Genomic DNA, 115,343 nt, shown 5'->3' with positions numbered 1-115,343 from the left:
AAGGTCAGCACGGGGCTGATGCCAGGATCGGCAGCGTCCAGAACGCGGTCGTACTCGCTGTCGGCGCAGGCCGGGTTGTCGCGCAGCCGCGCGATACGCCAGCTCACCTCGGTCCAGGTGCGCTGCAGATCGGCACGGGCAGCGCCGAAGACCTTCTTCGCGTCGCGATAGATCTCGATCTGGTCGTTCGTGTTCGGCTTGCCGATCACGTGGCTGCACGCCGACAGGCCGGCCTCGCGCAGCACCGCGAATACGGCATCGCGCTCTTCGGCACGCACCTGGATCACCGCGCCCAGTTCTTCGGAGAACAGCGCCCGCAGCGTCTGGTCGTTGCGGCGTTCGGCAACCTGCTGCGCCCAGTTCTTGGCGTCGCCGTAGTCCTGCTCCTGGTTCGGGTCCAGCGTCAGCATGTCCACATTGAGCGACACGCCCGTACGGCCGGCGAAGGCCATTTCCGCGACGGTTGCCATGAACCCGCCGTCGGAGCGGTCGTGATAGGCCAGCAGCTTGCCTTCGCGGTTCAGACGCTGGATCACGTTGAAGAAGTTCTTCAGGTCTTCCGGGTTGTCCACGTCCGGCGCGCTGTCGCCAACCTGCTGGGTCACCTGCGCCAGGATGCTGCCGCCCATGCGATTCTTCGCACGACCCAGGTCGATGGCGATCAGCGTGGTATCGCCCAGGTCGGTACGCAGCTGCGGCGTCAGCGTCCGGTTGGTGTCATCCACTGCGGCAAACGCCGAGATGATCAGCGAAACCGGCGCCACCACTTCCTTGTCGCCATCGGCATCGGACCACTTCGTGCGCATCGACAGCGAATCCTTGCCCACCGGGATGCTGATGCCAAGCGCCGGGCACAATTCCATGCCCACGGCATGCACCGTGTCGTACAGCTTCGCGTCCTCGCCGGCTACGCCGCACGCGGCCATCCAGTTGGCCGACAGCTTGACCTTGTTCAGATCCTTGACCGGGGCGGCCGCCAGGTTCGTCAGCGCCTCGCCGATGGCCATGCGGCCCGAGGCCGGGGCGTCGATCACGGCCAGCGGCGTGCGCTCGCCCATCGTCATGGCTTCGCCAGCGCGGCCCTTGTAGTCGAGCGTGGTCACCGCCACGTCCGCCACCGGCACCTGCCACGGCCCCACCATCTGGTCACGTGCGTTCATGCCACCGACGGTACGGTCGCCAATGGTGATCAGGAACGACTTGCTGGCCACGGTCGGGTGGCGCAGCACGTCGCTTACGGCCTGTTCCAGTGCGATGCCGGTCACGTCCACCGGCGGCAGTTCGCGCGCCACGCGCTGCACGTCGCGGTGCATGCGCGGCGGCTTGCCCAGCAGCACGTCCATCGGCATATCGACCGTGAAGTGCTCCTTGAGCGCGGCGTCTACATCGGCGTCCACCAGCTGCAGCTGCTTTTCCTCGGTGGCGATACCCACCACGGCGAACGGCGACCGTTCGCGTTCGCACATGGCCTGGAAGCGCGGCAGGTCGTTCGGCGCGATGGCCAGCACATAGCGTTCCTGCGACTCGTTGCACCAGATTTCGGCGGGCGACAGGCCAGACTCTTCAAGGTGCACCTGGCGCAATTCGAAGCGTGCGCCGCGACCGGCACCGTCGACCAGTTCCGGGAAGGCGTTCGAAATGCCGCCTGCGCCGACGTCGTGGATCGACAGGATCGGGTTGTCTTCGCCCAGTTGCCAGCAGGCGTTGATCACTTCCTGGGCACGGCGCTCCATTTCAGGGTTGCCACGCTGCACCGAATCGAAGTCGAGGTCGGCCGTGTTGGTGCCCGTCGCCATCGAGCTGGCGGCACCGCCGCCCATGCCGATGCGCATGCCCGGGCCGCCCAGCTGGATCAGCAGCGTGCCGGCCGGCAGCGGGTCCTTGTGTGTATGGCCGGCATCGATATTGCCGATGCCGCCTGCAATCATGATCGGCTTGTGGTAGCCGCGCACCGTGCCGCCCACATTTTGCTCGTAGACACGGAAGTAGCCGCCCAGGTTGGCACGGCCGAATTCATTGTTGAACGCGGCGCCGCCCAGCGGGCCGTCGATCATGATCTGCAGCGGCGATGCGATGCGGTCCGGCTTGCCGGTCACGCCGGGCTTGTCGTCCGGATTGCGATGTGCCACCGGCTGTGCGGCGTCGCGGGCATTTTCCCAACTCTCGACGGCATCAGGCAGCATCAGGTTCGACACCGTGAAGCCGGTCAGGCCGGCCTTGGGCTTGGCACCACGGCCCGTGGCGCCTTCGTCGCGGATTTCACCGCCGGCGCCGGTCGAAGCGCCCGCGAACGGCGAGATCGCGGTCGGGTGGTTGTGCGTTTCCACCTTCATCAGCGTGTGGGTCAGCGCCTCGTGGCGGCCATACTTCTGGTCCGCGCCGCGCGGGAACCAGCGTTCGGCCACGTCGCCTTCCATCACGGCCGAGTTGTCCGAATAGGCGACGATCGAGCCCTGCGGATTCAGCTGATGCGTGTTGCGGATCATCGCGAACAGCGACTTGTCCTGCGTCACGCCGTCGATGGTCCAGGTGGCGTTGAAGATCTTGTGGCGGCAGTGTTCGCTGTTGGCCTGGGCGAACATCATCAGCTCGACGTCAGTCGGGTTGCGGCCGAGCTTGCCGTAGTTTTCCAGCAGATAGTCGATTTCGTCGTCCGAAAGCGCCAGGCCCATGGCCGTGTTGGCGTCAACCAGGGCGCTGCGCCCCGCTGAAATGTCGATGAACTGCAGCGGCTTGGCGGGCAGTTCCTGGAACAGGCCGGCCGCTTCCTCGCGCGAGGCGATCACGGTTTCGGTCATCCGGTCGAAGAGGTGCGCAGCCACGGCGGCACGGGTGCCGGCGTCCAGCGTCTTGCGGCCGCGCAGCAGGCCCTTCTTGCAGACCACGGTGATCTCGATGCCGCGCTCGATGCGGTGCACGTGCGTCAGGCCGCAGTTATGGGCGATATCGGTGGCCTTGCTGGCCCACGGCGAAATGGTCCCGAAACGCGGAATCACCACAAAACGGTCGCCCTCGGGCTGGGCCGTGAACGGCGCGCCATAGGTCAGCATCGCGCCGATGCGCGTCTGGTCCTCGGCGGACAGCGGCGTGTCCGAATCGACAAAATGCACGAACTGGCCATGCACGGACTCAATATCGGCGTCGACTTGTTGCAGGGCGGCAAGCAGGCGTTGCTGACGGAAAGCGGAAAGCGCCAAAGCGCCGGGGAAGCACGAGAAATGCGCCATGATCGGTACGGTCAGGAGGCGTAGGAAGGTGAGGCTAAACGGCGGCTGGCACTGCTGAATGGAATGCCGGCATGCGGGAAACCGCTATTGTACCTTGTTGGCGGCCGCTTTTTGCATTGCGCAATGCGGCGCGAACGGACAGCCTGGGGAAAGTCTGGCCCCAGACCGCAATTCGGCCTGTCTCGTGGCGCATCCGGCGCCTCGAACGCCGTTGGCCAGCCACCTGGGCCCGACTCGGCGCGAGAACACGAAAGTGGCCGATTTCATGCGAAAGCCGCCCAAAATCGCCCGAAAGTGCCGTCAGAGAGAGGTGGCGGAACGCGCGGCCTGCTCGTAGAGACCGGTCAGCACGCGCAGCAGCCGCGCCAGTTCGCCGATCTCGACGTTTTCATCACTGCCCTCCGTGAAATTGCTGGTCAGGCATTGCTCGCGGATTTCCCGATACCGGGAGCAGGCCTCGGTACCGGCCTGCGTGGTGGCGTAGGTCGCCTCCTTGCCCACCCGCTCGCCCGCCACCAGCCCCAGCCCCACTAGCTTTTTTAGCGAATACGTCACCAGGTGCGTGTCCTCGACGTTGAGGACGAAGCAGATGTCGGCCAGCCGCTTGGCCCGGCCGCGATGGTTCACATGGTGCAGCACCAGCACATCGAGGAAGGTCAGATCGCGCACGCCGGCCGCGCCCATGCAGCGGACCACCCAGCGGCTATAGGCGTTGTAGGCCGTATTCAGGCCAAACTCGAACTCGGACAGCTCCGGGCTGCGTACCGACACCAGGTGCGACGACGACACAATGTTGACGCCTGCGGCCCGGGCCAGCGGCGCGGTCCGCGCCGCGGCGTCCAGGGTCGCGCCCTCGGCGGCATCGGCGTGGCGTTCCGGGGCGGGCTTGCGGGCCATGAATGGGTCTCCCAGTAAGGTCGGCGGGTGCAGCGGGTGATGGCCAAGGTGGCCACGGTGGCGATAGGTGAAAGCCCGAAGCGGGTTCGGGCAATTTCAGCTTGACAGTTTATCGGCGAATTCTCAGCATGAATACCTTAATTCACAGAGGCAATGCGTGGATGCGGTCTGGTTCCGCAACGCCTTTCATCGTCACGCCGCCGCATGCTGCCTCATCCTGTTCCGCTCGAATCGCTTGAATCGATCCACACCAGCCTGCGCGCCGGCCAGACGTCCCGCGCGGACCTGATCGCCGACGCGGCCGCCCGGGCCGCGAGCCCCGCCGGCAAGGCCGTCTACCTTCACACCACCTTCGATGCCGCCCGCCAGGTGGCGCACGCCGCCGACGCGGCCGCGCGCGCCGGCAAGCCGCTGCATCCGCTGGCCGGCCTGCCGGTATCGGTCAAGGATCTGTACGACGTGGCCGGCGAGGTCACGCGCGCCGCGTCGGCCGCCCGTGAGGATGCGGCACCCGCCACGGCCGATGCCGCCGTGGTAGCCCGCCTGCGCGGGGTTGGGGCGGCCCTGGTTGGCCGCACCAACATGACCGAATTCGCGTTCTCGGGCGTCGGCATCAATCCCCATTTCGGCACGCCGGTCAATCCGTGCGACGACACGACCGCACGCATTCCGGGCGGTTCTTCGTCGGGCGCAGCGGTTTCCGTCGCGCTGGGCACGGCCGTGGCGGCACTGGGCAGCGACACAGGCGGATCGATCCGGATTCCGGCAGCCCTGTGCGGCATCACCGGCTACAAGCCCACCGCGCGCCGTGTGCCACTGACCGGCGCGTTTCCGCTCTCCTCCACGCTCGACACGGCCTGCGCCATGGCGCGCACGCTGTCCGACTGCATTGCAGTGGACAGCGTCATCGCCGACGCCCCGGTCATTCCGGTCGTCAACGCGCCCACGGCCTTGCGGCTGGCCATTCCGCGCCAGCTGGTGCTCGACGACATGGACGACGCCGTGGCGCGTGCCTTCGACCGCGCCATGGGCCGGCTGTCGGCGGCGGGGGTACACGTGGAACACGTGGACATGCCCGAGCTGGCCGAACTGGCCGGCCTCAACGCGGCCGGGGGTTTCTCGGCGCCCGAGGCCTTTTCCTATCACCGCGCCCTGCTGGCCACCCATCGCGACCGCTACGACCCGCGCGTGCTGAGCCGTATCGAGCGCGGCGCCGCGATGAGCGCGGCCGACTACATCGCGCTGCACCGCGCCCGGCTGGACTGGATTGCCCGCATGGAAGCGCGCCTGGCTCCGTTCGATGCCGTGGTCTGCCCGACCGTGCCGATGGTGGCCCCGCAGATTGCCCCGCTGGTGGCCGACGATGCCCTGTTCTTCCGCACCAACGCCCTGCTTCTGCGCAATACGTCGGCTTTCAATTTCCTGGACGGCTGCTCGGTGTCGCTGCCGTGCCAGGCGCCGGACGAACTGCCCGTGGGCCTGATGCTGTCGCACGGCCCGATGCGCGACGCCCACCTGCTAGGCACGGCCCTTGCATTGGAATCGATCGTTCGACCGTCACAGCACGCAGGCTGAGCCAGGCCCGCGCCGTGACCGCAGTACCGCGCTTATGTCTCAGACATTGAGACCCAGCGCGGCGGCAGTTCCAGGTAGTTCCAAACCCGCGCGGCCGGGCAGGCGCCCGAGCGCAACACCAGGAGAGATCGAGATGCGAGTCAAGGCAATGGCAGTCGCGGCGGCGGCACTGCTGCTGGCCGCCACGGCGGCACGGGCGGATACCAAGTGGGACCTGCCAACCGGATACCCGGCCACCAACCTGCACACCGAAAACCTGCAGCAGATGGCCAACGACGTGGAAAAGGCCACGGGCGGCAAGCTCAAGATCGTCATCCATCCGAACGGCTCGCTGCTCAAGGCCAACGAGATCAAGCGCGGGGTGCAGACTGGCCAGGTGCAGATGGGCGAGATCCTGATGTCGCTGCTGGCCAACGAAAATCCCGTGTTCGGCGTCGATGCGGTGCCATTCCTGGCCACCAGCTACGCCGATTCGTACCGGCTCTGGCAAGCCTCGAAGCCGGTCACCGACAAGGTGCTCGACCGCCAGGGCATGAAGCTGCTCTACGCGGTGGCCTGGCCGCCGCAGGGCATCTACGCGAACAAGCCGATCAACAGCGTCGCCGACATGAAGGGCCTGAAATGGCGCGCCTACAACCCGGCCACGTCCAAGATCGCCGAACTCGTCAGCGCCCAGCCGGTGACGATCCAGGCGGCCGACCTGGCCCAGGCGCTGGCCACGGGCACGGTCAACTCGTTCATGTCGTCGGGCGCCACCGGCGTGGACACCAAGGTCTGGGAATCGGTCAAGTACTTCTACACCGTCGATGCCTGGCTCCCCAAGAACATGCTGGTGGTCAGCAAGAAAGCGTTCAACGCGCTGGACAAGCCCACCCAGGACGCCCTGCTCAAGGCCGTGGCCGACGCCGAGAAGCGCGGCTGGCAGGTCTCGGAACAGAAGACCAAGGAATACCTGGGCACGCTGTCGAAGAACGGCATGACCGTGGCCCCGCCGTCGCCCCAGCTCAAGACCGACATGCAGAAGGTTGGCGAAGTCATGGTGGGCGAATGGGCCAAAAGCGCCGGCGACGACGGCAAGGCCATCCTCGACGCCTATCGCAAATAAGGCAGCCGGCCCCGGCTTGAACGCCCGCCACGCGTTTTGTTCCACCGGCACGGCGCGCATGCCCCAGGGCATCGCGCCGGGCTTGTTCCATGCTGTCCGCAGTATTACCGGTAGCCTGTTATCTCATGGAAGCCCCCCACATCAAGAAGCGATGGCTCGACCATCTGCTTGACGCGTTTGCCGTCCTCGGCGCGCTCTGCATCCTGGCGGTCTGCATCATGATGATCGCGATGTCGATCTCACGCGAGACCCTGTTCGTGCTCAAGGGCGGCGACGACATCGTCGCCTGGCTGTGCGCGGCCTCCGCCTTTCTGATCCTTGGCCAGACCTTCCAGCACGGCGGCATCGTGCGCGTGGAGATGCTGCTCGATGCGGTCGGCCCCCGCCGCCGCTGGCCGCTGGAGGTGGTATCGCTCACGATCTGCCTGGTGTTTGCCGGCTATGCCGCCTGGGCGCTTGGCACGTTCGCCTGGCAAAGCTGGGACATCAACGATGTCTCGCAAGGCCAGATCGTGATCCCGCTCTGGATTCCGCAGAGCTTTGCCGTGCTCGGCGCCATCGGCTTCCTGCTGGCCGTGGCCGACGAATGGCAGCGCGTGGTGCGCCGGCAGAAGCCGCGCTACCAGCTGGCCCAGGAAGCCAAGCTGGCCGCCGGCGATTTCGGGGAGACCGTCTGATGAGCACCGTACTCGTTGCACTGGTCCTGTTGCTGGTCATGATCGTCTTCCTGGCCATCGGCGCCTGGATCCCCGTCGCCATCGCCGTCACGTCATGGGTGGGTCTGGTGATCTTCTCCGACCACGACGCGCTGGTGAACCTGGCCAACGCGTGGTGGTCGTCCAGCGCCTCGTATACGCTGGCGTCGCTGCCACTGTTCGTGTGGATGGGCGAAATCCTGTTCCGCACCAAGCTGTCCGAGCAGATGTTCAACGGCCTGTCGCCGTGGCTGAACTGGCTGCCCGGGCGTCTCATGCACGTCAACATCCTGGGTTGCGGCATCTTCGGCTCGGTCTCGGGCTCGTCGGCCGCCACCTGCGCCACGATCGCCAAGTCCGCCCTGCCCGAACTGACCCGGCGCGGCTACGACGAACGCGTCACGCTGGGGTCGCTGTCGTGCGCGGGCACGCTGGGCATCCTGATACCCCCGTCGATCACGATGGTCGTGTATGCGGTATCGGCCGATGTGTCGATCATCCGCGTGTTCCTGGCCGGCTTCCTGCCCGGGCTGCTGCTGATGCTGCTGTTCTCGGGCTATATCGTGGTCTGGGCGCTGATGAATCCGAACCGGACCCCGCCGGCCGAGACCTTCGGCTGGGGCGCGCGCCTGGCCTCCATCCGGCAGCTGATGCCCTGCATCATTCTGATCGCCTTCATCACCTGGATCATGATGGCCGGCTACTCCACCGCCACCGAGGCGGCCGCGTACGGCGTGGTGGCATCGCTGGGCCTGGCCTGGGCGGGCGGATCGCTGACGCGCAAGGCGTTCTGGGAAAGCCTGATGTCGGCCACCCGCCTGACCGCGATGATCATGTTCGTACTGGGCGCCACGTCGTTCCTGTCGGTCACCATGAGCTTCACGGGCATTCCGCGGGCACTGGCCGAATGGGTGGCCGCGCTGCACCTGTCGCCGTGGGCGCTGATCGCGGTGCTGACCGTGATCTACATTCTGCTGGGCACGGCGCTGGACGGCATCTCGATGATCGCGCTGACCACGGCCACGGTGCTGCCCATGGTGCAGGCGGCCGGGTTCGATCTGGTATGGTTTGGCATCTTCATCGTGCTGCTGGTGGAAATCGCCGAGGTGACGCCGCCCGTGGGCTTCAACCTCTTCGTGCTCCAGAGCATGACCGGCAAGGACAGCAACTATATAGCGCGCGTGTCGCTGCCGTTCTTCATGATGATGGTCGTTGCCATCGGCATCATCACGGTGTGGCCGACCGTGGTCACCTGGCTGCCCGACGTGGTGATGGCGAAGGAGCTCAAGTAAGCTCCGGAAACCCGCAGCCATCCACAGGAAACCCACCCGGATGCGTGAGCCTGAGATGAATACCGACGTCACCGCTTCCTCCCTGTCCGCCACCCAGCCGGGCACGCCGGCCGAGACCGCAGCCGCGCCCACCTGGATTCCGCTCGACGCGGCCGGGGACGATCCGACCCCGCTCTACGACGTGGCGGCGATCCGCCGGGTCGAACAGGCAGGGCTGGACGCCACGGCGCCCTTCACGCTGATGTCGCGCGCCGGCGCCGCCGCGGCAGACTGGATCCACCACCATGTGCCCAGTGGCCGCATCCTGTTCCTGGCCGGCCGTGGCAATAACGGCGGCGATGCGCTGGCGGCCGCCACGCGCCTGCATCAGGCCGGGCGCCTGGTCGAAGCGTGGTTGATCGCCGAAGCAGACCAGTTGCCGGCCGATGCCGCGCGTGCCTGGTTCGACGCCCGCGCCACCGGCGTGCCGCTGCTGGCCACGCATCCGGACCCCGATGCGGCCTTGCCGCCCTGGCCGACGGGCTGCGTCGCGGTCGTCGACGGCTTGCTTGGCATCGGTCTGAACCGCGCCGCCGATGGCGAGATGGCACGCTGGATTGCGCATCTGAATGCGTCGCACCTGCCGGTGTATGCGCTCGATATCCCGAGCGGGCTCTTTGCCGATACGGGCGCAGGGCAGCCGGCCGTCCGGGCGCGCCGCACGCTGACGTTCCTGGCCGCCAAGCCGGGCCTGCTGACACTGGATGGCCGCGACTGCGCAGGCGCCATCGACATCGCCCCGCTGGGCCTGGACTATCCGCCGGCCGAACGGCCGGTGGCCATCGTCAACCAGCCCGGCGCGTTCCTGCATGCGCTGCCGCGCCGCGACCACGCCGCGAACAAGGGCCGCTTCGGCAGCCTGGCCGTGATCGGCGGCAACCATGGCATGACCGGCGCACCGCTGCTGGGCGCGCGCGCCGCGCTGCATCTCGGCGCGGGCCGCGTGCACGTGGGCTTCCTGGCCCAGCCAGCACCCGCCATCGATCCGGTTCACCCGGAACTGATGCTGCATCAGGTGACCGAACTGTCGCTCGATGCGATGTCGGCTTTCGTGGTCGGGCCCGGCATGGGCAGTGGCACGGCAGCGCGCAAGCAACTGGTCAAGCTGATCGACTTCTGTGCCAATGCGGAGCCGCCGCTGCCGCTGGTGCTCGACGCCGATGCCCTGAACCTGCTGGCGGCTGACGAAGCCCTGAACCAGTCGCTGATCGACAGCGGGCTGGACTACGTGATGACGCCCCACCCGCTCGAAGCCGCGCGCCTGCTGGGCAGCCATGTGGCCGACGTGCAGCGCGACCGCCTGGCTGCGGCGCACGCACTGGCCACCCGCTGGCAAGCCACGGTCGTACTAAAGGGGTCTGGCACGGTCATCGCGACGGCCGAGAGCGCGCCCGCCACCATCAATCCCACCGGCAATGCCGGGTTGTCCACGGCCGGCACTGGCGATGTGCTGGCCGGCATGATCGGCGCGTTGCTGGCGCAAGGCGTGCCGATGCTGGCGGCCGCGCGTGCCGGGGTATGGATTCACGGACGCGCCGCCGATCGGCTGGTGAACGCCGGCACGGGTCCCGCCGGTCTGACCGCGAGCGAGCTCTACCTGCCCGCACGGGCCATCTTCAACGCGTTGCTGCAAGGCGGCGCGGCATGACCCAGGTTGGCACACTGGCCGGCGGCGAAAATGGCGATGGCGCGCGGCGGCGCCTGCTGACCGGCATCGCCCTCCTTGTTATCGGGCAATGGATACTGAGCCTGCTCGACGCCACGGGCAAGACGCTGACCCAGCAGGGCCTGCCTGTGGTGGCCGTGGCGTGGGTCCGGTATCTGGGCCACGTCGTGGCGATCTTCCTGCTGATCGGGCCGGCGCGCTGGCAACGGCAGTCGCGTCCTGCCGCGCCGCGTCTGCAGTGGCTGCGCGGCGCGCTGATGCTGGCCTCGACGCTGGTGTTCTTCAGCGTGCTGAAGCTGATGCCGCTGGCCACCGCCACCGCGCTGAACTTCTGTGCGCCGCTGATCGTCGTGGCGCTGTCGCCGTGGTTGCTGGGCGAGCGCCCCGGCGTGCATGCGCGATGGACGCGCTGGATCGGCGTCGGCATCGGCTTCGCCGGCATGCTGGTGGTGGTCCGCCCCGGCGGCGAACTCGACGCCGTGGGCGTGGGGCTGGGCCTGCTGTCGGCGCTGCTGTTTGCGCTGCTGCAAATGCTGACGCGCCGCATCGCCGCGCATGACGCGCCCATGACAACGCTGATCCAGAGCGGCGTGACGGGTGCCGCTCTGACCACGCTGCTGGTGCCGTTCTTCTGGTTCGCGTCCGTGCCGACGCTGACGCAAGCGGCGCTCCTGCTGTCGGCTGGCCTCACCGGGTCGCTTGGACACTACTTTGTGATCCGCGCATTCCAGTATGCCGACGCCTCGTTCCTGAGCCCGTTCCTGTATTTGCAGATCTTTTCCGCCACCGTGGTCGGATACTTCGCATTCGGCCACCTGCCGGACTGGACCACCGCCCTGGGCATCGCCGTGATCTGCGCCGGGGGCCTGTGCGTGGCAGGCGGCGAACCCGTGCTGCGCCGGGTGGCCACGCGGCTGCGCCGCTAGTCGCCACCGCGCCCCGTCGCCCCCGCCGACGGCGGCGAACGCGCGCTGGCGCACATACCCCCCGTTACGGCCCACCACCACTGCGCAGCCCCGCGCACAAAGCCGGCCCCACGTCGGACAACGCCCGATACGGCGGGAGCGACTCGACTGTTAAGGTTTTGCAGATGCCGCAAGTGGCGTTACGTTTTGCTGCTACTTTCGGCTTTTGACATCACATCGGAGCGATATACTTGCGCTCAGGCCCGTTACACCGGGCCAATGCCCGAGAATTCCAGAACACCCCATGCCGACTGAACTCCACGCCTGGACTGCCCTGCGCCACCACTACGATGCCATCCGCCACACGCCGATGCAGCAGTGGTTCGCCGAGGCCGAAGCCGCCCGCCGCGTCGAGGACTTCTCGCTGGAAGCCGCCGGCCTGTACCTCGACTTCTCGAAGAACCGCATCACGTTCGAGACCTTCGCCCTGCTCATGAAGCTGGCCGAGGAAGCGGGCGTGGCCCAGCGCCGCGACGCCATGTTCGCCGGCGAGCATATCAATACGACGGAAGACCGCGCCGCGCTGCACGTGGCATTGCGCGCCTTGCCCGACGCACCGTTCAAGGTGGACGGGTCATCCGTCATGCCGGGCATCAACGACGTGCTGGGCCGCATGCGCGATTTCGCCGCCCGCGTGCGCACCGGCGGCTGGACCGGGTTCAACGGCCAGACCATCACCGACATCGTCAACATCGGCATCGGCGGTTCGGACCTCGGCCCGCGCATGGTGTGCCGCGCCCTGGCCCACCTGGCGGACCCGCAAGGGCCCCGCATGCATTTCGTGTCCAATGTCGACGGGACCGAACTGGCCGAGACGCTGGTACGGCTGGACCCCGCACGCACACTCGTCATCGTGTGCTCGAAGACGTTCACGACGCTGGAAACCATGGCCAACGCGTGCAGCATGCGCGACTGGTTCCTGCGCCACGGCGTGGCGGAGAACCAGTTGGCACGCCATTTCGTTGCCGTGTCCACCAACCGCGAAGCCGTGGTCAAGTTTGGCATCGACCCGGCCAACATGTTCGAATTCTGGGACTGGATCGGCGGCCGTTTCTCGCTCTGGTCGTCGGTTGGCCTGTCGATTGCGCTGGCCGTGGGCTTCGACGCGTTCGAAGACCTGCTGCTCGGTGGCCGGGCCATGGACGATCATTTCCGCACGGCGCCGCTGGCCCGCAACATGCCCGTGGTCATGGGCATGCTGGGCATCTGGTATCGCAATTTCTTTGGAATGCCGACCAGCTGCATGGCGCCGTATTCGACCTCGCTCGAGCTGTTTCCTGCCTTCCTGCAGCAACTGGAGATGGAAAGCAACGGCAAGTCCGTGCAACTGAACGGCGACCCGGTCCACGCGGAAACATCGCCGGTCGTCTGGGGTACGGCGGGTACCAACGGCCAGCATGCCTACTTTCAGATGATCCACCAGGGCTCGCAGATCGTGCCCGTGGACTTTGTGGCGCCGCTGGTGCCGCCGCGCGACTTGCCCGGCCATCACGCCAAGCTGCTGGCCAACTGCTTTGCCCAGGCCGAGGCGCTGATGCGCGGCCGTGGCGCCGATGAACTGCGCGCCGCCGGTGTCACCGACGAGGCGCGCATCCCGCATATGGTCTTCGAGGGCAACCGCCCCAGCAATACGCTGCTGATGGAAGACCTGACGCCCCACGTGCTGGGCGCACTGATCGCCCTCTACGAGCACCGCACCTTCGTGCAAGGCGTGGTGTGGAACATCAATTCGTTCGACCAGTGGGGCGTGGAACTGGGCAAGATCCTGGCGCGGCCCATTGAACAGGAGCTGACGGGGCAAGGCACGGCCACGCATGATGCGTCGACCGCCGCGCTTATCGCCCGCGCACGTGCCGTGCTCGGGCGCGGCTGAGGCGGGCGGCGGGATCGCTGCCTTCGCAGCCCTTTCTTCCCAGCCTGGCCGGTAGCCGCCTAGATTTCCGTACCCATCAGCTCGTCGCTGGCCACCCGGCCGGCATCGATCGTCAGGACGCGGCCACAACGCGCGGCCACCGAGCGGTCGTGCGTCACCAGTACCAGCGTGGATCCGGCATCGCGGTTGAGTTCGAACATCAGCGCGATCACGGCTTCGCCGGTGGCGGTGTCCAGGCTGCCGGTGGGCTCGTCGGCAAACAGGATGTCCGGCCGTGCCACGAAGGCCCGGGCCAGCGCCACGCGCTGCTGCTCGCCACCCGACAGCGTGCGCGGATAGTGCGTCAGGCGCTTGCCCAGTCCCACACGCTCGAGCATTTCCGTGGCACGCTCGCGTACGCGCGCGGTTTCTCCGCGCAGCTCCAGCGGCAGCATCACGTTTTCCAGCGCCGTAAGGTGCCCGACAAGCTGGAACGACTGGAACACAAAGCCGACATGGCGCCCGCGCAGCGCGGCGCGCTGGTCTTCGTCGAGCTGGAAGATATCCTGCCCGTGCAGGCGAACCGATCCGTTGCTGGGCAGGTCAAGCCCGGCCAGCAGGCCGAGCAGCGTGGATTTGCCCGACCCCGAAGCGCCGACGATGGCCAGCGTTTCGCCGGCCGTGACGGAAAACGAGACGTCGTGCAGAATCGTCAGCGAACCCGTCGTGTCGGCTACGGTCTTTCCGAGTGACTCGACAGCAAGAATGGAAGAGGACATGCGCGAGAGGATGGCAAACGTTGGTCGCCGGCGGATGCTGGCAGCTTGTAGTGCGACAGCGGTCGCCCTGTTCGGTTCACTGCTGACGCCACCCGCCATGGCGCAGGGCGCGGCCACTGCATCGGCCGGGCCCGCGCTGCTGGTGCTGGGAGACAGCCTGTCGGCCGAATATGGCATTGCACGCGGCACGGGCTGGGCAAGCCTGCTGCAGGAACGCCTGCGCCGCGAGCGGTTCGATTATAGCGTCGTGAATGCCAGCATCAGCGGCGAGACCACGGTCGGCGGCAAGACCCGGCTTCCGGACCTGCTCAAGCGGCACAAGCCCGCCATCGTGATCGTGGAACTGGGTGCCAACGACGCGCTGCGCGGCCTGTCGCTGTCATCGACCGAAGCCAACCTGCGCAGCATCATCGGCGATGCACAGAAGGCCGGCGCACAGGTGGTGCTGGTGGGCATGCGTATCCCGCCGAACTACGGGGCCGACTACACCGAACGGTTCTTCGGACTTTTCCCGAAGCTCGCCGGGGAGTACCGGACCCAGCTGGTACCGTTCCTGCTCGAAAAGGTGGTGACACGCCCGGAGTGGTTTCAGGAGGACCGGATTCATCCGACATCGGCCGCCCAGCCCGCGTTGCTGGACATGGTCTGGCCAGCGCTGAAGCCGCTGCTGAAGGCGCCTGCCAAACGCCGCTGATCCTGCGCCGGGCGTCCCCGGCAGAAAAGAAAAAGCCCCTGCGGTGTGTGACCTGCAGGGGCTTTTTGCCATCCGGCGTCGCGACGCCGTATCAGTGCGCGGCGGCTTCGCTGGCCGGGGTCAGGTCCTCCGACTTCACCGGATGCAGGATCTTGACCTTCGCCTTGGCCTTCAGGGCGTCATAGTAGGCGGCCAGTTCGGTCTGGCCAGCGAGCTGGCTCAGCTGCTGCGCATCGGCCTGGCGCTGCGCAGCATTGGCTTCGGTCGGCGTGCTGACCTTGCTGATGCGATAGATCGCATAGCCGTCCGCACCCAGATCCACACCGACCACCGACGGCAGCTTGGTGGCGTCGGCACGCATGATGGCATCGACGGCCTTCGGCGACAGGTTGTCGGCCTTGGCGCGCGACACCGTAACCGTCGGGCCGAACCCGCTGGCGCTGTCGGCTTTCTTCAGCGCCTCGAGCTTGGCCTCGCCGTCCTTGCGGGCCAGTTCGGCGGCCTGCTGCGCAACATATGCCTGGCGCACCTGGGCTTCCACTTCCTCGAACTTGCGCGCGGTCGCCGGGCGGTAGTCGACGATACGCGCCGCCACCAGCGTCGTCGGGCCCACCTGGATGGCCTCGGTATTGCGCTTGTTCTTGATCGTGTCGTCGCTGAACAGGGCCTTCAGAACCTTGTCGTTGTTGAGCGGATTGTCCTTGCCCAGGGCCGGATTCGGCTGACGCGTGACATTGTCGGCGGTCTGGATCGTCAGCTTGAACTTGTCGGCAGCCGGCTTCAGGCTGTCGGACTGCTCATAGACCGTGTTGCCGAAGGCGTCCGCCTGCTCGGTGTACTTCTTGCTGGCCAGCTGCTTCTTCAGCTCGGCCTCGAGCTCCGGACGCACTTCGTCCAGCGGCTGGGTGGCAGCAGGCTTGATGCCGGTCAGCTTGATGATGTGGTAGCCGTAGTCGGTCTCCACGAGATCGCTGATCTGCCCGTCCTTGAGCGCGTACATGGCGTCCTCGAACGGCTTGACCAGTGCGCCGCGCCCCATGAACCCGAGGTCGCCACCCTTCTCTGCCGAGCCCGGGTCCTGCGAGTTCTTCTTCGCCACGTCCGCGAACGTTTCCGGGTGCTTGCGCACGTCATCCAGCAGCTTCTGGGCCTTGTCCTTGGCAGCCTTGCGATCGGCGTCCTTGGCGTCTTTCGGAACCGTGATCAGGATATGGCTGGCGCGACGCTGCTCTTCCGTGCGGAAACGCTGGGCATTGCTGTCGTAGTAGGACTTCAGCTCTTCCGGCGTGACGGCCTGGCTGGCTGCCATGGCGTCGCCGGACAGCACCACGTACTCCACCTTGGCCTGCTCGGGCGTGGTGTAGGCCGACAGATGCGACTCGTAATAGGCCTTCAGCGCGGCAGCATCGGGCGTGACTTTCGAAGTGAAATCAGCGGGCTTGATCAGCAGGGCCTGCACGTCGCGTTGCTGGTCGCGGATGGCGATCAGTCGATCGAGCAGCGACTTCGGCACGAAAGCGGTGGTGCCCACCGCGCCGCCCAGTTGCTGCGTCGCCATTTCGAAGCGCATGCGGGCGTCGAGCTGTTCGGGCGTCATGCCCTGCTGGGCCAGCAGCTGGATATAGGCTTTCTCGTCGAGCTTGCCGTCCGGACTGCGCAGCTGCGCGATCGCGGGAATGGATTCGATGGCCTGGCGCAGTTGCTCGTTCGACACCGTCAGATTCTTCTTGGCCGTGGCGTCGGCCACCACGCGCTGCAAAATCAATTGGTCCAGCACCGACTGGCGTGCCGCGGCGCTTTCGAACATGCGCGGGTCGTAGTTGCTGCCAAGCATCTGGCGCATGCGCTCGGTCTGGTCACGCACCACGTTGTCGACTTCCTGCACGGTGATGGTACGGCCATCGACCTTGGCGGCGTCATGCGAGCTGTCCATGAAGCGCGAGTAGCTCTCGACACCGAAGAACACGAACGACGGGAAGACAAGCACCAGCAGCAGCAAAAGCATCAGGCGCCGGTTGTTGCGTACGAAATCAAGCATGCTTTTCGGGTGAAAGGGTTGGGGCCTTTGGGCCGACAGTCAAACTTCGCGATTCTATCAGGAGCGGGACGCCAGACCTGCGGAATATGTGGCGCGGAGTGCGTTTGGGTCAGGATGTCTGCACGTTCGCGCCAACGAACTGGAACGCCCGCTGCGCGGATCACGCGAATCAGAATATGCAAAAACAAAAAGCCCGCAGATGCGGGCTTTTATGTTGGCGGAGTGGACGGGACTCGAACCCGCGACCCCCGGCGTGACAGGCCGGTATTCTAACCGACTGAACTACCACTCCTTGCGTCGGTGCTCCTGCAAGACCTGTGCGCTGCGATCCAGTGTGGTGGGTGCTGAGGGGTTCGAACCCCCGACCTACGCCTTGTAAGGGCGCCGCTCTACCAGCTGAGCTAAGCACCCACATGGACCACGCAAGCCAGTTGCCTGCAAGGTAATTCTCGCTACGCACAATTCGGCGGTTGCTGCTTCGTTGCCGCTGTTTGCGTTGCGAGGCCGCGATTGTAATACGAGACTTTTCAATTTGCCAAGCGTTGATTGCAGGATTCTCTTGCATCACGCCGGCCACGCAAACAAAAAGCCGCGGGCGTAAACCCGCGGCTTTTGGCGTTTCAACGATGCCGTCGATCAGTGATGAATGCGCTCGACCTTGGCCTCGCCCTTGTCCGCCACTTCCGAAGGCTTGGCATCTTCCTCGGGCAGCGCCTCGGGCTTGCGCTCGAGTGCCAGCTCCAGCACCTTGTCGATCCAGCGCACGGGCACGATCTCGATGGCGTTCTTGACGTTGTCGGGGATGTCCGCCAGGTCCTTCACGTTTTCCTCGGGGATCAGCGCCAGCTTGATACCGCCACGGTGGGCAGCCAGCAGCTTTTCCTTGAGGCCACCGATCGGCAGCACTTCGCCGCGCAGCGTGATCTCGCCGGTCATCGCCACATCGGCACGCACGGGAATCCCCGTCAGCACCGACACCAGCACGGTGGTCATCGCGATACCTGCCGATGGACCATCCTTGGGCGTGGCGCCTTCGGGCACGTGGATGTGGATGTCGCGCTTCTCGAACATCTCATCGGCAATACCCAGGCGACGTGCCCGCGAACGCACCACCGACCGCGCGGCCTCGACCGACTCCTTCATCACGTCGCCCAGCGAGCCGGTACGCGAGATGTTGCCCTTGCCCGGCATGATCGCGGCTTCGATGGTCAGCAGATCGCCGCCCACTTCCGTCCACGCCAGACCGGTCACCTGGCCTACCTGGTTTTCCTTGTTGGCCAGGCCGAAGTCGTACTTGCGCACACCGAGGAATTTGTCGAGGTTCTCGGAATCCACCTTGACCGCGTTCGACTCCTTCTTCAGCAGCAGCAGCTTGACCACCTTGCGGGCAATCTTCGACACCTCGCGTTCGAGCGAACGGACGCCCGCTTCACGCGTGTAGTAGCGAATGATGTCGCGGATGGCCGCTTCGGTGACGTCGATCTCGCCCTGCTTCAGACCGTTGTTGCGGATCTGTTTCGGCAGCAGGTAGCGCGTGGCGATGTTCACCTTCTCGTCCTCGGTGTAACCCGAGAGACGGATCACTTCCATCCGGTCCAGCAGCGGCGGCGGAATGTTCAGCGAGTTCGACGTCGCCACAAACATCACGTCCGACAGGTCGAAGTCCACTTCGATGTAGTGGTCCTGGAACGTGTGGTTCTGTTCCGGGTCCAGCACTTCCAGCAGGGCCGACGACGGGTCGCCACGGAAGTCCATGCCCATCTTGTCGATCTCGTCGAGCAGGAAGAGCGGATTGCGCACGCCAACCTTCGACAGGCTCTGCAGGATCTTGCCCGGCATCGACCCGATGTAGGTACGGCGGTGACCGCGAATCTCGGCCTCGTCACGCACGCCACCCAGCGCCATGCGCACGAACTTTCGGTTCGTGGCGCGCGCCACCGACTGGCCCAGCGACGTCTTGCCCACGCCGGGAGGCCCGACCAGGCACAGGATCGGCGCCTTGACCTTGTCCACACGCTGTTGCACGGCAAGATACTCAAGGATGCGTTCCTTGACCTTCTCGAGACCGTAGTGGTCTTCGTCCAGCACGCGCTCGGCGTTGGCCAGGTCGTTATTGACCTTGCTCTTCTTGCGCCACGGCAGGTTGACCAGCGTGTCGATGTAGTTGCGCACGACGGTCGCCTCGGCCGACATCGGCGACATCAGCTTGAGCTTCTTGAACTCGGCGTCGGCCTTCTTCTTGGCCTCCTTGGGCATGCGTGCGGCCTTGATGCGCTTGTCCAGCTCTTCAAGGTCTGCACCTTCCTCGCCCTCGCCCAGTTCCTTCTGGATGGCCTTGACCTGCTCGTTCAGGTAGTACTCGCGCTGAGACTTTTCCATCTGGCGCTTGACGCGGCCACGGATGCGCTTTTCCACCTGCAGGATGTCGATCTCGCCCTCGAGCTGCGACAGCAGGCTCTCCAGGCGTTCCGTCACCTTCACCATTTCCAGGATCTTCTGCTTCTGCTCGAGCTTGATCGGCAGATGCGCGGCAATGGTGTCGGCCAGGCGGCCGGCCTCGTCGATGCCCGACAGCGACGTCAGGATCTCCGGCGGGATCTTCTTGTTGAGCTTTACGTACTGGTCGAACTGCGACACGATCGCGCGGCGCAGGGCCTCGGTCTCGGCCGATTCAGCCGGTGCGGGCGGCACAGGCACCGCTTCGCACATGAAGTGCGAATCGTCCTCGCTCACCTCGGTGATATTTGCACGTTGCGTACCCTCGACCAGCACCTTTACGGTACCGTCGGGCAGCTTCAGCATTTGCAGGATATTGGCGATGCAGCCAACCTCGTAGAGGTCTTCGGCTGTCGGTTCGTCTTTGGCGGCCGTCTTCTGTGCCACGAGCATGATGCTCTTGCCCGACTCCATCGCAGTCTCGAGCGCCTTGATGGACTTCGGGCGTCCCACGAACAGTGGGATCACCATGTGCGGAAACACCACCACGTCGCGCAGCGGCAACAGTGGCAGGCGAATCGGCTCAGCCGGGAGGAGTTGTGTTCCGGACATCATTTTCCCCAGTCAGTCATTTAAGGCGTAAATAGGGTCTCGGGATTCGATTGCAAGATACCCATCATCAATTCCCGGCACTTAAAAAACGTGCCGCAAACTGCACCCGGGACCCACTCTGAAACAGCATACCCGCGTTTGCTCCCGTTAGTTTGTGGAATTGAAGAAAAAAAGCCGTTCGCTTTCCAGCGAACGGCAGCTTGAAAGTGTCGCCAGTATGGTTGGGACCACGCGGGTCCGGCACGTTCGGCGTCAGTTGGACCTCGCTCAGTTCGAGCCTGCCACCTTGGGCTGCTGCTCTTCGTACATCAGCAGCGGCGGTGCGTCGCCAGTAATCGTGCTTTCGTCGATCACCACCTTCTGCACACCCTTGTAATTGGGCAGGTCGTACATGACGTCCATCAGCGATTGTTCGAGAATCGAACGCAGGCCACGGGCACCCGTCTTGCGACGGATGGCCTTGCGCGCAATCGCGGTCAGCGCAGCCGGGCGAATCTCCAGCTCGACGCCTTCCATGGCCAGCAGCTTCTGATACTGCTTGACCAGCGCATTCTTCGGCTCGACCAGGATCTGCATCAGCGCGGCTTCATCCAGCTTGGCCAGCGTTGCCACCACGGGCAGACGCCCGATGAGTTCCGGGATCAGACCGAACTTGATCAGATCCTCGGGCTCTGTCTGCGGAAGCACCTCGCTGACTTCGCGCTCTTCCTTGCTCTGCACCTGCGCGTCAAAACCGATGCCGGTCTTGTCCGAACGCTGCATGATGACCTTTTCCAGGCCGTCGAATGCACCGCCGCAGATGAACAGGATGTTCGTCGTGTCCACCTGCAGGAAGTCCTGGTTCGGATGCTTGCGGCCGCCCTGCGGCGGCACCGAAGCCATGGTGCCTTCGATCAGCTTCAGCAGCGCCTGCTGCACGCCCTCGCCCGACACGTCGCGCGTGATCGACGGGTTGTCGGACTTGCGCGAGATCTTGTCGATTTCGTCGATGTAGACGATGCCGCGCTGGGCCTTCTCGACCTCGTAATTGCAGTTCTGCAGCAGCTTCTGGATGATGTTCTCGACGTCTTCGCCCACGTAACCGGCTTCGGTCAGCGTGGTGGCGTCGGCGATCACGAACGGCACGTTCAGCAGGCGCGCCAGCGTCTGGGCAAGCAGCGTCTTGCCCGAGCCGGTGGGCCCGATCAGCAGGATGTTGCTCTTCGACAGCTCGACGTCGTCCTTCTTGCCGAGGTGCTTCAGACGCTTGTAGTGGTTGTAGACCGCCACGGCCAGAATCTTCTTGGCCTGTTCCTGACCAATCACGTACTGGTCAAGGCTTTCGCGGATTTCGTGGGGCGTGGGCAGATCCGAGCGCGTGACAGCGGCGGCGTCCTTGTCGGTCGCGGCGGCCTCGTCACGGATAATCTCGTTGCACAGGTCGATGCATTCGTCGCAAATGAACACCGACGGGCCCGCGATCAGCTTCTTTACCTCGTGCTGGCTCTTGCCGCAGAACGAGCAGTAGAGAAGTTTCTCGCTGGATGAACCTTTTTTGTCCGCCATAGGAATCAGTCACATTAGCAGTGTGGATCTCGCCAGAAACGTCCCGGCGGGAAACGCATTAAACGCATCATACGCCAAAACAATTGGCACAGTCGGCGGCATCCCCTGCGTGTGGGGCAAAACGCAAAAACGAGGCGCACAGCCTCGTTCCGGTGTAGCCTTCGTCATTTGGCGCACGACGCAGGCCAATACGGCAGATGCCCGGCGTGCCGGTCATCGCCCGGATGCTTCCGACAGGATGCCTCCAGGCCCATGTGCCGGCACACCGGCCAGATTTCAGCTGCGGCGGGTGATCACCTTGTCGATCAGACCATAGTCCACCGCCTGGTCGCCGCTCATGAAGTTGTCGCGATCGGTATCGCGGGCAATCTTCTCGACCGGCTGCCCGGTGACTTCCGACAGGATGCTGTTCAGCCGCTCGCGCAGGTACAGGATCTCGCGCGCCTGGATCTCGATGTCCGAGGCCTGGCCACGTGCACCACCCAGCGGCTGGTGGATCATGATGCGTGAGTTCGGCAGCGCGCTGCGCTTGCCCTTGGCACCTGCAGCGAGCAGGAACGCGCCCATGCTCGCCGCCATGCCCATGCACAGGGTCTGCACGTCGGGCTTGATGAACTGCATCGTGTCGTAGATCGCCAGGCCAGCCGAAACCGAACCCCCGGGCGAATTGATGTACAGCGACACGTCCTTGTCCGGGTTTTCGCTTTCCAGGAACAGCAGCTGGGCCACCACCAGGTTGGCGGTCTGGTCATTGACCTCGCCAACCATGAAGACGACACGTTCCTTGAGCAGGCGCGAGTAGATATCGTACGCGCGCTCGCCCCGGCCGGACTGCTCGACAACCATCGGCACCAGTCCCAGACCCTGGGTCTCCAGGGCAGAAGCCTGCGTGGTGGCGAGACGATCAAGCAAATCATTGCGGGTCATGCAGGTTCTCCAGATATTCAGGAATGGTGTCAACCGGCCAGCGCGCGAGGCCGGTTGACACGGACCGTCGCCGCGTCAACCCGCGGCATCCGGCCTTGCCCGACCTCAGGCTTGTGCGGGCGCGGCGGTGAGTTCCTCGAACGACACCGACTTGTCCGTAACCTTGGCCTTGTCGCACACGAAATTTACCACGTTGTTTTCGAGCACGTAGGCTTCCATCTCGGCCAGGCGCTGCTGGTCACCGTAGTACCAGCGCATGACTTCCTTCGGGTCTTCGTAGCTCTTCGCGAAGTCCTCGATCTCGGCCTTGACCTGTTCCGGCTTCGCTTCCAGGCCGTTGGCCTTGACGATCTCGGCCAGGATCAGGCCCAGCTTCACGCGGCGCTCGGCCTGCTGGGCGAACATCTCGGCCGGAATCGGCATGTCCTTGGCGTTCGGCATGCCACGCTGCTCGAGGTCACGACGCGCCATTTCCACCAGGCGTTCCTGATCCTGTTCGATCAGGGCCTTGGGCACGTCCAGCTCGCTCACCTTCAGCAGGGCTTCCATGACTTCGTCCTTCAGCATGGAATGCGTGCGGCGCTTGACTTCGCGCTCCAGGTTTTCACGGATGTCGGCGCGCATCTTTTCGACGCTGCCGTCGGCGATGCCGAGCGACTTGGCGAACGCATCGTCTACTTCCGGCATATGCGCCCACTCGACCTTCTTCAGCGTGATCGTGAATTCGGCGGTCTTGCCGGCCACTTCCTTGCCGTGGTAGTCCTCGGGGAAGGTCAGCGGGAACGTTTTGCTCTCGCCTTCCTTCAGACCCAGCGTGGCCTGTTCGAACTCGGGCAGCATGCGGCCCTCGCCCAGCACGTACACGAAGTCCTCGGCCTTGCCGCCGGCAAATTCCACGCCGTCGATCTTGCCGACGAAGTCGATCGTCACGCGATCGCCGTTCTTGGCATCCACTTCGCCGCCGCCATCGCCATGGGCGCCGGCTTCACCGCGGTGGTGGTAGTGCACGCGCTGCTTGCGCAGGATGTCGACGGTCTTGTCGATCTCGGCGTCGCCGATCACGGTCTTCGTGCGGGTCACTTCGGCCGATGCCAGATCGCCGATCTTGACTTCCGGATACACCTCGAAGGTGGCTTCGAAAGCCAGTTCGTCGTCGGCAACGCCTTCGGTCTTGATGTCGAACTTCGGCTGACCGGCCACCTTGACGTCCTGGGCCTGGGTGATGTCGAAGAACTTGCGGGCGGCCTTGTCGAAGCGCACTTCGAATTCCACCTGCTGGCCGTACTGCTTCTCGACCATCTTCATCGGCACCTTGCCCGGACGGAAACCGGACATTTTCACGGTCTTCGACAGACGTACCAGGCGTTCCTGCGTTTCCTTCTGCACTTCGGCCTTGGGAATAGCCAGGGTCACCTTGCGGTCCAGCTTGCCGAGGTTTTCAATGACGTTCGACATGGTCGTTAATCCAATTCAGAAATAGTTGTTGTCAGCGCATCCGCCTGCGCACCTTGCCGCCTGGCCGCGGCCAGTGCTCGCGAGCGGAGGTCTCCGCGCAAACGGAAAACGCGGATTATCGCACGGTTTTCATTCGCTTCCGGCAGTTTTTACCCTAGTCAGTCTGGATCCGGCTCCGGATCCTGCCCTGAGGGGTCTGACGCGTGCCCATGACGCAGGGCCCGCAGCAGCAGACGGGCCGGATCGACGGCATCGGCGAGATCCGCCTCCAGTGGCAGCGGTTCACCCTCAACCTGGCAGGCGATCAGTTCGGCGCCCAGTGCGGCCCATGTGAGGCCGCGCGACGCGTATGCAAGCGCCGCGTAGAGCCCGGGCAGACGAGGCAGGTCGCGCAAGTGCGCGCCGCGAAGTGCACCGGCGTGCGCCAGCGCCTGCGCCTCGTCGGCCAGGCGGCCGATCAGCGGCAAGCGGTTGTGCGTGACGGTGCGCACGCCGACATAACCCGTCAGCGTCCCTGGGTCGATCCGGGCCAGCGCGGCCGCCCGGTCGGGCAGCAGCGACGCCACGCGCCCCAGGTTGGCGGCATGCACCGCGGCGCTTTCGGTGAGTGGACCCGTATCGGGTTCATAGCTGGACCCCACCCGGGCCCCGCCCTGCTCGCCACGCGGCAACAGATAGCCGCTGCCGGTCACCACACAGTCTGGCCACCCGCCCAGCGCCTCGACCTGGGCCGGGGTCAGGTCGGTCAGTTGCCCGCGTACGCGGCGCAGCGCCAGGAAGCGGGCCGGCACCAGCCGTTCGGCCTCGTGCGCATTGGCCAACACCAGTACAGGCGCGCTGGCCAGTACCGTGCCCGAAGCATCGCGAGCGAGCCACTTTCCATCGACATGCGCGATGCCCGCCACCCGACACCCGAAGCGGGCATCGAGCCGATTGCCGGCGGCGGCCAGCTGGGCGTGGCAGATATCGGGCGGCGCCACCCACCCGCCCTGCGGAAACCAGAGCCCGCCACGGCTCACCGTGGCGCCGTGGGACGCCGCAGCCTCGCCGGGCGCCATCCATCGCACGAACGATTCGGGAAAGCCCAGTGCATCGAGCGCGGCATGTTGCGCCGCATTTTCGGTGTCGTCCTCGCCGGTCTGCAGCACGCCGCAGCCGTGCCACCCCACCGGATGACCGGCGTCGGCCAGCGACTGCCACGCGCGCAGGGCATGCAGGTTGCCGGCGCGCGACAGCCGCGACAGCAGGCTGTCGTCGGCCGAAACGTGCGCGTGCATGGCCGCCGCGCGATGCCCGGAGGTCTGGCGCGCCGGTCCGTCGTGGGCATCGAGCAGCGTGACGCGCCAGCCACGCGCGGCCAGCCGCTCGGTGACCGCGCATCCGGCCAGTCCCGCGCCGATGACGATGGCATGCCGCGCAGCCCAGCAAGCGGCGTCCGGCGGGGCGTGGCGGCGGTTCTTCCAGACGGGCGCAAAGCGTGCGACCGTCATGTCACGTTTGCCGCCAAACCCCGGCGCCTTGCTGACTTCGAATCCGGTCGCCTGCAGGCCCCGGCGCACGAATCCGGCCGCCGTGTAGGTGGCCAGCGTCGCCCCCATCCGTGCCAGCCGCGCCAGCCCGCGGAACACGGTGTCCGACCACATATCGGCGTTGCGGGATGGCGAAAAACCGTCGAGATAGAATGCGTCGGCGCCAGCCACGAGCTTCGGCAGCATCGCCTGCACGTCGCCGAACGCCAGCGTCAACGTCACCGCCCCGCCCTCGAACGTCAGGCGATGCAGGCCCGGCAGCGCGTCGGGCCACTGCTGCTGGAGTTGCGTGGCCAGCGGCAGCAGGTCGCCCAATCCGGCATGCAGCTGCGCCAGGCCTTCCCGCGTGAACGGATGCTTTTCGATGGAAACAAAGTGCAGGCGCGCGCAGGGCTGCGGCGCGTTGCGCCATGCCTGCCACGTGGCCAGGAAGTTCAGCCCCTGCCCGAACCCGGTCTCGACGATGACGAATTGCTCGCGCCCCGCCCAGTTGCCCGGCAATCCGTTGCCGCCCAGGAAGACGTGCCGGGCCTGTGCCAGGCCGCCCGCGGTGCTGTGATAGACATCGTCGTAACGCGGCGAATACGGGATGCCGTCATCGGACAGGATGGGCTCGGCGGCCTCGAGGGTACGCGGCATGGAGGGACGGAAAAAAGAGGAAAAACGATAGGAAAACGGCCGGAAATGGCGGCGGATGGTAGCATAGCGCCCTTCGCGCCAAGCGCCCGCCTGTCCCTGTCTGACTGGAGTTTGCGCGCCGTCATCCCGCCTTGCCATGCTCAGTTACCGTCACGCCTTTCACGCCGGCAATCACGCCGATGTCCTCAAGCACGCCGTTGTCGTCCAGTTGCTGGACTATCTGACGCAGAAGGACAAACCGTTCTGGTACGTCGACACGCATGCCGGGGCGGGCCTGTATGCGCTGGATCATGCCTACGCACAGAAAAAGTCGGAATTCGAAACCGGTGTGGGACCGCTCTGGCGCGCCGCGGCCGGCGGCCAGGCCTTGCCCGAACTGCTCGAAGCTTATCTTGAGCAGGTTCGCGAACTGAACCAGGATGGCAATCTCAAGCACTACCCGGGGTCACCCTGGTTGGCTTGGCAGATGTTGCGCGATGCCGACCGTTTGCGGCTGTTCGAGCTCCATAGCACCGAGATCCAGGTGCTCCGCGACAACTTCCGCGGCGCCGGCCGCAAGGTCATGCTCTACGACGGCGACGGCTTCAACGGCATCAAGGCCATCCTGCCACCGCCACCGCGCCGCGCGCTGGTGCTGATCGATCCGTCGTACGAAGACAAGCAGGACTATGCGCGCACGGTCGACACACTCAAGGCCGGCCTGGAACGATTCGCCAATGGCGTTTATGCGATCTGGTATCCCGAAGTGCAGCGCCGCGAGTCTGTCCAGTTGCCAGCGCAACTGAAGCGACTACCGCTCAAGAGCTGGCTGCATGTGACGCTGACCGTCAAGCATCCGGTGGAAGGCGGCCTGGGGCTGCATGGCAGCGGCATGTTCGTCGTCAATCCGCCCTGGACGTTGAAGGCCGCATTGCAGGAAGCGATGCCAAAACTCGTGGAATTGCTAGGGCAGGACGCCGGCGCCGGCTTCACCCTGGAATCGCTGGACAGCTAACGGTGGGGCGCGGGCCCTTCTGTGCCGCAGCAGACGGACGAACACGATCGGGCGCACGATGATGACGGATTCCTGCAGACGGATTCCCGCAGATGCCCGGACCACGGAGATTTGCCGTGACACGCCTGACACCGACCCACTATCGGTGGCTTTTCTCGATCTGCGCACTGGCGGTGCTGGTGCTCTCGCTGTTGCCGCCGGATACGGCGCAACCGACCACGGGCTGGGACAAGACCAATCACCTGCTGGCGTTCGGCACACTGGCCGCACTGGGCCTCCGCGCCTGGCCGGGGAGGATCTGGCAACTGGTCCTGGCCCTGACGGCTTACGGCGCGGCGATCGAAGTCCTTCAATCATTGACGCCCTATCGCACGTCGTCCTGGGCTGACCTGCTGGCCGACGTGCTGGGCATCGCGCTCGGGATGGCCCTCAGTTTTCGCGCGATCCGCGCCGGACGGTCGACATCCGGCGGCGTCCAACCCTGAACCCGCGCGGGATAAAGCGCTGAATGGCGCACTTTTAACGTACAAGTTTGCGCCCCAGGCCCCGTGATGGTGAGGGAAAACACTTCCCCCTACTGGGCGGTGTGTGGGCAGAGTTCGGGGAAGTAGACTCGGCAAACGAACCATCCCGCAGCGAGCCTATGCCGTCGACGAATAACGAGCGCCCGGCCACGCGCCGCGTGACGGTCTACGCCTTGGCGGCTCTCGCCATCCAGATCCTCGTACTGGGGATATGGATCTTCCGGTTCTACGTCCTGGAAGACCACTCGTCTCCGATGGTCGGTATCGACTTCGCGATTTTCTGGTCAGCGGCAAGGGTGGCCATGGCGCATGGGGCCGCCTACGTCTTTTCGCCACAGTGGATGCAGCCAATGGAACTGGCGCTGGGGCTCGACGACTATTCCCCCTGGCCCTATCCGCCGACATTTCTGCTGGCAGTCTTGCCGTTCGGGCGGTTGCCGTTTGGTATTGCCCTGTCCATTTACTCCACACTCGGATTGCTGGCCTACGGGGCCGTGCTCGCGCGCCTGTGCCGCGGGATCGACCGCGCATATCTGCCGCTGCTGCTGGCATTCCCCGGCGTCGCCATTGCTATCGGGCTGGGGCAGAACTCGCTGTTCACGGTTGCGGCCGCCGGCGCTGCACTGGCCATGATCGAGGTTGAAACCGCTCTTGCGGGGGCGTGCATCGCCATACTTGCCATCAAACCGCAGTTTGGCGTCCTGTTTCCTTTGGCCCTGATCTGCGGCAGGCAATGGAAGACGTTCGGCGTCTCCGCACTTTGCACCCTCGCAATCGTCGGGGCTAGCTTTGTGGCGTTCGGCGTGGATGCCTGGCTGGCATTTGCGGAATTCCTGCCGCAATTTAGCACGCTGGCGGTCGAGCAAGGTGGCGTCATGATGTGGCCGGGTATGCCAACCGCCTTCGCGCTTGGCCGCAGTGCCGGCTTGTCCGTCAACGCGTCTTATCTGTTGCACGGCGTTGTCGCGGCACCTGCAGTTCTTGCGATGGCTTACCTGTGGATGCGGCGGGCCAGATTCGAACTTCGCGCGGCCTCGCTCATTATCGCCACGTTGCTGGTACAGCCCTACATCATGTTTTATGACCTGGTGTGGCTGATCTTGCCGCTCGTCCTTCTCGTTCGTGACCACCGGGCTGTGGCGCCGGGACGCATGGAATGGATTGTCATCGGCGCAGCCTGGCTGGCGCCGGCACAAGCAGTCCTCTCGGCGTACCTTCACCAATACCTGAACATTCTCCCGGCCGTGATGATTGCCCTGGTCATCATCGTGGTGCGGCGGCATGCGGCGACGGCACCGGAATTCAGGAACACCTCGGGTGAGCCATCGCGGCGCACTTGTTGAGGTGCTTACTGCCTTTTGGGGCGGCTGCGGCCGGCTGCTGATCTACGCTGCTGCGTTTCCGGCGCATTTAGTTTTCAGAACATCGATCGGCGTTGTCTAAAACCGAGCACTTGCCGAGGAGGCCGCTGGCCGTTCGTGGTCGCTGCGGAGGGTCTTGAGGACGCCCGACCCGATCATCAGCGCTTCGTCGAAATGTGTCGCAAGCCCGAAGCTGAGCAGAAACATACAAACGTAGAACGTGGCTTCGAATCGTCGGGACAAGACCAGGAATGGCTCGGCGAGGAGCCGGCGACAGTAGGGGCGCGTCATTACCAGGCAGACGACAATGCCGATGATCGCGCCGCCCAATACGTCGGTCGGATGGTGCAGGCCCACGTACACCCGCGACAGGCAGATAAAGACCAGCGTGTAGAGCAGTGCCGCAATGCCGAGCGACTTCGAAGCTACCCAGATGCCTGTGGCAATGGCGAACCAAAGCATGGCGTGGTCGCTTGGAAAAGCGCTCCACGTACGGATCCGGTCCTCGGACGACATAGGGAAGTGCAGGCCGAGCTCCGGATTGGCGAACGGCCGGAGGCGGAACGGCACCCAGTGGGCGAGGAGACGGCCGATCAACAACGCGCACAGCCCGGCCGTTACGGTCGCGATGATGATCTCCCGGTTCCTGTCGCGCCGGGCGGGGTCCGACTCATGGAACCACAGCCACCAGAGGATAGCGATGAGCGGCACGCCGCGCAGCAGGTAGAACTGCGTGGTCGCCATGGCCAGCCGATCGAACAGTTCCGAGCGGAACGCAAAGTGGTTTAGCGCGTGCAACAGGCTGGCGTCAAATGGATTCATGGCGGCTTTCGACTGCGCTTGGGATGGTCAGCTCTATGGGGCCGAAGTATAGGGTCGCCGCAGCCCCTCGGATGCGTGGCCCGCCGGGCGCATGTGGGTATCCCCACACTGGTTAATCAGCGGTTAATCTTTGAGGGATTTGGGAATGGAAGCATGGCATGCCATAGCCGAATCCACGGGGAGTTCGCGGGGAGTTCGCGGGGAAATTTCGGGGAGCGCGGGGTGATTCTATAGTGCCGGGAGTGGTGTGCATCGCCCTGCGTCAAACCGACGGAACACCCACCAACCCTTACCGGGCTTGGCTTCGCGGCGTTTAGCGCCACCGATTGGCGCAGAGTGTAAAAGTTGCGATTACGCAACAAAAAGGTAGGTTGGTGCGAGGGAGGGGACTCGAACCCCTACACCATTGCTGGCGTCAGGACCTAAACCTGGTGCGTCTACCAATTTCGCCACCCTCGCAGTCCTGGAACCGGGCATTCACAAAGCAAAAAAGGCGGCTGGACTGCCCGCCTTTTCCTGCTTGTGGCTTGCTGTGGCGCGTTGCGCGCCGGGATCCGGTTCGTGCCGCCGGCGTAACTTCAGCCTGCGGCGCAATAAGGATGCGGATTGTATCGCAAGGCGTCGGGGGAATCCAGTCCCCCGGCCGCCCGGCCGATACTGCCGCTCCACTTTCCAACTTTACTGACGGGCGCGGATGAAGGCGATCACCAGGACCGTGGCGCAGGCCTCCAGGGCGGCCACAAAGTACAGGCCCGAAGCCAGCTGGCCGGTCGTGGTCTTGAACCAGCCGATCATGTACGGTGCCACAAAGCCGGCCAGGTTGCCGATCGAGTTGATCAGCGCGATGCCGCCGGCGGCGGCGGTGCCGGCCAGGAAGGCCGAGGGCAGCGACCAGAACACCGGGAATGCGGCCAGGATGCCGACCGACGCCACGGTCAGCGCGATCAGGGCCAGCACGGCGCTGTGCAGCCAGAAACCCGTCAGCGTGAGGCCCACGGCGGCCAGCAGCGTAGCCAGCGCGCAGTGCATGCGGCGCTCGCCGGTGCGGTCCGAGTGGATGCCGTTGAGCACCATGGCAATGGTGCCTGCCACGAACGGGATGGCCGACACCAGGCCGATCCGCAGGTTGCCCTGCACGCCCAGTTCCTTGATGATCGACGGCGACCAGAACGCGATGGTGGCGTTGCCGCTCACCACGCAGAAATAGATCGCCGCGCAGATCCAGACGCGCGAGTTCGCAAAGGCGCCTTTCAGCGACGAATGCTTGGCGGGGTCGCGTGCCTCCTGTTCGATGTCGCGCGTCACGATTGCCTGCTCCTGCTGCGACAGCCACCTGGCGTTGACGGGCTTTTCCGGCAGGTACATCAGCACGGCGATACCGGCCAGCACCGACGGAATGCCTTCGATCACGAACAGCCATTGCCAGTTGGCCAGGCCGTCCACGCCGTCCATCGCGCTCATGATGAAGCCGGCCAGCGGGCCGCCGACCACGCCTGCGATCGCAAACGACGTCATGAAAAGGCCGTTGATGCGGGCGCGCCGCGCGGCCGGGAACCAGTAGGTCAGGTACAGCACGACGCCCGGGAAGAAGCCAGCCTCGAAGATGCCCAGCATGAACCGCAGCGTGTAGAACTGCATCGGCGTCTTCACGAAGATCATCGCCATCGACGCCAGGCCCCACAGGATCGTAATGCGCGCCAGCGTCTTGCGTGCGCCGATCTTTTCCAGCAGCAGGTTGCTCGGCACCTCGAACAGGAAGTAGCCGATAAAGAAAATCCCCGCGCCCAGCCCGTACACGGCTTCGCTGAACTGCAGGTCCTGGAGCATCTGCAGCTTGGCGAACCCCACGTTGACGCGGTCGATCCAGGCCAGGATGAACAGGAATACGAGGAACGGGATCAGGCGCACGGTGATCTTGCGGTACGCCTCGTTGCGTTGCTGCGCCAGTTGCGCGGGCGGCAGGTTCTCCAGGGCGCCGGGGGCGCCGCTCATCACGGAAGACATCGGTGACTACTCCTTGGGTGTGGTTGGCGGGGCGCCGCTACGTTGGCGGCGCCCTCTCGCATTGCGCTGTGCTGGCGCTTGCTGCGGCGGCCGTGGGAATCCGGCCGGTGCTACGTGTAATGCGTCAGGACAGGATCGGCTCGATGGCCGCGGCCACCTGCAGCACGCGGGCATCGTTGCCATGCAGGCCGCAGACGCCCAGCCCAATCCCCTCGCCTATCGGCAGCGACGCCGCGCAGCCATCGAGGAAATTGATCACGCTCGGGTTGCGCAGTACCAGGCCGTTGATCGCGAAAAAGTCCTCGTCGCGCTGCAGCGCATCCAGGCGCGGCGGTCGCACGGCCACGCTCGGCATCAGCCAGGCATCGGCATCGCGCAGCAGTTCGGCGGCGCGCTGTTGCATGGCGCGGCGTTCTGCCAGCAGGACGATGTAGTCGGTGGCAGTCAGTTTCTCGCCGCGGCGGATGCGCTGGGCCACACGCTGGTCGTACTGGTCGCCCTTCGTGTGCAGCAGTTCGCGATGCCAGGTCCACGCTTCGGCCGCGGTCAGGCCGCCGGCCGCGTTGATCTGGGGCAGGCGGCGCAGTTCGGGGAAAGCGAATTCCACGATCTGCGCGCCTTGCGCCGACAGCTTCGCCAGCGCGGCCTCGAACGCCTGGGCCACCTCGGCATCCAGGCCGTCGGCCACGAAGTCGCGGGTGACGTAGAAGCGCAGGCCGCTCAGATCGGCGGCGCGCGTGTCCAGCGTTTGGCCGCTGAGCACCGCATCCATCGCCACGCAGCAGGCCACCGAGCGGGCCAGCGGGCCGGCCGAGTCGAGCGACGTGGACAGCGGCACGGCCCCGTCCAGCGGCACGCGGCGCGCGGTGGGCTTGAAGCCGGTTAGGCCGCAGAAGGCCGACGGAATGCGGATCGAACCGCCGGTATCGGTACCCAGCGCGGCCACGGCCATCTGCTCTGCCACGCTGACGGCGCCGCCCGACGTCGAGCCGCCGCTGATGCGATCGGCGTCGAACGGCGTGCGCGGCGTGCCGTAGTGCGGGTTCAGGCCAAGGCCCGAGAACGCGAACTCGCTCATGTTGGTGCGGCCGATCAGCACGGCGCCAGCGGCGCGCAGCCGTGCCACGACCGGGGCGTCGGCCTGGGCCGGCGCGCTGCCGTCCAGCGCCTTCGAGCCGGCACGCGTCACCTGGCCGCGCACATCGAACAGATCCTTGATGGAGACCGGCAGCCCGGCCAGCGGCGATGCCACATAGCCGGCCGCGCGGGCCTGATCAGCCGCATGGGCCTGTGCCAGCGCGCCCTTGGCGTCGACGCTCATGAACGCCGCGCCGCCGGCTTGCCTATGACGGTCGATCCTGGCCAGCGCATCTTCGGTCAGGGCCACGCTGGTGGTCCGGCCGGCTGCCAGCGCGGCCGCCAGTTCTGCAATGGTCGGTGCAGTCATGGCGATGCTCACTCGGCAACGGCCAGCGTCTGCACGCGATAGGCGTGGCGCAGGCTGCGGTTGCGCACGGGGTCGTGCAGTTCCACTTCGAACGACTCACCGTGGCCCATCTCGCCGATCACAGCCTGGGTGCCGCAGAACATCGCGGTGCCGGGCGGCAACTGCGATTCGCCGGTCAGGCGTTCGATCAGGTCGCGCGGGTCCAGCAGGCGGGTTACCTTGCCTTCCTGGTACAGCGCGCGTTGGCCGTCACGCACGCGCCAGCAGCGCATTTCCAGGGCGTCCCAGTGATCGGCCACCTCGTCGAAGCGCCACACGTCGCGGCCCATCGGCTTGGCGCACATCTGCTTGGAAACCGTCACGTCATACGCCTCGACCTTGCGGTCGGTGTGGTCCGATCCGATGCCGATATAGAGCGCATCGGCGCCCTGCAGCAGCACGAATTCGGTCTCGCCCGACGAGTCGTCGCGCGGCACTTCCAGCACGTCGTCGGTGGTCAGCAGCTGGGCAGCCAGCGGATAGAACGTAGGCACGGTGGCCGGCGGCTTCACGCCGATGGCCTTCAGTTCGTCGATATGGTGCTGGACGGCTTCCATGTCGCGGCCAGTCCAGCCGGCGATGATCAGTCGTTCGATGTCGAGGGCGAGCGCGCCCCCGCCGGCTACCTGGAGATGCAGTGTCGGCATTGCGTACTACCTTGTTACGAGGGAAAAGTTCGGGTCAGAGTGTCCGGATGATGTTCTTCCGGAATTCGTCAATGTGTTCGCGGATGGCCTCGCGCACGGCCGGCACGTCGCGCCGCTCCAGGGCGTCGACGATCTCCAGATGCTCCTGGTAGACGTTCTCCAGGTGCTGCGGATCGGACAGCGAAAGGAACCAGAAGCGGGCCTGCTTCTCGTGCAGGCCGCGCAGCAGATCGGCCAGCACGCGGTTGCGCGAGGCGGCCGACATGGCCGTGTGGAACTTCAGATCCAGGGCCGCCAGCGCCGGGATGTCGCGCCGGGCGACCAGTTCGGGCGAGCGGTCGACGATGTCGCGCATCGCCTTGAAATCGCTGTCGTGCCCGCGCTCGCAGGCCAGCGTGGCGCACAGCACCTCATTGGTGGCGCGCACTTCGATCATGTCCAGCACTTCATTGAGCGACAGCGGCGTCACCAGCACGCCCTTGCGCGGCAGGATCGACACCAGCCCTTCCACTTCGAGCCGATGCAGCGCCTGGTGGACGGGCGTACGGCCCAGGCCCAGCAGCGCCGCCACCTGGGCCTCGTTCAGCGGTTCGCCCGGACGGAACTCGCACGCAATGATGCGGCGCTTGATTTCGGTATAGGCCTGCTCGCGCATTGCCGCGCCGCTCTGGGCGGCGGTGGGCGCTGCGGGCGCGGGGTCGGCGGCGCCAACCAGTCGAATCGGATTCACCACGGCGGAGTCACGGTCTGTTCGTTTGAAGTTGCTGTGATACTAGTGTGATATTTCACTGGACACAACCGGGAATTTCCTAGGGGTAAACACCATGTGTCCCCCGACAGCGCGCCATGTGACGGCCGTTGCGCCTATCATGAGCGGTCCGCTATAAATCGATAATCGATACATCAATATCTTGGTGCAATATGCAGCCATCGTGGTGCAGCGGATCACGACGATGGTGCCGAATCCGGATCTCCCCCATGGCCATCAACGACGGCGACCGTCCCGACCCGCTCTTCAACCAGTCCCTGGAAAAAGGGCTCGAAGTCCTGCGCGCGTTCAGCGCCGTGCATCGCACGCTGACCCTGGTGGAAATCGCCACCCTCACCGGCATGACCAGGAGTTCGGCCCAGCGCACCGTCCATACGCTGGAACGGCTCGGCTATGTCGACAAGCACCCGCAGACGCGGCGCTTCCGGCTGACGCCCAGGGTGATGGAGATCGGCTACAACTACCTGGCGGCCGACGCGCTGATCCCGATTGCCAGCCCCTATCTGTCGCAACTGGCCAATGCCAGTGGCGAGACGGCCAACCTGACCGAGCCCGTGGGGCTCGACATGGTCTACGTCGCGCAACTCATGACCGCCAAGCACATGCCGGTGCTGACACCGGTGGGCATGCGGATTCCGATGTACTGCACGAGTTCCGGCCGGGCCTACCTGAGCCAGTTGCCCGACGACCAGGTGCGCGCGATGCTCAAAGCCTCCACGCGGCAGGCGCGGACGCCGGCCACGCTGACCGATGTGGAGGCGATCTTCGAGCAGGTGGTGGCATGCCGCAGCCTGGGCTATGCGTGCAATGAGGAGGAACTGTTCCTCGGTGACATGGGCGTGGGGGCGCCCATCGTGAACAGCCGTGGCGAGGCCGTTGGCGCGGTGCATGTATCCCCGCCGGCCAGCCGCTGGACCATGGCCGACGCGCAGAAGAAGCTCGGGCCGCTGGTGATCGAATGCGCGTGGGCGATCTCGCGGTCGATCGCCCACTGACCTCCGGCGTTCCGCTGCCGGCAGGCTTACCGCGCGTGCTCCAGCATCGCCTGCAGCAGCACGTTGGCGCCGGCTTCGATATGCTCGGGGAGCGCGTCTTCCAGCTCGTTATGGCTGATGCCGTCCTTGCACGGCACGAAGATCATGCCGGTGGGCGCGCGTTGGGCCACGTAGACGGCATCGTGCCCGGCCCCGCTCACCACATCCATATGCGGCAGCCCCAGTGACGCGGCCGCGCGCCGCACGCTGTCCACGCACGCGGGCGCGAAGATGCAGGGCTCGAACTTGACCACCTGGCGCACGGCCACCGTGACGGCGGCGGCGTCCGCGATGCCGGCAAACGCGGCGCGCATCGCCGCGTCCATGCGGTCGAGCCCGGCCTGCGACAGGTTGCGGAAGTCCACCGAGAAATCGACGCGCCCGGGAATCACATTGCGCGAATTCGGCTTGACCTCGACAAAACCCACGGTGCCGCGCCCATGCGGCGCCTCGTCGCGCGCAATGCGGTTGACGGCCTCGATCATGCGCGCCGATGCCAGCAGCGCGTCGTGGCGCAGCGCCAGCGGCGTGGGGCCCGCATGGGCGTCCTGGCCCGTCACGGTCACGTCGTACCACTGCTGGCCCAGCGCGCCGCTGACCACGCCAATCGGCAGGCCGGCGGCTTCCAGCACGGGCCCCTGCTCGATATGCGCCTCGAAATAGGCCGCGTACATGCCGCCCGGCACCTGGCCGGCAGGCTGCGCCCCCAGGTAGCCGATGGTTTCGAGCGCCTCGCCCACGCTCACCCCGTCACGGTCCTGCTGCGCGCGCGCGAATGCCCCGTCGAATACCCCGGCGAACACCCCGGACCCCATCATCACCGGGGTGAAGCGCGTGCCTTCCTCGTTGGTCCAGAACGCCACTTCCAGCGGGGCGCGTGTGGCAATGCCCAGGTCATTGAGCGTGCGCATGACCTCCAGGCCGGCCAGCACGCCGAAGTTGCCGTCGAACTTGCCGCCCGATGGCTGGGTGTCGATGTGGCTGCCGGTGGCCACCGCCGGCGCGTCGGGATCGGTGCCGGCGCGGCGCGCGAAGACGTTGCCGATCTCGTCCACGCGCACGTCAAGCCCGGCCTCGCGGCACCACTGCACCACCAGGTCCCGACCCTTGCGGTCTTCGTCGGTCAGGGCGATGCGGCACACGCCGCCCAGGGGCGTGGCGCCGATCGCGCCCAGGTCCATCAGCGATTGCCACAGGCGGGCGCCATTGATGCGGGGAGTGAATTGCGAATCCATGTCTGTGTTGTCTGCAGTGAGTGAACATCGAGCGTCGAACCAGCAAGAAGCAGACCACCGATGCCGGTGATCCATCGATGGTGCATGGGCACTGGCACATCAATTGCTAGTTCGAGACCGAACACAAGCGTTCAACCCATCCCCCAATCAGGAGCCCTGCCTGTGACCCTCTCCACGTATCCCCGCGCCAAAGGTTTCTCCGCTGTCGTCCGTTCGGCCTCGGCTGCCGTCGCCCTGTCGCTGCTGGCTCTGCCCGGCGCAGCCATGGCCGACAAGGTACTGCGCATCGGCATGACCGCCGCCGATATCCCGCGCACGCTGGGCCAGCCCGACCAGGGTTTCGAAGGCAACCGCTTCACCGGCATTCCGATGTACGACGCGCTGACCGCCTGGGACCTGTCCCGGAGCAACGGCCCAAGCCTGCTGGTGCCGGGCCTGGCCACGGAGTGGAAGGTCGACGACAAGGACAAGACCAGGTGGACATTCAAGCTGCGTCCCGGGGTGAAGTTCCACGACGGCTCGCCGTTCAACGCCGACGCCGTGGTCTGGAACGTCAACAAGGTGCTCGACAAGACCGCCAAACAGTTCGATCCGAGCCAGGTCGGGGTCACGGCATCGCGCATGCCCACGCTGCGCAGCGCGAAGAAGATCGACGACCTGACCGTGGAACTGGTGACGTCCGAGCCCGATTCGTTCGTGCCCTATAACGTGTCGAACCTGTTCATGGCGTCGCCCGCGCAGTGGGAGAAGAAGCTGGCCGCCGTGCCGGCGTCGGTGACCGACCCGGCCGAGCGCAGCAAGCAGGCATGGGTGGCGTTTGCCGCCGATGCATCGGGCACGGGCCCCTTCAGGATGACGCGCTTCGTGCCGCGCGAGCGCCTGGAACTGGCAAGGAACGCCAGCTACTGGGACCCGAAGCGCACGCCGAAGCTCGACAAGGTGGTGATGGTGCCGATGCCCGAGGCCAATGCGCGCACGGCCGCCCTGCTGTCCGGCCAGGTGGACTGGATCGAGGCCCCCGCGCCTGACGCCATCGCGCAGATCAAGAGCCGTGGCTTCGAGGTCTACGCCAACGCCCAGCCGCACATGTGGCCGTGGCAACTGTCGTTCGCGCCCAATTCGCCGTGGCTGGACAAGCGCGTGCGCCAGGCCGCCAACCTGTGCGTGAACCGCGCCGGCCTGAAAACGCTGCTGGGCGGCTACATGGCCGAGGCCAAGGGCATTGTCGAGGCCGGCAACCCATGGTGGGGCAATCCGAAGTTCGACATCAAGTACGACCCGGCCGCGGCGCGCAAGCTGATGAGCGAGGCGGGTTACTCGGCCGCCAAGCCGGTCAAGGTCAAGGTGCAGGTGTCGGCATCGGGCTCGGGCCAGATGCAGCCGCTGCCGATGAACGAATACGTGCAGCAGAACCTCAAGGAGTGCTTCTTCGACGTGGACTTCGACGTGGTCGAGTGGAACACGCTGTTCACCAACTGGCGCATCGGCGCCAAGGACCCGAGCGCGCACGGCACCAACGCCATCAACGTCAGCTTTGCGGCGATGGACCCGTTCTTCGCCATGGTCCGCTTCGTCAGCACGAAAACCCAGCCGCCGGTTTCGAACAACTGGGGCTACTTCGGCAATGCCGAGTTCGACAAGCTGATCGAAACCGCGCGTACGTCGTTCGGCGAGAAGGACCGTGACGCCGCGCTGGCCAAGCTGCATGCCCGCATCGTCGAGGAAGCGCCGTTCGTGCTGATCGCCCACGACGTGGGCCCGCGCGCGATCTCGAAGAAGGTCAAGGGCGTGGTGCAGCCGCAAAGCTGGTTCATCGACATTGCGACGATGTCGATGGATTGAGCCGGCAAGCAAATGCTGCCGGTTGCTCCCCTCTCCCATGTCAATGGGAGAGGGTGCCATATAGAAACGCCCTCGCCACCCCCACAAGCCGGCCACAGACCATGACTTACCTGCTCCGCCGCATCGTGTATGCGCTGCCGATCCTGCTTGGGGTCGCCCTGCTCTGCTTCTCGCTGGTTCATATCGCGCCCGGCGATCCGCTCGTGTCGGTGCTGCCGCCCGATGCGTCCGAAGACCTGCGCCGCCAGCTGACCGCGCTGTACGGCTTCGACAAGCCGTTCCTGGAGCAATTCCTCCACTGGCTCGCGCGCGCGCTGCATGGCGACCTGGGGACGTCGATCGCGACGAACCGGCCCGTGATGGCCGAAGTGTCGAACGCGGTCATCAACTCGATCCGGCTGGCCGCCGTGGCCACGCTGATCGGCTTCACGTTCGGCAGCCTGTTCGGCTTCGTGGCCGGCTACCTGCGCGATTCGGTGCCCGACCGCGTGGCGTCGTTCCTGTCGGTGCTGGGCGTCAGCATCCCCCACTACTGGCTGGGGATGGTGCTGGTCATCGCGTTCTCGGTGCTGCTGGGCTGGCTGCCGGCCACCGGCGCCGGCCCCGATGGCTCGGGCTCCTGGCGGTGGGACTGGGAACACATCCAGTACATGCTGCTGCCGGCCGTGACGATGTCGGTGATCCCTATGGGCATCGTCGCCCGCACGATCCGGGCGCTGGTGGCCGAAATCCTGTCCAACGAGTTCATCGTCGGGCTGCGCGCGCGCGGGCTGTCGGAGTTCGCCGTGTTCCGGCACGTGGTCAAGAACGTGGCGCCCACCGCGCTGTCGGTCATGGGCCTGCAGCTCGGCTATCTGCTGGGCGGCTCGATCCTGATCGAGACGGTCTTCTCGTGGCCCGGCACCGGGTTCCTGCTGAACTCGGCGATCTTCCAGCGCGATTTTCCGCTGCTGCAGGGCACGATCCTGGTCCTGGCCGTGTTCTTCGTGCTGCTGAACCTGCTGGTCGACGCGCTGCAGACGCTGTTCGACCCGCGCATCCAACGGAACTGAGGAGCCTGCCATGGAAATGACACTGAACAAGGCCGTGGCGCCGCTGCCGGTGGAACGCTCCCCCGGCTACTGGACCACCGTGGGCCGGCGCCTGCTGCGCAACAGGCTGGCGATGCTGGCCGCGCTGATCCTGCTGGCGCTGATCGCCATGGCCGTGTTTGCCCCGGCGCTGATGCCGGCCGACCCGTACGCATCGTCGATTCTCAAGCGGCTCAAGCCGATAGGCTTCGCGGGCTATCCGCTCGGCACCGACGAGCTGGGCCGCGACATGCTGTCGCGCCTGATGCTCGGCGCGCGGCTGTCGCTGTTCATGGGCATCACACCCGTGCTGCTGGCGTTCGTGATCGGCAGCGCCATCGGCATCGTGGCCGGCTATGCCGGCGGCTGGACCAACACGGTCATCATGCGGCTCACCGACATCCTGTACGCGTTCCCGTCGGTGCTGCTGGCCATCGCGCTGTCCGGCACGCTGGGCGCCGGCGTGGGCAACGCGCTGCTGTCGCTGACCATCGTGTTCGTGCCGCAGATCGTGCGCGTGGCCGAAAGCGTGACCACCCAGGTGCGCAACCGCGAGTTTGTCGATGCGGCGCGCGCCTCGGGCGCCTCGTCGCTGACCATCGTCCGGGCGCACGTGCTCAACAACGTGCTGGGGCCGATCTTCGTCTACGCCACCAGCCTGATCTCGGTGTCGATGATCCTGGCGTCCGGGCTGTCGTTCCTGGGCCTGGGCGTGAAGCCGCCCGAGCCCGAATGGGGCCTGATGCTCAACACGCTGCGCACGGCCATCTACACGCAGCCGTGGGTGGCGGCGCTGCCCGGTGCGATGATCTTCCTGACCTCGATCTCGTTCAACCTGCTGGCCGACGGCATCCGCTCGGCCATGGAAATCAAGGAGTGAGCATGGCCGAGATGCTGGCAACCCCCCATCCCGTCGTACCGGGCGCCGCCGCCGATGTCGGCGGCCCGGCCCAGCCACTGGTGATCGCACGCGACCTGGTCAAGCATTTCCCGCTGAAATCGGCGGTGCCGTTCCGCGCCGGGGGCGTGGTGCGGGCCGTCGATGGCGTCAGCTTCGACGTGCGCAAGGGCGAAACGCTGGGGGTGGTGGGCGAATCCGGATGCGGCAAGTCCACCACGGCGCGGCTGCTGATGCAGCTGACGCCGCACGACAGCGGCGAACTGATCTTCGACGCCCAGGGCGTGGGCTCGCCGCAGTTGCCGATGAAGGCCTTCCGCAGCCAAGTGCAGATGGTGTTCCAGGACAGCTATTCGTCGCTGAACCCGCGTCTGACCATCGAGGAATCGGTCGCCTTCACGCCGCGCGTGCACGGCGTGCCGTCCCGCGAAGCCACCGAGCGGGCGCGCTATCTGCTGGAACGCGTGGGCCTGGACCCGAAGCGATTTGCCGGCCGCTATCCGCACGAACTGTCGGGCGGCCAGCGGCAGCGCGTGAATATCGCGCGTGCGCTGGCCCTGCGGCCGCGCCTGGTGATCCTGGACGAAGCGGTGTCCGCGCTGGACAAATCCGTCGAAGCCCAGGTGCTGAACCTGCTGCTGGACCTCAAGGCCGAATTCGACCTGACCTACGTCTTTATCAGCCACGACCTCAACGTGATCCGCTACCTGTGCGACCGCGTGATGGTCATGTACCTGGGCAAGGTCGTGGAGATCGGCGACACCGAATCGGTCTATGCCAACCCCGCGCACCCGTACACGCGCGCGTTGCTGGCGTCGATGCCGTCGATGGACCCCGACCACCGGACACAGGCCGCGCCGCTGGCCGGCGACCCGCCCAACCCGATCAACCCGCCGTCCGGCTGCAGCTTCCATCCGCGCTGTGCCCGTGCCGAGCCCGTTTGCGAACGCCGCGCGCCGGTGCTGTCCGATGCGCTGGCCGGCCATCCGGTGTCGTGCCTGATGGCGATGCCCGACGGCGGCCATTCGCTGCCGCTGCGCCGCATGACGCCCGGCCTGCACGCCGCCACGCCCTGAATCGCGGGAGATTTCGATGTCCACAGACTCCACCAGTTCCTCTTCCAGCGCCGCCGCCTCCGCCGCCTCCGCCAGCCCCGCCCCGCCGGCCGTCTCGGTGCGAGACCTGCGGGTGACGTTCTCGGGCGGCGGCAAGACCATCCGTGCCGTGAATGGCGTGTCGCTCGACGTCGCGCCGGGCGAAGCGGTTGCCCTGATCGGCGAATCCGGTTCGGGCAAGAGCGTGACGCTGCGCGCCCTGATGCGCCTGCATCCGCCCCGCCGCACGACGATGCAGGGCGATATCCGCGTCGCCGGGCAGGATGTCCTCAAGCTCGACAAGCGCGCGCTGGCCCGGCTGCGCGGCGGCATCGTCGCCATGGTGTTCCAGGAGCCGCTGCTGGCGCTCGACCCGGTCTACACCGTGGGCCAGCAGATCGTCGAATGCATCCGCACCCATCGCAAGGTATCGCGGGCCGAAGCCCAGGCGCTGGCGCTCAAGGCGCTGGAATCGGTGCGCATTCCGAGCCCGGAGCGCCGCCTGGCCGCGTATCCGCACGAGATGTCGGGCGGCATGCGGCAGCGCGCGATGATTGCGCTGGCGCTGTCCGCGCAGCCGAAGATCCTGTTGGCCGACGAACCGACCACGGCGCTCGATGCGACGGTGCAGATCCAGGTGCTGATCCTGCTGCGCGAACTACAGCGCGAACTGGGCCTGTCGATCGTCTTCGTCACCCACGACATCGGCGCGGCCGTGGAGATTGCGGACCGCGTGGCGGTGATGTACGGCGGCCGTATCGTCGAGGAAGGCCCGATCCGCACGCTGATGCGCGAGGCGCGCCATCCCTACACCATTGCGCTGCTGCAAAGCCGCCAGCATGGCATGGACCGCGGCCAGCGCCTGCAGACGATCGGCGGCGCACCGCCCGACCTGGCCAACCTGCCGCCGGGCTGCACATTCGCGCCCCGCTGCGCGCAGGCGCGGCCCGAGTGCCTGGCAGCCGTGCCGCCGGCGGTATCACTGGGCGGCGGCCACCGCGTGAGCTGCGTGCTGGTATCCGAACCCGCATCCAGCGCCTCCAGCGAATACGCGGCATGACCCCTTAGCGGCATGACCCCTTAGCGGCATGACCCCTTACCTTCTCGACCAAGGAAACCGAACACCATGAGCCTGGCCACCCATCCCGCCCGCGCCTTCCTGCCCTACCCCGATGCCGCCGTGCCGAACGCGGGCACCGGCCCGCTGCGTGGCCTGACCTTCGCGGTCAAGGACCTGTTCGACGTGGCCGGCTATCCCACGGGCGGCGGCAATCCGCATGTGCTGGCGCGCTCGGGCATCAAGACCGCCACGGCGCCCACCGTGCAGAAGCTGCTCGACGCCGGTGCCAGGTTCATCGGCAAGGTACACACCGACGAGCTGGCCTTCTCGATGAACGGCCAGAACTACCACTACGGCGGCCCGTACAACGGCGCGGCGCCCGACCGCATCACCGGCGGGTCGTCGTCGGGATCGGCGTCGGCCGTGTCACACCAGCTCTGCGACTTCGCGCTGGGCACCGACACGGGCGGATCGGTGCGCGCGCCGGCCAGCCATTGCGGGCTGTTCGGCATCCGGCCCTCGCATGGCCGCATTTCGCTGCAGGACTGCATGCCCCTTTGCGAATCGCTCGATACCTGCGGCTTCTTTGCCCGCGATATCGCCACGTTCGCCCGGGTGGCGGATGTCCTGTGCGGCGCCGATGGCGATCCGCTGCCGGCCCGGCCCCGGCTGCTGCTGGCGTCCGACCTGTTCGAACTGCCCACCCCCGCCGCGCGTGCCGCGCTGGCGCCGACCGTGGCGCGCATCGAAGCCATCCTCGGCAACGCCACGCCGGTGGACGTGGCGGACCGTCCGTTGTCAGACCTGTACTGGGCGTTCCGCTACGTGCAAGGCTGGGAAGCCTGGCAGGCCGACGGTGCGCTGATCGAAAATTACGGGTTGCAGCTCGGGCCCGATATCGCCGGCCGCTTTGCGTTCAGCAAGGGCGTGACGCAGGCCCAGTTTGAACAGTCGAGCGCCGTGCGCCGCGAGTTCACCGCGCACCTGGGCCGGCTGCTGGGCCATGACGGCATCCTGGTGCTGCCGACCATGCCCGACATCGCCCCGCTGCGCGCCACGCCGATGGAGGCACTGGAGGACTACCGCACGGCGGCCGCTCACACGCTGTGCCTGACGCCGCTGTCGGGTTTTCCGCAACTGAGCCTGCCGCTGTCGGGCCGGGACGGGGCGCCGCTGGGCATCTCGCTGCTGGGGCCCAAGGGCAGCGACCGCAGCCTGATCGCCGTGGCGCAGACGCTGATGACGGCACTGGTCTGACGGGCCGGCATAGGCTACGCTCCACTGGACCCCGCCGCCCCGTGCCGGCGGGGACAGACACGCAATAGGAAAACTCCATGACCCGACTCCGCATCACCGCCGCCGGCCACACATTCATCGCCGAGACGAACCCGGACGCCCCCGACACCGTGGCCGCCTTCATGAAGCTGCTGCCCTACCGGCAGAAGCTGATCCACGTGCGCTGGAGCGGCGAAGGCTGCTGGATTCCGCTGGGCGAATTCAAGCTCGGCGTGGGCTTCGAAAACCACACCAGCCATCCGTCGGTGGGCGATATCCTGTTCTATCCGGGCGGCTACAGCGAGACCGAGATCATCCTGGCCTATGGCAGCTGCTGCTTTGCGAGCAAGATGGGCCAGCTGGCCGGCAACCACTTCCTGACCATCGTCGAAGGCAAGGAAAACCTGCGCGCGCTGGGCACCAAGGTGCTCTGGGAAGGCGCGCAGGACGTGGTGTTCGAGCTGGCAGAGTAGCTGGCCGGGGACCTCGCCATGTACATGATCTACTGGACCGAGGCCACTGCCCAGGGCATGGCCCCGCACGCCCAATCGTTCCCGGGCGACGCGCTGCGGGATGCGCTGCAGTTCGCCGAGGCGCTGCGCCGGCGGCAGTTCGCCGGCGAGCCGGTGAGCTTTGTCACGCTCTGTTCGGAAAACCCGAATTCGGTGGGCAAGCCCGGCGCGGCAGACCCGGCGCCGGACTACGAATGGAAGAAGCGCCGGCCGTAAGGCCAGCGCCCTCGCTCCCGATCAGCCCGCCATCACGCCGCGCTCGTCCTCGGGCGGCTTGATGCGGAACCACGTGGCATAGAGCGCCGGCAGGAACAGCAGCGTCAGCACGGTGGCCACCACCAGCCCGCCCATGATGGCCACGGCCATCGGCCCCCAGAACGTGGATCGGGACAGCGGGATCATGGCCAGCACCGCCGCCGCGGCCGTCAGGATGATCGGCCGGAAACGGCGCACCGCCGATTCCACGATGGCGTTCCACGGCGGCAGCCCGGACTGGATGTCCTGCTCGATCTGGTCCACCAGGATCACCGAGTTGCGGATGATCATGCCCAGCAGCGCCGTGATGCCCAACTGCGCGACAAACCCCATGGGCGAATGCAGCAGCAGCAGCGTGGCGGCGGCGCCGATCAGGCCCAGCGGCCCGGTCAGGAACACCATCACCGCGCGCGAGAAGCTGTGCAACTGCAGCATCAGCAGCGTGAAGATCAGGAAGATGCACAGCGGCAGCTGGGCCGCGATCGAGGCGCCGGCCTTGCCGCTTTCCTCCTGGGCACCGGCGATCGTGATCCGGTAGCCGGCCGGCAGCGCGGCCCGGATCGGGTCCAGCTTGGGATTGATCTGCGCGGTGACGGTGGGGCCCTGGATGCCATCGACGATATCGGACTGCACGGTGATGCCGAAATCGCGGTTCTCGCGCCAGATCACGCCAGGCTCGGACTTCAGCGTGACGCGCGCAACCTGCGTCAGCGGCACGGCACGCCCGGTGCTGGTGGGCACCAGCACATTATTCAGGTCCGACATCGTGTCGCGCTCGCTGCGCGGCGTGCGCATGATGATGTCGATCAGCTTGTCGGCGTCGCGATACTGGCCCACCGGCACGCCCGTCAGCACGGCCTGGGTGGCCCGCGCGATGGCGTTGGTCGTCACGCCCAGCGCCCGCGCCTTGTCCTGGTCCAGCTCCAGCCGCAGCATCTTGACGTTCTCGTTCCAGTTGTCATTGACGCCCACCGTGTTGGGGTTGGCCGTCATGATCGCCCGCACCTGGTCGGCCACCTTGCGCACCCCGCCGGCGTCGGGCCCGATCACACGGAACTGCACCGGATACTGGACCGGCGGCCCGTTCGGCAGCAGCTTCACGCGGCCGCGCAACTGCGGAAACTCCGTGACCAGCACGCGCTCGATACGCTTGCGCAGCGCATCGCGCGCTTCCACCGTCACCGGCATCACGATGGCCTGGGCCACGTTCGACTGCGGAAAGATCTGGTCCAGCGGCAGGTAGAAACGCGGTGCGCCGGTGCCGACGAACGACGTCACGCTTTGCACGCCCTTGTCGCGGCGCATGGCGGCTTCGAAGCGTTTGGTCATGGCCTCGGTCTCCGCAATGGCGGTACCCTCCGGCATCCACAGCTCCACCATCAGCTCCGGGCGGCTCGAATCGGGGAAGAACTGCTTTTCGACGTACTTGAACGCCAGCAGACCCAGCGCGAACGCCACCAGCGTGATCGCAATCACCGTCTTGCGCCACGTGACGCACCAGTTCACCAGTTGTCGGAAGCGCGCGTAGAACGGCGTGTCGAACACCTCGTGATGGCCGCCGTCCTGGGTGCGCGTCTTCAGGATCAGGTAGCCCAGATACGGCGTGAAATAGACAGCCGCCAGCCACGACAGCACCAGCGCCAGCGACGTCACCGCAAAGATCGCGAACGTGTATTCGCCCACCGTGGAGCGCGCCAGCCCCACCGGCAGAAAGCCCGCCGCCGTGATCAGCGTGCCGGTCAGCATCGGCATGGCCGTCGAGGTATAGGCAAAGGTGGCCGCCTCCATCTTCGAGAAGCCTTCCTCGAGCTTGCGGACCATCATCTCCACGGCAATGATGGCGTCATCGACCAGCAGCCCGAGCGCGATGATCAGCGCCCCCAGCGATATCTTGTGCAGGCCGATGCCGAAGATGTTCATGAACAGGAACGTCACCGCCAGCACCAGCGGGATTGTCAGCGCCACCACCAGGCCGGGCCGCACGTCCAGGCGCAGCGGCCGGGTATGCAGGCCCAGCGCCACGAAGCTCACGCCCAGCACGATCACCACGGCCTCGATCAGCACGTGCACGAATTCGCCCACGCTGCGCTTGACGGCCTGCGGCTGGTCCTGCACCTGATCCATCTCGATGCCCACCGGCAACTGCCCGCGCAGGCCATCGGTCACGCGGCGCAGTTCCTGGCCCAGCGCGATGATGTCGCCGCCCTTTTCCATCGAGATGCCCAGCCCGATCACGTCCTTGCCGTTGAAGCGCATCTTGCTGACGGGCGGGTCCACATAGGCACGGTACACGTGCGCGATGTCGCCCAGGCGGATATTGGCGATGCCGTTGGGCCCGCGCAGCACCAGGTTCTGCAGGTCTTCCACGTCGCCCAGCTGGCCCGTGACGCGCACCTGCAGGTTGTCGGTGGGCGTCACCAGCACGCCGCTGCCGGTGGGATTGTTCTGCTCCGAGATCTGGTTGGCGATGGCGTTGATGTCCAGCCCCAGCTGGGCAAATCGCGCCTGGTTGAACTCGATGAAGATCTTCTCGTCCTGCAGCCCCAGCAGCGTGACCTTGGCGACGGCCGGAATGCGCAGCAGTTCCTGCCGCACCAGGTCGGCGTATTCGCGCAGTTCCTTGTAGCTGAAGCCGTCGGCGGACAGCGCGTAGATCGAGCCGTAAACGTCGCCAAACTCGTCGTTGAAGAACGGCCCGCGCACGCCCTGCGGCAGGGTCTGCTGGATATCGCCGATCTTCTTGCGCACCGTGTACCAGATCTGCGCGGTGTCCTTGGCCGGCGAATTGTCGGCCAGCTGGAAGATCACCGTGGTCTCGCCCGGCTTGGAGAAACTACGAATCTTGTCGGCATACGGCACTTCCTGCAGTTGCCGTTCGATCTTGTCGGTGACCTGCACGGCAATCTGCTCGGCCGTGGCGCCAGGCCAGAAGGCCTGCACCACCATCACGCGGAACGTGAACGGCGGATCTTCGTCCTGGCCAAGCTGGAAGAACGCCAGCAGGCCGCCCAGCAGCAGCACGACCAGCAGGTAACGCGTGAGCGGCTGGTGTTCGAGCGCCCAGCGCGACAGGTTGAAACGGGAATGTTCCATGCGCCGCCCTCAGCCCAGGCGGCGGTCAAGGGCGCTCAGCTGCGCGCCGGGGTTCGAGGCCGGCTGGGCCGGCGCCACGCTCTGCATCGGCTTGACCTTCTGCCCGGGCTTGAGCAGATGGACGCCGGCCGTGACGATGGTCTGGCCCGGCGTCAGACCCTGCCGCACCTCGATCAGGTTGCCCTGCGCCTCGCCCAGCGTCACCGGCACCGGCTTGACCGTACCGCTGCCGCCCTGCCCGGGCTGGTAGATCCACACCTGGTTGGCGCCCTTGTCCTGCAGCAAAGCGGTCAGCGGCACGCGGATCGTGGCCGCATCGCCGGTCCGGATGAACGACACCACGGCCGTCATGCCGATGCGCAGGTCGGCCGGCGGGTTGGGAATGCTGACGCGGGTGGGATAGGTACGCGTGACCGGATCGGCGGCCGCCGAAATCTCGCGCACCCGGCCCGGCAACGTGCGGTGGGGGTCCGACCACGTATGGATCGACACATCGGTGATGCCACGCAGCATGTCGACCTGATCCTCGGGCAGGCCGATGGCCACTTCCTTTTCGGCGGTCTGCGCCACACGGATTACCGGCTGGCCCGGCGTGACCACCTGGCCCACCTCGGTGTCGATGGCGGTCACCACGCCGTCGGCGTCGGCCGTCAGCACCGCGTAGCCGGTCTGGTTCGACTGGTTGCGCAGGCTGGCCTGCGCCTGTTCCAGCCGCGATGCGGCCGAATCGAAGGTCGCCTGGCGGCGGTTCAGCTCGGCCGCGCTGATAAAGTTCCTGGCCGCCAGTTCCTTGTAGCGTTTCAGGTCGGCAGCGGCCAGGTCGCGGTCGGTTTTGGCCGCATCGTACTGGGCCCGCGCGCCGGACTCGGCCAATGCCAGGTCGGTCGGATCGAGCCGGGCCAGCGGCTGCCCCTTGCGTACGCTGGCCCCGACATCGACCAGACGGGCCGCGATCTTGCCGCCCACCCGGAATCCCAGCCGCGACTCGATACGCGGGCGCACTTCGCCCGAAAACTCGTATTCGGTCTTGCCGGCCGCCGGGCTCAGTTGCATCAGGCGTACAGGCCGCACGTCCTCCACAGGCTCGGCCTGCTTGCCGCATCCGCCCAGTGCCAGCAGCCCCACCATGGCCAGCAGCCCCGCGGCCGCACGGACCCGTCCCGGCCGCACCGGGGGACGTACGGCCAGGCGCGACTTGGGAACGAGATCAACTTCAGCGGCCGCAACTTCCGGCCTGGCAACGGGCACTGGCATGGACAAGCGTCTTTGAGTCGGTGGAAAAGGATGAAGCTGGGGTGCAGCAAAAACCGGCTGAAACTCGGGCTGAATCCGGCAGCGGTACTGCGCGGCCTTGTGGCCGGATGGTGTCTCGCTGGCGCCTCGGGTCGGGCGCGTTGCCGCCGTTCCGGTCGACTCCCGGAACTTCGGAAATCGGCCATGGGGCGTTAATAACTTTGCGGTCAGTAATATAGCGAGCGGCCATGAGTGCGTCAAACGCCGGATGACGAACGGCTGTATTCCGCGACAAAACGCCACGTTCCCGGCGCCGCACGCAATAAGGGCCTTTTTCATCACACAATCGCGGAGGCCGCTCCAGGTGGCCAATGTTACAATTCGCCGCTTTGGCGCCGCCCCCGCCGCCCCACCAGAAAGAGATTGGCGTGACGCCCGATCAGTATTGCCAGGACAAGGCCGCGAAAAGCGGCTCCAGCTTCCATTACAGCAGCCTGCTCCTGCCCCCCGAACGCCGCCGCGCGCTGACGGCCCTGCAAGCCTGGCGCCTGGAGCTCGATGCCATCGTTCACGAGAACCATGATGCCGGCGTGGCCCTGCAGCGGCTGGACTGGTGGCGCGCCGAACTGCGCCGCCTGTACGAAGGCAGCCCGAATCATCCCGTCAGCCACGCGCTGCTGCCCTACCTGGCCAGCCTGCCCCAGGCAGAGATGACCCAGGTGCTCGACGGCACCGAGATGGACCTCGCCCAGTCGCGCTATTTCGACGAGGGCGCGCTCGGCCGGTACTGCAGGCTGGTGGGCGGTACGCTCGGCAAGCTGTCGGCACGGCTGCTGGGCTTTACCGATGAACGTACGCTGGAGTCGGCCGAAAAGCTCGGGCTGTCGCAGATGCGCATCCGCATCGTGCGCGAGGTGGGCCACGACGCCCGTCAGGGCCGCGTCTACATTCCCGTGGATACCCTGCAGCGATTCGAGGTGCCGGTGGCCGACATCATGCAGTCGCGCCATTCCCCGCAGTTTGTGTCCCTGATGCGCGAACAGGCCGCGCTGGCCCGCACGCTGTACCAGGAAGCGCTGGCGCTGCTGCCCCGCGCCGACCGCCGGGCCCAGCGCGCGGCGCTGGCGCTGGCGGCCATCCACCATGCCTTGCTTGACGAGATCGAAGCCAGCGATTTCCAGGTGCTGACCCAGCGCATTGCGCTGACGCCCATGCGCAAGCTGTGGCTGGCGTGGAAGACCTGGCTCAGGAATGGCTGAGCGCGGGCGCCTTGCCGCGTTGACTCCTTCCGCTGCCTTCGCCGTCCCTTGCCGTCAGTCCCTGGCGGCCAGTTGTTTCAGAGTATCGATGCCATGACCCCTGCCACGCCCTCTCTTGGCCAGCTGATTCTTGATCGCGCCGACGCCCTGGCCCGGCATTCCGATATGGAAGGCGGCCTGACCTGCGCCTATCTGACGCCCGCCCATACCCAGGCGCAGGCGCTGCTGGCGCGCTGGATGGAAGATGCCGGCATGGCCGTGCGCATTGACGCCATCGGCAACGTGATCGGCCGCTATGCCGCCGACCCGGCCGAGCCGAACCCCACGGTGCTGATGACCGGGTCGCACTTCGACACGGTACGCAACGGCGGACGCTACGACGGGCGGCTGGGCATCCTGCTGCCCATCGCCGTGGTGGGCGCGCTGCGCGACGCGGGCATCCGCCTGCCCTACCACTTCGAGGTCGTGGCTTTTGCCGAAGAAGAAGGCCTGCGCTTCAAGACCAGCTTCCTGGCCAGCAGCGTGCTGGCGAACCGCTTCGATCCGGCGTTGCTGGACCGTGTGGACACCGATGGCGTGTCGATGCGCGATGCCTTGGCGCAGGCGGGCTTCCCGGGCGCAGGCAGCCTGGACGCGCTGCGCGCCGCGGCGGTCGATCCCGCCACGCTGGCCGGCTTTGTCGAAGTCCATATCGAACAGGGCCCGGTGCTGCTCAATCGCGGCCTGCCGCTGGGCATCGTGACGCAGATCGCCGGTAGCAGCCGCTTCCAGGTGCGTGTGGAGGGCCTGGCCAGCCATGCCGGCACCACGCCAATGGATATGCGACGCGACGCGGCCGCCGGCGCAGCGGAAATGATCTTGCTGGTGGAGCAGCGCTGCGGCCAGGTGCCGACGCTCGTCGGCACGGTGGGCCAGCTGCAGGTGCCCAACGGATCGAGCAACGTGATTCCTGCCGCATGCGTATTTTCGATGGACATCCGCGCGGGCGAGGACGGCATCCGCGAAGCGGCCATCGCCGATATCGTGGCAGGCATCGAGACCATAGCGGCCCGGCGATCGCTCCAGGTCGCCGTGGAACGGGTCACGCCGGTCAACAACGCGCCGTGCGCGCGCTGGCTGATGGACCAGTTCGCGGCGGTGCTGAGAAAGCGTGGGCTGGAGGCGTTCGAGCTGCCTTCAGGGGCCGGGCACGACGCGATGATGATGCAGCGGATCACCGATGTGGCAATGCTGTTCGTGCGCTGCGGCAATGGCGGGATCAGCCACAATCCGGCGGAAACGATCACGGTGGAAGACGCCCAGCAGGCCGCCGAGGTATTCGTGGACTTCCTGCGGCACTTCCGGACGGCGGGCTGATCAGCCGCCCTGGTACATTTCCTTGCCGATGTCGTAAAGATTCTTGCGCAGCGTCTTGCGTTCGTCGGGCGACAGGCGCTGGCTGCCGCCGCGCTGCCCCTGACGCGCGGCACGCTCGGCCATGTCGCGCTCGGTCTCGGCACGATCATTGCGGCGCGGTTGCTGACGGTTGCGTTCGGGTGCCGCCGGGCTGCTGCCGGGCCCGCCCGGCGGCTGGCCCTTGGGATGAAGCAAATGCGCCATGCCCGCCGACTGGGCGAATGCCGGGGCAGGCGCCGCGGCGATCAGCAGGGTCAGGCCGGCCAGACAGACCACTCGCGCGCAAATTGTGCGACGCAGGGTTTGCCCGTGCCGGTTATGCTTCACTTTCATTGGATAATGGCGGTTTCGACCGTGGCTTCCGGATCGATCTTCAGGATCCCCGGGGGCAGCGCACCGGCATCGCCCCGACGACAGCAAGGCGAATGCCTGTGTCACGGCCGGAACAGTACGATGCCCGTGGTGACCGTTCAGTTCCCAGGTGAAAAGCGTCCCTGGGAAAACGGTTTGCGGAGTGTAAATGCACAAAAGGTGCATGCCGCCATACCACGGGGTAAAGTATGTAACGTTTTGTTAAGCCATTTTGAGCGAAAGCGATAGTCGCTAAGATACCGCCATGGAAAATACCAGCCACAAGATTCTCGTCGTGGATGACGACCCGCGCCTGCGCGACCTGCTGCGCCGCTACCTTGGCGAGCAGGGCTTCACGGTTCTCGTGGCGGAAAACGCCACGGCCATGAACAAGCTCTGGCTGCGCGAGCGTTTCGATCTGCTGGTGCTGGACCTGATGATGCCCGGCGAAGACGGGCTTTCCATCTGCCGCCGCCTGCGCGGCGCCAACGACCAGACCCCGATCATCATGCTCACCGCCAAGGGCGAGGACGTCGACCGCATCGTCGGCCTGGAAATGGGCGCCGACGATTATCTGCCCAAGCCGTTCAATCCGCGCGAGCTGATTGCGCGGATTCACGCCGTGCTGCGTCGCAAGGGGCCCGCCGAAGTACCGGGCGCGCCGTCCGAAACGCCTGAAACGTTTGCGTTCGGCGATTTCGTGCTGAACCTGGCCACGCGTACGCTGACCAAGAACGACGAGGAAATCACGCTCACCACGGGCGAATTCTCGGTGCTCAAGGTTTTTGCCCGCCACCCGCGCCAGCCGCTGTCCCGCGAAAAGCTGATGGAAATGGCGCGCGGCCGCGAATACGAGGTGTTCGACCGCAGCCTGGACGTGCAGATTTCGCGTCTGCGCAAGCTCATCGAACCTGACCCGAGCAACCCGCGCTTCATCCAGACGGTCTGGGGCCTGGGTTACGTCTTCATCCCCGATGGCGTGAAGTAAGTCCGGTCGACCGCAGCCTCATCGTGGCGACCGCCCTCGGCCGTACCGCAACGCGGTTCTTCGGTTCGCTATTCTGGCGAACCTTCATGCTGATCGCCCTTTTGCTGGCGATCTCGCTGGGTATCTGGTTCCAGAGCTATCGGCTCTTCGAACGCGCGCCGCGCGCCCAGCAGATCGCCATGCAGGTGGTCAGCGTGGTCAAGCTCACCCGCGCAGCCCTGCTCTACTCGGACCCGGCCCGGCGCCGGTTCCTGCTGCTCGACCTCGTCCAGAACGAGGGCATCAAGGTCTATCCGCGCGAAAAGGACGACGACTTTGCCGCGCCCAAGGCCAACCCGTTCCTGACCCAGCTCGTCCAGCAGGAAATCCGCAGCCGCCTGGGCGAAGACACCGTGCTGGCCACCACGGTCAACGATATTCCGGGCGTGTGGGTCAGCTTCGAGATCGAAGGCGACGACTACTGGGTGGCGATCAGCCCCGAGCGTTTCGAACGCGTGCCCGGTATCCAGTGGCTCTGGTGGAGTATTGCCGCGCTGCTGCTGTCGATCATCGGTGCCGCCTTCATCACGGCGCGCGTGAACTACCCGCTCAAGCGGCTGGCCAATGCCGCGCGACTGATCGGCTCTGGGGGCGAAGCGCCGCCGCTGCGCGAACAGGGCGCCAGCGAAGTGGCCCAGGCCAACCGCAGTTTCAACCAGATGGTGCGCGACCTGCGCCAGCTCGACGACGACCGCGTGGTCATGCTGGCCGGTATCTCGCACGACCTGCGTACCCCGCTCACCCGTCTGCGGCTGGAAACCGAGATGTCGCCCGTGGACACCACCACGCGCGACGCCATGATTGCCGACATCGAACAGATGGATGCCATCATCGGCCAGTTCCTGAACTACGCCCGGCCGGGCCAGGAAGTGGTGGAGCCGGTGGACCTGTCCACGCTGGTGCAGGAATCCGTTGGCGTCTATGCCGCGCACGACGACGTGCGCGTGCACGTGCGGGCCAATGGCCCGGTCATGGCCGTGGCCAACCGCATGGAGATCCAGCGCATCCTGGACAACCTCGTCGAGAACGCGCGCCGCTATGCCAAGGACGAGGAATCGGGCATGGCCGAGGTGGAAATCTCCACGCGCGTGGAGGACAAGGAAGCCGTGCTGGTGGTGGCCGACAGCGGGCCCGGCGTGCCCAACGAGCAGCTGTCGCTGCTGACCCGGCCGTTCTACCGGCTCGACAGCGCGCGCAGCGAAGCCAAGGGCGCCGGCCTGGGCATGTCGATCGTCAACCGTATCCTGCAGCGCAACGGCGGCCGCCTGATCCTGGCCAACCGCCCCGCCCCGAAAACCGGGCTCGTGGTCAGCGCGCGATTCAGGCGCGCCTGACCCGCCGTTTCCCCCCGTCGCGCCCCACGTGCGTGCCCGCATGTCCCGCATGCGGCGCATTGACAGGTTTTCTTCAGCATTTGATATGGTTTTGAAAGGTTGCTGACAGGGGAATGACAGCGTCATTGCGCACACTTCAGGCCATCGACAGGCCGATGCATACAACGGCATCCGAAGTCATGGCGCCGCCTGCCGCAGCACCCCTTTTTCGCCATGGCTGACAACAATCGACAACATGCCGCACGACCCCACGTACGGCGACCGAGAGACAGCCATGTCAAGCTCCAGCTCCACCCCCCAGCACGGTTTCCGGACCGTGTTCCGCGTCGTCAGCGGAAACTTCCTCGAAATGTACGATTTCATGGTGTACGGCTTCTACGCCGCCGCCATCGCGCGTACGTTCTTCCCTGCCGGCGATGAGTTTGCATCGCTGATGCTGTCGCTGGCCACGTTCGGCGCCGGCTTCCTGATGCGACCGCTTGGCGCGATCGTGCTGGGCGCCTACATCGATCATCACGGCCGCCGCAAGGGCCTGATCATCACGCTGGCGCTGATGGCGCTGGGCACGCTGCTGATCGCGCTGGTGCCGGGCTATGCATCGATCGGCGTGGCCGCCCCGCTGCTGGTGTTGTTCGGGCGCCTGCTGCAGGGTTTCTCTGCCGGCGTGGAACTGGGCGGCGTGTCGGTGTACCTGTCCGAGATCGCCAAGCCCGGCCAGAAGGGCTTCTACGTGGCCTGGCAGTCGGCCAGCCAGCAGGTGGCCGTGATCTTCGCCGGCCTGCTCGGCGTGATCCTGCACGCCACGCTGGCGCCCGCGCAGATGGACAGCTGGGGCTGGCGCGTGCCGTTCCTGATCGGCTGCCTGATCGTGCCGTTCCTGTTCCTGATCCGCCGCTCGCTGGAAGAAACCGAGGAATTCCGCACGCGCAAGCATCGTCCGTCAATCAACGAGATCTACCGTTCGATGCTCGACAACTGGCGCATCATCATCGCCGGCTGCCTGATGGTGGTCATGACCACGGTGTCGTTCTACATGATCACCGCGTACACGCCGACGTTCGGCAAGACCGTGCTCAAGCTCGACGACGTGGACAACCTGATCGTCACGATGTGCGTGGGCCTGTCGAACTTCATCTGGCTGCCGCTGATGGGCGCCCTGTCCGACCGCATCGGCCGCAAGCCGCTGCTGGTGTTCTTCACGATCGCCACGCTGGTCACGGCCTACCCCGCGGTGTCGTGGCTGGTGGCGGCGCCGTCTTTCGAGCGCTTGCTGATGGTGGAACTGTGGCTGTCGTTCCTGTATGGCAGCTATAACGGCGCCATGGTCGTCACCTTGACCGAGGTCATGCCGCCCGCCGTGCGTACCGCCGGCTTCTCGCTGGCCTACAGCCTGGCCACGGCGCTGTTCGGCGGCTTCACGCCGGCGATCTCGACGTACCTGATTCACAGCACCGGCAACAAGGCAGCTCCCGGCCTGTGGCTGATGTTTGCCGCGGCTTGCGGCCTGGTGGCCACGCTGGTCATCTTCCGCGCCCGGCGCGAGCACGCGGCGCTGCACGCCGCCTGAGCCTCCGGCCTGCCTGCCGCACGCGTGCGGCTCGCGCCGCCTTCATGTGCCTGACACGTTCGCGTGGCAGTTATGTGATGGCGGCGCGCTTGCTTTCCGGACAGCCGTCACCATTTGGCGCTCATGGCATACTTGTGGCGCGTTTTGCGCAGCGCGAGACGCTGCCTATCGGCCCGTTTAAGAAAACCAATTGGCCTTGGTGCGCCCGAATGCGCATACTCGGAGCTTTCGTGCAAATACGATTGACATCCCGGCTGCCGCGGGAACCGAATCGTAGATTGCAAGCCTCAATCTGTTCAACCGTATCTAGGAGAAGTCAATGAAGACCGTTGGTGACAAGCTCGAAGCCTTCAGCATCGTTGGTGTCAAGCCGGGTTTCAACAACCACGAAGAGAATGGCCAGTCGGCTTTCGAAGACATCACCGAAAAGTCGTTCGAAGGCAAGTGGAAGGTCATTTACTTCTACCCGAAGGACTTCACGTTCGTGTGCCCGACCGAAATCGTGGCATTCGCCAAGCTGAACAACGACTTCGCCGATCGTGACGCGATCGTGCTGGGCGGCTCGACCGACAACGAATTCGTGAAGCTGGCATGGCGCCGCGAACACAAGGATCTGAACAAGCTGAACCAGTGGCAATTCGCCGATGTGACCGGCTCGCTGGTCGACCAGCTGGGCGTGCGTGACAAGGCCGCTGGCGTGGCCCTGCGCGCGACGTTCATCGTCGATCCGGACAATGTGATCCAGCACGTTTCGGTGAACAACCTCAACGTCGGCCGCAACCCGGAAGAAGTCCTGCGTATTCTGGACGGTCTGCAAACGGACGAACTGTGCCCGTGCAACCGTGCTGTCGGCGGCGCCACGCTGTAATTGGCCCTGCCCGCCAGGCACCTTGCGTGACCCGGCACATCGCATGGAAGGGCCTGGCGCCCTTTCATGTCGAAACCCGCTATGTGCGGGTTTTTTGAGCCCTTGTCGATAGGAGAAATAAATGGAATTCCTCAGCACGATTAAGAATGCAATCCCCGATTACGCCAAGGACATCCGCCTGAATGTGGATGGCACCATCGCGCGTTCGTCGCTGGAAGGCAACGATGCAGTCGGGGTGGCGCTGGCAGCGGCGTTCGCGGCCAAGAGCAAGCTGATTGTCGACGTGATTCGCAACGCCAACGTGCTGTCGCCCGAGGAAGTCAACGCCGCGCAGACCGCCGCCGCGCTGATGGGCATGAACAACATCTGGTATCCGTACGTCGAGATGGCCGAAGATCCGGACCTGGCCAGCCAGCCTGCCGGCCTGCGCATGAACGCCTACGCTACCCATGGTGGTGTGGACAAGCGCCGCTTCGAGATGTACGCACTGGCCGCCTCGATCATCGGCAAGTGCCACTTCTGCGTGAAGTCGCACTACCAGCTGCTGAAGACCGAACAGGGCATGAGCGCCCAGCAGTTGCGTGACGTCGGCCGCATCGCCGCCGTGATCGGCGCCGCCGCCAATGTGATCGTCGCGGAATAAGACGCCAGATCGCGACCGAAGCGCGCCAATCGGGCGTTCATCGCGGGCGGCGTCGCCCGTGAGGCAACGCCAGGCACCCACACGGGCGGGCACTGAAAGGTGTCCGCCCGTGTGCATTGATGCGCTTGCGCAATCGTCAATCGGGGTATTGTCCGACATCCCTTACAGCCAATCGAACCGGTGCATTTGTGCATGGCGCGGCCTACAATCGACGAAAGGTCACGAACTTCGCTGTTGCCATGAGCACCTTGCCTTCACCCAATTCGCCGCGCTTCCGCTTCCGGCTGGCCGCGGTCCATGACTGGGGCGATATCGCCGCGGTCACGCAGCAGGCCTACGGGCAATATGAGCTCGAAATCATGGAAGATTGCCGCGCGTCGTTCCAGCGCGGCATGAAGGCCGTGATGGCTGCCAAGGACAATCCCGACATGGAATGGTGGGTCGCCGAGACCGACCACGGCATCAGCGGTGCGGTGCTGTTCTGCCATCCGGGCGCCACGTTGACGGCGCTGGACGACTCCACGATCACGCTGACGCAGCCCGAAGCGCGGCTGCTGTCGGTCAGCCCGCAGGCGCGCGGGCTCGGGCTGGGCAAGCGGCTGATGCAGATCTGCATCCAGCGCGCCCGCGACATTGGCGCCCAGGCCCTGATCTGCCGCACCATGCCCGAGATGGATTCGGCCATCAAACTGTGCGAGCAGATGGGCTTCCAGAAGCGGACGGAGGCCGGATCGCGCCATGGGGCCATGGCGCGGCTAATCGATTACGTATATCCGATCACGGCCGAGGAACCGGCCGCACCATCGCCGCCAGCCCCCTGAGCCGGTCGCGCAATCAGTCCTGCACGTCGACCGTGCGGCGGTAGATCAGCACCGCCGCCTGCGCGACGATGCCCTCTTCCTTGCCTTCGAAGCCGAGCTTCTCGTTGGTCTTGGCCTTCACGTTGCAATGCGTGACGGGCAGGCCCAGGTCTGCGGCCAGGTTGGCCACCATGCCGGCGATATGCGGCGCCAGCTTGGGCTTCTGCGCGATGACCGTGGCATCGACATTGCCGATCTCGAACCCGGCGGCCCGCACGCGGCGCGCGGCCTCGCGCAACAGCACGCGGCTGTCGGCGCCCTTGAAGTCCGGATCGGTGTCCGGAAAATGGCGGCCGATGTCGCCCAGCGCAGCCGCGCCAAACAGCGCGTCGGTCACGGCGTGCAGCAGCGCATCGGCATCGGAGTGGCCCAGCAGGCCACGGTCGTGCGGAATATCGACGCCACCGAGAATCAGCTTGCGGCCCGGCACCAGGGCGTGCACGTCATAGCCCTGCCCTACGCGAAAATCGAACGGATTCAAAACGACTCCTTGCAAAAGTGGGTCACGACGCCGGCTGGCCCGTGCGCAGCAGCACGTCGGCCAGCGCAAAGTCCTCGGGGTAGGTCACCTTGAAATTGCGCAGCGAGCCGTTGACCAGCCGCGGATGCAGGCCCAGGCGCTCGATGGCGCTGGCTTCATCGGTGACCACGGCACCGGCGGCCATGGCGTCTTCCAGCGCATGGCGCAGTACGCCGATGCGGAACATCTGTGGTGTTTGCGCCTGCCACAGGCCCTCGCGCGGCACGGTGCCGCCGATGCGCGCGCTGGCATCGGCACGCTTCAGGGTGTCGGGCACCGGCACGGCCAGGATGCCGCCGATCGGCTCGCTGGCCGAATCGTCGGATTCCACCGCCCGCACCAGCGTATCGATCATCGCACTGGTCAGCCCGGGGCGCGCGGCGTCGTGGACCAGCACCCAGTCGGTATCGGTTGCACCCAGCGTGGCCAGATGATGCAGGCCGGCCAGCACCGACGCATGGCGCGAATCGCCGCCCACGAACGCGGTGTCGAAGCGCAGGCCCGCAAAGGCTTGGGCGCCGAACCGTGACTCCAGCGGCATGTCGTCGGGCGCCAGCACCAGCGCCGTGGCGCTGATGACTTCGCTGGCGGAAAACGCCGCCAGGGCGTACCAGAGCATCGGCCGGCCGGCCACGGTCTGGTATTGCTTCTGCACGGCGCCGCCGGCACGGCTGCCGGTACCGGCACAGGGAATCAGGGCGAATCGACGATCGGACACAGGTTTCTGAGGGCCTTGGAATATTTGGCACGGCCAGCGGGCCGGCCGGAGCGCATTCTATAATACGGCCCTCGCCCGCCGCCATGAATCCTGGCATGGCCCGGCTGGCATGACAGACAACCCCTGCCCGTGGCATGCCTTTCGCATGTGCCGGCGGGGTGTCGCCGTTTTTGCGCCCGATGCTGCCAATGCCTGACAACGCTACCGCATTTCCTTTCGCCACCCTGCCGCTGGTCAAGGCTGGCATGCGCCATACCCTGACCGGCCTGACCGGGTCCGCCGACGCCCTGGCGGTGGCCGCCTATGCACGCCAGCACCGCGCCAGCGTGCCGATGGTGGCCGTGGTCTGCGCCAATGCCATGGACGCGCAGCGGCTGGCCGAGGAAATCCCATGGTTCGCCCCCGAACTGCGCGTAAGGCTGCTGCCCGACTGGGAAACGCTGCCCTACGACAGCTTCTCGCCGCACCAGGACCTGGTGTCGGAGCGCCTGGCCACGCTGCACGACATCCAGGGCGGCCAGTGCGACGTGATGATCGTCCCCGCGTCGACCGCGCTCTACCGGCTGGCGCCGCCCTCGTTCCTGGCCGCCTACACATTCTTCTTCAAGCAGGGCGAAAAGCTCGACGAAGCCGCGCTCAAGGCGCAGTTCACGCTGGCCGGCTACGAGCACGTCAGTGCGGTCATGCGACCGGGCGAATACAGCGTGCGCGGCGGGCTGATCGACCTGTACCCGATGGGCTCGGCCCTGCCGTACCGGATCGACCTGTTCGGCGACGAGATCGAGACCATCCGCGCGTTCGATCCCGATTCGCAGCGCAGCCTGTATCCGGTCAAGGAAGTGCGCCTGCTGCCGGGCCGCGAGTTTCCGCTGGACGACGCCGCCCGCACCGCCTTCCGCGGCCGCTGGCGCGAGGTGTTCGAGGGCGACCCGACCAAATCCCCGATCTACAAGGACATCGGCAACGGCGTACCGTCCGCGGGCATCGAGTACTACCTGCCGCTGTTCTTCGAGCAAAGCGCCACGCTGTTCGACTACCTGCCCGCCGGCACGCAACTGGCCTTCGCGGGCCAGGTCGATGAAGCCATCCGCCGCTTCTGGGCCGACACCACGCAGCGTTACACCTTCATGCGCCACGACCGCGAGCGCCCGTTGCTGCCGCCCGCGGACCTGTTCCTGTCCGAAGAGCAGTTCTTCATCGGGGCCAAGCCGCTGGCCCGGCTGGTGCTGCAGCGCGAGGCCGTGGCAGCCGACGCGCCGGCGTTCTCGGCCAGCCTGCCCGATGTGTCGGTCAACCGCCGCGCCGAAGATCCGCTGGTCAACCTGGAAGCACTGCTGCTGAACAAGGCCACGCGCGTGCTGATGTGCGCCGACTCGGCCGGCCGCCGCGAAACGCTGATGCAGCTGTTTGCCGAAAGCGGCCTGCGTCCGATGGTGGTCGAGGACTTTGCGGCCTTCCTGGCCGGCGATTCGCATTTCTCGATCGTGGTGGCGCCCCTGCAGAGCGGCTTTGCCCTGCCCGCCGCGCCATTCGCGTTCGTTACCGAGAACGAACTCTATGCCGGCACCGCGCGCCGCACCGGGCGCCGCAAGCAGGAGCAGGCCAGCACCGTCGATTCGATGGTGCGCGACCTGGCGGAGCTCAAGATCGGCGACCCCGTGGTGCACAGCGAGCACGGCATCGGCCGCTATCAGGGACTGGTCACGCTGGACATGGGCCAGGGCGACGAGGAATTCCTGCATCTGGACTACGACAAGGCTAGCAAGCTGTACGTGCCCGTGCACCAGTTGCACGTGATCTCGCGCTATTCGGGCGCCGATCCGGACACCGCCCCGCTGCACTCGCTGGGCACCGGCCAGTGGGACAAGGCCAAGCGCCGCGCCGCGCAGCAGATCCGCGACACGGCCGCCGAACTGCTGAACCTGTACGCACGCCGTGCGCTGCGCCAGGGCTTTGCCTTCCCGCTGCAGCCCAAGGACTACGAGACCTTCGCGGAGAGCTTCGGCTTCGAGGAAACGCCCGACCAGGCCGCCGCCATTTCAGCCGTGATCGCCGACATGACATCGGGCAAGCCGATGGACCGCCTGGTCTGCGGCGACGTGGGCTTCGGCAAGACCGAGGTGGCGCTGCGGGCCGCGTTCGTGGCCGTGCTGGGCGGCAAGCAGGTGGCCATGCTGGCGCCCACCACGCTGCTGGCCGAGCAGCACTTCCAGACGCTGTCCGACCGCTTTGCCGAGTGGCCCGTGCGCATCGTGGAGCTGTCGCGCTTCAAGACCAAAAAGGAAGTGGACGCCGCGATCAAGCAGATCAACGACGGCACGGTAGACATCGTCATCGGCACCCACAAACTGCTGTCCGACGAGGTGAAGTTCCAGCGCCTGGGGCTGGTCATCATCGACGAGGAACACCGCTTTGGCGTGCGCCAGAAGGAGGCGCTGAAGACGCTGCGCGCCGAGGTGGACGTGCTGACGCTGACCGCCACGCCGATCCCGCGTACGCTGGGCATGGCGCTGGAAGGCCTGCGCGACTTCTCGGTCATCGCGACCGCGCCGCAGAAGCGGCTGGCCATCAAGACCTTCGTGCGCCGCGAGGAAGACGGCGTGATCCGCGAGGCCATCCTGCGCGAGCTCAAGCGCGGCGGCCAGGTCTACTTCCTGCACAACGAAGTCGAGACGATCGAGAACAAGCGCGCCAGGCTGGCCGAACTGGTCCCCGAGGCCCGCATCGCCGTGGCGCACGGACAGATGCACGAGCGCGAGCTGGAACGCGTGATGCGCGACTTTGTGGCCCGCCGCGACAATATCCTGCTCTGCACGACGATCATCGAAACCGGCATCGACGTGCCCACGGCCAACACGATCCTGATTCATCGCGCCGACCGCTTCGGCCTGGCCCGGCTGCACCAGCTGCGCGGCCGCGTGGGCCGCAGCCACCACCAGGCCTATGCCTACCTGCTGGTGCATGACGAGGACGGCCTGACCAAGCAGGCGCAGCGCCGGCTGGAAGCCATCCAGCAGATGGAGGAACTGGGCGCGGGCTTCTACCTGGCCATGCACGACCTCGAAATCCGCGGCGCCGGCGAGGTGCTTGGCGACAAGCAGTCGGGCGAGATCCACGAAATCGGCTTCCAGCTTTACACCGACATGCTCAACGCGGCCGTGAAGTCGCTCAAGGCCGGCAAGGAGCCTGACCTGATGGCCCCGCTGGCGGCCACCACCGAGATCAACCTCGGCACGCCTGCGCTGCTGCCGAACGACTACTGTGCCGACGTGCACGAGCGTCTGTCGCTCTACAAGCGGCTGGCCAACTGTGAAACCGGCGAGCGCGTGGACGACATCCAGGAGGAGTTGATCGACCGCTTCGGCCGGCTGCCCGCCCAGGCGCAGGCACTGATCGAAACGCACCGGCTGCGCATTGCCGCCGCGCCGCTGGGCGTGCGCAAGATCGACGCCGGCGAGGCTACGGTGAGCATGCAGTTCGTGCCGAATCCCCCAATCGACGCCATCCGCATCATCGACCTCGTGCAAAAGAACAAGCACATCAAGCTGGCCGGACAGGACAAGCTGCGCATCGAGGCCAAGATGCCCGACGTGGGCGCTCGGGCGCAGACCATCAAGCACACCCTGCGCCAACTGGCCTGACCGCGCCGACAGGTGTAGGATCACATCCTTGACGAATCAACTGTTTGACCATCCCATGCAAGCTGCCGCCGACACCCGCAACACCCACGCCGAAGCTCCGCCACGCGGCAGCGCGCTGGACTGGACCCAGCGCCTGGTGTCGTTCGACACCACGTCGCGCCATTCGAACCTGGGGCTGATCGAATCCGTGCGCGACCACTTCCTGGCAAAGGGGCTGCGTCCGCATCTGAGCTACAACCCGCAGGGCGACAAGGCCAACCTGTTCGTGACGATTCCGGCCGCGAACGGCGCCACCGACGGCGGCATCGTGCTGTCCGGCCACACCGACGTGGTCCCCGTGGACGGCCAGAGCTGGACCACCGACCCGTTCAAGCCGGTGATTCGCGACGGCAAGCTCTACGGCCGGGGCACTTGCGACATGAAGGGCTTCATCGGCACCAGCCTGGCGCTGCTGCCCACCATCCTCGACGCCAGGCTGCGCGAGCCGGTGCATTACGCGCTGTCGTTCGACGAGGAAATCGGCTGCATGGGAGCGCCGTACCTGCTGGCCGAACTGCGCGACCGCGGCGTGAAGCCGGCGGGCTGCATCGTCGGCGAGCCGACCAGCATGCGCGTGATCGTGGCGCACAAGGGCATCAACGCCTATCGCTGCTGCGTGAAGGGCCAGGCGGCCCATTCGTCGCTGACCCCCAAGGGCGTCAACGCCATTGAATATGCGGCGCGCCTGATCTGCTACATCCGCGACATTGCCGACGAATTCAAGGCCAACGGCCCGTACGACCGGGCCTTCGACGTCCCGTTCACCACGGCGTCCACCGGCACGATCCACGGCGGCATCGCGCTGAACACGATCCCGGCCGAATGCGAGTTCGTATTCGAGTTCCGCAACCTGCCGGGCGTGGACCCGGAAGCGATCCTGGCGCGCATCCAGCAGTACGTGAACGACGTGCTGGTGCCGAAGATGCGCGCCGAGCACGTGGACGCCGGCATGGCCATCAGCAAGATCGCCGCGGCCCCGTCGCTGGACGCCGCCGAATCCGATGCGATCACGCAGCTCGTGCGCGCACTGACCGCCGACCGCGATACGAACAAGGTGGCCTACGGCACCGAGGCCGGCCTGTTCCAGCGTGCCGGCATTCCGGCCGTCGTGTGCGGCCCCGGCGATATCCAGCAGGCCCACAAGCCCGACGAATTCGTGGCGCTGGACCAGCTGGCTGCCTGCGAGGCGTTCCTGCACAAGGTGGTGGACAGCCTGCGCGTGGCCTGATCGGGACAGCCCAAGGCGCGATCAGGGAGCGGGGCGCAGTACAATACGGCCCTTCTTCCTGTCGCCCTCCCGCATCGCCCGGATTTCCTGCCGTCATGCCCCTGATTCTCCAAAGCCTGTCCCCGCTGTCCGCCGCCGACCTCGACGCCGTGCGCACGGTGGCCAATGCCTCCGATCTCGCGCTGCGCGCCGACAACGTGGCCGCCGCCGACCACTGCAATCCGCTGACCCCGGCGCTGCGCGATGCCCTGGACGACGTGTGCGGCGAACGTGCCATCGACTGGGCCGTGGTGCCGGCGGGACGCAAGCTGTCGGATTTCCGGCTGGTGGCGATGGACATGGACTCCACGCTGATCACGATCGAGTGCATCGACGAGATCGCCGACTTCTGCGGACTCAAGGCCGAGGTATCGGCCATCACCGAGGCCGCCATGCGCGGCGAAATCACCGATTTCAACGAAAGCCTGCGCCGCCGCGTGGCCCTGCTGAAGGGCCTGGACGCGAGCGTGCTCGACCGCGTGTACGCCGAACGCCTGAAGCTGTCGCCGGGCGCCGAGCGCATGCTGCAGACGATCCAGGCGCTGGGCATGAAGACGCTGCTGGTGTCGGGCGGATTCGTGCACTTCACCGACCAGCTCAAGCCGCGCCTGAAGCTAGATTTCGCGCGCGCCAATACCCTGGAAATCGTCGACGGCAAGCTGACCGGCAATGTGGTGGGCGAAATCGTCAATGCCGACGTCAAGGCGCGCACGGTGCGGGAAGTCTGCGAGCAGATCGGCGCCGATCCGTCGCAGGCCATCGTCATGGGCGACGGGTCCAACGACCTCAAGATGATGGCCGTAGCGGGCCTGTCGGTGGCCTTCCGGGCCAAACCCGTGGTGCGGGCGCAAGCCAGCGTCGCGTTCAATCATGTCGGCCTGGACGGCTTGCTGAACCTGTTCCCGCACTAAGCGATTCCCCACCAGGCACCCGTTCGTGGTGCCTGATGCTGCTCTTGGAACCCCGGGGGCGTCTTGCGCACATTTCCGTGCGGCTGTCACATTACGTTTTCGTTATTCGCTTTTCGGCCACAGCTGTACCGAGGGGTCCGCAAACGCCGTGATTGCCTTGTGAAATCAAATGCGAATCATTATTATTATTCCTTTCCCGTAACACCGTCCCCTCGGTCGCCCGACGCATGCAAGCGTTAGCCGTTTTCCTATCCCTGGCCGCCGCCGCGTGCCTCTATCTTTCCGCGCCGAATCAGGTGCTGTGCGTGGACGCCGACAACAATGGCCGCGCGCCGCTCCCGCCCCGGCTGCTGCGCTGGCTGGGCGTCTTGCTTGCCATCGCCGGCACCTGGGTCATGAGCATCCCCGAAGGCTGGCCCGTAGCGATCGCCGCGACGCTGGTCACGCTGACCTGCGCCCTGTCCGCATGGCCCTTCATCGGCACCTGGATTCACCACAAACGCTACGACGACATGCCCGGCGAAGGGAGTGCGCCATGATTGGAACCAAGTGGCTCGCCGGCACCCTGCTGGGCCTGCCGTTGGCCGTCGCGCTGTGCACACTCGGCGTGCTGTGGCTGCCGGGCGGCTGGGAAAGCGGCATCGTGCTGGCCATCACGCTGAGCTTCGTGCTGTGGGTGACCATCATCAGCCTGAGCCTGTTGTTCCAGACCAGCCGCGCCGCGTGGCTGTGGCTGCTTGGCGGCAACCTGGTGTGCTACGGCATCCTGTGGGCGGTCCGCCTGATGCACGCGATGCCGCCGGCATCGACACTGTCTGCCCTGTCTGGGCACTGATCCGGGCCACCGAGGCATTCGCATGAAACCCAATACCCTGCGCGTTTTCAATACGCTCCACACCTGGGTCGGCCTGATGGCCGGCTGGGCGCTGTTCATCGCCTTCTTCGCGGGCGCAATCACCGTCTTCCACCACGAATTGCACGTCTGGCAGAATCCGGCGCGCCTGGAGGGCCATCACGGCACCGAAGTCCAGGTGGACGGGCCTGCCATCGACGCCTTCGTGCAGAAGCTGGTGGCCGTGCATCCGGACGCGGCCAACAGCGTCTACATCGGCCTGCCCAGCAAGGAAGAACCGGACTTCAATGCGTACTGGCAGGACAAGGCCGGTGAATGGCACACGATGAACGGCGAGCGCCTGAACGGCGACAAGACGGCACAGGACAACACGTCGCTCGACCACGTGACGGGCGAGCTGTCGGCGTTCTTGAACGCGCTGCACTATTCGCTCGGGCTGGGCATCAATGGCATGTACTTCATGGGGATCGTCTCCGTGCTGTACGGTCTGGCACTCGTATCGGGCGTGATCCTGCACCTGCCCCGCCTGAAGAAAGACCTGTTCGCGGTGCGGCCCGGGCGCAACCTGAAGCGTTTCTGGATGGACACGCACAATGTGCTGGGCCTGTTCAGCCTGCCCTTCCACCTGATCTTTGCCATCACCGGCGCGTTTTTCTGCCTGTCGCTGGTCATGGTCATGGTCTTCAACACGCTGACGTTCGACGGCAAGCTGTTCGAAGCGGTGCCGCGCGTCACGGGTGCGGCCCCCGAAGTCACGGCGTCGGGCCGCGCATCCCCGACGATGAGTTCGGCCCAGCTGCTGGCCATTGCCCGCGAACACGGCGGCGAGCGATTCACGCCCAATGCCATCCGATTCCAGCGTTATGGCGATGCCAACGCCGTGGCCGAAGTACGAGGCGATAGCACGCGCGCGCTCGGCAACGGGGGCGCGGTAGGCATCCACGCGGCGGCCAATGAGCCAAATGCGGGCCAGTTGATCGCCAACCAGACGGCTGGCGCCCGCGACACGAACCACATGATCTATAGCGCCATGTTTGCGCTCCACTACGGCACGTATGGCGACCTGGCCGTGCGGCTGGTTTACCTCGTCGCCGGGCTGGCCGGCGCGTTTCTGTTCTATTCCGGCAACCTGCTGTGGATCGAGACACGCCGCAAGTCCCGGCAGACCGAACAGCCTCGCGTCCACAAGCTGCTCGCCCAGGCCACCGTTGGCGTCTGCATCGGCACCTGCATCGGGGTGGCGCTGTGCTTCCCGGCTGCCCTGCTGTGGCCGGACCGCGCCGTGAGCTATTTATTTTGGCCCGTGTTCGCGCTGGCTGCGGCGTGGGCGCTGGCCCGGCCGCCCATTCGCGCCGCCGTGGAACTGCTGTGCGTGGCCGCGCTGGCAACCCTGGCCGTGCCGCTGTCGAACTGGATCCTGACCGGGGACCACCTGTTTGCCGCCGCGCTCCATGGCCGCTGGGTCATCGCCGGCTTCGATATTGGCGCCATTGCCATGGCCGCCGGATACCTCGCACTGGCCCGTGTGACCTGGCGCCGCGCGCAGAGCGGCCCCGCCGAATCGGTGTGGGCAACACGCGGCACTGCGGCCCAGCCGGCGCCGCAAGCTACGATGCGCAAGGCCGACGCCTCCTGATTGACTGGCCAGCAAACAGAAAGCCCCGCATCGGCGGGGCATTTTTACTGCTACGGGGCGCTGGCGGCTAGCGCAGGCAGCTTTCCATCGCCTGCTTCAGATCGCCAATCAGGTCGCGCGTGTCTTCCAGGCCAATGTACAGGCGTACAAGCTCCCCGGCGTTCGTCCAGCCTTCCGGCGGCCAGGTGCCCGCCGGCCGCATCGTGTCGATGTGGTACGGCACCGCCAGACTATGCGCGCCGCCCCAGGACCATCCGATCGCATAGAGCTTCAGGGCCTCGACGAACGCATCCACCTGCTCGCGCGAAAAGCGGTCATGCAGGATGATCGAAAACAGTCCGCTGGCCCCGGAAAAATCGCGCAACCATTCCGCGTGGCCCGGGCAATCGGGCAAGGCTGGATGCAACACGCGGGTCACCTCCGGACGCTGCTTGAGCCATTCGGCAACTTCACGTGCCGCACGGTCGTGCGCCGCCAGGCGTACCGGCATGCTGGCAAGCCCGCGCAAGACCAGGAAGCAATCGTCCGCCGACACGCCCCAGCCCATGATCATGCGGGTACGCTTGAGGCGGTCATGCACCTTGTCGTCCTGCGTGATGACGGCACCCATCAGGACATCACTGCCCCCGGACTGGTATTTCGTCAGCGCCTGCACCGAGATATCGATGCCCTTCTCGAAAGGCTTGAAATAGACGCCGGCCGACCACGTATTGTCGATGGCGGTCAGCACGCCGCGCGCCCGCGCCACCGAGGCGATGGCGTCGGTGTCGGGCACCTCCATCGTCACGGAGCCGGGTGCTTCCATCCAGATCAGCCGCGTATTCGGCTGGATCAGCGAAGCGATTCCGGCGCCAATCGACGGATGGTAGTAGCGCACCGTCACGCCGAATTCACGCGCCAGCCATTCGCCGTGGTCGCGGTTCGGGCCATAGACGTTGTCGGGCACCAGCACATCGTCGCCGGTCCGCAGCAAGGCAAAGTACACCAGCGAGATGGCGCCCATGCCCGATGGCAGCAGCAATGTGTGCCGGCCACCTTCAATCTGCGCCAGTTGCTGGCACAGTGCCTCGCTGGTGGGCGTGGCATGCAGGCCGTAGCGCCAGTACGTCTTGCTGCGATCACCATAGGCGCGCAGTTCGGCAAGATTGCGGAAGACGATCGTCGAGCCGCGGTACGTTGGCGTGGAAAAGGAATCGAAACCTGGCGCGATATCCAGTTCAGGCTGGACCGCGGTGGTCTGGATATAGCGGGGGGCGTTGCGGGAAGAGTCAGATGCAGACACGGCGTATTCCCTGGAAAATTCGGATCAGGCGTCCGAGCTTACCAGCAAATGCCGCGCTCGCCACGTGATGTGGCGCCGACCCGTTAGCGGGACTTGCCCGTCGAGATCGTTGACTTGGGGGCCGGCGGCGCATAGGTGACGCCACTGCCCGGATTCGTGTCAAACGGCGGAATCACCAGATATCCGCCAAACGGGCGAATAAAAAAAGGCAAGACGATCGCCGGATTGTAGGCATCGGTCCATGTGCCACGCACCGCGCCATTCCGGTCGATCTGACCTTCCCAGTTGCCGGACACACGCGTGCCGTCGTCCGACTCCTCCATCAGGAATGCGCCGTTGTCCCATTCCCCGGACAGCAATCGCACGCCCTTCCCATCCCCAATCTGGTACTCGCCCTGCAGGCTGTCTCGTGTGTCGGTCTTCGGCGCGATCCGCATGCGCACTGGCTTGTCGCCCACCGTGCCGACGTAAGTCGGATAGTGCGCGTACTCCTGGCGGGGAGACAGCATGCGAACCGGTCCGGTCGACAACGACGCCCCGCGCGCGGCTTCCCCAGCGCGGATGGCGTCATTGATGCCGAAGCCGCCGCCCTGCCCGGTTCCTGTCGACAACTCGTCAGCGGCAGCCATGGCCGTTGCCGGCAGCGACAGCGTCGCGGCAACGATTATTGAATGCAGCAGACAGGACAGAACGGTACGGGACAAGACGGCTTCCTCGGCAATCGCGCGCAAAGTGACGTTAAATGCGCTCGAAGTTCGCGGCAATTCCCTGTCCGCCGCCGATGCACATGGTCACCAGCGCGTAGCGACCCTGCACGCGCTGCAATTCATGCACCGCCTTCACGGTGATCAGGGCGCCCGTGGCACCAATCGGATGGCCCAGCGAAATGCCCGAACCGTTCGGATTGACCTTGGCCGGATCCAGCCCCAACGCCTTGGTCACCGCGCAGGCCTGCGCCGCGAATGCTTCGTTGGCCTCGATCACGTCCAGATCCTTGACCGACAGGCCGGCACGCTCGAGCGCAATTTTGGTAGCCGGCACGGGACCGATCCCCATCGTCTTGGGATCGACGCCGGCATGGCCGTAGGAGACCAGACGTGCCAGCGGCTTCAGCCCGCGGCGCTCCGCTTCTGCCCGCTCCATCAGCACCACTGCGGCGGCGGCGTCATTGAGACCCGAGGCATTGCCAGCCGTCACCGTACCGTTTTCCTTGACGAAAACCGGCTTCAGCTTCGTCATGTCTTCCATGGTGGCTTCGTGGCGCACATGCTCGTCGGTATCGAAAACGACATCGCCCTTGCGCGACTTCAACGTGACCGGAACGATCTGGTCCTTGAAGTGGCCAGCCTTGATGGCGGCCGACGCCCGGCGGTGCGATTCCAGCGCGGCTTCGTCCTGCTGCTGGCGGGAAATGTCGTATTCCTTCGCGACATTCTCGGCCGTCACACCCATGTGAATCGTGTGGAACGGGTCGTGCAGCGCGCCCAGCATCATATCGACCAGCTTGGCGTCACCCATGCGCGCGCCCCAGCGGGCCATCGGCGCCAGATACGGGGCGCGGCTCATGCTTTCGGCACCGCCGCCAATGGCCACATCGGCGTCGCCCAGCAGGATCGTCTGCGCGGCGCTGACAATCGCCTGCAGGCCCGAACCGCACAGGCGGTTCACGGTCAGCGCGGGCGCATTGATGGAAACACCACCGTTCACGGCCGCCACGCGGCCCAGGTACATGTCTTTCGGTTCAGTCTGGATCACATTGCCGAATACGACGTGACCCACGTCGTCGCCTGACACATTGGCGCGGGCCAGCGCCTCGCGCACCACCAGCGCACCCAGTTCAGTCGGGGCCAGGTCCTTCAGGCTGCCACCAAAGGTACCGATTGCGGTGCGCACACCGCTGACAACCACCACTTCACGCGTCATGTCTTGTCTCCATGCGTTATGTTGCGGTGCACAGTATAGTCGCCGCCACGCAAAAGCGAACGACCGTACTTTTACCTAATTGTCTGGACAGGCACACTTTGGTCTGCCGGGTCCGGCCCCAAAAGCCGATACCGGGTTCAGGCGATCTCACCCCAGAGATCATGACCATCGGCACCGGTGATCTTGACGTTCACAAAGTCCCCGGTCTTGAAACGCTGCGACGGCTTGGCGGCCGGGTCGATATAGACCAGACCGTCGATTTCCGGCGCATCGGCGGACGACCGACCAATGCCGCCGTCCTGGTTCACTTCGTCGACGAGTACCCGCAGCGTCTGCCCCACCTTGCGCTGGAGCCTGCGTGCCGACACGGCCTCGGCAACTTCCATGAACCGCGCACGGCGCTCTTCACGCACCTCGTCGGGCAGCGCGCCCGGCAGGTCGTTGGCGGTTGCACCCTCGACCGGCGAATAGGCGAAGCATCCCACGCGGTCCAGCTCGGCTTCGGCAATGAAGTCGAGCAGCGTCTGGAATTCGGCCTCCGTTTCCCCCGGAAAACCGGCGATAAACGTGCTGCGGATCGTCAACTCGGGGCAGATTTCGCGCCATGCACGGATGCGGTCCAGGGTCTTTTCGGCGTTGGCCGGACGCTTCATGCGCTTGAGCACATCCGGATGCGCGTGCTGGAGCGGCACATCGAGGTACGGCAGCACATTGCCCTGGTTCATCAGCGGAATGATCTCGTCCACATGCGGATACGGATAGACATAGTGCAGCCGCACCCAGGCGCCATACTGGCTGGCCAGCTCGCCAAGGGCCGCCACCAGTTCGGTCATGCGCGTCTTCAACGGCCGGCCCGCCCAGAAGCCCGTGCGGTACTTGACGTCCACGCCGTAGGCGCTGGTGTCCTGGGAGATCACGAGCAGTTCCTTGACGCCGGCCTTGAACAGGTTTTCGGCTTCCAGCATCACTTCGGCCACCGGGCGCGAAACCAGGTCGCCCCGCATCGACGGGATGATGCAGAACGAGCACCGATGGTTGCAGCCTTCCGAAATCTTCAGATAGGCATAGTGCTTGGGGGTCAGCTTGATGCCCGCGGCCGGCACCAGATCTGTAAACGGATCGTGCGGCTTTGGCAGATGCGTATGCACGGCCTGCATCACTTCGCCCAGCGCATGCGGTCCCGTGACCGCCAGCACCTTCGGGTGCACCGACGACACGATATCGTGTCCCGTCGCGTCCTTCTTGGCGCCCAGGCAGCCGGTCACGATGACCTTGCCGTTCTCGGTCAGCGCTTCGCCAATGGCGTCCAGGCTTTCCTGCACGGCCTCGTCGATGAACCCGCAGGTGTTCACCACCACGAGATCGGCACCGTCGTAGGTGCCGCTAATGGCATAGCCTTCGGCGCGCAGCTGCGTAATGATCTGCTCGGAGTCGACCAGGGCCTTGGGGCAGCCAAGTGAAACAAAGCCGACTTTCGGCGCAGGGTTGGACAGATTGGTATCAGACGACATGGGGCACCGCGAATGTGGGGATCTGGGCGCGCCCTACCGTCCCCGGTGGTGCGCCGCGCTGGTCTAGTGGCACCCGGCGAGCCTGCCGGGCGCCGTCATTGCCATGAAAGGCCGAGATTTTACCCCGAGCGGGCGGGATTGGCGCACGGGGGAACCAAATGGGCGCAAACCACGCTACGACAGGCCTGCCATACCTCCGACGCGTTCGATGATCGGCTTCCAGCCCACTGCCAGGCCCAGCACGATGCCGCCGCCTGAGGCCACCCAGAAGACCTTGTTGAGACGGTCTTTCAGGGCGGAGATCTTTTCGTTACCGGCCTGGATGCGATCTCCAAGGTTGACTTCCAGCTTGTCCACCCGTGCATCAGATTTGTCGAACCTGTCGTCCGTCCTGTCGAACCGGGCATCCATCCTGTCGAACCGCTCGTCCATCTTGTCCATCCGGCCGTCCATCTTGTCCATCCGGCCGTCCATCTTGTCCATCCGGGCGTCCATCTGGTCGAACCGCGCGTCCATCTGGTCGAATCGGGCGTCGATGGCATCGAACTTGGCGTCTACGATTTCGAATTTCGCGTCGATGGCGTCAAACCTGGCGTCCATCCGGCTAAAGCGCGCTTCGGAACGGGCGTCAATTTCCTGCAGCACCCTGGCGATCAGCGACTCGCCCCTTTTCTCCGACGCCGCCAGCGCCTGGGTCATGCGGGCTTCCGATTCGCGAATGCGGTCCGTCAGGCGCGCCTCGACTTCAACGATCTGTCCGCCGAGACGGGTTTCGGAGGCGCCGACCAGGGCCTGCGTCGCATCGATTCGCTCCTCGATCCGCGGGTGGGCCGCCGACAACGCGCCAACCTCGTGCTGAATGTGGGCCATTTGGCCGTACAGACCGAGTGCAAACTCCAGGACATTCGTGAATTGCGGCGATTCGACAGGATCCGGCTCAAGGCCCCAGGTAGCGGCTTGGCTGGACATGGACGTGCCTCCAGTTCGGGCCCGATGGCGGCGCGCCCCGTGTGGGTTGGCGTGCGGCATGCCATCGTGCAGCGAAAGAAATTGGGATCAGCGGGTACCCGTTGCTCAGGGTTCGGCCGATTGCACCACAGAAGACCTGCCGTGGACATCGCCCTCCGGGGAGTGCAACACCAATGTGGCAATTCGCCAGACATTCGCAACATCTCGTCGCCGCCGCACAACGAAAAAGGCCCTGCACGTGCAGGGCCTGATCGGCGCGGGCGGAAGGCCGCTTACTTCTTGTCAGACTGGTTGAACGGGAACGTGCCGAACATGCTCTTGGCCTGGTTCTGCATCTGTTCCTGCATCTGTACAAACAGGTTCTTGCTCTGCTCGATATAGTTGCTCATCATCCCCTGCATCATCGGGCCTTGCAGGTTCATGAACTGCGACCACATGTCCGGGCTGAACGCCTCGCCCGAATACAGGCCCTTCGAGTTCTCGGCAAGCTTGTTCTGGATGTCGATGAAGGCCTGGATGTTCTTTTCCAGGTAGGTGCCCATCATGCCCTGCATGGCATGGCCGTAGAAACGAATGATCTGCGACAGCATGGCGCTCGAAAACATCGGCACGCCGCCCGTTTCTTCTTCCAGGATGATCTGCAGCAGGATACTGCGCGTGAGTTCCTCGCCCGTCTTTGCGTCGACGACCTTGAATTCCTCGGTATCCATGACCAGCTGCTTGACGTCCGCGAGCGTGATGTAGGTGCTGGTCTGCGTATCGTAGAGCCGGCGATTGGGATATTTCTTGATCAGTCGCTCTGCGCCTTTCTTGGTCGTGGCCATCGGTGCTCTATCCTTTTGTCGTCGCTGATGCCGGCGGTTGGCATCCGCTGCTGCGCCTGGTCGCAACGCTGCTGCACCGCATGCGGTGCAGTGCGCAATGGACGCGTCGTCCCGGGCGGGATCGACGCCGCAGGCGCGCAAGATACAACCGGACCAGACCCGTGAGAAACGCTCTTCTTTGGTGCCGGTTGCGCCATTGCCCTGATTCTATGCTCAAGAAAGCACTATGGAAAGTCGGCAGTGTTTAAGGAAAACCCGCAGCAAACCCCGGCCGTTTACCCAAAAGGCCTGAAAAAAAGGCCGCCCGCGCGCCGGATGGCATGCGGGCGGCCTGTTCCCGGGGCCGATCGGTTGGCCCGGAATATCCGCTTGTGCACTGCGCTGGATGCGCCGCATCAACCCGACGCTCCAACGCAGGCCGCCGGCGTCAGCCCATGTGCAGGCCGCCGTTCAGCGAGAAGTCGGCTCCGGTCGAAAAACCGGACTCTTCCGATGCCAGCCAGGCACAGATCGAAGCAATCTCAGCCGGCTCGCCCAGGCGCTTGACCGGGATCGTGCCGACGATCTTGTCCAGCACGTCCTGACGGATGGACTTGACCATATCGGTGGCGATATAGCCCGGCGACACCGTGTTCACAGTCACGCCCTTGGTGGCCATTTCCTGCGCCAGCGCCATCGTGAAGCCGTGCAGGCCTGCCTTCGCCGTCGAGTAGTTCGTCTGGCCGAACTGGCCTTTCTGGCCGTTCACCGACGAAATATTGATGATCCGGCCCCAGCCACGGTCGGCCATGCCGTCGATCACCTGCTTGGTCACGTTGAACAGCGACGTCAGGTTGGTGTCGATCACGGCGTCCCAGTCGGCCCGCGTCATCTTGCGGAAGACCACGTCGCGCGTGATGCCGGCGTTGTTGACCAGCACATCCACTTCGCCCACTTCTGCCTTGACCTTGTCGAAGGCCGTCTTGGTCGAATCCCAGTCGGCCACGTTGCCTTCGGACGCCACGAACTCGTAGCCGAGCGCGCGCTGTTGTTCGAGCCACTTCTCGCGGCGTGGCGAGTTCGGACCGCAGCCCGCCACCACCTTGAATCCGTCCTTGGCCAGACGCTGGCAAATCGCGGTTCCGATGCCACCCATGCCGCCGGTCACATATGCAATGCGCTGAGTCATATCCACTCCTAGTTGGCTCGCTCGATCGTTGTTATCGATGCTCAGGTCTGTATCGATGCCGGCAGGTAGACGTTCCTCGGCACGCGCCGCCGGCATGCCCTCCTGCAATCAGCGCTCGACTGCCAGCGCCACGCCCATGCCGCCGCCGATGCACAGCGAGGCCAGGCCCTTCTTCGCGTCACGACGCTTCATTTCGTGCAGCAGGGTCACCAGAATGCGGCAGCCCGATGCACCGATCGGATGGCCGATGGCGATGGCGCCACCGTTCACGTTGATCTTCGACTGGTCCCAGCCCATTTCCTTGTGCACGGCCAGGGCCTGGGCGGCGAAGGCTTCATTGATTTCCATGAGATCCAGGTCCTTGACGCCCCAGCCGGCGCGCGACAGGCAGCGTTTGCTGGCCGGGACCGGACCCATGCCCATCACGGCCGGATCCACGCCCGCGTTGGCGTAGGCCTTGATCGTGGCCAGCGGCGTCAGGCCCAGTTCCTTGGCCTTGGCCGCCGACATCACCACCACGGCGGCGGCGCCGTCGTTCAGGCCCGATGCATTGGCGGCGGTCACCGTGCCGGCCTTGTCGAAGGCGGGCTTCAGGCCGGCCATGCTGTCCAGCGTGGCGCCCTGGCGCACGAACTCGTCGGTCTTGAAGGCCACCGGATCGCCCTTGCGCTGCGGAATCAGCACCGGCACGATTTCCTCGTCGAACTTGCCGGCCTTCTGGGCGGCTTCGGCCTTGTTCTGCGATCCCACGGCGAACTCATCCTGGGCTTCGCGCGTGATGCCGTATTCCTTGGCCACGTTTTCGGCCGTGATGCCCATGTGGTACTGGTTGTAGACGTCCCACAGGCCGTCAACAATCATCGAGTCCACCAGCTTGGTGTCGCCCATGCGGAAGCCGTCGCGCGAGCCCGGCAGCACGTGCGGTGCGGCGCTCATGTTCTCCATGCCGCCAGCCACCACGATTTCGGCTTCGCCGGCAATGATGGCGTTGGCGGCCAGCATGACCGCCTTCAGGCCAGAGCCGCACACCTTGTTGATGGTCATGGCCGGCACCATGTCCGGCAGGCCGGCCTTGCGCGATGCCTGGCGCGCCGGGTTCTGGCCCGAAGCGGCCGTCAGCACCTGGCCCATGATCACTTCGCTCACCTGGTCCGGCTTCACGCCGGCGCGCTCGAGCGCGGCCTTGATCACGATGGCGCCCAGTTCAGGCGCCGGGATCTTCGCCAGGGAGCCACCGAACTTGCCTACTGCGGTACGGGCTGCGGAAACAATGACGATGTCGGTCATTTCAGGTCCTTTCGAGAAAGCGAATCGCGGATCGGTTCGAAACCGGGCCGGCCGTCACGGCCAGCCCGCATGAAATCAGGCGCGCTGTCGGACGTAGCGGCCGGGCGCCGGCTCCACCGGCGGGTAATGTTCGTTGCCCAGCGCGTCGGGTGCGGCGCGCTTCGGGCCTGCCTGCTTGCCCAGCCAGGCCATCCAGTCGGGCCACCAGCTGCCCGGGTGCTCCTGGGCGCCGGCCAGCCATTCCTGGGCCGATTCGGGCAGCGCATCGTTGGTCCAGTGGCTGCGCTTCTTCTTCGCGGGCGGATTGATCACGCCGGCGATATGGCCAGAGGCGCCCAGCACGAAGCGGAGCTTGTTCTTCAGCAGCGCGGTCGATGCATAGGCAGCCATCCACGGCACGATATGGTCTTCGCGTGACCCGTAGATATAGGTCGGCACGTCGATCTTGCCCAGGTCCACCGGGGCGTTGCAGACGGTCAGCTTGCCAGGCACCTTGAGTTCATCCTGCAGGTAGGTGTGGCGCAGGTACCAGCAATACCAGGGGCCTGGCAGATTGGTGGCGTCGCCGTTCCAGAACAGCAGGTCGAACGGCACAGGCGTATTGCCCTTCAGGTAGTTGTCCACCACGTAGTTCCACACCAGGTCGTTAGGTCGCAGGAACGAGAACGTGTTGGCCAGCTCCACGCCGCGCAGCAGGCCGCAAGGCGCACCGGACGCGCCGCCCAGCGTGGCTTCGCGCAGTTGCACGTGTGCTTCGTCGACGAATACGTCGAGGATGCCGGTATCGGAGAAATCGAGCAGTGTGGTCAGCAGCGTCAGGCTCGCTGCCGGCCGTTCGCCACGCGCGGCCAGCACGGACAGCGCGGTCGAGACGATGGTGCCACCCACACAGAAGCCCAGCACGTTGATCTGGTCCTGCCCGCTGATATCGCGCGTCACCTCGATCGCGCGGATGGCCGCGTGCTCGATGTAGTCGTCCCACGTGCGCTCGGCCATCGAGGCATCGGGGTTGCGCCACGACACCAGGAAGACCGTGTGGCCGTTTTCCACGGCGTGCCGCACCAGCGAGCTTTCAGGCTGCAGGTCGAGGATGTAATACTTGTTGATGCACGGGGGCACCAGCAGCAGCGGCCGGGCGTAGACCTTGTCGGTCAGCGGCTTGTACTGCAGCAGCTGGAAGTACTCGTTCTCGTAGACCACGGCGCCTTCGGTCACCGCCACGTTGCGGCCCACTTCGAAGGCCTTCTCATCGGTCTGCGAGATCTTGCCGCGCTGCAGGTCTTCCAGCATGTTGCGCACGCCGTTGCGCAGCGATTCGCCGCCCGATTCGATCAGGCGCTGCTGGGCATCGGGATTGGTGGCCAGGAAGTTGGCCGGCGACATGGCATCGACCCATTGCGACACCGCGAAGCGGATGCGCTGGCGCACCTTCGGGTCGGCTTCCACGGCATCGGCCAGTTCGGTCATGGCGCGCGCCGTCAGCAGATAGAACGCAGCGGTATACCGGTATGGCGCGTTGTTGCGCCAGGCAGGACTGGCGAAGCGGCGATCGGACAAGCGTTCGCTGGCACCCGCATTGCCGTTGCCGCCGGGATGGCCGTTGGCGACCATGGCGCCCTCGCCCATTTCGCGCCAGAGCTCGGCAAAGTCCTTCAGATAGCGTTGCTGGATGCCGGCCAGCTGGTCCGGCGAAATCTTCACGGCGCCGCCGTTCGCACCGCCAGTCGGAAACGCCTGCTGGAACGCCTTGGCGAAGGCATCGCCCGCGGGAAAGCCACCGGGGAATGCACCGGCCAGACCCGCCGGGAAACCGGCCGGCATCTCGCCGTTGGTTTCAGGGGCCCACTGACGGGACCATTCCAGCCATGCAGCTGGATCGAATGGCCCCGGCGCAAATTGAAACGGTTGGGACTTGTCTTCCTTTCCGGAAGCTGCCGCACCTTTGCCGGTCGCCATGATGTGATCGTCTCTCTGCCTGTCGTAGTGGATGACGGGCTCGGGGTAACTGTCTCCCGACCCGCCCCGTATCCCGGGTTGCGTCCGCAAGCTGCCCAGGGCTGCTTGGCTCTTACGCTATGCTTGCCGGCGAAACCCTGGAATCGTTCCTCGGTTCCGATACATTTCGAGGCATTGTTGCCTTGCAATGGAGAGACTGTCAATGCGGAAATCCGCATTGCGATGCGGGGGGCGAATAAGTGAAGCCCGACCTACCGGACGGTAATGCTGGCGCGGGTTGCCGGGCCGGCCCAACCCCTATTCGAGAAAGATGAAAGCCTGATGTATATCGTGGCAATTGGCTGGCTTTACGTCGCCCTGATGATGGCCATCACCGAGACCAGCGTCGTCGCCGGTGTGGCCACGTTTCTGCTGTACGGACTGGCGCCGGTGTCGATCGTGATGTACATCATGGGGACGCCGGGCCGGCGTCGCAGGCGCCGTGCGCAGGAAGCCCGTGACGCCGCCCAAGCCGCCTCGGCACAGGCGGCACGGCTTCCGGACGATGGCGCTGCCGGGCCCTAGTCGGCCAGCCAGACCAGCGTGGCCATGCGGCCCGTGGTGCGGTCGCGGCGATAGGAGTAGAAGCGCTCGGCCTCGCGCACCGTGCAGGCATTGCCGCCGAACACCTGCGTGCAGCCAGCGCGCGCCAGGCGAATGCGTGCGAGTGCATACAGATCGGCCAGGAATTTGCCGGGTCCGCCCGCGATGAACGCCGCCGCCACTGCCGCACGCTCGTCGGGCACGGCCTGCTGCAGGAACGCTTCGCGTACCTCGGGCCCCACTTCGAAGGCATCGGGGCCGATCGCCGGCCCGAGCCAGGCCAGCCACTGCGCCTGGGCGCCCGCTCGTGCTGCCATGCGTGCCAAGGTGGCCTCGATCACGCCATCGCAAAGCCCACGCCAGCCGGCGTGAGCGGCACCCACCACCGTGCCTTCCGTATTGCACAGCAACACGGGCAGGCAGTCGGCCGTCATGATCGCGCAGACGTGTCCGGGCGTGGCACTCACGCTGGCATCGGCGCGCGGCACATCGTCGCCTTGGCCCGCGTCATCGGCTGTCGCCACGCCGCATCCATGCACCTGCTCCAGCCACCGAGGCATGGCCGGCAGGTAGCTGGCCAGCCGGGCGCGGTTGGTGGCCACGGCAGCCGGATCATCGCCGACGTGCGTGCCCAGGTTGAGCCCTCCGGCGCTACCGTCTGCAAGGCCATACGGACCCGCGCTGACACCCCCCTTTCGCGTGGTGGACAGCGCGCGCACCCGGGCTGGCGCCGGCCAGTCCGGGACGATCCAGGCCGCGTCACCGGCCATCGGGTCAACCGTCGTCCGGTCAGTCGTCATCGTCATCGGCCTCTCCTTCGTACCACTCGGGCTCGCCCTCGTCCTCGTCGTCTTCGTCGGCATACCGCTCGAAGTCGAGCGCATCGATCAGCGCCTGCAGGTCTTCGGGCGGCTCGGCTTCCCATGATTTCTTGCGGCCCGTCACCGGATGCATCAGCCCCAGCCGGTATGCGTGCAGCGCCTGCCGGGTGAACGGCACCGGCAGCGGAACGCGCACGGCCGGGCGCTGGCCGCGCTGCGTCGCCTTGTGATAGACCGGATCTCCCACAAGAGGATGGCCAATGGACTCGAAATGCACGCGAATCTGGTGCGTGCGCCCGGTTTCCAGCTGGCACATCACCATCGACACCTTCGAGCGGCCCAGCGGCACCGTGCCAAGCGTTTCGAAGTGGGTGCGCGACGGCTTGCCGCTGTTGGTATGCACGATGGCCATCCGCGTGCGCTCGCGCGGATCGCGCCCGATCGGCGCATCGATGGTGCCCTCGTCGGGCGTCTCGCCCCAGACCAGCGCGATATACGTGCGCTTGACCGTGCGGGCCTGCAGCTGCCGTACCAGGTCGGTCTGCGCAGTCAGCGTGCGTGCTACCACCATCAGGCCCGACGTTTCCTTGTCCAGCCGATGCACGATGCCGGCGCGCGGCAGGCGCGCCGCGTGCGGGTCGCGATGCAGCAGGCCATTGAGCACCGTGCCGCTCCAGTTGCCTGCGGCAGGATGCACCACCAGTCCGGCCGGCTTGTTGATGACCAGCAGGGCGTCGTCCTCGTACAGCACGTCCAGCGGCACGTCCTCTGCCGTAAACGCCATCGATTCCGGCGCGGCCTGGGGCCGGATCTCGATCTGCTGACCCATCTGGACGGACGCCTTGGCGCGACTAGGCTCGCCGTCCACGCGGACGGCGCCATCCTCGATCCACTGCTGGATGCGGCTGCGCGAAAATTCGTTGAAATGCCGCGCGAGCAGCTTGTCGAGCCGCTCGCCGTGCGCCGCGCTATCGACTTCCAGGTACAGTGGCATCAGGTCAGGCGCGGCAGGCGCCGTGGCAGGCACCTCGTCATTGAATTCGTCCGTCGGTCCCCCTTCGTCGCCCTCGTCGAAATGGTCGTCGAAGTCTTCGGATTCCTCGTGGGTCACGTCGGCTTTTGCGGTGTGGCGTTCCAGACCGGTTTCGGTCTTGGGGCTTCGGCTATAATGCTTGGCGCTATTTTTTTTCATCCGGAACAGGTTGCCCATGCAATTGCAGAGCATCAAACGCGCGAACTGGCGCGCGAAAATTGGAGCGGTTTTGCTCGCAGGCGGATGCGTCATGCTATCGGCATGCGGCCTGCTGGGAGACCAGCCTGACGAAACCGCCGGCTGGTCGGCCAACAAATTATATTCGGAAGCCAAGGATGCCCTCGATGGCGGCGACTACACGCGCGCCGTCAAGCTGTACGAAAAGCTCGAGGGCCGCTATCCGTTTGGCCGCTATGCACAGCAGGCCCAGATCGATACCGCCTACGCCAACTACAAGGATGGCGAGACCGCTGCCGCGCTGGCTGCCGTGGACCGCTTCATCCAGCTGCACCCGAGCCACCCGAACATCGATTACGCCTACTACCTCAAGGGCCTGATCAACTTCAACGACAACCTCGGCTGGCTTGGCCGCTTCTCGGGCCAGGATCTCAGCGAACGCGACCCCAAGGCAGCCCGCGCCGCCTATGACGCGTTCCAGACCCTGATCACGCGCTATCCGGACAGCAAGTACACGCCGGACGCCACGCTGCGCATGCAGTACATCGTCAACGCGCTGGCCCAGCACGAAGTCCACGCCGCGCGTTACTACTACCGCCGCGGGGCCTACCTGGCGGCCGTGAACCGCGCGCAGCAGGCGCTCAAGGACTACGATGGCGCGCCGGCCAACGAAGAGGCGCTGTACATCATGGTGCGGTCGTACGATGCGCTGGGCATGAAAGACCTGCGCGACGACGCGGCACGCGTGATGGAACGCAACTACCCGAACAGCGATTTCATCAAGTACGGACAGCGCCGCAAGGACAAGTCCTGGTGGGAAGTGTTCTGACGACGCCCGGCCTGGCCGGAGCATGAGAAAAGCCCGACGCAAGGTCGGGCTTTTTCGTTTTTTGGCGATGGCGTTGGTTGCTTGCTGGCGCTTTAGCCGCCACGGCGGCCCCGCCCGGCCCGTCTATACCTCGCCGCGTTCCCCTTCACCGTCCGCCTCGCCGCCAGGCGTGGCGTCGGTGCCTGCCTCGCCGGCCGGCTGGCGCAGACTTTCCAGGAACCGGACCACCGTTTCGGCCTCGCGCGTACGCGTGAACGGCGGCAAGCTCTGCCAGATCTGCCGGCCGTATGGCTTTTCTACGAGCCGGGTGTCGCAGATGGCCAGCACGCCGCGATCCGATTCCGAACGGATCAGGCGCCCGGCGCCCTGCTTCAGCGTAATCACCGCGTGCGGCAGCTGGTGTACGGCAAACGGGCTCAGGCCCTTTTTCTGCAGCACCTCCATGCGGGCGGCCAGCACCGGGTCGTCGGGCGGCGCAAACGGCAGCTTGTCGATGATCACCAGGGAAAGCGCCTCGCCGCGCACATCTACACCTTCCCAGAAGCTCTGGCTGCCGACCAGCACCGCGTTACCGAGTTGACGGAAGCGGTCCAGCAGTTCGGTGCGGCTGGCCTGCCCCTGCACCAGCAGCGGCAGGTTGATGCCGCGTGCGGCGAACAGGTCGTAGAGCATGTCCGATGCCTTCTGCACCGCACGCAGCGTGGTACAGAGCAGGAACGTCCGGCCGCCAGCCGCCTCGATCAGCGGCAGCGCCCTTTCGACCACGGCTTCCGTGAACTGGGGCGAATTCGGCGGTGGCATGTCGCGCGGCACGTAGAGCAGGCCCTGCTTCGCGTAGTCGAACGGACTGGGCAGCGTCAGTGATTGATCCTTGTTCAGCCCGAGCTGCGCCGCGTAGTGGGCGAAATTGCCCTTCACCGACAGCGTCGCCGAAGTAAAGATCCAGGCGCGGGGATGGCCTTCGCGCTGGCGCGTGAAGATCGGCGCGATCGACAACGGCGTGCGGTGCAGCTGGACGGTGTGCGAGAACACTTCGACCCAGCGCACGGTATCGGGGCCGAACTGGGCAGGCGCGGGCGGCGGCGGGGTCTCGGCGTCGCCCCCGGCGGCCTCGGCCGCCGTCTCGGCGGACGATGCGGGGGCGGGGGCCGGCGGCGGCGCGGCAGCGCGATCGTCCCGCCAGACTTCCAGCTTGTTGGCCAGCTCCACGGCCCGGCGGTGGCATTGCTCCAGCGTTTCGGCGCGCTCGGCCTGCGATTCCAGCGCCTCGACAAACCCCGCCAGCGCCTCTTCCAGCGCGTCCAGCGTTTCGTAGAACGGCTCGGCGGTGCGCGGATCGGCATCGATCTGCCCCATCGCCATGCGCACGTTGTCGCGGCCGAACGCCAGCCGCAAGTCGCGCGCGGCACGCTCCAGCGGCGCGCCCAGCGCGACCCAGTCCACGGCGTCGCGGGCATGTGACAGCCCTTCGGCCACGGTGTCGCGTGCCAGTTCGAGCAACTGGCTGGTGGACAGCGTTTCGCCGAAGAACAGCGTCGCCGTTTCCGGCAGCTGGTGGGCTTCGTCGAAGATCACGGTGTTGGCGGCCGGCAGCAGTTCGGCCATGCCGGTATCGCGCAGCACCACGTCCGCAAAGAACAGGTGATGGTTCACCACCACCACATCGGCCTGCTGCGCTTCCTTGCGGGCGCGCATCACAAAGCATTCCTTGTAGTTCGGGCATTCGCTGCCCAGGCAGTTGTCGCGCGTGGACGTCACCATCTGCCAGACGGGCGCGTTCTCGGGCACGGCCGCCAGTTCGGCCTTGTCGCCGGTCGCCGTGGTCTTGGCGAATTTCCCGATATCGCGCAGCCACGCGGCATCCTGCTTCGATGCAAGCCGACCGTTGGCCTGCGCGCGCTCCAGATGGTAGTGGCACACGTAATTGGCGCGCCCCTTGAGCAGCGACACCGACACCGGCACGTTCAGCGCATGGCGCACCGTCGGAATATCGCGCAGGAACAGCTGGTCCTGCAGGTTCTTGGTTCCGGTGGACAGGATGACCTTGCCGCCCCAGAGCATGGCCGGCACCAGGTAGGCAAAGGTCTTGCCGGTGCCGGTGCCGGCCTCGACGATGACCGTGTCGTTCTGGCCGATGGCATTGGCCACGGCCTGGGCCATCTTCAACTGCGACGCGCGCGGCCGGTAGCCTGGGATGGCCGTGGCCAGCGTGCCCGTGTCGGCGAACATCGTCGACAGTTGGGCGGCTTGCGAGGCCGCCTGGCTGGCCGATGCCGCGGCCACGGCGTCGCCTGGCGATTCGGCGGGTTCGCGGGCATCGGGCGCCTCGGCGGCATCGGACAGGAGGTCGTCAGTGGGATCTGGCAAGGTGGGGCTTTCTTCGATACCCGTGGCCGGTGGGCCTGCCACGGGAGATATGTGGTGCGTGTGCCGCGCTTGCGTTGGCCGGATCGTCCGGCCAGCGCGCCGCTGCTGGGGCGTCAGGCCGGAACATCGGGTTCCAGGTGCAGCTGCAGCAAGGTGATCGCGTCCTTGAGCTTGAGGCGGCGCTTTTTCAGGCGGCGCAGCTGCAGTTCATCGTGGGCGGGATCGGCGGATAGCCGGTCGATCAGGAAATCGAGGTCGCGGTGTTCGATCTGCAACTCGATGATCTGCCGCGCCAGCGTGTTGAGATTTTCATCCATGGTGCGCCTTCGTACTCCAGGGCGGCGGCCAGCGGCCCCGCCCGACCCTGCCAACGAATCAGAACCCGAACGGGCTCGGCCCGGAATTCTGGCCGCCCTGCTTCTGCTTCTCCTCGGCACGTGCGCGCCGCTCGTCCAGGTCTTTCTGGCGCTGCACGGCGTCTGCCTGCTTCTGCTCGTAAGTCTTGACGTTTTCCTGACGCTGGCGCGCGCTTTCGGCGCCCTTCTGCTGGGCTTCCTTCATGCGCGCGTTGTAATCGTCCTGTTTCTTCTGGTACGCCTCGGCATTGGCCGCGCGCTGGGGCGCCTGCCCCGTGGCCTGCGCATCGCGCAGCGCCTGTTCCTGCTGCTTGCGTTCGAAGGCTTCCCGGCTGGCCTGCTCGTTGGCCGCCCGGCCCGGCTGGCCGGCCTCGTATTCGGCGCGGCGCAGGGCCTGCTCGCGATCGCGCGTTGCCGCCTTGTACGCCCGCTCGGCATCGCCAACTTCCAGATCCCGGGCGCGCAGCACGTGCAGTTCCTCGCGCTGGACGTCCTTGGCCTTATCGATGCAGTTGGTCACCAGGAACTTGCTGTAGCACGCGCGCTCGGCAACCGCGAAGCGGTAATTGGTCCATGCGCGCGAATCATTGATGGCCTTGCGCTCGGCCTCGAAGTCGCGCGGCTTGCCCGGGTCCGGCGGGATGGGTGCCGCAGTGGGCGCCGACGGCGGCGCGAACGAAGGGGCGGCAGCGGGTGCCGACGCCTGCGCGTGCGCGGTGCCCAGCGGCGCCGCCAGCATCAGCGCGGCCAGCGCCAGCGTGGCAATCGGGGAAGCGGAAATGGAAACCGGGCGAGCCATGACGGCCGGAAGGGGCTTGACGATCATGCCGCGATTCTAGCATCCGGGGCCCCCTCGGACCGCACCGCGAACCGGGCGCCGGGTGCCGTGCGGGCACCACCCGCGCCAGCCGCGGAAAAGACAGTGTAAAAGGTGTCTTCCCGTCACCGGATGCGCGCCGCGCTTGTGGCACAATGCCCCGCTTTCGACTGACTCGTTTTCTCGATGTCCAATCTGCCTGCTTCCGTCCTGCAAAAGATTGTGTCGCTGATCGCGGCCGAACTGTCCGTGCAACCGCGCCAGGTGGCGGCTGCCGTGGACCTCCTGGACGAAGGTGCCACAGTGCCGTTTATCGCCCGCTACCGCAAGGAAGTGACGGGCAACCTCGACGATACGCAGCTGCGTAATCTCGAAGAACGCCTGCTGTACCTGCGCGACATGGAAGACCGCCGCGCCACGATCCTGGCGTCGATCGAGGAACAGGGGAAGCTGACCGACGAGCTGCGTGCCGCCATCGAGGGCGCCGAGACCAAGCAGACGCTCGAAGATCTCTACCTGCCCTACAAGCCAAAGCGCCGCACGCGCGCCCAGATCGCCCGCGAATGCGGCCTGGAACCGCTGGCGCAGGCGCTGCTGGCCGACCCCACACTGGACCCGCAAGCCGAGGCCGCCAAATACGTCAATGGCAACCCCACCGCCGAAGGCGGCGTGCCTGACACCAAGGCCGCACTGGACGGCGCCCGCGACATCCTGTCCGAGCAGTTTGGCGAAACGGCCGAGCTGCTGGGCAAGCTGCGCGACCACCTGTGGAACAACGGCGTGGTGTCGTCCACGGTCATGGAAGGCAAGGAAACCGCCGAGGAAGAGAAATTCCGCGACTACTACCAGTACAGCGAGACCCTCCGTACCGTGCCGTCGCACCGTGCGCTGGCGCTGTTCCGCGGCCGCAACGCAGGCGTGCTGCTGGTCAAGCTTGGCCTGGGCGAGGAGCAGGACGCCATGGTGCCGCACCCGTGCGAAGGCATGATTGCGCGCCATGTCGGCATCGAGAACCGCAACCGTCCGGCCGACAAATGGCTGGCCGACGTGTGCCGCTGGTGCTGGCGCGTCAAGGTGCAGCCGCACCTGGAAACCGAGCTGCTGACCCAGCTGCGCGAGACCGCCGAGGCCGAGGCCATCAAGGTGTTCGGCCGCAACCTGCACGAACTGCTGCTGGCCGCGCCGGCGGGCCCGAAGTCAGTGATGGGTATCGACCCGGGCATCCGCACAGGCTGCAAGATCGCCGTGGTGGACAGCACCGGCAAGCTGCTCGATACCGCCACGATCTACCCGCACGAGCCGCGCCGTGACTGGAACGGTTCGCTGGCCACGCTGGCCCGGCTGGCCAGACAGCACAATGTGGCGCTCTGCTCGATCGGCAACGGCACGGCCAGCCGCGAGACCGACAAGCTCGTGCAGGACCTGATAAAAAGCGCCCCGGAACTGAAGCTGACCAAGATCGTGGTCAGCGAAGCCGGCGCGTCGGTGTACTCGGCGTCGGAACTGGCCGCCAAGGAATTCCCGGACCTGGACGTATCGCTGCGCGGCGCGGTGTCGATTGCGCGCCGCCTCCAGGACCCGCTGGCCGAGCTGGTCAAGATCGATCCCAAGTCGATCGGCGTGGGCCAGTACCAGCACGACGTGAACCAGCGTGAACTGGCCCGCGCGCTGGACGCCGTGGTGGAAGACTGCGTGAACGCGGTGGGCGTGGACGTGAACACCGCATCCGCCCCGCTGCTGGCGCGCGTGTCGGGCCTGAATTCGGTGCTGGCGCGCAATATCGTCGAATTCCGAGATGCCAACGGTGCATTCAGCAATCGTGAATCGCTGAAAAAGGTGCCGCGCCTGGGCGACAAGACGTTCGAGCAGGCCGCCGGCTTCCTGCGCATCAACAATGGGGACAACCCGCTGGACCGTTCGTCGGTGCACCCGGAAGCCTACCCGGTGGTGCAGAAGATCCTGGACCACATCAAGAAGGGCCTGCCGGACGTGATGGGCAACCGCGAGAGCCTGCGTGGCCTGTCGCCGCAGCAGTTTGCCGACGACAAGTTCGGCCTGCCGACCGTGCGCGACATCCTGACCGAACTGGAAAAGCCGGGCCGCGACCCGCGCCCCGAGTTCAAGACCGCCACCTTCCAGGAAGGCGTGGAAGACGTGAAGGACCTGCAGCCGGGCATGATCCTGGAAGGCGTGGTCACGAACGTGGCAGCCTTTGGTGCGTTCGTCGACATCGGCGTGCATCAGGACGGACTGGTCCACATCTCGGCGCTGTCCACGAAGTTCGTCAAGGACGCGCACGAAGTGGTCAAGGCCGGTCAGATCGTCAAGGTCAAGGTCATGGAAGTGGACGTCAAGCGAAACCGTATCGGCCTGACCATGCGCCTGGACGACGAACCCGGCCAGCAGGCCGCCCGAGCCGGCGGCGGCGACCGCCCGGCCGATCGGGGCCAGCGCAGCAACGGTGGCAACCGTGGCGTCGGCGGCAACGCCCGCCGCGAACCCGAAACGCAAGGCGCCATGGCCGCGGCCTTTGCCAAGCTGAAGCGTTAAGCCACCGGCCACGCCGGCAACCCCGGCAACGCACGCCAGAACGAAAAACGCCCCGCTCGATGCGGGGCGTTTTTTTATGGCTCGGTCAGCAAGCCGGCTCAGATTTCTACCTTGGTACCCAGCTCCACCACCCGGTTGGCCGGAATCGAGAAGAAGTCTGACGGCTTGGCGCCGTTCTGATGCATCCAGGCAAAGAGCCGCTCACGCCACATCGACATGCCGGGCAGCTTGGACGGAATCACCGTCTCGCGCGCGATGAAGAACGAGGTCTCCATCAGTTCGAAGTGCATGTCGAGCTTGCGCTGCGCCAGGTCGAGCACGCGGTTCACGTCTGGCGTTTCCTTGAAGCCGTACTCCGACGCCAGGATGAACACGCCGCCGCCCAGGTCCTTGCAGGTCAGGCGGTGGTCGTCGTCCACGTACGGAATGTCACGCGTGACAAAGCTCAGGAACACCACGCGCTCGTGCAGCACGCGGTTGTGCTTGAGGTTGTGCAGCAGCGACACCGGCACCGATTCGGTACTGCCGGTCAGGAACACCGCCGTGCCTTCCACGCGATGCGGCGGATGGGCCAGCAGGCCGGCGATGAACGGCTCCAGCGGAATGCCGTCTTCGAGGCTGCGCGCGCGCAGCAGCTTGCGGCCGCTGTGCCAGGTCATCAGCAGGAAGAACGCCGTGCTGCCCATCAGCAGCGGGAACCAGCCGCCTTCGGCCACCTTGAGCAGGTTGGCCGCGAAAAACGACAGGTCTACGATCAGGAACGATGCGCCAAGCAGCGTCACCAGCACCCGGTTCCACTTCCAGAACCGGCGCATGACGATGACCGCCAGGAACGTCGTGATCAGCATCGTCGTGGTTACCGCAATGCCGTAGGCGGCGGCCAGGTTTTCCGACTTGCGGAACGACAGCACCACGGCGATCACCAGCACCAGCAGCGCCCAGTTGATCACGGGCAGGTAGATCTGGCCGATTTCCGCCGCCGACGTGTACAGGATGCGCATGCGCGGCAGGAATCCCAGCTGGATGGCCTGGCTGGTCAGCGAGAACGCGCCCGAGATGACCGCCTGCGACGCGATCACCGTGGCCGCCGTGGCCAGCAGCACCATCGGCAACTGCAGCATTTCCGGCACCATCAGGTAGAACGGATTCTCGATGGCTTGCGGATTGCCCAGCAGCAGCGCGCCCTGGCCGAAGTAGTTCAGCATCAGGCAGGGCATCACCAGGGCGAACCAGCCATAGCGGATGGGCTTGGCGCCGAAGTGGCCCATGTCGATATACAGGGCCTCGGCGCCCGTCAGGACCAGGAACACGCTGCCCAGCACGATGAACGCCAGCAGCGAGTGCTCGATCAGGAACGAAATGCCGTACCAGGGATTGATGGCCTTGAGGATGTCCGGCGCCTGCACCAGATGCAGGATGCCCAGCCCGCCCAGCGCCAGGAACCACACCACCATGATCGGCCCGAACAGCTTGCCCACGGCGCTGGTGCCGTGGCGCTGGATAAAGAACAGCACGCACAGGATGGACAGCGTGATCGGGATCACGAAGTGCGACAGCGCCGGCGCGGCAATCTCCAGCCCTTCCACGGCCGACAGCACCGAGATGGCCGGCGTGATCACCGCATCGCCATAGAACATGCAGGCGCCGAAAATGGCTGACATCATGATCAGCCGGGCCATGCGCGACCTTGGGGCCGCGGTTCGCAGCGCCAGCGCCATCAGCGCCAGCACGCCGCCCTCGCCGTTGTTGTCGGCGCGCATCACAAAGAGCACGTACTTGATCGACACGACGACGATCATCGCCCAGAACAGCAGCGAGATGATGCCCAGCACCGCTTCGGGGCTGAACGGGATGCCGTGGTCCTTGCTGAAACACTCCTTCAGCGAATACAGGGGGCTGGTACCGATGTCGCCAAAGACGACGCCGATCGCGCCGATCACGAGCGCACGGGTGCTCTGGCTTTCGACGAAATAATGGCTGGTGGTTGCGGATTGGGTCATGGAATTGGGTCAGGTGAACCGGCTCGCGCCTCCCGTGCCTGCCTTTGGCTGCCCTGGCATGGCGCCAGACGGACAGTCCCTCCAAAGTGCTTCATCAGGCACGATTTCTCTCACGCTAGCGGCTCCGGTCCCCGATGGGGCGTGTTGGCCTTCTCAGTTTCTATTGCGATGCACAAACGCGCGCATTCTAGATGAAGTGTCGTGCGGCGACCACTATGGAAATGCCGACGTCACGGGGCACGACCGATCAAGCATGGGAAAGAAGCCGGGCATGGTCAAGCCCCGCCGATGCCGGCACCGTGGGATCACCCACCCTCGGCACGTTGTGACGGCACGACACCAAATGTCTGATACGTTACTTTTTCAAACAGGCGTCGGACGGTCAGACGCCCAGGTAGCGGTCCAGCGCCGCCGGCGTGGCGGCCAGGCTGGCGGCGGGCCCCGCCATGACCACCTGCCCTTTTTCGAGGACGACCACGCGGTCGGCATGCGACAGCACCGCCCGGTAATTGCGATCGACCACGATCGACGCGATGCCGGTCCCCCGCACGGTGGCAATCACGTTCCAGATCTCGTGGACGATGCGCGGCGCCAGCCCCTCGGTAGCCTCATCCAGGATCAGGCAGTCGGGGTTGGTCATCAGCGCGCGGCCGATCGACAGCATCTGCTGCTCGCCGCCGGACAGTTGCTGCCCACCATGGGATAGCCGTTCCTTGAGTCGCGGAAACAGGTCGAGCACGCGTGCCTCGTCCCAGTCCTTGCGGCCGCCGCAGCCGGCCCGCGCCGCCATCACCAGGTTCTCGCGCACGCTCAGATTCGGAAAAATGCCACGCCCTTCTGGGACGTAGGCGATGCCAAGCCGGGCCACCTCGTGCGGCCGGGCGCGCGACATCTCGCGGCCAGCCACGCGGATCGTACCGGCGCGTTCGCGGACATGGCCCAGCAGCGTACGCAGCAGCGTGCTCTTGCCCATGCCGTTGCGGCCCAGCAGCCCGACGGTCTCGCCCGCGTTGACATGGAAGTCGATGCCACGCAGCACGTGGCTCGATCCATACCAGGCGTTGACGCCGCTGGCGTCGATGATGGCGTTGGTGCTCATGCGCCGGCCTCCTGCCGCTGGCCCATCTCGTCCTCTTCGCCCAGGTAGGCCAGCTGTACCTCGCGATTGGCGCGGATGCTGGCCGGATCGCCCGATGCGATGACCGTGCCGTTGACCATGACCGTGATGCGGTCGGCCACGGCGAACACGGCCTCCATGTCGTGTTCGACCAGCAGGATCGCGTGCCCTTCGCGCAGGCCGCGCAGCAGGTCGAGCATGCGGGCCGATTCCTCGGCACCCATGCCGGCCAGCGGTTCGTCCAGCAGCAGCGCCACGGGCTCGGTGGCCAGGCACATCGCCACTTCCAGCTGCCGCTTCTGGCCGTGGGCCAGTTCGCTGGCCACGCGGCCCGCATGCTGCGCCAGCCCCGCGCGCTCCAGCGCCTCGTCGGCCAGCGCCCGGCTGGTGCGGCAGCCTTGAGCGGATTCCCATAGCCGCCACGCACGCTGGGCGCGCGACTGGGCGGCCAGCCGGCAGTTCTCGCGCACGGTCAGCGGCAGGAAGATATTGTTGCGCTGGTAGCTGCGCCCCACCCCGTGGCGCGCCAGCCTTGGTTGCGCCCAGCCGGTGACCTCGTGCCCCTGCAGATAGAGCCGGCCTTCGGACGGCGGCAGCTCGCCGGACAGCAGGTTGATCAGCGTCGACTTGCCGGCGCCGTTCGTACCGATCACGGCGTGGATTTCATTGAGGTGCAGCGACAGGTCCACCTGGTTGACCGCCGTCAGGCCGCCAAAGCGGCGCGACAGCATCTCGGCCTGCATCACCGGCGCCGATGTGGAATGGTTCATACGGCCTCCCGGCTCTGCGCGTTGGGGTCCGCCGCGCCGGCATGGCGGCGCGCGCGGCGCGGCCCACGCTGGCGCAGCATCGCCGGCACGCTCACCAGCCCGCGCGGCAGCAGCGCCACCGCGACGATGATGAAGCCGCCCATCAGCAGTTGCCAGTGCCGGGTCAGCGTGCCGAACCACTCGGCCAGCAGCACGAACGAGAACGCTCCCAGCACGGCCCCGGCCAGGCTGCCCACGCCGCCCAGGATCACCATCAGCATGGCATTGCCCGACTGGTGCCACGACGCAATCTCCGGGTTCACGAAGCCGAACTGGATCGCATACAGGAATCCCGCCAGCCCGGCCAGCATGCCGCCCGCCACGAAGGCGCCCAGCTGATAGCGATAGGTGCCAAAGCCGGCCGCGCGCATGCGCTGCTCGTTATGGCGAATGCCCACCAGCGCGTGGCCGAAACGCGAGCGCAGCAGCAACGCCAGCAGCGCCACGGTCAGCACCAGCGCGGCCAGCACCAGCCAGTAGAAGCGCACCGGATCGTTCACCGTGAGCGGCAGTTCCGAGAACAGGCCGAATTCGGGCCGGAAGTAGATATAGGTGCCATCGCTGCCCCCGGCGATCTTGGTGTCGTGGAACACGAAATACACCATCTGGGCAAAGGCCAGCGTGACCATGATGAAGTAGATGCCGCGCGTGCGCAGCACCAGCGTACCCACCACCAGGGCCAGCGCGCCCGCCGCGCCCACCGCGCCCAGCAACAGCAGCCAGCCGTTGCCCGCGCCGCTCTGGGGCGCCAGCATGGCGGTGGCATAGGCCGCCATGGCGAAATACGCCGCGTGTCCAAGGCTCACCAGCCCGGTGTAGCCGATCAGCAACTGCAGCGACAGCGCGAAGATCGCCATGATCATCACCTTGCTGAGCAGCTCGATGTAGTACTTGTGGCTGTCGGCGGTCAGCACCAGCGGCGCGGCGCACAGCACGGCCAGCGCGATGGCCCAGCCCAGCGCGGCCAGCCACGCGGGGCGCCGCACTGCCTGGGGCGCGGTTGTCGAGATGTCGGTTTGCATGTTCCCTTCCTGCTCAACCCGCGCGGAACAGCCCTTGCGGCTTCCACAGCAGGATCACGGCCATCAGCAGGTACACCAGCACGCCGGCGGCGTCCTGCCAGAACACCTTGCCGAACGTGTCGACAAAGCCGATCAGCAGCGAGGCCACCAGCGCCCCCTTGACCGACCCGATTCCGCCAATCACCACCACCACGAAGCAGATGATCAGCACCTGCCCGCCCATGCCCGGGTACACCGACGACACCGGCGACGCGATCATCCCCGCCAGCACGGCCAGCGCCACGCCCAGCGCGAACACGAAGCGGTACAGCACCGTCACATTGATGCCGAGCGACTGCACCATCTCGCGGTTGGTGGCGCCGGCGCGGATCATCATGCCCACCCGCGTGCGGCGGATCACGTAGTACATCGCGCCTGCCACGAGCAGGCAGACCGCCGAAATGAACAGCCGGTACACCGGATAGGTCATGTCGTTGCCGATCGGCAGGGCCCCGTCCAGCAGCGCGGGCACCGGCACGCCATGGACGTCGTCGCCCACCAGGATGCTGCGCAGTTCCTCGAAGACCAGGATCAGCCCGTACGTCATCAGCACCTGCTGCAGGTGGTCACGCTGGTACAGGTAGCTGAAGAACGCCCATTCGAGCAGGTAGCCGAACAGCACGGCCAGCACGATGCCCAGCGGCAGCGCGATAAACAGGTTGCCGGTCAGGCTGGCCAGCGTGAACGCCAGGTAGGCCCCCAGCATGTAGAAGCTGCCATGGGCCAGGTTGATCACGCCCATGATGCCGAAGATCAGCGTCAGCCCGCTGGCCACCAGGAACAGCAGCAGGCCGTACTGCACGCTGTTCAGGCACTGGATGAGGAAGGAAACGATGTCCATCGTGAAACCGGCCGTGCCGTATGGTGGGTCGTGGGTGCCGTGGGTGGCTGGGCGGAACGCCTGTGGCCGCGCCGGTTCAGATGCGGCAGCCGCGCGCCGGATCGGCCAGCGCCTTCACTGCCACGGCGCTGACCTTGTTCTCGCGGCCATCCACGCGGCGAAGGTAGAAGTCCTGCACCGGGTTGTGTGCCTTCGACAACGTGAACGCGCCGCGCGGGCTGTCCACCCTGGCCGCTTCCATGGCCTTGATGATGTCCGGCTTGCGCGTCATGTCGCCCTTCACCGCGTTGGCGCCGGCGGCCAGCAGCTGTGCGGCGTCGTAGCCCTGCACCGCGTAGACGTCCGGCTGCAGCTTGTAGGTCTTGGCGTAGTCCAGGCGGAAGGCCTTGTCGCGCGCGTTGTTCAGGCCATCGGCGTAGTGCAGCGTGGTCTCCAGCCCCTGGGCGGCGGCGCCCTGCGCCTCCAGCGTGCCATCGGTCAGGAAGCCCGAACCGTAGAGCGGGATCTTGTCCTTCAGCCCGGCTGCCTGCCAGTCCTTGACGAACTTGACCGCACCGCCGCCGGCAAAGAACACGAACACGGCGTCCGGCTTGAGCGACGCCACTTCGGTGATCAGCGCCTGGAACTCGACGTTCGGGAACGGCAGGCTCAGTTCCTTGACCACCTTGCCGCCCTTGGCCTCGAAGGCCTCCTTGAAGCCCTTGACCGACTGCTCGCCGGCCGCGTACTTCCAGGTGAGCGTGACCACCTTCTTCATGCCACGATCGGCCAGCACGTGGCCCATGGCATAGCCGGGCTGCCAGTTCGAGAACGACGACCGGAAGATATTGGGGCCGCACAGCGGGCCCGTGGCTTCGTCCACGCCCGCATTGGGGATGATCAGCAGCGTGTTGTTTTCCTTGGCCACCTTGACGATGCCCATCTGCACGCCCGAATGCACGGTGCCGACCACCACATCCACCTGATCGCGCCGGATCAGCTTGGTGGCGTTTTCCGGTGCCTTGGCCGGATCCGATTCATCGTCCACCTTGAAGTACTCCACGTCGCGCCCGCCCAGCTTGCCGCCCTGCTGCTGCACATACATCCGGAAGCCGTTCTCGATGGCCGTGCCCAGCGCCGCATAGGTGCCCGTGTACGGCAGCATGAAGCCGACCTTGACCTTGCCACCGGCCGGGGCGGCCGGCGCGGTCTGGGCCAGGGCGGCGCCGCCGGTGGCCAGCAGCGCGCTGGCGGCCAAGGTGACGACAGACAGACGACGCGCGTGCAGCAGCCTGCGCAATGCATTGCGATGCATGGAATCTCCTCCTGGTGGTCTGAAGCCGGTGGCGCCGCGCGCACCGGACCGGTGCCGGCCCGGCTGTCGCCGCCAATTATTTTAGGATTGAAGTATTTGCCGTTATAAACGCCGCGGTCGCCGCCGTCAATGCACCCGCCTGGTCACGGTGCGGCGAATGCCCACAGCGCGCGAGTTTAAGCAGTACCGTTTGCGGGGCATATCGCTGGATACCCTCGATCTGGGCCATGGTGCCGTACTCGTCGTCCTCGCCCTGCACGGCCAGCACCGGGCAGCGGATGCCGTCCAGCAACGGGCGCAGGTCGAAATGGCGAAATTCCGGGTTGAGCCAGATATCGTTCCAGCCCCAGAACGCCGAATCGACGTCGGCATGGTGGCGCGCCAGGCGGGCGCGCAGATCGGTGTGCCGGTAGGTATCGCGCGTGGTGGCGATGCTGCGCACCGACAGGTCCTCGACAAAGATGTGGGGCGCCAGCACGGTCAGGCCGTCCACGTCATCAGGAAAGCTTGCCGCGTAGATCAGCGCGATCGACCCGCCGTCGCTGTGGCCCAGCATCCACGGCCTGCCATGCTGGCGGCCGGGGCCGATGCCCAGCGCATCGAACAGCGCCGGCAACGCCTCGCGAGCCTGGCGGTGCATGAAATCGACACCCCATTTTTCATCATGCGGCCGCGCGGAGGAACGCCCGTAGCCGTAGCGCGAGAACACCAGGCCCCGGAAATCGCCGGCGTCGCAGAACTGGCGCGGAAAGTCGCGCCACATGCTGATCGAGCCCAGTCCCTCGTGCAGGAACACCACCAGCGGCCGCCGCGTGCGTGCCGGCCTCAGCCATTGGTACTCGACGTCGATCTGCCGCCCGTCGAACGGAATCCGAACCAGTTCGCTACCCATGTCACTACCCCTTCACCACGCCTGCCCGCGCCCGCCAGGCCGACTGCCCGGTCACACGCCGTCAACGATACCTCACGACTGCCGCGCGGCTTCCTCGCGCTGGCGCAAGCGGAATCGCTGAATCTTGCCGGTGGCCGTCTTCGGCAACTCGTCCACGCATTCGATCTGCCGCGGATACTTGTACGGCGCCAGCTTGGCCTTGACGAAAGCCTGCAGTTCGGCGGCCATGCCGTCGTGCCATTGCTGGCCCGGGCGCAGCACCACGAAGGCCTTCGGCTTGATCAGGTCGTCGCCATCGGGCACGCCGATCACGGCCGCCTCCAGTACCGCCGGATGCTGGGCCAGCACGGCCTCCACCTCGAACGGCGACACATAGATGCCACCGACCTTCAGCATGTCGTCGCTGCGGCCCGCGTAGGTGTAGTAGCCGTCGGCATCGCAGACATACTTGTCGCCGCTGCGCGTCCAGGCGCCCACGAAGGTATCGCGGCTCTTGTCGCGATTGCACCAGTACATCAGCGCGGCCGACGGCCCCTTGATAAACAGGTCGCCAATTTCGCCCGGCGCGCACGGCTCGCCCTGTTCGTCGAGCAGCTTCAGTTCATAGCCCGGCACCGGGCGGCCCGTGGTTCCGTAGCGCACTTCGCCCGGCCGGTTCGACAGGAAGATGTGCAGCATCTCGGTGGAGCCGATGCCGTCGAGAATGTCGCAGCCGAAATGCCCCAGGAAACGGTCGCCGATATCGCGCGGCAGCGCCTCGCCGGCCGATGTGCAGACCCGCATCGCCACATCGGCGCGCGGCGGCAGGTCGGGGGCGGCCAGCATGCCCGCGAACAGCGTCGGCACCCCGCAGAAGACGGTCGGCCGATGCTTGACAAGGCGCTGGAATACCGCCTGGGGCGTCGGCCGCTCGGCCATCAGCACCGTGGTGGCCCCCACCGACAGCGGAAACGTCAGCGCATTGCCCAGCCCATAGGCAAAGAACAGCTTGGCGGCCGAGAACACCACGTCGTCTTCGCGGATGCCCAGCACCCGGCGCCCGTACAGATCGGCCGTGTGGAACAGGTTGCCGTGGGTATGGACCGTGCCCTTGGGGCGGCCCGTCGAGCCCGACGAATACAGCCAGAACGCCATGTCGTCGGGGCCCGTGGCGGCTACGGTGGGCGCGGGATCGGCACCGGCCACCATGCTGGCGACGGTGGGGCCCGGTGCGTCGGCCATCGGCGCCGTCCCGGGCGCGGCCACGATCACGTCGGGCGCAAGCCCGGCCTTGTCGATGGCGGCCTGCATCGTGCCGAGCAGCGGCGCCGACACCACCACGGCCCGGGCGCCGCTGTGCGCCAGCATGTACGCGTAGTCGTCGACCGTCAGCAGGGTGTTGACGGCCACCGGCACCACGCCAGCCAGCAGGCAGCCCAGAAATACCGTGGGAAAGTCGATCGTATCGAGCGCGCACAGCAGGACGCGCTCCTCGCGGCGGAACCCGGCCCGGTGCAGCGCGCCGGCAAAGCGGCGGCAGCGATCGTCCAGTTCGGCAAAGGTCAGCGTCGTGGTGTCGTCGATATAGGCGAGCTTGCCGCCCCGCCCGGCCTGCCGGTGGCGCGCGAGCAGGTCGTCGGCGGCGTTGTAGCGGGCGGGCAGCGCGGTCACGGCGAAGGCGGCCGTCGCGGTTGCCGAGCCGGGCGCCTCGCCAGCCGATGCCATCGATGCAGCCGGGGATACAGCCGGGGACACCGCCTGCGCTGCCGTGCCGGCAGCCGCGGTGCTAGGGATCGGGGGCGTCATGTCTCCACTCCTCTGACCACCCGGATCGTCGCCAGCCACAGCACGCGGTCCGGTATGGCTTCCAGCAGTTTGTCTTCTTGTACCGACAGCCACGCGCAGCGCCGCCGTGATGTCGATGCATTTTATTTCATATCGACTATTATGCAAGCAAGGGTATGCACTATATAGCCGAAGCGACCATGCACTCGCACGCATGCCGTGTCCGTATAATGCGTCGCCCGATCCAACGGACCATTCTCCATACCAGCATGCGTCGCGACCCCGACACGCTCCTGCCTCCTGACGACCGCGCCGACCCGCGCGCGGAGCCCCGCGCCACGGGCGAGCGCGACCCCTATCTGACGCAGCTTGGCGAACGCATCCGTTCGTTGCGCGCGGCGCGCGGGATGTCGCGCAAGGACCTGGCACGCGGCGCCGATGTCTCGGAACGCTACCTGGCCAATCTGGAAACCGGCACCGGCAATGCCTCGGTGCTGTTGCTGCGCCAGGTTGCTCGCGCGCTGGACGTGCCGCTGCCCGTGGTACTGGCCGAGGTGGACGGCCACGCCACCGGGCACGGCGACCCCGCGGCCGCCGAATTCTCGCAACTGGTGCAATGGCTGGCACAACTGCCCGCCAGCGATCTGGCGCGCGTGCGCGAGGCGGCGCAGCAAGCGTTGTCGCCAGCGGAATCGCGCGACGCGCGGCATCGCCGCATTGCGCTGATCGGGCTGCGCGGCGCCGGCAAATCCACGATCGGCCGCGCGCTGGCGGCCGCCGAAGGCATGCCGTTCGTCGAACTGAACGTGGCGATCGAGCAGGAGGCCGGCGCCAGCCTGTCAGAGATCCACTCGCTCTATGGCCAGGCGGCCTACCGGCGCTATGAAATGCGCGCGCTCGAACGTGTGCTGCGCGAGCACGACACGATGGTGCTGGCTACGCCGGGCAGCCTGGTATCGGAACCCGCCACCTTCAACCTGCTGCTGTCGCGGTGCCTGACAGTCTGGGTACGGACGTCGCCGGAGGAACATATGGCACGCGTGGTCGCCCAGGGCGACATGCGCCCGATGGAAGGCAACCGCGAAGCCATGACCGACCTGCGCCGCATCCTGCAGGCGCGCACCCCGCTCTATTCGCGCGCGGACGTGTCGATCGACACCAGCGGCCAGGACGCCGCGTCGTCGCTGCAGGCGCTCCAGGCCCAACTGCGCCAGCTTCGCCACTAGACCTGCCTGCCGCCGCGGACGGTCGGGGGCCAACGGGAAGATTTCCAGCGCGTGCGGGGCTTGCATCGTCCGTGGCGATGCACTATATTTCATCGCAAACGATACGGAACTATAGTGCATCAAGGAGACGCCCCCATGTCGACGGATACCGCCACGCCCGCCCCTGCCCCGGTGACCTTCGAGCGCCATCCCGACCAGTATCGCCACTGGAAGCTCACGTTTGATGGCCCGATTGCCACGCTGGCCATGGACGTCGACGAGGACGGCGGCCTGCGGCCCGGGTACACGCTGAAACTCAATTCCTACGACCTGGGCGTGGATATTGAACTGCACGACGCGCTGCAGCGCATCCGCTTCGAACATCCGGAAGTCCGCACCGTGGTGCTCACCAGCGCGAAGGACCGCATCTTCTGCTCGGGCGCCAATATCTTCATGCTGGGCAAATCCAGCCATGCCTGGAAGGTGAACTTCTGCAAGTTCACCAACGAAACGCGCAACGGCATCGAGGATGCCAGCCGCCACTCCGGCATCAGGTTCATCGCGGCCTGCAACGGCACCACCGCCGGCGGCGGCTATGAACTGGCGCTGGCCTGCGACGAAATCGTGCTGATCGACGACCGCTCGTCGGCCGTGAGCCTGCCCGAGGTGCCGCTGCTGGGCGTGTTGCCCGGCACCGGCGGGCTGACACGCGTGACCGACAAGCGCCGCGTGCGCCGCGACCACGCCGACATCTTCTGCCTGACCACCGAAGGCGTGCGCGGCCAGCGCGCCAAGGACTGGCGCCTGGTGGACGATGTGGTCAAGCCCGCCCGCTTCACCGAACACGTGCGCGAACGCGCGCAGGCACTGGCCGCGCAAAGCGACCGGCCCGCCGGCGAGGCCGGCGTGGCGCTGACGCCGCTGGCGCGCCAGACCAGCGACACCGGCTATCGCTATGACACCGTGCGCGTCGACATCGACCGCGACGCGCGCCACGCCACGATCACCGTGAGCGCCCCCACCGGCGAAGCGCCCACGGACGTGGCGAGCATCGTCGCCGCCGGCGCACAGTGGTGGCCGCTGAAGATGGCCCGCGAGCTCGACGACGCCATCCTGACCCTGCGCGCCAACCACCTCGACATCGGCATGTGGATCCTGAAGACCACGGGCGACGCCGCGCAGGTGCTGGCCGCCGATGCCCTGATGGAGGCCCACGCCAGCCACTGGTTCGTGCGCGAGACCATCGGCATGCTGCGCCGGACGCTGGCACGGCTGGATGTATCCTCGCGCAGCCTGTTCGCGCTGGTGGAACCGGGTTCGTGCTTTGCCGGCACGCTGCTGGAACTGGCGCTGGCCGCCGACCGCACCTACATGCTGCATATGCCGGATGCTCCCGGCGAGGCCCCGCACCTGCATGCCGACGCCGCCAATTTTGGCCGATATCCGATGCCGAACGGGCTGACGCGCATCGCCGCACGGTTCTATGAAGAATCCGATGCGCTGGCCGCCGTGCGCGCGCAGGCGGGCCAGCCGCTCGACGGCCCTGCGGCCGAGGCGCTGGGGCTGGTCACGGCCGCGCTGGACGATATCGACTGGGAAGACGAGATCCGCATCGCCATCGAGGAACGCGCAAGCCTGTCGCCCGATGCGCTGACCGGCCTGGAGGCCAACCTGCGCTTCGGGGGCCACGAGACCATGGAAACGCGGATCTTCGGCCGGCTCACGGCCTGGCAGAACTGGATCTTCAACCGCCCCAACGCCGTGGGCGAGCACGGGGCGCTCAAGGTCTTCGGCACCGGCAACAAGGCACGCTTCGACTGGGACCGGGTCTGACCGCCGCCCGCCACCCCTGACAACGATAAATGGAGACCGCGATGAGCATCGACTACAGCCAGAAGATTCCGAACAACGTCAACCTTTCGGAAGACCGCACGCTCCAGCGCGCACTGGAACACTGGCAGCCGGCCTTCCTGGACTGGTGGCGTGACATGGGTCCGGACGGCTCGCACAATTTCGATGTCTATCTGCGCACGGCGGTGTCGGTGGACCCGTCGGGCTGGGCGCACTTTGACCACGTGAAGATGCCGGACTACCGCTGGGGCATCTTCCTGCAACCAGCAGATGCCGAGCGCAAGATCCACTTCGGCGAGCACAAGGGCGAGGCGGCCTGGCAGGAAGTGCCCGGCGAGCACCGCGCCAACCTGCGGCGCATCATCGTCACGCAGGGCGACACCGAGCCCGCGTCGGTGGAGCAGCAGCGCCACCTGGGCCTGACCGCGCCATCGCTCTATGACCTGCGCAACCTGTTCCAGGTCAATGTGGAGGAAGGGCGCCACCTGTGGGCCATGGTGTACCTGCTGCACCGCCACTTCGGCCGCGACGGCCGCGAGGAAGCCGAGGCGCTGCTGGGCCGACGCTCCGGCGACGAGGACAACCCGCGCATCCTGGGCGCCTTCAACGAACGCACGCCCGACTGGCTGTCGTTCTTCATGTTCACGTACTTCACCGACCGCGACGGCAAGTTCCAGCTTTGCGCGCTGGCCGAATCAGGCTTCGATCCGCTGGCGCGCACCACGCGCTTCATGCTGACCGAGGAAGCCCACCACATGTTCGTGGGGGAATCGGGTGTGTCGCGCGTGATCCAGCGCACCTGCGAGGTCATGCGCGAGCGCGACATCCAGGACCCGGCCGACGTGCGCGCCGCCGGCGTGATCGACCTGGAAACCATCCAGCGTTATCTGAATTTCCACTACAGCGTGACGATCGACCTGTTCGGCGCGGACCAGTCGTCCAACGCCGCCACGTTCTACAGCGCCGGCCTCAAGGGCCGCTTCGAGGAAGGCAAGCGCGCCGACGATCACGTGCTCAAGGGGGACGTGTACCGTATCCTGGAAGTCCGGGACGGCAAGCTGGCCGAGCGCGAGGTGCCGATGCTCAACGCGCTGAACGAGGTGCTGCGGGACGACTACATCAAGGATTCCGTGGGCGGGGTGGCGCGCTGGAACAAGGTGATCGAGAAAGCCGGCATTCCGTTCCGGCTGACGGTGCCGCACAAGGCGTTCAACCGCAAGATCGGCACGTTCGCAAACCTGCATGTGTCGCCCACCGGCGATGTGATCGGCGAAGCCGAGTGGCACGCCAACAAGGACAAGTGGCTGGCCACCGACGCGGACCGCAGGTACGTGGCATCGCTGATGGGCCGGGTCGTCGAGCCGGGCAAGTTCGCCAACTGGATCGCCCCGCCCGCCATCGGCATCAACCGCCAGCCGGTGGACTTCGAATACGTCCGCTTCAACTGAATTTGCGAAGGAACCGACGATCATGGGCGCCGCCGACATCATCAAGCAACATCTGATCGATCCGGAAATCTGCATTCGCTGCAACACCTGCGAAGACACCTGCCCGATCGATGCCATCACCCACGACGACCGCAACTACGTGGTCAAGGCCGACGTCTGCAACGGCTGCGGCGCATGCCTGTCGCCCTGCCCCACCGGCGCCATCGACAACTGGCGCACCATGTTCAAGGGGCAGGCCTACACGATCGAGGCGCAGCTGGGCTGGGACGAACTGCCCGCCGAGGTACCCCTGACCGATGCGGTGATCGATGCCGCCATCGACGCCGCGGCAGCCGCCGACCAGGCAATTGGCGAGGCCGTGGCATCGAGCAAGCCGGTGACGATGCAGGCCGTGGAAACCAGCCGCCATACCTCGCCCAAGGCGCCGTGGTCGGCGGCACATCCGTACGTCAACCTTCATGGGGTCCGCGAACCCTTGACCGCCACGGTGGCCGGCAACTACCGGTTGACCGAGGCCGATGCGTCGAGCGATATCCACCATATCGTGCTGGACTTCGGCAATCAGTTCTTTCCGGTGCTGGAAGGCCAGGCCATCGGCATCATCCCGCCTGGCACCGATGCGTCAGGCAAGCCCCATTACATCCGCATGTACTCGGTGGCCAGTCCGCGCGATGGCGAGCGCCCCGGCTACAACAACCTGGCGCTGACCGTGAAGCGCGTGGACACCGACCACGACGGTAATCCGGTCAGTGGCGTGGCCTCCAATTTTCTGTGTGACCTGAGCAAGGGCGACACAGTGCAGGTCGTCGGCCCGTTCGGCAACACGTTCCTGATGCCGAACCACCGCGAGGCCAGCGTCATGATGGTCTGCACCGGGACGGGATCGGCCCCGATGCGCGCCATGACGGAGCGGATGCGGCGCAACATGAACCACTTCACCGGCCGCCGCCTGCTGTTCTTCGGCGCCCGCAACCGGCGCGAACTGCCGTACTTCGGCCCGCTGCTGAAGCTGCCCAAGGATTTCCTGGACATCCACTTCGCGTTGTCGCGCGACCCCGAGGTGCCCCGCCGCTATGTGCAGGATGCGATACGCGACGCCGGCGCCAATGTCGCCGCACTGCTTGGCGACCCGCATGGCTACGTCTACATCTGCGGGCTCAAGGGCATGGAGGAAGGCGTGCTTGAGGCATTTTCCGAGGTATGCGCGACGGCGGGGCTGTCGTGGGCCGAGGTCGAGACCCGCCTGCGCGCCGAAGGCCGGCTGCACATCGAAACCTATTGACCGGGAGTGTCCGGAACGGGCTCGATTTGCGACTTCCCAACTGAAACCTGCCGCCTATAATGTTTCTCAAGAAACAGGAGACGATAGGCGATGCAATCGAGGCAGATCCCCGAGACTGCGCCCGCCGGCAGCCCTGACGCCGGCGTGACGCTGACCAAGGCAGTGATGCGCGCGGCCGGCTTCCTGGGCATCAGCCAGGCCATCGTCGCCAGCGTGCTCGGCATCAGCACCGCGTCGGTATCCCGCATGGCCTCCGGCGGCTATGTGCTCGACACGCATCGCAAGGAATGGGAATTCGCCGTCCTGTTCGTCCGCCTGTTCCGGTCGCTGGACGCTATCCTCGGCCATGAGGAGCAGGCGCGACTCTGGCTGACCCACGACAACATCGCGCTTGGCGGCAAGCCGCTGGAGCTGATCCGCACCACCGAGGGCCTCGTTCGTGTCGTTCACTACCTGGACGCCACCCGCGGTCGCATCTGAGCGCAAGCTGTTCGCGCTCACGCTCTGGCGGGCCGTTGAAGCCCAGCATGTTGTCTCGACCATGCCCCTGGTTGACACCCTCGAAGAGCAGGCCGTCCTGGAAGCGGTGATCGATGCCGGCAAACCCGTCGTCCCCCCCGACGCACGCGCCCTGCACTACCTGATCTTCACGCCATTCCGCTATCCGACCACCGAATGGGGCTCGCGCTTCCGGGGTGGCCAGGACCCCGGCGTGTTCTACGGCGCGGAATCGATCCGTACCGCCTGCGCCGAACTGGGCTACTGGCGCTGGCGCTTCCTGATGGACTGCCCCGCCCTGCCCCGCATCGATGCACGCGCACAGACGCTGTTCCAGGTGGGTGTCCGCAGCGATGGCGTGGCACTGGACGTCCTGCCCTTCGCGCAGGACGCCGCGCAGTGGATGCACCCGGGCGAATACGGTCCCTGCCAGGCCTTCGCGCGCATTGCCCGGGAAGCCGGTGTCGGCCTGATCCGCTACACGTCGGTGCGCGATTCCGAGCCAGGCATCGGCGTGGCCGTGCTGACGCCGCGCGCGTTCGACCCGCCACAACCGCTGGCCACCACCACGTGGATGCTCACGGTGCGCCACGACCGCGTGATCTGGCAACGCGATGACCTGCGACAGCGCGACAGCTTCGAATTCGAAAGTACCCGCTGGCCGCCGCATCGCACAAGTGAATATCCCCCACCGGCCTGAACGCCCCGCCGCGAAAACGCTCCAATAGATCAGGCAGGTCAGGTGCAGCATGCATGCGCCTGATGGGCTGCCATCGCAGAACTTTTAAGTTTCTGTTGCAATGCGAAAACAGGTCACCTATAATCACAGCTTCGACGGACGCGGGGTGGAGCAGTCTGGCAGCTCGTCGGGCTCATAACCCGAAGGTCGCAGGTTCAAATCCTGCCCCCGCAACCAACCGATCATCATGGATCGGAACCGTCAAGCAGTCACACAGCAAACCCGCCAAACCGGCGGGTTTTTTGTTTCGCATCCCGGCCCCGCCACGCTGCATGTCAGGCGCGGTGCACCATCTGCGCACCATAAGCGCGTTGGGGGCGGGACATCACGCAGCCGCCAAAGCGAGTCTCCGGCGCGGTGATACACTTGCCCCCATTCTTCCCGGACGCCTCCCATGAAATTCTGCTCGAACTGTGGTCATGCGGTTGTGCTGCGCGTGCCCGAAGGCGACAACCGCCCGCGCAGCATGTGCGATAACTGCGGCACCATCCACTACGTCAACCCGCGCAACGTCGTGGGCACGATTCCGGTCTGGGAAGACAAGATCCTGATCTGCAAGCGCGCCATCGAGCCGCGCTACGGATTCTGGACCTTGCCCGCTGGCTTCATGGAAATTGGCGAAACTACGGCCCAGGCTGCGTCTCGCGAGACGCTCGAAGAAGCCGGCGCACGCGTGGAAGTGGGCGAGCTGTTCTCGATGCTCAACGTGCCGCATGTGCATCAGGTGCATATGTTCTACCTGGCCAAACTGAACGACCTGGACATCGCCCCGGGCGAAGAAAGCCTGGAGGTCAAGCTCGTCGATGAAGCCGACGTGCCGTGGGACGACCTGGCCTTCCCGACCGTGATCCACACGCTCCGCTGCTTCTTTGCCGACCGCGCCGCAGGCAGGATCGCCGCCGGCGACTTCCGTCTGCACACGCTCGATATCGACAAGCCGATGCGGCCGCTGACCAGCCGCGCCACCGTCACACCGTAACCGCGACCCAGGCGGCCCCGCCCATCTTCCCGGCATGATTACCTGGCTCGACCCGCAGGATCCGTTTCCGCCGGTCGAGCGCGCGCTCGGCCCCGCCAGCGACGCGCCCGGACTGCTCGCGGCCAGCCGCGACCTGACCCCGCAACGCCTGCTGCTGGCGTATCGCCAGGGCATCTTCCCGTGGTACTCCGAAGGCCAGCCCGTGCTGTGGTGGAGCACCGATCCGCGCATGGTACTGGTGCCGGCCGCGCTCAAGGTTTCGCCTTCGTTCCGCAAGACCCTCCGGCGCGTGCTGCGCGATCCCGACTGGGAAATCCGCGTCGACGACAACTTCACGGCGGTCATGCGCGCCTGCGCCATGACGCCGCGCGACGGCCAGCTCGGCACATGGATCACGAACGAGATCATCGCCGCGTACGCCGCCCTGCACCGGCTGGACCTGGCGCATTCCGTCGAGGCCTGGTACCGGGGCGAGCGCGTGGGCGGCCTGTATGGCGTGGCGCTGGGACGCATGTTCTACGGGGAATCGATGTTCGCGCATCGGACCGATGCCTCGAAGATCGCGCTGGCGGCACTCTGTGCCTTCCTGGAACGCCACGGCGTGGCCATGATCGATTGCCAGCAGGAAACCGACCACCTTGCATCGCTTGGCGCGGCGCCGATCCCGCGCGCCGACTTTATCGCGCATGTGCGGGCAGCGGCAGCCTCTGCCACGATCGAGCCATGGCATTTCGACAAGGGCGAACTGCGCCGCTGGACTGGCGCGACCGGTAACGGCGCCGCATGAGCCGTCACTTGCCGGCCTTTCCTTCGAGCCGGCCCAGACGGACGTTGATGCCGCCGACGTCCTTTTCCAGCCCGGCCAGGCGCTGATTGGTTTCATCGAGGCGCCGGTTCGTGGCGTCGATCTTGTCGCCGAGGCGGGCTTCCAGGCCCTTTAATCCCCCGGTCAGCTTGTTGTCCAGCCCCGCGACTTCCCCGCTGAGCTTTCCATCCAGCGCCACGATTTCCCCGCTGAGCTTTCCATCCAGCGCCACGATTTCCCCGCTGAGCTTCCTGTCCAGCCCCGCGATTTCTCCGCTGAGCTTCCTGTCCAGCCCCGCGACTTCCCCGCTGAGCTTCCTGTCCAGCGACGCGATTTCGCCACTGAGCCGCTTGTCCATTTGCGACATCGTGGACACGACGGCCCGAATCTCGGTTTTCAACATGTCGCCGTAGACCGTGCGCTGGTAATCGAGGATGCCGAACAATGCGGCAAGCAACCCGAGACCGACGCCAGCCACCGTAGCGATGTCCGCGTAGCGCGTCCACCGCCCGACCGGGTGGGCAGCGACCAGCGTCGCGCCGGACTGCGTCCTTGCCGAACCTTCCTCGAAGGGCATGGATGCCATGATGTGCTCCTGAAGTATCAGAGAGCCCATCGTAGAAAGCCGCCGCGCTGAAAACAATGCGAGGAATCTCAAAATGCTGGCCGCCCTGCCAATTCCGCTTGCAGACGTGCCCCAATGGGCTCTGATAGACTGCCACTCAGACCGGCAATGCCGGCGTCCGACGCGCCGCCCCCTCATTCGACGTCATGAGCGAGCTCAAGGAACTACCGCTCTCCGCGCTGCAGTTTTATGCGACGGCGCCGTACGCTTGCAGCTATCTGGAAGGCCGCATGGCCCGCTCGCAGGTGGCCACCCCCGCCCACCTGATCAACGCCGATGTCTACTCGCGGCTGGTGCGGGCGGGGTTTCGCCGCAGCGGCATCTTCACATACCGTCCCTACTGCGACGAATGCCGCGCCTGCACGCCGTGCCGGGTGCTGGTGGACCAGTTCGAGCCCGACCGCAGCCAGCGTCGCGCGTGGAAGCAGCACCAGGGCCTGCAGGCGCTGGTGGCGCCGCTGACCTACGTGGAAGAACACTACGCGCTGTACCTGCTCTACCAGTCGATGCGCCATGCGGGCGGCGGCATGGACCAGGACAGCCGCGACCAGTACGAGCAGTTCCTGCTGCAAAGCCGTGTCAATTCCCGGCTGGTGGAGTTCCGCGAGCCGGCTGGTTCGCCCGAGGCAGGCAAGCTGCGCATGGTAAGCATGATCGATGTGCTCGACGATGGACTGTCGTCGGTCTACACGTTCTACGACCCGCTGGTGACCGGCACCAGCTATGGCACCTACAACATCCTCTGGCAGATCAATGAGACCCGCGAGCTGGGCCTGCCGCATCTGTACCTGGGATACTGGATTGCGGACAGCCGCAAGATGGCCTACAAGGCGCGCTTCCAGCCGCTGCAGGTCCTGACCGGCAACCAGTGGCACGCGTTCAAGGGCACGCCCGCCTCGCCGGAGCCGCCATCGTCGGCCAATCCCGGCCCGGCACAGGAATAAGCGCCCGAGCCGGCCGGAATTGGCAGCAAATGCGGCCTGAACGGCTACAATGCCGCCCTGATTCCGACTCCTCTCCGGCTCCGGCCGCGCCCATCCGTGCTCAACGCGCTCTATCCCCTGTTTCGCCCCGCCCTGTTCTCCATGGACGCGGAGGATGCCCACCATTTCACGCTGAACAACCTGATGCGCGCCAAGCGCATGGGCCTGGCCGGCTGCATCGGCAACAGCATCGCCGACGACCCGCGCACCGTGATGGGCGTGCGCTTTCCGAACCCGGTGGGCCTGGCCGCGGGGCTGGACAAGGACGGGGCCTATATCGACGGGCTGGCCGCGTTCGGCTTTGGCTTTATCGAAGTGGGCACCGTCACGCCGCGCGCCCAGGCCGGCAATCCGCGTCCGCGCATGTTCCGCCTGCCCCAGGCCGATGCGCTGATCAACCGCATGGGCTTCAACAATGGCGGCGTGGATGCGTTCATCCGCAACGTGCAGGCGTCTCGCTGGAAGGCCGAAGGCGGCGTGCTGGGCCTGAACATCGGCAAGAACGCCGATACGCCGATCGAACGCGCGGCCGACGACTACCTGTACTGCCTGGAGCGCGTCTATCCGCACGCCAGCTACGTGACGGTGAACATTTCGTCGCCCAACACCAAGAACCTGCGCCAGCTGCAGGGCGCCAGCGAGCTGGACGGCCTGCTGTCCACGCTCAAGGCGGCCCAGCAGCGCCTGGCCGACCAGCACAAGCGGTACGTGCCGGTGGCGCTGAAGATCGCGCCCGATCTCGATGACGACCAGATCCGCAATATCGGCGATGCCCTGGTCCGCCACGGTATCGACGGCGTGATCGCCACCAACACCACCATCTCGCGCGACGCCGTCCAGGGCCTGCCCCATGCCGACGAAGCCGGAGGCCTGTCCGGCCGTCCTGTCTTCGAGGCATCGACGCGCGTGGTACGTGAACTGCGCCGCGTCGTTGGCAATGATCTGCCAATTATTGGCGTGGGCGGCATCTTCGACGGCGCCGGCGCGCGCGCCAAAATCGATGCCGGCGCGCAACTGGTACAGGTCTACAGCGGCTTGATTTACCGCGGCCCGACGCTGGTCCGCGACTGCGCCGCCGCCCTGCGCCGGTAGGCTGCGAACGGTATCGCGGGGGCGTCCGCCCCGTGTCGGTCATCGGGCGCATTCACGCGAAAAATGGCAATCTCGCGCAATATCTTGCGGCACACCCTTCTTTGGAAGGTGTTTTTCGGCAGGATATGGCGCGATGCAGCACCAAAAGCGAACCCAGCAGGGGCCGAAAATGGTATGCTCGCAGGCTTCGCGCCGTCGTATCCGATGAGATCACGCGCGTGCCCGTACCTGCCGCCGGGCGCGCCGCGTCCGCATATGGACCGCCGGGCAGCCCCGCAGACGCCCTTTCGGCCTGCCGGCGCCCGTCAGGACGGCTGTCGTACCGTTTGCGGCTGACTGACTGAAAAGCACCGAACCTTCGGGGGAGAACAATTACATGCTGCGTTTCAAGGCATCCACCACCCAGTCCATCCTCGGCAGCGCAGTGGCGCTGGCCCTGCTCTACGGCGGCGCCGTGCAGGCCCAGACGGCCACCGTGAAGGTCCTGTCGATCGTGGACCATCCCGCGCTCGACGCCATCCGCGATGGCGTGCGCGAAGAGCTGAAGACTGCCGGCTACGACGCCGACAAGAACCTGAAGTGGGAATACCAGAGCGCCCAGGGCAACACGGGCACCGCCGCCCAGATCGCCCGCAAGTTCGTGGGCGACCAGCCGAGCGCGATCGTGGCCATCGCCACGCCGTCGGCCCAGGCCGTGGTAGCCGCCACCAAGACCGTGCCCGTGGTGTACTCGGGCGTGACCGATCCGGTGGCCGCGCAACTGGTGAAGAGCTGGGGCGCGACGGGCACCAACGTGACCGGCGTGTCGGACAAGCTGGCGCTGGACAAGCAGGTGTCGCTGATCAAGCGCGTGGTGCCCAAGGCCAAGACCGTCGGCATGGTCTACAACCCCGGTGAAGCCAACTCGGTGGTGGTGGTCAAGGAACTGAAGGATCTGCTGGCCAAGCAGGGCATGTCGCTGAAGGAAGCCGCCGCACCGCGCACGGTGGATATCGGCCCGGCCGCCAAGAGCCTGATCGGCAAGGTCGACGTGATCTATACGAACACCGACAACAACGTGGTGTCGGCCTACGAATCGCTGGTCAAGGTGGCCAACGAATCGAAGATTCCGCTGGTGGCTTCCGATACCGACAGCGTCAAGCGTGGCGCCATCGCCGCGCTGGGCATCAACTACGGCGATCTCGGCCATCAGACCGGCAAGGTCGTGGTACGCATCCTGAAGGGCGAGAAGCCGGGCGCGATTGCCTCGCAGACGTCGGACAACCTCGAGTTGTTCGTGAACACGGGCGCCGCCGAGAAGCAGGGCGTCACGCTGTCGCCGGACCTGGTCAAGGAAGCCAAGACCGTCATCAAGTAATACCGCCGATGCCGCGCGCCCTACCCTGTGGCGCGCGGTGCGAAGCGCCCCCAATGGCCCTATCCGGGCCAGCCGGACGGCCTGCAAAGGATTTCCCCCATGTCCCTCTTTTCCCTGCTGGGCGCCCTGGAGATCGGCCTGATCTTCAGCCTCGTGGCGCTCGGGGTGCTGATCTCGTTCCGCATCCTCAATTTTCCCGATCTGACCGTTGACGGCAGCTTTCCGCTCGGTGGCGCCGTCGCCGCCACGCTGATCTCCGCCGGACAGGACCCGTTCATTGCCACGGTGGTTGCCATCGTGGCCGGCGCCATGGCCGGCTGGATCACCGGCTGGCTCAACGTGCGCCTGAAGATCATGGACCTGCTGGCCAGTATCCTGATGATGATCGCGCTGTACTCGGTCAACCTGCGCATCATGGGCCGCCCCAATGTGCCGCTGATCACCGAGCCGACGATCTTCACGATCCTGCAGCCCGAATGGATGCCCGACTACGTGCTGCGCCCGCTGGTGCTGTTCGTGGTGGTGGTCATCGCCAAGCTCGCGCTGGACTGGTTCTTCTCGTCGCAGCTTGGCCTGGCCATGCGTGCCACCGGCGCCAATCCGCGCATGGCGCGCGCCCAGGGCGTGCCTACCGGCCGCGCCACGCTGGCCGGCATGGCGCTGTCGAATGCGCTGGTGGCCCTGGCCGGTGCCTTGTTCGCCCAGACGCAGGGCGGATCGGACATCTCGATGGGTATCGGCACGATCGTGATCGGCCTGGCCGCGGTGATCATCGGCGAAACCATCATCCCGGCGCGACGCCTGGTCTACGTGACGCTGGCCGTGGTGGTGGGCGCCATCCTGTACCGCTTCTTCATCGCGCTGGCGCTCAATTCCGAGTTCATCGGCCTCAAGGCACAGGATCTGAACCTGGTGACCGCTGCGCTGGTGACGCTGGCGCTGGTGCTGCCGGCCACGCGCAAGAAGCTGTTCGCCCGCAAGAACGGAGGTGCCTGAGATGCTGCGCGCTGAAAACCTGAAGCTCACCTTCAACCCGGGCACGCCGATCGAAAACCGGGCCCTGCGCGGCCTGAGCCTGGAAATCCCGGCCGGCCAGTTCGTGGCCGTGATCGGGTCCAACGGTGCCGGCAAGTCGACCTTCCTGAACGCCGTCAGCGGCGACACGATGGTCGATAGCGGCCGCATCATGATCGACGACACCGACGTCACGCGCCAGCCCGCCTGGGATCGCGCACACCTGGTGGCCCGCGTGTTCCAGGACCCGATGGCCGGTACCTGCGAGGCGCTGACGATCGAGGAAAACATGGCGCTGGCCATGGCACGTGGCTCGCGCCGCGGTTTCCGTCCGGCACTGAACAAGGCGTCGCGCGAACAATTTCGCGACAAGCTGCGCCTGCTGAACCTGGGCCTGGAAAACCGCCTGACCGACCGCATCGGGCTGCTGTCGGGCGGCCAGCGCCAGGCGGTGAGCCTGCTGATGGCATCGCTGCAGCCCTCGCGCATCCTGCTGCTCGATGAGCACACAGCGGCGCTGGACCCCAAGACGGCCGCATTCGTGCTGGAACTGACCGCGCGCATCGTCGAGGAAAGCAGGCTGACGACGATGATGGTCACCCACTCGATGCGCCAGGCGCTGGACTACGGCCAGCGCACCGTGATGCTGCACCAGGGCCAGGTGGTGCTCGATGTGTCGGGCGACCAGCGCAAGGGCCTGGATGTGCCCGACCTGCTCAAGATGTTCGAGCAGACGCGGCATGAGCAACTCGACGACGACGCGCTGCTGCTGGGGTGAGCCAGCCTCCCCTCTCCCGCATGCGTGAGAGGGGACGTGCACTCAGCCATTCAAACCGTCGCGGCCTTGTCCAGCCAGCGTTGGAGCTGATCGGTCACCGCCGTGCTCGAAAACGAACAGCTGTCCTGCGCGAAGACCGCCGCCATCTCCATGCGACGTAGCAATTCCTCCATGGCTTGCCCGAACACGGGCGGCAGCGTCAGCGACGGCGCCGCAGCGCGCCACCGGGCGATCAGCTCACCGGCCGGCAGCGTGCCGGCCAGATGGGCCTCCAGAGCCTGACGCATGACGGCCAGCGTTTCCTGATTGGCGCTCATGAACGCGCCCTCCTTTCCTTGTATAGCTCGCGGAACGTGCGGCCGCTCGGGGCTGGCATGTCGCGTGTTTCGGTCCAGCCCTTGCCTGCCATTGGCAGACTGGCAATCAGCTTGCTGCGGCCGCCCATGCGTGACAGCATACGCGCACCCATGCGGGTGACAAAGGCGTACAGGTCCGGGCGCCGGGCCACATAGCCCCAGACCTGCAGCGCCACACGCTCCTGCCACGGGCGCAGGTGGCGCTCCATCTGCTTCTCGCGCAGCTTGCGCAGCAGGTCGGACAGCGGAATCGATGCAGGGCACACCCGGTTGCATTCGCCACACAGCGTGGCGGCCTGCGGCAGGTCCACCGCATTGGCCAGGCCGACATAGCTCGGCGTCAGCACGCTGCCCATCGGGCCGGGATAGACCCAGCCGTACGCATGGCCGCCAATCTTCTGGTACACGGGGCAGTGGTTCATGCAGGCGCCGCAACGGATGCAGCGCAGCATCTCCTGGAATTCGCCGCCGATCAGCCCGCTACGGCCGCCATCGACCAGCACGAAGTACATATGCTCGGGGCCATCGCGCTCGCCCTCGGCACGCGGCCCCGTCAGCATCGAAAAGTAGTTCGAGATCGCCTGGCCCGTGGCCGAGCGCGGCAGCAGCCGCATCACGGTGGCCAGGTCTTCCAGCGTTGGCAATACCTTCTCGATACCCGTCACGGCCACGTGCACGCGCGGCATGATGGTGCACATGCCCTCGTTGCCTTCGTTCGTGACCACGGCCACCGAGCCGGTCTCGGCGATGATGAAATTGCCGCCCGTCACGCCCATGTCGGCGGACAGGAACTCGGGCCGCAGCACTTCGCGCGCCTCGCGCGTCATTTCGGGAATGTCGGTCAGGCGCGGCTTGTTGTGGACCTTGGCGAACAGGTCGGCAATCTCGTCCTTGTCCTTGTGGATCACCGGCGCAATGATGTGCGACGGCGGCTCGGCATCGTTGATCTGCAGGATGTACTCGCCCAGATCGGTCTCGATGCTCTGCACGCCCATCTCGCCCAGCACCTGGTTCAGGCGCATTTCCTCGGTCACCATCGACTTGCTCTTGATGACCTTCTTCACGCCGTGCTTCTGGGCGATCTCGGCGACCAGCCTGGCGGCGTCGGCCGTGGTCTCGGCAAACAGCACCGTGGCGCCACGTTTAGTCGCATTTTCTTCAAAAGTCGCGAGCCAGACGTCGAGATTTTCGAGGGCGCGGTTGCGGCGCTCTTTCAGCGCGGCCCGCGTGGCATCGAAGTCGATGTCGAGAATGGCGTCGGCACGGGCCGTCACGAACTTTGTCGACAGCTTCTTGAGGTTCTGCTGCAGGCGCTGATCGGCCAGCTTCTGCCCGGCGCGCGCCTTGAATTCCATGCTGTGCACTTGCATCGTGGGGGCTCTCCTGAAATTTCGCGCTGTCAGGCGTCAGGCGTCGCCAGCCAGCACCTGCGCGATATGAAGCACGCGCGTCTGTGCATCGCCCGAGCGGCGCAGCCGGCCTTCGATATTGAGCATGCAGCCCAGGTCGCCCAGCACCACCGCGTCGGCGCCGCTGGCCTTGATGTTGGCGCATTTCTCGTCGACGATCGCCGTGGAGATGTTGCCGTACTTGACCGAGAAGGTACCGCCAAACCCGCAGCAGGCCTCGCAGTCCTTCATCTCGGTCAACTGCACGTTCGGCAGCTTGCCCAGCAAGGCGCGCGGCTGCTGCTTGACGCCCAGTTCGCGCAGGCCCGAGCACGAATCGTGATAGGTAACGTGGCCGGCAAAGGCGGAATCGAGCTTGTCGAGCTTCGCCACGTTGACCAGGAAATCGGTCAGTTCGAACACGCGTTCGCGCAGCCGCTCGTAGCGGCCGTTCAACTCGGGATCGTCGCGCAGCAGGTCGTGGTAGTGGTGGCGGATCATGCCGCCGCAGGAGCCGGACGGCACCACCACGTAGTCGAACATCTCGAATTCACGCAGGAATTTCTCGGCCAGATCCCGCGATACGGCGCGCTCGCCCGAGTTGTACGCGGGCTGCCCGCAGCAGGTCTGCGCCTCGGGCACCATCACC

At 66.0% G+C, this 115,343-nt stretch carries 97 protein-coding genes and 4 tRNA genes (2 of these 101 cut by a window edge); 52 read left to right on the top strand and 49 right to left on the bottom strand.

Annotated features, from left to right (window positions below; all coding sequences use genetic code 11):
- Window positions 1-3,155: the 5' portion of a phosphoribosylformylglycinamidine synthase gene (gene purL, locus AC3FJ6_RS16815; RefSeq protein WP_488773158.1), read on the bottom strand. Its footprint begins 820 nt before the window's first position; only the first 3,155 of its 3,975 coding nucleotides appear in the window; the start codon lies at window positions 3,153-3,155; the stop codon falls past the left edge of the window.
- Here purL and AC3FJ6_RS16810 point away from each other — a divergent pair.
- The gene (locus tag AC3FJ6_RS16810) at window positions 3,105-3,251 is read left to right on the top strand and encodes a hypothetical protein (RefSeq protein WP_254775858.1); all 147 of its coding nucleotides are present in this window, start codon (window positions 3,105-3,107) and stop codon (window positions 3,249-3,251) included. The two genes, purL and AC3FJ6_RS16810, sit on opposite strands and share 51 nt — an antisense overlap.
- Window positions 3,252-3,527: 276 nt before the next feature.
- Here AC3FJ6_RS16810 and AC3FJ6_RS16805 read toward each other — a convergent pair whose 3' ends face one another.
- Window positions 3,528-4,124 carry a winged helix DNA-binding protein gene (locus AC3FJ6_RS16805; RefSeq protein WP_400393639.1) on the bottom strand — a complete coding sequence of 199 codons (597 nt, stop codon included), beginning with the start codon at window positions 4,122-4,124 and terminating at the stop codon, window positions 3,528-3,530.
- A gap of 204 nt (window positions 4,125-4,328) precedes the next feature.
- On the opposite strand from AC3FJ6_RS16805, the gene AC3FJ6_RS16800 reads away from it, so the two are divergent.
- From AC3FJ6_RS16800 to pgi, 7 genes are all read left to right on the top strand, one after another.
- Complete coding sequence (locus AC3FJ6_RS16800; RefSeq protein ID WP_488772919.1) at window positions 4,329-5,699, top strand: amidase; 1,371 nt, start codon at window positions 4,329-4,331, stop codon at window positions 5,697-5,699.
- Between the two features lie 133 nt (window positions 5,700-5,832).
- Window positions 5,833-6,804, top strand: coding sequence for a TRAP transporter substrate-binding protein (locus AC3FJ6_RS16795; protein WP_488772918.1), 972 nt, complete (start codon window positions 5,833-5,835; stop codon window positions 6,802-6,804).
- 125 nt (window positions 6,805-6,929) lie between these two features.
- Complete coding sequence (locus AC3FJ6_RS16790; protein ID WP_400393636.1) at window positions 6,930-7,481, top strand: TRAP transporter small permease subunit; 552 nt, start codon at window positions 6,930-6,932, stop codon at window positions 7,479-7,481.
- Window positions 7,481-8,791: a TRAP transporter large permease gene (locus AC3FJ6_RS16785; RefSeq protein WP_153948163.1), complete on the top strand. Its 1,311-nt coding sequence runs from the start codon at window positions 7,481-7,483 to the stop codon at window positions 8,789-8,791. The genes AC3FJ6_RS16790 and AC3FJ6_RS16785 overlap by 1 nt, the downstream gene beginning before the upstream one ends.
- Before the next feature lie 55 nt (window positions 8,792-8,846).
- Complete coding sequence (locus AC3FJ6_RS16780) at window positions 8,847-10,478, top strand: NAD(P)H-hydrate dehydratase (protein ID WP_488772917.1); 1,632 nt, start codon at window positions 8,847-8,849, stop codon at window positions 10,476-10,478.
- A complete protein-coding gene (locus AC3FJ6_RS16775; protein ID WP_488772916.1) occupies window positions 10,475-11,422 on the top strand; it encodes a DMT family transporter in 948 nt (315 codons plus the stop codon). Before AC3FJ6_RS16780 ends, AC3FJ6_RS16775 begins: the two co-directional genes overlap by 4 nt.
- Before the next feature lie 283 nt (window positions 11,423-11,705).
- Window positions 11,706-13,334 (top strand): glucose-6-phosphate isomerase, encoded by a 1,629-nt coding sequence (pgi, locus tag AC3FJ6_RS16770; protein ID WP_488772915.1) that lies wholly within the window; start codon window positions 11,706-11,708, stop codon window positions 13,332-13,334.
- A 59-nt stretch (window positions 13,335-13,393) separates the two neighbouring features.
- Here pgi and AC3FJ6_RS16765 read toward each other — a convergent pair whose 3' ends face one another.
- Window positions 13,394-14,092, bottom strand: a complete 699-nt coding sequence (locus AC3FJ6_RS16765; protein ID WP_153948159.1) for an ABC transporter ATP-binding protein — start codon at window positions 14,090-14,092, stop codon at window positions 13,394-13,396.
- A 10-nt stretch (window positions 14,093-14,102) separates the two neighbouring features.
- On the opposite strand from AC3FJ6_RS16765, the gene AC3FJ6_RS16760 reads away from it, so the two are divergent.
- A complete protein-coding gene (locus tag AC3FJ6_RS16760) occupies window positions 14,103-14,786 on the top strand; it encodes an arylesterase (RefSeq protein WP_488772914.1) in 684 nt (227 codons plus the stop codon).
- A gap of 91 nt (window positions 14,787-14,877) precedes the next feature.
- Here AC3FJ6_RS16760 and AC3FJ6_RS16755 read toward each other — a convergent pair whose 3' ends face one another.
- The 8 genes from AC3FJ6_RS16755 to mnmC all read right to left on the bottom strand — a co-directional run bounded on the left by AC3FJ6_RS16755 (window position 14,878) and on the right by mnmC (window position 25,967).
- A complete protein-coding gene (locus AC3FJ6_RS16755) occupies window positions 14,878-16,824 on the bottom strand; it encodes a SurA N-terminal domain-containing protein (RefSeq protein ID WP_488772913.1) in 1,947 nt (648 codons plus the stop codon).
- Between the two features lie 215 nt (window positions 16,825-17,039).
- Window positions 17,040-17,116, bottom strand: a tRNA-Asp gene (locus tag AC3FJ6_RS16750).
- A gap of 43 nt (window positions 17,117-17,159) precedes the next feature.
- Window positions 17,160-17,235: transfer RNA gene (locus AC3FJ6_RS16745), tRNA-Val, on the bottom strand.
- Window positions 17,236-17,460: 225 nt separating this feature from the next.
- A complete protein-coding gene (gene lon, locus AC3FJ6_RS16740; RefSeq protein WP_488772912.1) occupies window positions 17,461-19,872 on the bottom strand; it encodes an endopeptidase La in 2,412 nt (803 codons plus the stop codon).
- A 267-nt stretch (window positions 19,873-20,139) separates the two neighbouring features.
- Window positions 20,140-21,417 (bottom strand): ATP-dependent Clp protease ATP-binding subunit ClpX, encoded by a 1,278-nt coding sequence (gene clpX, locus AC3FJ6_RS16735; RefSeq protein ID WP_066738113.1) that lies wholly within the window; start codon window positions 21,415-21,417, stop codon window positions 20,140-20,142.
- Between the two features lie 276 nt (window positions 21,418-21,693).
- Window positions 21,694-22,344 (bottom strand): ATP-dependent Clp endopeptidase proteolytic subunit ClpP, encoded by a 651-nt coding sequence (gene clpP, locus AC3FJ6_RS16730; RefSeq protein ID WP_008651661.1) that lies wholly within the window; start codon window positions 22,342-22,344, stop codon window positions 21,694-21,696.
- A gap of 105 nt (window positions 22,345-22,449) precedes the next feature.
- Window positions 22,450-23,799 carry a trigger factor gene (tig, locus tag AC3FJ6_RS16725; RefSeq protein ID WP_400394313.1) on the bottom strand — a complete coding sequence of 450 codons (1,350 nt, stop codon included), beginning with the start codon at window positions 23,797-23,799 and terminating at the stop codon, window positions 22,450-22,452.
- A 158-nt stretch (window positions 23,800-23,957) separates the two neighbouring features.
- Window positions 23,958-25,967 carry a bifunctional tRNA (5-methylaminomethyl-2-thiouridine)(34)-methyltransferase MnmC2/FAD-dependent 5-carboxymethylaminomethyl-2-thiouridine(34) oxidoreductase MnmC1 gene (gene mnmC, locus AC3FJ6_RS16720; protein ID WP_488772911.1) on the bottom strand — a complete coding sequence of 670 codons (2,010 nt, stop codon included), beginning with the start codon at window positions 25,965-25,967 and terminating at the stop codon, window positions 23,958-23,960.
- 136 nt (window positions 25,968-26,103) lie between these two features.
- On the opposite strand from mnmC, the gene AC3FJ6_RS16715 reads away from it, so the two are divergent.
- The 3 genes from AC3FJ6_RS16715 to AC3FJ6_RS16705 all read left to right on the top strand — a co-directional run bounded on the left by AC3FJ6_RS16715 (window position 26,104) and on the right by AC3FJ6_RS16705 (window position 28,828).
- Window positions 26,104-26,961 (top strand): 23S rRNA (adenine(2030)-N(6))-methyltransferase RlmJ, encoded by an 858-nt coding sequence (locus AC3FJ6_RS16715; protein ID WP_488772910.1) that lies wholly within the window; start codon window positions 26,104-26,106, stop codon window positions 26,959-26,961.
- A 116-nt stretch (window positions 26,962-27,077) separates the two neighbouring features.
- The gene (locus AC3FJ6_RS16710) at window positions 27,078-27,446 is read left to right on the top strand and encodes a VanZ family protein (protein WP_488772909.1); all 369 of its coding nucleotides are present in this window, start codon (window positions 27,078-27,080) and stop codon (window positions 27,444-27,446) included.
- Window positions 27,447-27,604: 158 nt separating this feature from the next.
- Entirely contained in the window at window positions 27,605-28,828 is a 1,224-nt protein-coding gene (locus AC3FJ6_RS16705; RefSeq protein ID WP_488772908.1) for a glycosyltransferase family 87 protein, read from the top strand.
- 96 nt (window positions 28,829-28,924) lie between these two features.
- Here the strand turns inward: AC3FJ6_RS16705 and AC3FJ6_RS16700 are convergent, their stop codons facing one another.
- From AC3FJ6_RS16700 to AC3FJ6_RS16675, 6 genes are all read right to left on the bottom strand, one after another.
- A complete protein-coding gene (locus AC3FJ6_RS16700) occupies window positions 28,925-29,668 on the bottom strand; it encodes a phosphatase PAP2 family protein (RefSeq protein ID WP_488772907.1) in 744 nt (247 codons plus the stop codon).
- Window positions 29,669-30,040: 372 nt separating this feature from the next.
- Window positions 30,041-30,127 (bottom strand) — tRNA-Leu (locus AC3FJ6_RS16695).
- Between the two features lie 219 nt (window positions 30,128-30,346).
- On the bottom strand, window positions 30,347-31,672 hold the full coding sequence (locus AC3FJ6_RS16690; protein ID WP_153948150.1) for an MFS transporter: 1,326 nt from the start codon (window positions 31,670-31,672) through the stop codon (window positions 30,347-30,349).
- 124 nt (window positions 31,673-31,796) lie between these two features.
- Window positions 31,797-33,119 (bottom strand): amidase, encoded by a 1,323-nt coding sequence (locus AC3FJ6_RS16685; RefSeq protein WP_488772906.1) that lies wholly within the window; start codon window positions 33,117-33,119, stop codon window positions 31,797-31,799.
- A gap of 8 nt (window positions 33,120-33,127) precedes the next feature.
- A complete protein-coding gene (locus AC3FJ6_RS16680) occupies window positions 33,128-33,805 on the bottom strand; it encodes a DUF2848 domain-containing protein (RefSeq protein ID WP_488772905.1) in 678 nt (225 codons plus the stop codon).
- 34 nt (window positions 33,806-33,839) lie between these two features.
- On the bottom strand, window positions 33,840-34,538 hold the full coding sequence (locus AC3FJ6_RS16675; protein WP_249640877.1) for a GntR family transcriptional regulator: 699 nt from the start codon (window positions 34,536-34,538) through the stop codon (window positions 33,840-33,842).
- A 245-nt stretch (window positions 34,539-34,783) separates the two neighbouring features.
- Between AC3FJ6_RS16675 and AC3FJ6_RS16670 the strand changes: the two genes are divergently transcribed.
- A complete protein-coding gene (locus AC3FJ6_RS16670) occupies window positions 34,784-35,569 on the top strand; it encodes an IclR family transcriptional regulator (protein ID WP_488772904.1) in 786 nt (261 codons plus the stop codon).
- 26 nt (window positions 35,570-35,595) lie between these two features.
- On the opposite strand, the gene AC3FJ6_RS16665 is transcribed toward AC3FJ6_RS16670, so the two are convergent.
- Complete coding sequence (locus tag AC3FJ6_RS16665) at window positions 35,596-36,843, bottom strand: Zn-dependent hydrolase (RefSeq protein WP_488772903.1); 1,248 nt, start codon at window positions 36,841-36,843, stop codon at window positions 35,596-35,598.
- 264 nt (window positions 36,844-37,107) lie between these two features.
- On the opposite strand from AC3FJ6_RS16665, the gene AC3FJ6_RS16660 reads away from it, so the two are divergent.
- From AC3FJ6_RS16660 to AC3FJ6_RS16625, 8 genes are all read left to right on the top strand, one after another.
- Window positions 37,108-38,685: an ABC transporter substrate-binding protein gene (locus AC3FJ6_RS16660; protein WP_228770943.1), complete on the top strand. Its 1,578-nt coding sequence runs from the start codon at window positions 37,108-37,110 to the stop codon at window positions 38,683-38,685.
- Between the two features lie 101 nt (window positions 38,686-38,786).
- Window positions 38,787-39,737: an ABC transporter permease gene (locus AC3FJ6_RS16655; RefSeq protein WP_153948146.1), complete on the top strand. Its 951-nt coding sequence runs from the start codon at window positions 38,787-38,789 to the stop codon at window positions 39,735-39,737.
- 10 nt (window positions 39,738-39,747) lie between these two features.
- Window positions 39,748-40,635: an ABC transporter permease gene (locus AC3FJ6_RS16650; RefSeq protein ID WP_153948145.1), complete on the top strand. Its 888-nt coding sequence runs from the start codon at window positions 39,748-39,750 to the stop codon at window positions 40,633-40,635.
- Window positions 40,636-40,646: 11 nt separating this feature from the next.
- A complete protein-coding gene (locus tag AC3FJ6_RS16645) occupies window positions 40,647-41,729 on the top strand; it encodes an ABC transporter ATP-binding protein (RefSeq protein WP_488773157.1) in 1,083 nt (360 codons plus the stop codon).
- Window positions 41,730-41,745: 16 nt separating this feature from the next.
- Window positions 41,746-42,807, top strand: coding sequence for an ABC transporter ATP-binding protein (locus tag AC3FJ6_RS16640; protein ID WP_488772902.1), 1,062 nt, complete (start codon window positions 41,746-41,748; stop codon window positions 42,805-42,807).
- 66 nt (window positions 42,808-42,873) lie between these two features.
- Entirely contained in the window at window positions 42,874-44,064 is a 1,191-nt protein-coding gene (locus AC3FJ6_RS16635) for an amidase (RefSeq protein ID WP_488772901.1), read from the top strand.
- A 77-nt stretch (window positions 44,065-44,141) separates the two neighbouring features.
- On the top strand, window positions 44,142-44,555 hold the full coding sequence (locus AC3FJ6_RS16630) for a DUF3830 family protein (protein WP_488772900.1): 414 nt from the start codon (window positions 44,142-44,144) through the stop codon (window positions 44,553-44,555).
- An 18-nt stretch (window positions 44,556-44,573) separates the two neighbouring features.
- Entirely contained in the window at window positions 44,574-44,810 is a 237-nt protein-coding gene (locus tag AC3FJ6_RS16625; RefSeq protein WP_153948141.1) for a hypothetical protein, read from the top strand.
- A gap of 21 nt (window positions 44,811-44,831) precedes the next feature.
- Here AC3FJ6_RS16625 and AC3FJ6_RS16620 read toward each other — a convergent pair whose 3' ends face one another.
- Both AC3FJ6_RS16620 and AC3FJ6_RS16615 read right to left on the bottom strand, forming a co-directional pair.
- Window positions 44,832-47,942: an efflux RND transporter permease subunit gene (locus AC3FJ6_RS16620; protein ID WP_400395700.1), complete on the bottom strand. Its 3,111-nt coding sequence runs from the start codon at window positions 47,940-47,942 to the stop codon at window positions 44,832-44,834.
- 9 nt (window positions 47,943-47,951) lie between these two features.
- A complete protein-coding gene (locus AC3FJ6_RS16615; RefSeq protein ID WP_488773156.1) occupies window positions 47,952-49,070 on the bottom strand; it encodes an efflux RND transporter periplasmic adaptor subunit in 1,119 nt (372 codons plus the stop codon).
- A 533-nt stretch (window positions 49,071-49,603) separates the two neighbouring features.
- Between AC3FJ6_RS16615 and hpnD the strand changes: the two genes are divergently transcribed.
- Both hpnD and AC3FJ6_RS16605 read left to right on the top strand, forming a co-directional pair.
- Entirely contained in the window at window positions 49,604-50,434 is an 831-nt protein-coding gene (gene hpnD, locus AC3FJ6_RS16610; RefSeq protein ID WP_488772899.1) for a presqualene diphosphate synthase HpnD, read from the top strand.
- 93 nt (window positions 50,435-50,527) lie between these two features.
- A complete protein-coding gene (locus tag AC3FJ6_RS16605) occupies window positions 50,528-51,790 on the top strand; it encodes a Zn-dependent hydrolase (protein WP_488772898.1) in 1,263 nt (420 codons plus the stop codon).
- Here the strand turns inward: AC3FJ6_RS16605 and AC3FJ6_RS16600 are convergent, their stop codons facing one another.
- Complete coding sequence (locus tag AC3FJ6_RS16600) at window positions 51,791-52,105, bottom strand: hypothetical protein (RefSeq protein ID WP_488772897.1); 315 nt, start codon at window positions 52,103-52,105, stop codon at window positions 51,791-51,793.
- 340 nt (window positions 52,106-52,445) lie between these two features.
- Between AC3FJ6_RS16600 and ompR the strand changes: the two genes are divergently transcribed.
- The 6 genes from ompR to AC3FJ6_RS16570 all read left to right on the top strand — a co-directional run bounded on the left by ompR (window position 52,446) and on the right by AC3FJ6_RS16570 (window position 58,440).
- The gene (ompR, locus tag AC3FJ6_RS16595; RefSeq protein WP_010810107.1) at window positions 52,446-53,168 is read left to right on the top strand and encodes an osmolarity response regulator transcription factor OmpR; all 723 of its coding nucleotides are present in this window, start codon (window positions 52,446-52,448) and stop codon (window positions 53,166-53,168) included.
- A gap of 23 nt (window positions 53,169-53,191) precedes the next feature.
- Complete coding sequence (locus AC3FJ6_RS16590) at window positions 53,192-54,541, top strand: ATP-binding protein (RefSeq protein ID WP_249640879.1); 1,350 nt, start codon at window positions 53,192-53,194, stop codon at window positions 54,539-54,541.
- A 274-nt stretch (window positions 54,542-54,815) separates the two neighbouring features.
- The gene (locus AC3FJ6_RS16585; RefSeq protein ID WP_488772896.1) at window positions 54,816-56,108 is read left to right on the top strand and encodes an MFS transporter; all 1,293 of its coding nucleotides are present in this window, start codon (window positions 54,816-54,818) and stop codon (window positions 56,106-56,108) included.
- Between the two features lie 319 nt (window positions 56,109-56,427).
- A complete protein-coding gene (locus tag AC3FJ6_RS16580; RefSeq protein ID WP_153948133.1) occupies window positions 56,428-56,976 on the top strand; it encodes a peroxiredoxin in 549 nt (182 codons plus the stop codon).
- Window positions 56,977-57,097: 121 nt separating this feature from the next.
- Entirely contained in the window at window positions 57,098-57,619 is a 522-nt protein-coding gene (locus tag AC3FJ6_RS16575; protein WP_400397382.1) for a carboxymuconolactone decarboxylase family protein, read from the top strand.
- Window positions 57,620-57,858: 239 nt separating this feature from the next.
- Window positions 57,859-58,440 carry a GNAT family N-acetyltransferase gene (locus AC3FJ6_RS16570; protein ID WP_400393110.1) on the top strand — a complete coding sequence of 194 codons (582 nt, stop codon included), beginning with the start codon at window positions 57,859-57,861 and terminating at the stop codon, window positions 58,438-58,440.
- 13 nt (window positions 58,441-58,453) lie between these two features.
- Here the strand turns inward: AC3FJ6_RS16570 and ispF are convergent, their stop codons facing one another.
- Together ispF and ispD are read right to left on the bottom strand one after the other, a co-directional pair.
- A complete protein-coding gene (ispF, locus tag AC3FJ6_RS16565) occupies window positions 58,454-58,960 on the bottom strand; it encodes a 2-C-methyl-D-erythritol 2,4-cyclodiphosphate synthase (RefSeq protein ID WP_488772895.1) in 507 nt (168 codons plus the stop codon).
- Between the two features lie 22 nt (window positions 58,961-58,982).
- The gene (gene ispD, locus AC3FJ6_RS16560) at window positions 58,983-59,717 is read right to left on the bottom strand and encodes a 2-C-methyl-D-erythritol 4-phosphate cytidylyltransferase (RefSeq protein WP_488772894.1); all 735 of its coding nucleotides are present in this window, start codon (window positions 59,715-59,717) and stop codon (window positions 58,983-58,985) included.
- Between the two features lie 188 nt (window positions 59,718-59,905).
- Here ispD and mfd point away from each other — a divergent pair, with 188 nt between their 5' ends.
- The 6 genes from mfd to AC3FJ6_RS16530 all read left to right on the top strand — a co-directional run bounded on the left by mfd (window position 59,906) and on the right by AC3FJ6_RS16530 (window position 68,064).
- Entirely contained in the window at window positions 59,906-63,358 is a 3,453-nt protein-coding gene (mfd, locus tag AC3FJ6_RS16555) for a transcription-repair coupling factor (RefSeq protein ID WP_488772893.1), read from the top strand.
- Window positions 63,359-63,413: 55 nt separating this feature from the next.
- Window positions 63,414-64,625 carry an acetylornithine deacetylase gene (gene argE / locus AC3FJ6_RS16550; RefSeq protein ID WP_153948251.1) on the top strand — a complete coding sequence of 404 codons (1,212 nt, stop codon included), beginning with the start codon at window positions 63,414-63,416 and terminating at the stop codon, window positions 64,623-64,625.
- Between the two features lie 95 nt (window positions 64,626-64,720).
- Entirely contained in the window at window positions 64,721-65,575 is an 855-nt protein-coding gene (gene serB / locus AC3FJ6_RS16545; RefSeq protein WP_488772892.1) for a phosphoserine phosphatase SerB, read from the top strand.
- A 227-nt stretch (window positions 65,576-65,802) separates the two neighbouring features.
- Window positions 65,803-66,114, top strand: a complete 312-nt coding sequence (locus AC3FJ6_RS16540; protein ID WP_488772891.1) for a hypothetical protein — start codon at window positions 65,803-65,805, stop codon at window positions 66,112-66,114.
- A complete protein-coding gene (locus AC3FJ6_RS16535; protein ID WP_153948126.1) occupies window positions 66,111-66,410 on the top strand; it encodes a hypothetical protein in 300 nt (99 codons plus the stop codon). The genes AC3FJ6_RS16540 and AC3FJ6_RS16535 overlap by 4 nt, the downstream gene beginning before the upstream one ends.
- Before the next feature lie 22 nt (window positions 66,411-66,432).
- Complete coding sequence (locus AC3FJ6_RS16530) at window positions 66,433-68,064, top strand: PepSY-associated TM helix domain-containing protein (RefSeq protein WP_488772890.1); 1,632 nt, start codon at window positions 66,433-66,435, stop codon at window positions 68,062-68,064.
- Window positions 68,065-68,131: 67 nt separating this feature from the next.
- Here AC3FJ6_RS16530 and AC3FJ6_RS16525 read toward each other — a convergent pair whose 3' ends face one another.
- The 9 genes from AC3FJ6_RS16525 to phaC form a co-directional block, all read right to left on the bottom strand.
- A complete protein-coding gene (locus tag AC3FJ6_RS16525) occupies window positions 68,132-69,346 on the bottom strand; it encodes a cystathionine beta-lyase (RefSeq protein ID WP_400393108.1) in 1,215 nt (404 codons plus the stop codon).
- Between the two features lie 83 nt (window positions 69,347-69,429).
- Complete coding sequence (locus AC3FJ6_RS16520) at window positions 69,430-69,975, bottom strand: hypothetical protein (protein ID WP_488773155.1); 546 nt, start codon at window positions 69,973-69,975, stop codon at window positions 69,430-69,432.
- Window positions 69,976-70,084: 109 nt separating this feature from the next.
- Complete coding sequence (bktB, locus tag AC3FJ6_RS16515; RefSeq protein WP_488772889.1) at window positions 70,085-71,269, bottom strand: beta-ketothiolase BktB; 1,185 nt, start codon at window positions 71,267-71,269, stop codon at window positions 70,085-70,087.
- Window positions 71,270-71,406: 137 nt separating this feature from the next.
- Complete coding sequence (rimO, locus tag AC3FJ6_RS16510) at window positions 71,407-72,780, bottom strand: 30S ribosomal protein S12 methylthiotransferase RimO (protein WP_488772888.1); 1,374 nt, start codon at window positions 72,778-72,780, stop codon at window positions 71,407-71,409.
- A 174-nt stretch (window positions 72,781-72,954) separates the two neighbouring features.
- Window positions 72,955-73,749, bottom strand: a complete 795-nt coding sequence (locus AC3FJ6_RS16505; protein ID WP_488772887.1) for a hypothetical protein — start codon at window positions 73,747-73,749, stop codon at window positions 72,955-72,957.
- A gap of 272 nt (window positions 73,750-74,021) precedes the next feature.
- On the bottom strand, window positions 74,022-74,573 hold the full coding sequence (gene phaR, locus AC3FJ6_RS16500; protein WP_153948120.1) for a polyhydroxyalkanoate synthesis repressor PhaR: 552 nt from the start codon (window positions 74,571-74,573) through the stop codon (window positions 74,022-74,024).
- 427 nt (window positions 74,574-75,000) lie between these two features.
- On the bottom strand, window positions 75,001-75,741 hold the full coding sequence (locus tag AC3FJ6_RS16495) for a 3-ketoacyl-ACP reductase (RefSeq protein WP_400394856.1): 741 nt from the start codon (window positions 75,739-75,741) through the stop codon (window positions 75,001-75,003).
- 108 nt (window positions 75,742-75,849) lie between these two features.
- Complete coding sequence (locus AC3FJ6_RS16490; protein ID WP_153948118.1) at window positions 75,850-77,028, bottom strand: acetyl-CoA C-acetyltransferase; 1,179 nt, start codon at window positions 77,026-77,028, stop codon at window positions 75,850-75,852.
- Window positions 77,029-77,103: 75 nt separating this feature from the next.
- Window positions 77,104-78,984 carry a class I poly(R)-hydroxyalkanoic acid synthase gene (phaC, locus tag AC3FJ6_RS16485; RefSeq protein ID WP_488772886.1) on the bottom strand — a complete coding sequence of 627 codons (1,881 nt, stop codon included), beginning with the start codon at window positions 78,982-78,984 and terminating at the stop codon, window positions 77,104-77,106.
- Between the two features lie 321 nt (window positions 78,985-79,305).
- Between phaC and AC3FJ6_RS16480 the strand changes: the two genes are divergently transcribed.
- Complete coding sequence (locus AC3FJ6_RS16480; protein ID WP_488772885.1) at window positions 79,306-79,548, top strand: hypothetical protein; 243 nt, start codon at window positions 79,306-79,308, stop codon at window positions 79,546-79,548.
- Here AC3FJ6_RS16480 and pgeF read toward each other — a convergent pair.
- A complete protein-coding gene (gene pgeF / locus AC3FJ6_RS16475) occupies window positions 79,545-80,372 on the bottom strand; it encodes a peptidoglycan editing factor PgeF (protein ID WP_488772884.1) in 828 nt (275 codons plus the stop codon). The two genes, AC3FJ6_RS16480 and pgeF, sit on opposite strands and share 4 nt — an antisense overlap.
- A complete protein-coding gene (locus tag AC3FJ6_RS16470) occupies window positions 80,356-81,579 on the bottom strand; it encodes an RluA family pseudouridine synthase (RefSeq protein ID WP_488772883.1) in 1,224 nt (407 codons plus the stop codon). Before AC3FJ6_RS16470 ends, pgeF begins: the two co-directional genes overlap by 17 nt.
- 16 nt (window positions 81,580-81,595) lie before the next feature.
- Here AC3FJ6_RS16470 and AC3FJ6_RS16465 point away from each other — a divergent pair, with 16 nt between their 5' ends.
- The gene (locus AC3FJ6_RS16465; RefSeq protein ID WP_029050638.1) at window positions 81,596-82,426 is read left to right on the top strand and encodes an outer membrane protein assembly factor BamD; all 831 of its coding nucleotides are present in this window, start codon (window positions 81,596-81,598) and stop codon (window positions 82,424-82,426) included.
- Window positions 82,427-82,549: 123 nt separating this feature from the next.
- Here the strand turns inward: AC3FJ6_RS16465 and yoaA are convergent, their stop codons facing one another.
- From yoaA to AC3FJ6_RS16450, 3 genes are all read right to left on the bottom strand, one after another.
- The gene (yoaA, locus tag AC3FJ6_RS16460; RefSeq protein ID WP_488773154.1) at window positions 82,550-84,655 is read right to left on the bottom strand and encodes a DNA repair helicase YoaA; all 2,106 of its coding nucleotides are present in this window, start codon (window positions 84,653-84,655) and stop codon (window positions 82,550-82,552) included.
- A gap of 251 nt (window positions 84,656-84,906) precedes the next feature.
- The gene (locus AC3FJ6_RS16455) at window positions 84,907-85,110 is read right to left on the bottom strand and encodes a DUF465 domain-containing protein (protein ID WP_029050639.1); all 204 of its coding nucleotides are present in this window, start codon (window positions 85,108-85,110) and stop codon (window positions 84,907-84,909) included.
- Between the two features lie 58 nt (window positions 85,111-85,168).
- Complete coding sequence (locus AC3FJ6_RS16450; protein WP_488772882.1) at window positions 85,169-85,975, bottom strand: hypothetical protein; 807 nt, start codon at window positions 85,973-85,975, stop codon at window positions 85,169-85,171.
- Window positions 85,976-86,152: 177 nt separating this feature from the next.
- Here AC3FJ6_RS16450 and AC3FJ6_RS16445 point away from each other — a divergent pair, with 177 nt between their 5' ends.
- The gene (locus AC3FJ6_RS16445) at window positions 86,153-88,516 is read left to right on the top strand and encodes a Tex family protein (protein WP_488772881.1); all 2,364 of its coding nucleotides are present in this window, start codon (window positions 86,153-86,155) and stop codon (window positions 88,514-88,516) included.
- A gap of 98 nt (window positions 88,517-88,614) precedes the next feature.
- Here AC3FJ6_RS16445 and AC3FJ6_RS16440 read toward each other — a convergent pair whose 3' ends face one another.
- The 8 genes from AC3FJ6_RS16440 to AC3FJ6_RS16405 form a co-directional block, all read right to left on the bottom strand.
- Window positions 88,615-90,516, bottom strand: a complete 1,902-nt coding sequence (locus tag AC3FJ6_RS16440) for a potassium transporter Kup (RefSeq protein ID WP_400392952.1) — start codon at window positions 90,514-90,516, stop codon at window positions 88,615-88,617.
- Window positions 90,517-90,898: 382 nt separating this feature from the next.
- Window positions 90,899-91,615 (bottom strand): ABC transporter ATP-binding protein, encoded by a 717-nt coding sequence (locus tag AC3FJ6_RS16435; RefSeq protein ID WP_153948110.1) that lies wholly within the window; start codon window positions 91,613-91,615, stop codon window positions 90,899-90,901.
- The gene (locus AC3FJ6_RS16430; RefSeq protein WP_488772880.1) at window positions 91,612-92,403 is read right to left on the bottom strand and encodes an ABC transporter ATP-binding protein; all 792 of its coding nucleotides are present in this window, start codon (window positions 92,401-92,403) and stop codon (window positions 91,612-91,614) included. Before AC3FJ6_RS16430 ends, AC3FJ6_RS16435 begins: the two co-directional genes overlap by 4 nt.
- Complete coding sequence (locus AC3FJ6_RS16425; protein ID WP_488772879.1) at window positions 92,400-93,464, bottom strand: branched-chain amino acid ABC transporter permease; 1,065 nt, start codon at window positions 93,462-93,464, stop codon at window positions 92,400-92,402. The genes AC3FJ6_RS16430 and AC3FJ6_RS16425 overlap by 4 nt, the downstream gene beginning before the upstream one ends.
- A 13-nt stretch (window positions 93,465-93,477) precedes the next feature.
- Entirely contained in the window at window positions 93,478-94,344 is an 867-nt protein-coding gene (locus AC3FJ6_RS16420; RefSeq protein WP_066738371.1) for a branched-chain amino acid ABC transporter permease, read from the bottom strand.
- A 76-nt stretch (window positions 94,345-94,420) separates the two neighbouring features.
- Window positions 94,421-95,638 carry an ABC transporter substrate-binding protein gene (locus AC3FJ6_RS16415; RefSeq protein ID WP_488772878.1) on the bottom strand — a complete coding sequence of 406 codons (1,218 nt, stop codon included), beginning with the start codon at window positions 95,636-95,638 and terminating at the stop codon, window positions 94,421-94,423.
- A gap of 76 nt (window positions 95,639-95,714) precedes the next feature.
- Window positions 95,715-96,530 (bottom strand): alpha/beta fold hydrolase, encoded by an 816-nt coding sequence (locus AC3FJ6_RS16410; protein WP_488772877.1) that lies wholly within the window; start codon window positions 96,528-96,530, stop codon window positions 95,715-95,717.
- A gap of 72 nt (window positions 96,531-96,602) precedes the next feature.
- Window positions 96,603-98,315 carry a benzoate-CoA ligase family protein gene (locus tag AC3FJ6_RS16405; RefSeq protein ID WP_488772876.1) on the bottom strand — a complete coding sequence of 571 codons (1,713 nt, stop codon included), beginning with the start codon at window positions 98,313-98,315 and terminating at the stop codon, window positions 96,603-96,605.
- A gap of 248 nt (window positions 98,316-98,563) precedes the next feature.
- On the opposite strand from AC3FJ6_RS16405, the gene AC3FJ6_RS16400 reads away from it, so the two are divergent.
- The 9 genes from AC3FJ6_RS16400 to aat all read left to right on the top strand — a co-directional run bounded on the left by AC3FJ6_RS16400 (window position 98,564) and on the right by aat (window position 107,083).
- A complete protein-coding gene (locus tag AC3FJ6_RS16400; protein ID WP_488772875.1) occupies window positions 98,564-99,520 on the top strand; it encodes a helix-turn-helix transcriptional regulator in 957 nt (318 codons plus the stop codon).
- A gap of 135 nt (window positions 99,521-99,655) precedes the next feature.
- Window positions 99,656-101,332 carry a 2,3-epoxybenzoyl-CoA dihydrolase gene (gene boxC, locus AC3FJ6_RS16395; RefSeq protein WP_488772874.1) on the top strand — a complete coding sequence of 559 codons (1,677 nt, stop codon included), beginning with the start codon at window positions 99,656-99,658 and terminating at the stop codon, window positions 101,330-101,332.
- 41 nt (window positions 101,333-101,373) lie between these two features.
- Entirely contained in the window at window positions 101,374-102,798 is a 1,425-nt protein-coding gene (gene boxB, locus AC3FJ6_RS16390; RefSeq protein ID WP_153948101.1) for a benzoyl-CoA 2,3-epoxidase subunit BoxB, read from the top strand.
- A 22-nt stretch (window positions 102,799-102,820) separates the two neighbouring features.
- Window positions 102,821-104,080, top strand: coding sequence for a benzoyl-CoA 2,3-epoxidase subunit BoxA (gene boxA, locus AC3FJ6_RS16385; protein ID WP_488772873.1), 1,260 nt, complete (start codon window positions 102,821-102,823; stop codon window positions 104,078-104,080).
- 90 nt (window positions 104,081-104,170) lie between these two features.
- Window positions 104,171-104,560 carry an MbcA/ParS/Xre antitoxin family protein gene (locus AC3FJ6_RS16380; protein ID WP_153948099.1) on the top strand — a complete coding sequence of 130 codons (390 nt, stop codon included), beginning with the start codon at window positions 104,171-104,173 and terminating at the stop codon, window positions 104,558-104,560.
- Window positions 104,520-105,278, top strand: a complete 759-nt coding sequence (locus AC3FJ6_RS16375; protein ID WP_488772872.1) for an RES family NAD+ phosphorylase — start codon at window positions 104,520-104,522, stop codon at window positions 105,276-105,278. The genes AC3FJ6_RS16380 and AC3FJ6_RS16375 overlap by 41 nt, the downstream gene beginning before the upstream one ends.
- Before the next feature lie 139 nt (window positions 105,279-105,417).
- Window positions 105,418-105,494 (top strand) — tRNA-Met (locus AC3FJ6_RS16370).
- 217 nt (window positions 105,495-105,711) lie between these two features.
- Window positions 105,712-106,296, top strand: coding sequence for an NUDIX hydrolase (locus AC3FJ6_RS16365; protein WP_488772871.1), 585 nt, complete (start codon window positions 105,712-105,714; stop codon window positions 106,294-106,296).
- A 34-nt stretch (window positions 106,297-106,330) separates the two neighbouring features.
- A complete protein-coding gene (gene aat / locus AC3FJ6_RS16360; protein WP_488772870.1) occupies window positions 106,331-107,083 on the top strand; it encodes a leucyl/phenylalanyl-tRNA--protein transferase in 753 nt (250 codons plus the stop codon).
- A gap of 4 nt (window positions 107,084-107,087) precedes the next feature.
- On the opposite strand, the gene AC3FJ6_RS16355 is transcribed toward aat, so the two are convergent.
- The gene (locus AC3FJ6_RS16355) at window positions 107,088-107,687 is read right to left on the bottom strand and encodes a hypothetical protein (protein WP_488772869.1); all 600 of its coding nucleotides are present in this window, start codon (window positions 107,685-107,687) and stop codon (window positions 107,088-107,090) included.
- Window positions 107,688-107,872: 185 nt separating this feature from the next.
- On the opposite strand from AC3FJ6_RS16355, the gene AC3FJ6_RS16350 reads away from it, so the two are divergent.
- The 5 genes from AC3FJ6_RS16350 to AC3FJ6_RS16330 all read left to right on the top strand — a co-directional run bounded on the left by AC3FJ6_RS16350 (window position 107,873) and on the right by AC3FJ6_RS16330 (window position 112,950).
- The gene (locus tag AC3FJ6_RS16350; protein ID WP_488772868.1) at window positions 107,873-108,670 is read left to right on the top strand and encodes an arginyltransferase; all 798 of its coding nucleotides are present in this window, start codon (window positions 107,873-107,875) and stop codon (window positions 108,668-108,670) included.
- A gap of 96 nt (window positions 108,671-108,766) precedes the next feature.
- On the top strand, window positions 108,767-109,801 hold the full coding sequence (locus AC3FJ6_RS16345) for a quinone-dependent dihydroorotate dehydrogenase (RefSeq protein ID WP_488772867.1): 1,035 nt from the start codon (window positions 108,767-108,769) through the stop codon (window positions 109,799-109,801).
- A gap of 376 nt (window positions 109,802-110,177) precedes the next feature.
- Complete coding sequence (locus AC3FJ6_RS16340) at window positions 110,178-111,158, top strand: ABC transporter substrate-binding protein (RefSeq protein ID WP_488772866.1); 981 nt, start codon at window positions 110,178-110,180, stop codon at window positions 111,156-111,158.
- A 99-nt stretch (window positions 111,159-111,257) separates the two neighbouring features.
- Window positions 111,258-112,154: an ABC transporter permease gene (locus tag AC3FJ6_RS16335; protein WP_029051252.1), complete on the top strand. Its 897-nt coding sequence runs from the start codon at window positions 111,258-111,260 to the stop codon at window positions 112,152-112,154.
- Between the two features lies 1 nt (window position 112,155).
- Window positions 112,156-112,950 (top strand): ABC transporter ATP-binding protein, encoded by a 795-nt coding sequence (locus AC3FJ6_RS16330; protein ID WP_400393225.1) that lies wholly within the window; start codon window positions 112,156-112,158, stop codon window positions 112,948-112,950.
- A gap of 50 nt (window positions 112,951-113,000) precedes the next feature.
- Here AC3FJ6_RS16330 and AC3FJ6_RS16325 read toward each other — a convergent pair whose 3' ends face one another.
- The 3 genes in view from AC3FJ6_RS16325 to AC3FJ6_RS16315 are tightly spaced (at most 36 nt apart) and all read right to left on the bottom strand, a layout consistent with a single transcriptional unit that may run on beyond the window.
- Entirely contained in the window at window positions 113,001-113,267 is a 267-nt protein-coding gene (locus AC3FJ6_RS16325; RefSeq protein ID WP_153948090.1) for a hypothetical protein, read from the bottom strand.
- The gene (locus tag AC3FJ6_RS16320) at window positions 113,264-114,676 is read right to left on the bottom strand and encodes a LutB/LldF family L-lactate oxidation iron-sulfur protein (protein WP_488772865.1); all 1,413 of its coding nucleotides are present in this window, start codon (window positions 114,674-114,676) and stop codon (window positions 113,264-113,266) included. The genes AC3FJ6_RS16325 and AC3FJ6_RS16320 overlap by 4 nt, the downstream gene beginning before the upstream one ends.
- 36 nt (window positions 114,677-114,712) lie before the next feature.
- Window positions 114,713-115,343, bottom strand: partial view of a (Fe-S)-binding protein gene (locus AC3FJ6_RS16315; protein WP_488772864.1) — the 3' portion only. The gene runs 95 nt beyond the window's last position; 631 of the gene's 726 nt are visible here — the last part of the coding sequence; its start codon lies beyond the right edge, outside the window; it ends in the stop codon at window positions 114,713-114,715.

Source organism: Cupriavidus sp. 94F1, assembly GCF_057798875.1.
The sequence above is the reverse complement of the archived record's forward strand: the minus strand, read 5'-3'. Positions and strand labels throughout refer to the sequence as shown.

Coding starts and splice junctions, on each gene's coding strand:
- AC3FJ6_RS16810 (WP_254775858.1), top strand. CDS start 3,105: ATGCACGAACTGGCCATGCACGGACTCAATATCGGCGTCGACTTGTTG.
- AC3FJ6_RS16805 (WP_400393639.1), bottom strand. CDS start 4,124: ATGGCCCGCAAGCCCGCCCCGGAACGCCACGCCGATGCCGCCGAGGGC.
- AC3FJ6_RS16800 (WP_488772919.1), top strand. CDS start 4,329: ATGCTGCCTCATCCTGTTCCGCTCGAATCGCTTGAATCGATCCACACC.
- AC3FJ6_RS16795 (WP_488772918.1), top strand. CDS start 5,833: ATGCGAGTCAAGGCAATGGCAGTCGCGGCGGCGGCACTGCTGCTGGCC.
- AC3FJ6_RS16790 (WP_400393636.1), top strand. CDS start 6,930: ATGGAAGCCCCCCACATCAAGAAGCGATGGCTCGACCATCTGCTTGAC.
- AC3FJ6_RS16785 (WP_153948163.1), top strand. CDS start 7,481: ATGAGCACCGTACTCGTTGCACTGGTCCTGTTGCTGGTCATGATCGTC.
- AC3FJ6_RS16780 (WP_488772917.1), top strand. CDS start 8,847: ATGAATACCGACGTCACCGCTTCCTCCCTGTCCGCCACCCAGCCGGGC.
- AC3FJ6_RS16775 (WP_488772916.1), top strand. CDS start 10,475: ATGACCCAGGTTGGCACACTGGCCGGCGGCGAAAATGGCGATGGCGCG.
- pgi (WP_488772915.1), top strand. CDS start 11,706: ATGCCGACTGAACTCCACGCCTGGACTGCCCTGCGCCACCACTACGAT.
- AC3FJ6_RS16765 (WP_153948159.1), bottom strand. CDS start 14,092: ATGTCCTCTTCCATTCTTGCTGTCGAGTCACTCGGAAAGACCGTAGCC.
- AC3FJ6_RS16760 (WP_488772914.1), top strand. CDS start 14,103: ATGGCAAACGTTGGTCGCCGGCGGATGCTGGCAGCTTGTAGTGCGACA.
- AC3FJ6_RS16755 (WP_488772913.1), bottom strand. CDS start 16,824: ATGCTTGATTTCGTACGCAACAACCGGCGCCTGATGCTTTTGCTGCTG.
- lon (WP_488772912.1), bottom strand. CDS start 19,872: ATGTCCGGAACACAACTCCTCCCGGCTGAGCCGATTCGCCTGCCACTG.
- clpX (WP_066738113.1), bottom strand. CDS start 21,417: ATGGCGGACAAAAAAGGTTCATCCAGCGAGAAACTTCTCTACTGCTCG.
- clpP (WP_008651661.1), bottom strand. CDS start 22,344: ATGACCCGCAATGATTTGCTTGATCGTCTCGCCACCACGCAGGCTTCT.
- tig (WP_400394313.1), bottom strand. CDS start 23,799: ATGTCGAACGTCATTGAAAACCTCGGCAAGCTGGACCGCAAGGTGACC.
- mnmC (WP_488772911.1), bottom strand. CDS start 25,967: ATGCCGCGTACCCTCGAGGCCGCCGAGCCCATCCTGTCCGATGACGGC.
- AC3FJ6_RS16715 (WP_488772910.1), top strand. CDS start 26,104: ATGCTCAGTTACCGTCACGCCTTTCACGCCGGCAATCACGCCGATGTC.
- AC3FJ6_RS16705 (WP_488772908.1), top strand. CDS start 27,605: ATGCCGTCGACGAATAACGAGCGCCCGGCCACGCGCCGCGTGACGGTC.
- AC3FJ6_RS16700 (WP_488772907.1), bottom strand. CDS start 29,668: ATGAATCCATTTGACGCCAGCCTGTTGCACGCGCTAAACCACTTTGCG.
- AC3FJ6_RS16690 (WP_153948150.1), bottom strand. CDS start 31,672: ATGTCTTCCGTGATGAGCGGCGCCCCCGGCGCCCTGGAGAACCTGCCG.
- AC3FJ6_RS16685 (WP_488772906.1), bottom strand. CDS start 33,119: ATGACTGCACCGACCATTGCAGAACTGGCGGCCGCGCTGGCAGCCGGC.
- AC3FJ6_RS16680 (WP_488772905.1), bottom strand. CDS start 33,805: ATGCCGACACTGCATCTCCAGGTAGCCGGCGGGGGCGCGCTCGCCCTC.
- AC3FJ6_RS16670 (WP_488772904.1), top strand. CDS start 34,784: ATGGCCATCAACGACGGCGACCGTCCCGACCCGCTCTTCAACCAGTCC.
- AC3FJ6_RS16665 (WP_488772903.1), bottom strand. CDS start 36,843: ATGGATTCGCAATTCACTCCCCGCATCAATGGCGCCCGCCTGTGGCAA.
- AC3FJ6_RS16660 (WP_228770943.1), top strand. CDS start 37,108: ATGGCCGACAAGGTACTGCGCATCGGCATGACCGCCGCCGATATCCCG.
- AC3FJ6_RS16655 (WP_153948146.1), top strand. CDS start 38,787: ATGACTTACCTGCTCCGCCGCATCGTGTATGCGCTGCCGATCCTGCTT.
- AC3FJ6_RS16650 (WP_153948145.1), top strand. CDS start 39,748: ATGGAAATGACACTGAACAAGGCCGTGGCGCCGCTGCCGGTGGAACGC.
- AC3FJ6_RS16645 (WP_488773157.1), top strand. CDS start 40,647: ATGCTGGCAACCCCCCATCCCGTCGTACCGGGCGCCGCCGCCGATGTC.
- AC3FJ6_RS16640 (WP_488772902.1), top strand. CDS start 41,746: ATGTCCACAGACTCCACCAGTTCCTCTTCCAGCGCCGCCGCCTCCGCC.
- AC3FJ6_RS16635 (WP_488772901.1), top strand. CDS start 42,874: ATGAGCCTGGCCACCCATCCCGCCCGCGCCTTCCTGCCCTACCCCGAT.
- AC3FJ6_RS16630 (WP_488772900.1), top strand. CDS start 44,142: ATGACCCGACTCCGCATCACCGCCGCCGGCCACACATTCATCGCCGAG.
- AC3FJ6_RS16625 (WP_153948141.1), top strand. CDS start 44,574: ATGTACATGATCTACTGGACCGAGGCCACTGCCCAGGGCATGGCCCCG.
- AC3FJ6_RS16620 (WP_400395700.1), bottom strand. CDS start 47,942: ATGGAACATTCCCGTTTCAACCTGTCGCGCTGGGCGCTCGAACACCAG.
- AC3FJ6_RS16615 (WP_488773156.1), bottom strand. CDS start 49,070: ATGGTGGGGCTGCTGGCACTGGGCGGATGCGGCAAGCAGGCCGAGCCT.
- AC3FJ6_RS16605 (WP_488772898.1), top strand. CDS start 50,528: ATGACCCCTGCCACGCCCTCTCTTGGCCAGCTGATTCTTGATCGCGCC.
- ompR (WP_010810107.1), top strand. CDS start 52,446: ATGGAAAATACCAGCCACAAGATTCTCGTCGTGGATGACGACCCGCGC.
- AC3FJ6_RS16585 (WP_488772896.1), top strand. CDS start 54,816: ATGTCAAGCTCCAGCTCCACCCCCCAGCACGGTTTCCGGACCGTGTTC.
- AC3FJ6_RS16580 (WP_153948133.1), top strand. CDS start 56,428: ATGAAGACCGTTGGTGACAAGCTCGAAGCCTTCAGCATCGTTGGTGTC.
- AC3FJ6_RS16575 (WP_400397382.1), top strand. CDS start 57,098: ATGGAATTCCTCAGCACGATTAAGAATGCAATCCCCGATTACGCCAAG.
- AC3FJ6_RS16570 (WP_400393110.1), top strand. CDS start 57,859: ATGAGCACCTTGCCTTCACCCAATTCGCCGCGCTTCCGCTTCCGGCTG.
- mfd (WP_488772893.1), top strand. CDS start 59,906: ATGCCTGACAACGCTACCGCATTTCCTTTCGCCACCCTGCCGCTGGTC.
- argE (WP_153948251.1), top strand. CDS start 63,414: ATGCAAGCTGCCGCCGACACCCGCAACACCCACGCCGAAGCTCCGCCA.
- serB (WP_488772892.1), top strand. CDS start 64,721: ATGCCCCTGATTCTCCAAAGCCTGTCCCCGCTGTCCGCCGCCGACCTC.
- AC3FJ6_RS16540 (WP_488772891.1), top strand. CDS start 65,803: ATGCAAGCGTTAGCCGTTTTCCTATCCCTGGCCGCCGCCGCGTGCCTC.
- AC3FJ6_RS16535 (WP_153948126.1), top strand. CDS start 66,111: ATGATTGGAACCAAGTGGCTCGCCGGCACCCTGCTGGGCCTGCCGTTG.
- AC3FJ6_RS16530 (WP_488772890.1), top strand. CDS start 66,433: ATGAAACCCAATACCCTGCGCGTTTTCAATACGCTCCACACCTGGGTC.
- AC3FJ6_RS16520 (WP_488773155.1), bottom strand. CDS start 69,975: ATGGCTGCCGCTGACGAGTTGTCGACAGGAACCGGGCAGGGCGGCGGC.
- bktB (WP_488772889.1), bottom strand. CDS start 71,269: ATGACGCGTGAAGTGGTGGTTGTCAGCGGTGTGCGCACCGCAATCGGT.
- rimO (WP_488772888.1), bottom strand. CDS start 72,780: ATGTCGTCTGATACCAATCTGTCCAACCCTGCGCCGAAAGTCGGCTTT.
- AC3FJ6_RS16505 (WP_488772887.1), bottom strand. CDS start 73,749: ATGTCCAGCCAAGCCGCTACCTGGGGCCTTGAGCCGGATCCTGTCGAA.
- phaR (WP_153948120.1), bottom strand. CDS start 74,573: ATGGCCACGACCAAGAAAGGCGCAGAGCGACTGATCAAGAAATATCCC.
- AC3FJ6_RS16495 (WP_400394856.1), bottom strand. CDS start 75,741: ATGACTCAGCGCATTGCATATGTGACCGGCGGCATGGGTGGCATCGGA.
- AC3FJ6_RS16490 (WP_153948118.1), bottom strand. CDS start 77,028: ATGACCGACATCGTCATTGTTTCCGCAGCCCGTACCGCAGTAGGCAAG.
- phaC (WP_488772886.1), bottom strand. CDS start 78,984: ATGGCGACCGGCAAAGGTGCGGCAGCTTCCGGAAAGGAAGACAAGTCC.
- AC3FJ6_RS16480 (WP_488772885.1), top strand. CDS start 79,306: ATGTATATCGTGGCAATTGGCTGGCTTTACGTCGCCCTGATGATGGCC.
- pgeF (WP_488772884.1), bottom strand. CDS start 80,372: ATGACGATGACGACTGACCGGACGACGGTTGACCCGATGGCCGGTGAC.
- AC3FJ6_RS16470 (WP_488772883.1), bottom strand. CDS start 81,579: ATGAAAAAAAATAGCGCCAAGCATTATAGCCGAAGCCCCAAGACCGAA.
- AC3FJ6_RS16465 (WP_029050638.1), top strand. CDS start 81,596: ATGCAATTGCAGAGCATCAAACGCGCGAACTGGCGCGCGAAAATTGGA.
- yoaA (WP_488773154.1), bottom strand. CDS start 84,655: ATGTTCGCCGACACGGGCACGCTGGCCACGGCCATCCCAGGCTACCGG.
- AC3FJ6_RS16455 (WP_029050639.1), bottom strand. CDS start 85,110: ATGGATGAAAATCTCAACACGCTGGCGCGGCAGATCATCGAGTTGCAG.
- AC3FJ6_RS16450 (WP_488772882.1), bottom strand. CDS start 85,975: ATGATCGTCAAGCCCCTTCCGGCCGTCATGGCTCGCCCGGTTTCCATT.
- AC3FJ6_RS16445 (WP_488772881.1), top strand. CDS start 86,153: ATGTCCAATCTGCCTGCTTCCGTCCTGCAAAAGATTGTGTCGCTGATC.
- AC3FJ6_RS16440 (WP_400392952.1), bottom strand. CDS start 90,516: ATGACCCAATCCGCAACCACCAGCCATTATTTCGTCGAAAGCCAGAGC.
- AC3FJ6_RS16435 (WP_153948110.1), bottom strand. CDS start 91,615: ATGAGCACCAACGCCATCATCGACGCCAGCGGCGTCAACGCCTGGTAT.
- AC3FJ6_RS16430 (WP_488772880.1), bottom strand. CDS start 92,403: ATGAACCATTCCACATCGGCGCCGGTGATGCAGGCCGAGATGCTGTCG.
- AC3FJ6_RS16425 (WP_488772879.1), bottom strand. CDS start 93,464: ATGCAAACCGACATCTCGACAACCGCGCCCCAGGCAGTGCGGCGCCCC.
- AC3FJ6_RS16420 (WP_066738371.1), bottom strand. CDS start 94,344: ATGGACATCGTTTCCTTCCTCATCCAGTGCCTGAACAGCGTGCAGTAC.
- AC3FJ6_RS16415 (WP_488772878.1), bottom strand. CDS start 95,638: ATGCATCGCAATGCATTGCGCAGGCTGCTGCACGCGCGTCGTCTGTCT.
- AC3FJ6_RS16410 (WP_488772877.1), bottom strand. CDS start 96,530: ATGGGTAGCGAACTGGTTCGGATTCCGTTCGACGGGCGGCAGATCGAC.
- AC3FJ6_RS16405 (WP_488772876.1), bottom strand. CDS start 98,315: ATGACGCCCCCGATCCCTAGCACCGCGGCTGCCGGCACGGCAGCGCAG.
- AC3FJ6_RS16400 (WP_488772875.1), top strand. CDS start 98,564: ATGCGTCGCGACCCCGACACGCTCCTGCCTCCTGACGACCGCGCCGAC.
- boxC (WP_488772874.1), top strand. CDS start 99,656: ATGTCGACGGATACCGCCACGCCCGCCCCTGCCCCGGTGACCTTCGAG.
- boxB (WP_153948101.1), top strand. CDS start 101,374: ATGAGCATCGACTACAGCCAGAAGATTCCGAACAACGTCAACCTTTCG.
- boxA (WP_488772873.1), top strand. CDS start 102,821: ATGGGCGCCGCCGACATCATCAAGCAACATCTGATCGATCCGGAAATC.
- AC3FJ6_RS16380 (WP_153948099.1), top strand. CDS start 104,171: ATGCAATCGAGGCAGATCCCCGAGACTGCGCCCGCCGGCAGCCCTGAC.
- AC3FJ6_RS16365 (WP_488772871.1), top strand. CDS start 105,712: ATGAAATTCTGCTCGAACTGTGGTCATGCGGTTGTGCTGCGCGTGCCC.
- aat (WP_488772870.1), top strand. CDS start 106,331: ATGATTACCTGGCTCGACCCGCAGGATCCGTTTCCGCCGGTCGAGCGC.
- AC3FJ6_RS16355 (WP_488772869.1), bottom strand. CDS start 107,687: ATGGCATCCATGCCCTTCGAGGAAGGTTCGGCAAGGACGCAGTCCGGC.
- AC3FJ6_RS16350 (WP_488772868.1), top strand. CDS start 107,873: ATGAGCGAGCTCAAGGAACTACCGCTCTCCGCGCTGCAGTTTTATGCG.
- AC3FJ6_RS16340 (WP_488772866.1), top strand. CDS start 110,178: ATGCTGCGTTTCAAGGCATCCACCACCCAGTCCATCCTCGGCAGCGCA.
- AC3FJ6_RS16335 (WP_029051252.1), top strand. CDS start 111,258: ATGTCCCTCTTTTCCCTGCTGGGCGCCCTGGAGATCGGCCTGATCTTC.
- AC3FJ6_RS16330 (WP_400393225.1), top strand. CDS start 112,156: ATGCTGCGCGCTGAAAACCTGAAGCTCACCTTCAACCCGGGCACGCCG.
- AC3FJ6_RS16325 (WP_153948090.1), bottom strand. CDS start 113,267: ATGAGCGCCAATCAGGAAACGCTGGCCGTCATGCGTCAGGCTCTGGAG.
- AC3FJ6_RS16320 (WP_488772865.1), bottom strand. CDS start 114,676: ATGCAAGTGCACAGCATGGAATTCAAGGCGCGCGCCGGGCAGAAGCTG.